This is a genomic window from Longimicrobiales bacterium (genome assembly GCA_029245345.1).
Classification (GTDB): Bacteria; Gemmatimonadota; Gemmatimonadetes; order Longimicrobiales; family Gaopeijiaceae; genus CALFPJ01.
Genome location: JAQWPM010000015.1, coordinates 115,344 through 230,686, shown reverse-complemented (window position 1 = coordinate 230,686; position 115,343 = coordinate 115,344). Strand labels below are relative to the sequence as shown.

At 61.0% G+C, this 115,343-nt stretch carries 101 protein-coding genes and 2 pseudogenes (2 of these 103 cut by a window edge); 85 read left to right on the top strand and 18 right to left on the bottom strand.

The features are described 5' to 3' along the window. The 10 genes from P8L30_09025 to P8L30_08980 all read left to right on the top strand — a co-directional run. On the top strand, window positions 1–42 hold the end of the coding sequence (locus P8L30_09025) for a hypothetical protein (protein MDG2240332.1). It extends 558 nt beyond the left edge of the window; 42 of the gene's 600 nt are visible here — the last part of the coding sequence; its start codon lies off the left edge, out of view; its stop codon occupies window positions 40–42. A 50-nt stretch (window positions 43–92) separates the two neighbouring features. Further along, the gene (gene rpmB / locus P8L30_09020) at window positions 93–308 is read left to right on the top strand and encodes a 50S ribosomal protein L28 (GenBank protein ID MDG2240331.1); all 216 of its coding nucleotides are present in this window, start codon (window positions 93–95) and stop codon (window positions 306–308) included. 188 nt (window positions 309–496) lie between these two features. Beyond that, window positions 497–1,351: an asparagine synthase-related protein gene (locus tag P8L30_09015; protein ID MDG2240330.1), complete on the top strand. Its 855-nt coding sequence runs from the start codon at window positions 497–499 to the stop codon at window positions 1,349–1,351. A gap of 108 nt (window positions 1,352–1,459) precedes the next feature. Then, window positions 1,460–2,587, top strand: a complete 1,128-nt coding sequence (locus P8L30_09010) for a glycosyltransferase family 4 protein (GenBank protein MDG2240329.1) — start codon at window positions 1,460–1,462, stop codon at window positions 2,585–2,587. A 15-nt stretch (window positions 2,588–2,602) separates the two neighbouring features. Beyond that, a complete protein-coding gene (locus P8L30_09005; protein ID MDG2240328.1) occupies window positions 2,603–3,571 on the top strand; it encodes a GDP-mannose 4,6-dehydratase in 969 nt (322 codons plus the stop codon). Further along, window positions 3,568–4,740 (top strand): glycosyltransferase, encoded by a 1,173-nt coding sequence (locus P8L30_09000; GenBank protein ID MDG2240327.1) that lies wholly within the window; start codon window positions 3,568–3,570, stop codon window positions 4,738–4,740. Before P8L30_09005 ends, P8L30_09000 begins: the two co-directional genes overlap by 4 nt. Window positions 4,741–4,779: 39 nt before the next feature. Continuing rightward, window positions 4,780–5,562, top strand: a complete 783-nt coding sequence (locus tag P8L30_08995) for a 3'(2'),5'-bisphosphate nucleotidase CysQ (protein MDG2240326.1) — start codon at window positions 4,780–4,782, stop codon at window positions 5,560–5,562. Then, entirely contained in the window at window positions 5,562–7,184 is a 1,623-nt protein-coding gene (locus P8L30_08990; protein MDG2240325.1) for a capsule assembly Wzi family protein, read from the top strand. Before P8L30_08995 ends, P8L30_08990 begins: the two co-directional genes overlap by 1 nt. Before the next feature lie 328 nt (window positions 7,185–7,512). Further along, window positions 7,513–9,129: an MraY family glycosyltransferase gene (locus tag P8L30_08985; protein MDG2240324.1), complete on the top strand. Its 1,617-nt coding sequence runs from the start codon at window positions 7,513–7,515 to the stop codon at window positions 9,127–9,129. A 51-nt stretch (window positions 9,130–9,180) separates the two neighbouring features. Next, on the top strand, window positions 9,181–10,485 hold the full coding sequence (locus tag P8L30_08980; protein ID MDG2240323.1) for a nucleotide sugar dehydrogenase: 1,305 nt from the start codon (window positions 9,181–9,183) through the stop codon (window positions 10,483–10,485). Window positions 10,486–10,497: 12 nt separating this feature from the next. Here P8L30_08980 and rfbC read toward each other — a convergent pair whose 3' ends face one another. Continuing rightward, complete coding sequence (rfbC, locus tag P8L30_08975) at window positions 10,498–11,046, bottom strand: dTDP-4-dehydrorhamnose 3,5-epimerase (GenBank protein MDG2240322.1); 549 nt, start codon at window positions 11,044–11,046, stop codon at window positions 10,498–10,500. A gap of 26 nt (window positions 11,047–11,072) precedes the next feature. On the opposite strand from rfbC, the gene rfbD reads away from it, so the two are divergent. The 3 genes from rfbD to rfbB are packed head-to-tail and all read left to right on the top strand — an operon-like array spanning window position 11,073 to window position 13,650. Next, a complete protein-coding gene (rfbD, locus tag P8L30_08970) occupies window positions 11,073–11,915 on the top strand; it encodes a dTDP-4-dehydrorhamnose reductase (protein MDG2240321.1) in 843 nt (280 codons plus the stop codon). Further along, window positions 11,912–12,673 (top strand): sugar phosphate nucleotidyltransferase, encoded by a 762-nt coding sequence (locus P8L30_08965; protein ID MDG2240320.1) that lies wholly within the window; start codon window positions 11,912–11,914, stop codon window positions 12,671–12,673. Before rfbD ends, P8L30_08965 begins: the two co-directional genes overlap by 4 nt. Continuing rightward, window positions 12,670–13,650, top strand: a complete 981-nt coding sequence (gene rfbB, locus P8L30_08960) for a dTDP-glucose 4,6-dehydratase (GenBank protein MDG2240319.1) — start codon at window positions 12,670–12,672, stop codon at window positions 13,648–13,650. The genes P8L30_08965 and rfbB overlap by 4 nt, the downstream gene beginning before the upstream one ends. Here the strand turns inward: rfbB and P8L30_08955 are convergent. Both P8L30_08955 and P8L30_08950 read right to left on the bottom strand, forming a co-directional pair. Next, entirely contained in the window at window positions 13,647–14,606 is a 960-nt protein-coding gene (locus tag P8L30_08955; protein ID MDG2240318.1) for a glycosyltransferase family 2 protein, read from the bottom strand. The two genes, rfbB and P8L30_08955, sit on opposite strands and share 4 nt — an antisense overlap. Then, window positions 14,603–15,961 (bottom strand): oligosaccharide flippase family protein, encoded by a 1,359-nt coding sequence (locus P8L30_08950; protein MDG2240317.1) that lies wholly within the window; start codon window positions 15,959–15,961, stop codon window positions 14,603–14,605. The genes P8L30_08955 and P8L30_08950 overlap by 4 nt, the downstream gene beginning before the upstream one ends. 121 nt (window positions 15,962–16,082) lie before the next feature. Between P8L30_08950 and P8L30_08945 the strand changes: the two genes are divergently transcribed. Continuing rightward, window positions 16,083–17,351 carry a hypothetical protein gene (locus P8L30_08945; GenBank protein MDG2240316.1) on the top strand — a complete coding sequence of 423 codons (1,269 nt, stop codon included), beginning with the start codon at window positions 16,083–16,085 and terminating at the stop codon, window positions 17,349–17,351. Then, the gene (locus P8L30_08940) at window positions 17,351–18,544 is read left to right on the top strand and encodes a carboxypeptidase-like regulatory domain-containing protein (GenBank protein MDG2240315.1); all 1,194 of its coding nucleotides are present in this window, start codon (window positions 17,351–17,353) and stop codon (window positions 18,542–18,544) included. Before P8L30_08945 ends, P8L30_08940 begins: the two co-directional genes overlap by 1 nt. A 7-nt stretch (window positions 18,545–18,551) precedes the next feature. Here the strand turns inward: P8L30_08940 and P8L30_08935 are convergent, their stop codons facing one another. Together P8L30_08935 and P8L30_08930 are read right to left on the bottom strand one after the other, a co-directional pair. After that, window positions 18,552–20,153, bottom strand: coding sequence for a GNVR domain-containing protein (locus P8L30_08935; GenBank protein MDG2240314.1), 1,602 nt, complete (start codon window positions 20,151–20,153; stop codon window positions 18,552–18,554). Then, entirely contained in the window at window positions 20,150–21,766 is a 1,617-nt protein-coding gene (locus P8L30_08930; protein ID MDG2240313.1) for a capsule assembly Wzi family protein, read from the bottom strand. The genes P8L30_08935 and P8L30_08930 overlap by 4 nt, the downstream gene beginning before the upstream one ends. A gap of 81 nt (window positions 21,767–21,847) precedes the next feature. Here P8L30_08930 and P8L30_08925 point away from each other — a divergent pair, with 81 nt between their 5' ends. Then, window positions 21,848–23,575, top strand: coding sequence for a hypothetical protein (locus P8L30_08925; protein ID MDG2240312.1), 1,728 nt, complete (start codon window positions 21,848–21,850; stop codon window positions 23,573–23,575). On the opposite strand, the gene P8L30_08920 is transcribed toward P8L30_08925, so the two are convergent. Then, the gene (locus tag P8L30_08920; GenBank protein MDG2240311.1) at window positions 23,572–24,186 is read right to left on the bottom strand and encodes a polysaccharide biosynthesis/export family protein; all 615 of its coding nucleotides are present in this window, start codon (window positions 24,184–24,186) and stop codon (window positions 23,572–23,574) included. The two genes, P8L30_08925 and P8L30_08920, sit on opposite strands and share 4 nt — an antisense overlap. A gap of 48 nt (window positions 24,187–24,234) precedes the next feature. On the opposite strand from P8L30_08920, the gene P8L30_08915 reads away from it, so the two are divergent. From P8L30_08915 to P8L30_08900, 4 genes are all read left to right on the top strand, one after another. Continuing rightward, window positions 24,235–25,128: a glycosyltransferase family 2 protein gene (locus P8L30_08915; protein MDG2240310.1), complete on the top strand. Its 894-nt coding sequence runs from the start codon at window positions 24,235–24,237 to the stop codon at window positions 25,126–25,128. Next, on the top strand, window positions 25,125–26,228 hold the full coding sequence (locus P8L30_08910; GenBank protein ID MDG2240309.1) for a glycosyltransferase family 1 protein: 1,104 nt from the start codon (window positions 25,125–25,127) through the stop codon (window positions 26,226–26,228). The genes P8L30_08915 and P8L30_08910 overlap by 4 nt, the downstream gene beginning before the upstream one ends. A gap of 77 nt (window positions 26,229–26,305) precedes the next feature. Next, window positions 26,306–26,902, top strand: coding sequence for a sugar transferase (locus P8L30_08905; protein MDG2240308.1), 597 nt, complete (start codon window positions 26,306–26,308; stop codon window positions 26,900–26,902). After that, window positions 26,892–27,998, top strand: coding sequence for a glycosyltransferase (locus tag P8L30_08900; GenBank protein MDG2240307.1), 1,107 nt, complete (start codon window positions 26,892–26,894; stop codon window positions 27,996–27,998). Before P8L30_08905 ends, P8L30_08900 begins: the two co-directional genes overlap by 11 nt. On the opposite strand, the gene P8L30_08895 is transcribed toward P8L30_08900, so the two are convergent. Both P8L30_08895 and P8L30_08890 read right to left on the bottom strand, forming a co-directional pair. Then, window positions 27,995–30,409 (bottom strand): polysaccharide biosynthesis tyrosine autokinase, encoded by a 2,415-nt coding sequence (locus tag P8L30_08895; GenBank protein ID MDG2240306.1) that lies wholly within the window; start codon window positions 30,407–30,409, stop codon window positions 27,995–27,997. The genes P8L30_08900 and P8L30_08895 overlap by 4 nt on opposite strands. Window positions 30,410–30,423: 14 nt before the next feature. Beyond that, complete coding sequence (locus P8L30_08890; protein MDG2240305.1) at window positions 30,424–31,032, bottom strand: polysaccharide biosynthesis/export family protein; 609 nt, start codon at window positions 31,030–31,032, stop codon at window positions 30,424–30,426. Window positions 31,033–31,386: 354 nt separating this feature from the next. Here P8L30_08890 and P8L30_08885 point away from each other — a divergent pair, with 354 nt between their 5' ends. The 3 genes from P8L30_08885 to P8L30_08875 all read left to right on the top strand — a co-directional run bounded on the left by P8L30_08885 (window position 31,387) and on the right by P8L30_08875 (window position 39,157). Then, complete coding sequence (locus P8L30_08885) at window positions 31,387–33,234, top strand: nucleoside-diphosphate sugar epimerase/dehydratase (protein ID MDG2240304.1); 1,848 nt, start codon at window positions 31,387–31,389, stop codon at window positions 33,232–33,234. A 92-nt stretch (window positions 33,235–33,326) separates the two neighbouring features. Further along, on the top strand, window positions 33,327–36,632 hold the full coding sequence (gene secA, locus P8L30_08880; GenBank protein MDG2240303.1) for a preprotein translocase subunit SecA: 3,306 nt from the start codon (window positions 33,327–33,329) through the stop codon (window positions 36,630–36,632). An 83-nt stretch (window positions 36,633–36,715) separates the two neighbouring features. Next, window positions 36,716–39,157, top strand: coding sequence for an SLBB domain-containing protein (locus P8L30_08875; protein ID MDG2240302.1), 2,442 nt, complete (start codon window positions 36,716–36,718; stop codon window positions 39,155–39,157). A gap of 63 nt (window positions 39,158–39,220) precedes the next feature. On the opposite strand, the pseudogene P8L30_08870 reads toward P8L30_08875, so the two are convergent. Both P8L30_08870 and P8L30_08865 read right to left on the bottom strand, forming a co-directional pair. Continuing rightward, window positions 39,221–39,349: pseudogene (locus P8L30_08870) on the bottom strand (IS256 family transposase). Beyond that, a pseudogene (locus tag P8L30_08865) lies at window positions 39,342–39,904 on the bottom strand (transposase). The pseudogenes P8L30_08870 and P8L30_08865 overlap by 8 nt, the downstream one beginning before the upstream one ends. Before the next feature lie 275 nt (window positions 39,905–40,179). On the opposite strand from P8L30_08865, the gene P8L30_08860 reads away from it, so the two are divergent. From P8L30_08860 to pyk, 38 genes are all read left to right on the top strand, one after another. Then, complete coding sequence (locus P8L30_08860) at window positions 40,180–40,899, top strand: transaldolase (GenBank protein MDG2240301.1); 720 nt, start codon at window positions 40,180–40,182, stop codon at window positions 40,897–40,899. A gap of 45 nt (window positions 40,900–40,944) precedes the next feature. Then, the gene (gene pseB, locus P8L30_08855; protein ID MDG2240300.1) at window positions 40,945–42,003 is read left to right on the top strand and encodes a UDP-N-acetylglucosamine 4,6-dehydratase (inverting); all 1,059 of its coding nucleotides are present in this window, start codon (window positions 40,945–40,947) and stop codon (window positions 42,001–42,003) included. 75 nt (window positions 42,004–42,078) lie between these two features. Beyond that, window positions 42,079–43,932: a hypothetical protein gene (locus tag P8L30_08850; protein ID MDG2240299.1), complete on the top strand. Its 1,854-nt coding sequence runs from the start codon at window positions 42,079–42,081 to the stop codon at window positions 43,930–43,932. Next, window positions 43,929–44,888 carry a Gfo/Idh/MocA family oxidoreductase gene (locus tag P8L30_08845; GenBank protein ID MDG2240298.1) on the top strand — a complete coding sequence of 320 codons (960 nt, stop codon included), beginning with the start codon at window positions 43,929–43,931 and terminating at the stop codon, window positions 44,886–44,888. The genes P8L30_08850 and P8L30_08845 overlap by 4 nt, the downstream gene beginning before the upstream one ends. Further along, window positions 44,881–45,882, top strand: a complete 1,002-nt coding sequence (locus tag P8L30_08840) for an N-acetylneuraminate synthase family protein (protein MDG2240297.1) — start codon at window positions 44,881–44,883, stop codon at window positions 45,880–45,882. Before P8L30_08845 ends, P8L30_08840 begins: the two co-directional genes overlap by 8 nt. Further along, a complete protein-coding gene (locus P8L30_08835) occupies window positions 45,879–46,664 on the top strand; it encodes a hypothetical protein (protein ID MDG2240296.1) in 786 nt (261 codons plus the stop codon). The genes P8L30_08840 and P8L30_08835 overlap by 4 nt, the downstream gene beginning before the upstream one ends. Continuing rightward, window positions 46,661–47,992, top strand: a complete 1,332-nt coding sequence (locus tag P8L30_08830; GenBank protein MDG2240295.1) for an aminotransferase class III-fold pyridoxal phosphate-dependent enzyme — start codon at window positions 46,661–46,663, stop codon at window positions 47,990–47,992. The genes P8L30_08835 and P8L30_08830 overlap by 4 nt, the downstream gene beginning before the upstream one ends. After that, the gene (locus P8L30_08825) at window positions 47,989–48,849 is read left to right on the top strand and encodes an SDR family oxidoreductase (protein MDG2240294.1); all 861 of its coding nucleotides are present in this window, start codon (window positions 47,989–47,991) and stop codon (window positions 48,847–48,849) included. The genes P8L30_08830 and P8L30_08825 overlap by 4 nt, the downstream gene beginning before the upstream one ends. After that, complete coding sequence (locus P8L30_08820; protein MDG2240293.1) at window positions 48,846–49,934, top strand: N-acetylneuraminate synthase family protein; 1,089 nt, start codon at window positions 48,846–48,848, stop codon at window positions 49,932–49,934. Before P8L30_08825 ends, P8L30_08820 begins: the two co-directional genes overlap by 4 nt. Then, window positions 49,916–50,554 (top strand): glycosyltransferase family 2 protein, encoded by a 639-nt coding sequence (locus tag P8L30_08815; GenBank protein MDG2240292.1) that lies wholly within the window; start codon window positions 49,916–49,918, stop codon window positions 50,552–50,554. The genes P8L30_08820 and P8L30_08815 overlap by 19 nt, the downstream gene beginning before the upstream one ends. Continuing rightward, on the top strand, window positions 50,551–51,099 hold the full coding sequence (locus P8L30_08810; protein ID MDG2240291.1) for a GNAT family N-acetyltransferase: 549 nt from the start codon (window positions 50,551–50,553) through the stop codon (window positions 51,097–51,099). Before P8L30_08815 ends, P8L30_08810 begins: the two co-directional genes overlap by 4 nt. Next, window positions 51,096–53,018 (top strand): hypothetical protein, encoded by a 1,923-nt coding sequence (locus tag P8L30_08805; protein MDG2240290.1) that lies wholly within the window; start codon window positions 51,096–51,098, stop codon window positions 53,016–53,018. Before P8L30_08810 ends, P8L30_08805 begins: the two co-directional genes overlap by 4 nt. Next, a complete protein-coding gene (locus P8L30_08800) occupies window positions 53,018–54,700 on the top strand; it encodes a sulfatase-like hydrolase/transferase (GenBank protein MDG2240289.1) in 1,683 nt (560 codons plus the stop codon). Before P8L30_08805 ends, P8L30_08800 begins: the two co-directional genes overlap by 1 nt. Window positions 54,701–54,702: 2 nt before the next feature. Beyond that, window positions 54,703–55,311 (top strand): acyltransferase, encoded by a 609-nt coding sequence (locus tag P8L30_08795; GenBank protein MDG2240288.1) that lies wholly within the window; start codon window positions 54,703–54,705, stop codon window positions 55,309–55,311. A gap of 4 nt (window positions 55,312–55,315) precedes the next feature. Beyond that, the gene (locus P8L30_08790; GenBank protein ID MDG2240287.1) at window positions 55,316–56,785 is read left to right on the top strand and encodes a hypothetical protein; all 1,470 of its coding nucleotides are present in this window, start codon (window positions 55,316–55,318) and stop codon (window positions 56,783–56,785) included. Between the two features lie 8 nt (window positions 56,786–56,793). Beyond that, a complete protein-coding gene (gene asnB, locus P8L30_08785; GenBank protein MDG2240286.1) occupies window positions 56,794–58,743 on the top strand; it encodes an asparagine synthase (glutamine-hydrolyzing) in 1,950 nt (649 codons plus the stop codon). Next, a complete protein-coding gene (locus P8L30_08780) occupies window positions 58,731–59,699 on the top strand; it encodes a glycosyltransferase (protein ID MDG2240285.1) in 969 nt (322 codons plus the stop codon). Before asnB (P8L30_08785) ends, P8L30_08780 begins: the two co-directional genes overlap by 13 nt. Further along, a complete protein-coding gene (locus P8L30_08775; GenBank protein ID MDG2240284.1) occupies window positions 59,699–60,958 on the top strand; it encodes a hypothetical protein in 1,260 nt (419 codons plus the stop codon). Before P8L30_08780 ends, P8L30_08775 begins: the two co-directional genes overlap by 1 nt. Further along, the gene (locus P8L30_08770; protein ID MDG2240283.1) at window positions 60,955–62,460 is read left to right on the top strand and encodes a lipopolysaccharide biosynthesis protein; all 1,506 of its coding nucleotides are present in this window, start codon (window positions 60,955–60,957) and stop codon (window positions 62,458–62,460) included. The genes P8L30_08775 and P8L30_08770 overlap by 4 nt, the downstream gene beginning before the upstream one ends. Then, window positions 62,457–63,521 (top strand): hypothetical protein, encoded by a 1,065-nt coding sequence (locus tag P8L30_08765; protein ID MDG2240282.1) that lies wholly within the window; start codon window positions 62,457–62,459, stop codon window positions 63,519–63,521. The genes P8L30_08770 and P8L30_08765 overlap by 4 nt, the downstream gene beginning before the upstream one ends. Before the next feature lie 182 nt (window positions 63,522–63,703). Then, a complete protein-coding gene (locus tag P8L30_08760) occupies window positions 63,704–64,507 on the top strand; it encodes a class I SAM-dependent methyltransferase (GenBank protein ID MDG2240281.1) in 804 nt (267 codons plus the stop codon). A 16-nt stretch (window positions 64,508–64,523) separates the two neighbouring features. Continuing rightward, entirely contained in the window at window positions 64,524–65,303 is a 780-nt protein-coding gene (locus P8L30_08755; GenBank protein MDG2240280.1) for an SDR family oxidoreductase, read from the top strand. 16 nt (window positions 65,304–65,319) lie between these two features. Beyond that, the gene (locus tag P8L30_08750) at window positions 65,320–66,066 is read left to right on the top strand and encodes an SDR family NAD(P)-dependent oxidoreductase (GenBank protein ID MDG2240279.1); all 747 of its coding nucleotides are present in this window, start codon (window positions 65,320–65,322) and stop codon (window positions 66,064–66,066) included. Then, window positions 66,063–66,860 carry a 3-deoxy-manno-octulosonate cytidylyltransferase gene (kdsB, locus tag P8L30_08745; GenBank protein MDG2240278.1) on the top strand — a complete coding sequence of 266 codons (798 nt, stop codon included), beginning with the start codon at window positions 66,063–66,065 and terminating at the stop codon, window positions 66,858–66,860. The genes P8L30_08750 and kdsB overlap by 4 nt, the downstream gene beginning before the upstream one ends. Continuing rightward, window positions 66,860–67,891 (top strand): Gfo/Idh/MocA family oxidoreductase, encoded by a 1,032-nt coding sequence (locus tag P8L30_08740; protein MDG2240277.1) that lies wholly within the window; start codon window positions 66,860–66,862, stop codon window positions 67,889–67,891. Before kdsB ends, P8L30_08740 begins: the two co-directional genes overlap by 1 nt. After that, on the top strand, window positions 67,888–68,838 hold the full coding sequence (locus P8L30_08735; GenBank protein ID MDG2240276.1) for a hypothetical protein: 951 nt from the start codon (window positions 67,888–67,890) through the stop codon (window positions 68,836–68,838). The genes P8L30_08740 and P8L30_08735 overlap by 4 nt, the downstream gene beginning before the upstream one ends. Then, the gene (locus P8L30_08730; protein MDG2240275.1) at window positions 68,835–69,635 is read left to right on the top strand and encodes an aldolase/citrate lyase family protein; all 801 of its coding nucleotides are present in this window, start codon (window positions 68,835–68,837) and stop codon (window positions 69,633–69,635) included. Before P8L30_08735 ends, P8L30_08730 begins: the two co-directional genes overlap by 4 nt. Then, on the top strand, window positions 69,622–70,284 hold the full coding sequence (locus P8L30_08725; GenBank protein ID MDG2240274.1) for an HAD hydrolase-like protein: 663 nt from the start codon (window positions 69,622–69,624) through the stop codon (window positions 70,282–70,284). Before P8L30_08730 ends, P8L30_08725 begins: the two co-directional genes overlap by 14 nt. After that, the gene (locus P8L30_08720; GenBank protein ID MDG2240273.1) at window positions 70,277–71,206 is read left to right on the top strand and encodes a phosphoglycerate dehydrogenase; all 930 of its coding nucleotides are present in this window, start codon (window positions 70,277–70,279) and stop codon (window positions 71,204–71,206) included. The genes P8L30_08725 and P8L30_08720 overlap by 8 nt, the downstream gene beginning before the upstream one ends. 21 nt (window positions 71,207–71,227) lie before the next feature. Further along, window positions 71,228–71,839 carry an SIS domain-containing protein gene (locus P8L30_08715; protein ID MDG2240272.1) on the top strand — a complete coding sequence of 204 codons (612 nt, stop codon included), beginning with the start codon at window positions 71,228–71,230 and terminating at the stop codon, window positions 71,837–71,839. A 289-nt stretch (window positions 71,840–72,128) separates the two neighbouring features. Next, window positions 72,129–72,890, top strand: coding sequence for a hypothetical protein (locus P8L30_08710; protein MDG2240271.1), 762 nt, complete (start codon window positions 72,129–72,131; stop codon window positions 72,888–72,890). A 14-nt stretch (window positions 72,891–72,904) separates the two neighbouring features. Further along, the gene (locus P8L30_08705) at window positions 72,905–73,612 is read left to right on the top strand and encodes a methyltransferase domain-containing protein (GenBank protein MDG2240270.1); all 708 of its coding nucleotides are present in this window, start codon (window positions 72,905–72,907) and stop codon (window positions 73,610–73,612) included. After that, window positions 73,612–74,793: a glycosyltransferase gene (locus P8L30_08700; GenBank protein ID MDG2240269.1), complete on the top strand. Its 1,182-nt coding sequence runs from the start codon at window positions 73,612–73,614 to the stop codon at window positions 74,791–74,793. The genes P8L30_08705 and P8L30_08700 overlap by 1 nt, the downstream gene beginning before the upstream one ends. Continuing rightward, window positions 74,790–75,965, top strand: coding sequence for a glycosyltransferase family 4 protein (locus P8L30_08695; protein ID MDG2240268.1), 1,176 nt, complete (start codon window positions 74,790–74,792; stop codon window positions 75,963–75,965). The genes P8L30_08700 and P8L30_08695 overlap by 4 nt, the downstream gene beginning before the upstream one ends. Before the next feature lie 22 nt (window positions 75,966–75,987). After that, a complete protein-coding gene (locus P8L30_08690) occupies window positions 75,988–76,815 on the top strand; it encodes a class I SAM-dependent methyltransferase (protein ID MDG2240267.1) in 828 nt (275 codons plus the stop codon). Next, a complete protein-coding gene (locus tag P8L30_08685; protein ID MDG2240266.1) occupies window positions 76,812–77,417 on the top strand; it encodes an adenylyl-sulfate kinase in 606 nt (201 codons plus the stop codon). Before P8L30_08690 ends, P8L30_08685 begins: the two co-directional genes overlap by 4 nt. Before the next feature lies 1 nt (window position 77,418). After that, window positions 77,419–78,495, top strand: coding sequence for a sulfate adenylyltransferase (sat, locus tag P8L30_08680; protein ID MDG2240265.1), 1,077 nt, complete (start codon window positions 77,419–77,421; stop codon window positions 78,493–78,495). Continuing rightward, entirely contained in the window at window positions 78,492–79,937 is a 1,446-nt protein-coding gene (gene pyk, locus P8L30_08675; GenBank protein ID MDG2240264.1) for a pyruvate kinase, read from the top strand. The genes sat and pyk overlap by 4 nt, the downstream gene beginning before the upstream one ends. On the opposite strand, the gene P8L30_08670 is transcribed toward pyk, so the two are convergent. Next, window positions 79,934–80,656, bottom strand: a complete 723-nt coding sequence (locus P8L30_08670) for a sulfite exporter TauE/SafE family protein (protein MDG2240263.1) — start codon at window positions 80,654–80,656, stop codon at window positions 79,934–79,936. The genes pyk and P8L30_08670 overlap by 4 nt on opposite strands. Before the next feature lie 397 nt (window positions 80,657–81,053). Between P8L30_08670 and asnB (P8L30_08665) the strand changes: the two genes are divergently transcribed. The 18 genes from asnB (P8L30_08665) (at window position 81,054) to P8L30_08580 (ending at window position 102,180) form a co-directional block, all read left to right on the top strand. Beyond that, on the top strand, window positions 81,054–82,940 hold the full coding sequence (gene asnB, locus P8L30_08665) for an asparagine synthase (glutamine-hydrolyzing) (GenBank protein MDG2240262.1): 1,887 nt from the start codon (window positions 81,054–81,056) through the stop codon (window positions 82,938–82,940). Between the two features lie 275 nt (window positions 82,941–83,215). Continuing rightward, window positions 83,216–83,992, top strand: a complete 777-nt coding sequence (locus P8L30_08660) for a class I SAM-dependent methyltransferase (protein ID MDG2240261.1) — start codon at window positions 83,216–83,218, stop codon at window positions 83,990–83,992. A 29-nt stretch (window positions 83,993–84,021) separates the two neighbouring features. After that, window positions 84,022–85,137, top strand: coding sequence for a DegT/DnrJ/EryC1/StrS family aminotransferase (locus tag P8L30_08655; GenBank protein ID MDG2240260.1), 1,116 nt, complete (start codon window positions 84,022–84,024; stop codon window positions 85,135–85,137). A gap of 4 nt (window positions 85,138–85,141) precedes the next feature. Continuing rightward, window positions 85,142–86,194 (top strand): thiamine pyrophosphate-dependent dehydrogenase E1 component subunit alpha, encoded by a 1,053-nt coding sequence (locus P8L30_08650; GenBank protein ID MDG2240259.1) that lies wholly within the window; start codon window positions 85,142–85,144, stop codon window positions 86,192–86,194. Continuing rightward, window positions 86,191–87,192, top strand: a complete 1,002-nt coding sequence (locus tag P8L30_08645; GenBank protein ID MDG2240258.1) for a transketolase C-terminal domain-containing protein — start codon at window positions 86,191–86,193, stop codon at window positions 87,190–87,192. The genes P8L30_08650 and P8L30_08645 overlap by 4 nt, the downstream gene beginning before the upstream one ends. Next, entirely contained in the window at window positions 87,189–87,920 is a 732-nt protein-coding gene (locus P8L30_08640) for a sugar transferase (GenBank protein ID MDG2240257.1), read from the top strand. Before P8L30_08645 ends, P8L30_08640 begins: the two co-directional genes overlap by 4 nt. 154 nt (window positions 87,921–88,074) lie before the next feature. Beyond that, the gene (locus P8L30_08635; protein ID MDG2240256.1) at window positions 88,075–88,473 is read left to right on the top strand and encodes a TGS domain-containing protein; all 399 of its coding nucleotides are present in this window, start codon (window positions 88,075–88,077) and stop codon (window positions 88,471–88,473) included. Between the two features lie 173 nt (window positions 88,474–88,646). Continuing rightward, a complete protein-coding gene (locus P8L30_08630; protein ID MDG2240255.1) occupies window positions 88,647–89,660 on the top strand; it encodes a GDP-mannose 4,6-dehydratase in 1,014 nt (337 codons plus the stop codon). 4 nt (window positions 89,661–89,664) lie between these two features. Next, a complete protein-coding gene (locus P8L30_08625; protein ID MDG2240254.1) occupies window positions 89,665–90,663 on the top strand; it encodes a hypothetical protein in 999 nt (332 codons plus the stop codon). A 3-nt stretch (window positions 90,664–90,666) separates the two neighbouring features. Then, window positions 90,667–91,608, top strand: coding sequence for an NAD-dependent epimerase/dehydratase family protein (locus tag P8L30_08620; GenBank protein MDG2240253.1), 942 nt, complete (start codon window positions 90,667–90,669; stop codon window positions 91,606–91,608). 8 nt (window positions 91,609–91,616) lie between these two features. Further along, the gene (locus P8L30_08615) at window positions 91,617–92,336 is read left to right on the top strand and encodes a nucleotidyltransferase family protein (protein ID MDG2240252.1); all 720 of its coding nucleotides are present in this window, start codon (window positions 91,617–91,619) and stop codon (window positions 92,334–92,336) included. Beyond that, window positions 92,337–94,319 carry an excinuclease ABC subunit UvrB gene (gene uvrB / locus P8L30_08610; protein ID MDG2240251.1) on the top strand — a complete coding sequence of 661 codons (1,983 nt, stop codon included), beginning with the start codon at window positions 92,337–92,339 and terminating at the stop codon, window positions 94,317–94,319. Window positions 94,320–94,407: 88 nt separating this feature from the next. Beyond that, entirely contained in the window at window positions 94,408–95,727 is a 1,320-nt protein-coding gene (locus P8L30_08605) for a UDP-glucose/GDP-mannose dehydrogenase family protein (GenBank protein ID MDG2240250.1), read from the top strand. 2 nt (window positions 95,728–95,729) lie between these two features. Continuing rightward, entirely contained in the window at window positions 95,730–96,689 is a 960-nt protein-coding gene (locus P8L30_08600; protein MDG2240249.1) for an SDR family oxidoreductase, read from the top strand. Window positions 96,690–96,718: 29 nt separating this feature from the next. Then, a complete protein-coding gene (locus P8L30_08595; GenBank protein ID MDG2240248.1) occupies window positions 96,719–97,093 on the top strand; it encodes a cupin domain-containing protein in 375 nt (124 codons plus the stop codon). Continuing rightward, window positions 97,090–97,995, top strand: coding sequence for a sulfate adenylyltransferase subunit CysD (gene cysD / locus P8L30_08590; protein MDG2240247.1), 906 nt, complete (start codon window positions 97,090–97,092; stop codon window positions 97,993–97,995). The genes P8L30_08595 and cysD overlap by 4 nt, the downstream gene beginning before the upstream one ends. Continuing rightward, on the top strand, window positions 97,995–99,896 hold the full coding sequence (gene cysN / locus P8L30_08585) for a sulfate adenylyltransferase subunit CysN (protein MDG2240246.1): 1,902 nt from the start codon (window positions 97,995–97,997) through the stop codon (window positions 99,894–99,896). Before cysD ends, cysN begins: the two co-directional genes overlap by 1 nt. 64 nt (window positions 99,897–99,960) lie before the next feature. Further along, window positions 99,961–102,180 (top strand): bifunctional (p)ppGpp synthetase/guanosine-3',5'-bis(diphosphate) 3'-pyrophosphohydrolase, encoded by a 2,220-nt coding sequence (locus P8L30_08580; protein ID MDG2240245.1) that lies wholly within the window; start codon window positions 99,961–99,963, stop codon window positions 102,178–102,180. Between the two features lie 9 nt (window positions 102,181–102,189). On the opposite strand, the gene P8L30_08575 is transcribed toward P8L30_08580, so the two are convergent. From P8L30_08575 to hisH, 7 genes are read right to left on the bottom strand one after another with little or no spacing between them, the layout of a single operon-like run. Further along, on the bottom strand, window positions 102,190–103,452 hold the full coding sequence (locus P8L30_08575) for a glycosyltransferase family 4 protein (protein MDG2240244.1): 1,263 nt from the start codon (window positions 103,450–103,452) through the stop codon (window positions 102,190–102,192). Next, on the bottom strand, window positions 103,449–104,717 hold the full coding sequence (locus P8L30_08570) for a hypothetical protein (GenBank protein MDG2240243.1): 1,269 nt from the start codon (window positions 104,715–104,717) through the stop codon (window positions 103,449–103,451). The genes P8L30_08575 and P8L30_08570 overlap by 4 nt, the downstream gene beginning before the upstream one ends. A gap of 11 nt (window positions 104,718–104,728) precedes the next feature. Beyond that, window positions 104,729–105,367: an acyltransferase gene (locus P8L30_08565; GenBank protein MDG2240242.1), complete on the bottom strand. Its 639-nt coding sequence runs from the start codon at window positions 105,365–105,367 to the stop codon at window positions 104,729–104,731. Beyond that, on the bottom strand, window positions 105,364–106,854 hold the full coding sequence (locus tag P8L30_08560; protein ID MDG2240241.1) for a hypothetical protein: 1,491 nt from the start codon (window positions 106,852–106,854) through the stop codon (window positions 105,364–105,366). The genes P8L30_08565 and P8L30_08560 overlap by 4 nt, the downstream gene beginning before the upstream one ends. Window positions 106,855–106,858: 4 nt before the next feature. Next, window positions 106,859–108,073: an N-acetyl sugar amidotransferase gene (locus tag P8L30_08555; GenBank protein MDG2240240.1), complete on the bottom strand. Its 1,215-nt coding sequence runs from the start codon at window positions 108,071–108,073 to the stop codon at window positions 106,859–106,861. Beyond that, a complete protein-coding gene (locus P8L30_08550) occupies window positions 108,070–108,849 on the bottom strand; it encodes a HisA/HisF-related TIM barrel protein (protein MDG2240239.1) in 780 nt (259 codons plus the stop codon). Before P8L30_08550 ends, P8L30_08555 begins: the two co-directional genes overlap by 4 nt. Beyond that, complete coding sequence (gene hisH, locus P8L30_08545) at window positions 108,849–109,463, bottom strand: imidazole glycerol phosphate synthase subunit HisH (GenBank protein MDG2240238.1); 615 nt, start codon at window positions 109,461–109,463, stop codon at window positions 108,849–108,851. Before hisH ends, P8L30_08550 begins: the two co-directional genes overlap by 1 nt. Window positions 109,464–109,674: 211 nt before the next feature. Between hisH and P8L30_08540 the strand changes: the two genes are divergently transcribed. From P8L30_08540 to P8L30_08515, 6 genes are all read left to right on the top strand, one after another. After that, entirely contained in the window at window positions 109,675–110,688 is a 1,014-nt protein-coding gene (locus tag P8L30_08540; GenBank protein MDG2240237.1) for a Gfo/Idh/MocA family oxidoreductase, read from the top strand. Continuing rightward, window positions 110,685–111,794, top strand: coding sequence for a DegT/DnrJ/EryC1/StrS family aminotransferase (locus P8L30_08535; GenBank protein ID MDG2240236.1), 1,110 nt, complete (start codon window positions 110,685–110,687; stop codon window positions 111,792–111,794). The genes P8L30_08540 and P8L30_08535 overlap by 4 nt, the downstream gene beginning before the upstream one ends. A gap of 106 nt (window positions 111,795–111,900) precedes the next feature. Continuing rightward, complete coding sequence (locus P8L30_08530; GenBank protein MDG2240235.1) at window positions 111,901–113,151, top strand: NAD-dependent epimerase/dehydratase family protein; 1,251 nt, start codon at window positions 111,901–111,903, stop codon at window positions 113,149–113,151. Further along, on the top strand, window positions 113,148–114,071 hold the full coding sequence (locus P8L30_08525) for a sulfotransferase (protein ID MDG2240234.1): 924 nt from the start codon (window positions 113,148–113,150) through the stop codon (window positions 114,069–114,071). Before P8L30_08530 ends, P8L30_08525 begins: the two co-directional genes overlap by 4 nt. Continuing rightward, complete coding sequence (locus P8L30_08520) at window positions 114,055–114,705, top strand: sugar transferase (GenBank protein MDG2240233.1); 651 nt, start codon at window positions 114,055–114,057, stop codon at window positions 114,703–114,705. Before P8L30_08525 ends, P8L30_08520 begins: the two co-directional genes overlap by 17 nt. Further along, on the top strand, window positions 114,705–115,343 hold the 5' portion of the coding sequence (locus P8L30_08515; protein MDG2240232.1) for a DegT/DnrJ/EryC1/StrS family aminotransferase. Its footprint extends 549 nt past the window's final position; 639 of the gene's 1,188 nt are visible here — the first part of the coding sequence; the start codon lies at window positions 114,705–114,707; its stop codon lies off the right edge, out of view. The genes P8L30_08520 and P8L30_08515 overlap by 1 nt, the downstream gene beginning before the upstream one ends.

The following is a 115,343-nucleotide window of genomic DNA, read 5'->3' as shown; positions in this document are numbered from 1 at the left end:
GCAGACAGTACCGCTGGAAACGAAGGCGCCGAGGGCAACTAGGTCCCGACGCACCGACCCAATACCGAATTTAAGAAGCAGGACATAGAACAATGGCACGAGTTTGCTACAGCTGCGGAAAAGGCCCGGCAACGGGTAACAACGTTTCGCACGCACACAACAAGACACGCCGCCGCTGGCTGCCCAACCTCCAGCCGTTCAAGATCGTCGACGACGCTGGTGAGCGCCGGAGCGTCCGTGTGTGCACGCGGTGCATCTCGGCCGGGAAGGTTGTGAAGGCGCCTAAGTTCGTGGCGGCCGAGGGGTAGGTCTGCCGCGTTGATCTGGTAGGTGAAAGAGCCTCCCCAGTCTTGGACTGGGGAGGCTCTTTTCGTTCTACTTCTACTCGCCGAAGGTTTCTCCGACGAGGTGGCACTGTGCATCAATAGGCCCATACAGTCCAGGTGCGCACTCGATGCTAGGAGGTGAGCGGACGAGTTTTTGAATAGCGGCGGCGATCCTCACCTGCATCGTCTCCCGGCTGACCCGCGGCCATGCGACCGTTGCGCTGTCTGGTGATGGTGGCGACGAGATATTTGCTGGGTATCTGAGATTGGCGGCGATGGCTGCCGCGGAGCGCGTGCCGCAGGCTGTGGCGTCGCTGGGCAATCGGATCGGCGGTGCCATCCCTCACCATTCGGATTTTCGGCACCCCAGTCGCCGTTTCTCTCGTTTCTTCGCGGCTGCCGCTTTGCCGCCTGCGGAGCGGATGCTCGAGTGGGTAGGCATATTCTCAGATCCTGGCTTCGACATCGTGGTGCCCGAACTTCGGTCCGGGATCGATCGCGGTGAATTGCTCCGATCATTCAGCGAACCCTGGGACGAGGCCTCGCCGCGCTCGGCGTTGGCTGGAGCGCTGGCCCTAAACTTCGAGACCTACTTGCCGGAGGACCTCTTGGTTAAGGCTGACCGATGTTCAATGGCGCATGGGCTCGAGGTCCGTGCGCCGTTTCTCGATTCCGATCTCATGGAGTTTGCGGCCACATTGCCTGACCGCCACCGGATAGGGCGTGTCCCAGGGCCCAAGACCCTCAAGTGGATCCTCCGGCGTGCCTTCCAAGAAGTGATTCCTCCCGAGGTCACGAACCGAGGGAAGATGGGTTTTGGCGTTCCCATTCCTCTATGGTTCCGAACCCATTGGCGGTCCTTCTTTGAGGACCGAGTGCTGTCGCCTGATGCAGCAGTGTACCAATGGCTCTCTCGCGACACGGTGGAGGCGATGTGGCGGGCTCACCTCCGAGAAGCTGCTGACCATGGGCATAGGCTGTGGACGCTCCTCACGCTCGAGACATGGCTGCAGCGCCACACATGACGAATGTAGGCCAGGCGGTTGCGGACGGGATTCTCGTGTACCACCGTTCATCCGTAAGTTCCTAAGTTTTTCTCATCGCCCTTTCTCCGTGCTCCCCGCGACGACCAAATGTCTAGCCGCCCCCGCGTCTTTTTCGTCCTCGGATCGCTCGAGGCTAACGACACCGGAGACGAGATCGTCACGATTCTCGGACGGCTGTCGCGTGCCCAGTTCGAGCCGCGGGTGATCGCGCTCGGTGGCCGTGAGGACCTGCAGGGCCGGATCGTCGAGATGAAGGTTCGTTTGTACCCGCTCGGGCTCTCGGGCCTTCTCGGGACGTGGCGGGCGATCGCGAAAGTACGGGCACTGCTTAAGGACATGGACGCAGAGGTGGTACACGGCTTCGGTTCGTGGGGTGGCGCGGTGGCACGTTTGGCTGCGCCGCACGGGGTCGCGGTCGTACGCTCTATTACCCGACCCCCCACGTACAACACAGACCTTCGTGGGCGGTTACTCCGGTTTATGGAGAACAGGGCGCGTTCTAAGGTGGGCACTCGGTTCATCGTGCCCAATGAGGGTTCGCGTGGACTAGCCATGCGCGCTTACGGCGCTCCGGACGGGCACGTCCAGGTCTTCCCGACCTCGGTCGACGTCGGTGAGGTCCGCGACGCGGTCAAGCGTCACAAGCGAGAACATGCCCGCATTCTGATGGGTTTGGCGCCCGACGAGACCGCCGTGGTCCTGCTGACGGACTTCGACTCCGAGTCCCGCATGGACCAGATCCTCGAAGGATTTGTCACGGCGCGTCGTGAGCAGGCCAAGTTGCGGCTCTTCATCGTGGGCTCGGGTCGCCACGAAGGCTCGACCCGTTGGAAGGCTGAGGAACTCAGCCTGGGCGATTCTGTGATCTTTTTAGGCCGTGGCACGGACGCGGGCCCTATCTGGGCTGCAGCCGACCTCGCCATCGACGCGAGCCCTTGGTCGGCGTGGAGTCGCACCGCTCTCATCGCGATTGTGGCGGGTGTTCCTACCGTGAAACGTCAGGACGGAGCCACAGAGTGGCCCGAGCAACTCGACGAAGAATTCCCGATGATCTCTGGGCGCCCAGATCGCTTCGCGGTGGAGCTCGTTCAACTCGCGAACGGGTACAGACTGATTGAGCAGGTGGCCGCATACGGAGAACGGATTGCGACGAATGTAGATGTCGGAAACGTCGTCGATGAACTTGGCAACTTGTACGAATCCTTGGCGAACTAGCCGGAGGCGAGACACATGCGGATTCTTGTCACAGGTGGCGCTGGTTTCATCGGCTCGCATCTCGTGGAGCGTTTCTTGGAACGCGGCGACGATGTATTCGTGGTCGACGACCTGTCCACCGGCTCGCTAGACAACCTGGCCGCTGTTCGGCATCACCCGAAACTCGACCTCAACGTCGACACCATCCTCAACCATCCCATGATGGACGAGACGGTCGGCAAGTGTGACATGGTGATCCACCTCGCCGCCGCAGTGGGCGTGCGGAAGATCATCGAGAAGCCCGTCGAGACGATCACCACGAATGTGCGTGGCACTGAGATCATCCTGGACTGTTGCCATCGTCACGAGGTACCGCTCTTCCTGGCCTCCACGTCTGAGATCTACGGAAAGGCTGGCGTGCAGCTCCACGAAGAGATCGACCGGGTCATGGGGAGCTCGACGCACCGGCGTTGGGCTTACGCGTGCACCAAGGTGCTCGACGAGTTCCTCGCGTTGGCCTACCACCACGAACATGGCCTCCCGGTCATCGTGGCGCGGTTCTTCAATACCGTCGGCCCCAGACAGGCAGGACAGTGGGGCATGGTGCTCCCCAACTTCGTCGGCCGTGCGATTGCGAATGAACCGATCCAGGTCTTTGGCACGGGAGAGCAGCTTCGGTGCTTCTGCCACGTGGAGGATACGATCCGGGCTGTGGAAGGCCTGGTGGGTCATGAGGACTCTTGGGGCAACATCTACAACATTGGCCACGAGTTCGAGGTGTCCATTCGGGGACTGGCTGAGCGAGTGAAAGAGCTCGCTGGATCGTCGTCCGAGATCGTGACGGTGTCGTACGAGGAAGCGTACGGCGACGGCTTCGAAGACATGGCACGACGTCAGCCTGACACGACCCGCATCCGCGACCTCATCGGGTGGCAGCCGAGGAATGATCTCGATGCCGTTGTCTCGGCGACGATCGAGCACATGAGGACGCACGCCGAGCAGTGAGTCGCCCCGGGGATCGTCCCGTCCTGAGTCACCGACTCATTGCCCGCCTGAACGTCGGTGGCTCCGCCATGCACGTCGTGAACCTCGCGGCGGCAATGAACGAGGGCCCGTGGCGGACGCGGCTCATCGCGGGGCGGATCGAGGAAGACGAGGGAGACATGGCGTACTACGCTGACGAGCTCGGCGTGGACGTTTCTTATGTCCCGGCTATGGCCCGCTCCATCAACCCGCTGGCCGACTTCAAGACGCTCGTGCACCTGTATCGCCTCTTTAGGCGGGACCGGCCGGACATCGTTCATACGCACACGGCGAAGGCGGGAACGCTGGGCCGAATCGCCGCCGTGTTGGCCGGCGTGCCCGTGCGGGTTCACACCTACCACGGACATGTGTTGGGCGGCAGCTATTTCGCCCCTTGGAAGACGGCGTTCTTTCTGTTCGTTGAGCAACAGTTGGGTCGTTTGAGTGACCGCCTCGTGGTGCTCACCCGACGGCAAGCTCAGAAAATGGCCGATGAACTGAGCGTGGCACCCGCGAGAAAATTCTCTGTGGTCCCGCTGGGCTTGGACCTCCAGCGCTTCCTTGCCGTCTGCCGGGGTGTGGACAGCGTCGCAGCCAGAGCCGCGCTTGGAGCGCAGGAGGGGGAGATCACGGTTGGTATCGTGGGCCGAATGGTGCCGGTGAAGAACCATGAACTGTTCTTCGATGTCGTGGCCGAGCTTGTAAACGTTTCTCCCGCACCGGTGCGCGCTTTTGTGGTCGGCTCGGGTGAGCGCCAAGCGGAGTTGGAGACTCTCGTGGAGGCCCTCGGCATTCATGCCAATGTGACGTGGCTCGGGTGGAGACAGGACCTGGAAGAGATCTATCCGGCCTTCGACGTCATGCTGCTGACGTCGCATGACAAAGGCACGCCGGTAGCGGTCATCGAGGCTCTCGTGAGCGGGACACTGGTGGTGGCTCGGGATGTGGGCGGTGTGGCTGAGATGCTCGGTGAGGCCGGTGCGGGCACGGTCGTTTCTCGGGGTGCGGGTGTTTCGGAATGGGCCCGATCGGTGATCGATGCTGCCGGGGAAGCTCCCGGTGAGGAGGTTCGAGGCGCGGTGGCTGGTCGCTTCTCGGTGGATCGACTCGCGCGCAATGTGACCGCTCTTTACCAGGTGGGGATCAAGTAACTTTGGAGCCGCCTTCACTCCTTCGTTTCAGGACTGCTCGTGCCAAGAAATGATGACATCGCTCGCATTCGAGCGACGCTCCTAGCCGCAGCCGAGGCCATCTCGCCGTTCACGCCTGGGGCCGTGGAGTTCGAGCGTAAGGAAGAACGGGGGGATCCCCTGACGGCAGCCGACCTGGCGGCAGATGAGGTGCTTCGAGCCATGTTGCCCGTGCCCGGTGAAGGTTGGTTGTCTGAGGAGTCCGTAGACGACAACAGCCGGCTGGTGTCGGAGCGAGTTTGGATTGTGGACCCCATCGATGGGACTCGGGAATTCGTTGAGGGTGTCCCGGAGTGGTGTATCTCGATCGGCCTTCTCGAGAAGGGCGTGCCGGTCGCGGGTGGAATCCTGAATCCCGTGACGAACGAACTGGTGATTGGCTCGTTGGAGACCGGCGTCGAGTTCAATGGCGAGCCTGCTCGAGTTCTGGATCGGGCGCCAGGGAATGGAATTCGAGTACTTGCGAGTCGATCCGAGATCCGTCGGGGCGAGTGGGACCGATTCGAGGAGGCCTTCTCCGTCGAGCCGTGTGGATCCGTCGCGTATAAGATGGCGTTGGTCGCGGCCGGGCAGGCTGATGCGACTTGGACGCTTGTGCCCAAGAGCGAGTGGGACGTCGCTGGAGGTGCCGCGCTGATTTGCGCTGCGGGCGGAGCCGTTACGCTGGCAGACGGCACGAAGCCTTCATTCAATCAAACGACCCCGCTTTTTCCGAATTTTGTCGCCGCAGGTGAACTGACTCGGTCTTGGTTAGTCGACACGTGCTTGGGCAAAAAAGGGTAATGTCGACTCGCTTCGGCGCGCTCGGGCGGTCGGCCAAGACGGCAAGGATCTGTGGGGCTTTTCTGGCGATGGCGTGGTTCGCCCTCGCTAGGGCACCGGACCTACATGCTCAACGTGCCGGGACCTTGGCTCCGCTCGACCCGGTCTATGAGGACCTGTCCGTGCTCGACGCGGCGGGCCTGGTTCCGCGGGGTTTGTCCGCGCTCCGGCCGCTCTCGTTTGCTCGCGTCGAGCTTCTGGTCAAGGATGCGCGATCGCTGTACTCGTCCCGGGGCCCCGCGCGCGACGTATCGTTGGCAGCGCTCCTGGACCGACTCGAAGGACGATTCGGTCCGCAGTCTCTTTTACGAGCAGATGTCTTCGTGGAGGTGGAAGCTGGCGGAGGGGAGAGTCCGGCCCGCGCGACGCCGACGATCTTCTTAGGGGGATATCAGGCCTCTGTGAACCCGCTGTGGGGTGCCCGCGGGGGACGGGCGTATGGCGACCGAGCGACTGTGGCCACGGCGGCGCGTATCACGGTTCCTCTGGGGGGACGTGCTGCGATTGGGCTGGGGGCCCGTTGGAGTGCAGGGGAGTCCACCGGACTCGAGCCAGTCCGCATGGGCAGTGAAATCGAGTCGTTCTACCTACGCGTTAGGCTGGGCCGCGTGGCCCTCCAGGCCGGTCGCGACTCCTGGTGGCACAACACGTACGGAGGGACGTCGCTCCTCTTGTCTCGGGAGGGTCCGCCCATGAATCTCGTCCGGGTCGGGTCCGATCGGCCCTCGGTGGTCTATCTCCTGGGCGACGTTGAATGGGCGTTCACCGCTGCGGATACAGGCGAACGGGCCCACTTCCCCAACACGGGTTTGTTTGGATTCGCGATTACGAGCCGGCCCCATCCCGCCATCCGCTTCGGACTTACGCTGGCCAACAAGCAGTTTGGAGAGGGCGCACCAACGGGCAGTATTTCTGAGCGCATCAAGGATCTGTCTGTCGTGTGGGATCTGTTCCGGCGGAACGCCGTCTACACCTTCTCAGACAAGCGGATGGGGCTCGATGCCTTGGTTCGATTCGATGCAGGGGTTCCGGTCGAAGTAGCGGGCGAAATCGCGCTGGAAGATTTCGATCACGAGCGCATGAACGATGTGCTCACCATCACGAGTGGATACCGTTTGGCCATCGGGCTGCCGCGGCTCGGAGTGGCGGGGCGACATGGACTCTACATCGAGGGAGAAAGAGCTGGCGCGTTGATGTACCGTCACCACACCTTCGTGGACGGCCACTCGGTCGATGGTTTTCCTTTAGGGTCTTCCCTTGGGCCGGACGGCCGTCGAGTCGTCGGTCGCTACGTGTTTCGCGACGTGGCGCGCGGCTTTCGGGCCGGAGTCGAAGCGACTTGGGAACATCGAGGTATCGACGCATACGATCAGGCGCCTCCGCCGGATCGGGATATCTCTCGATCCGAGATTCTCCCCCGAGAGACCCGTCTTCGACTCATGCTCTCTGTTCGCCGGCAACTGGGGAGCAGGTCAGGACTGGAATTTCTGTCCGGCCCGGAGCGAGTCTCGGGATTTGGCCATATCTCGGGTGTGAACCGAACCAATTTCGCGGCGCTAGTGAGAGTCTGGAGCATCTTTTAGCGCCGGGCTTCGGCGGGCCTCAGTGAGCTCCCACTCGCGAGCGCAGGTCGCGCTACACTAAGTTCTTTTCATGAGTCCGATCCTCTTTGCCGGTGTCGTCGGCGGTCTAGCCCTGGTGTTAACCGCTGTTTTCACACCCGCGGTCCGTGCTGCCGCCATCAATAACGGCCTGGTCCGTAAGGTGTAGGCTGACCGTTGGCATAAGCGCCCAACGCCGGCCATTGGGGGCATCGCGATTTTCGCGGGCTTCGGTGTTGCCATCAGCGTCGGCTACTGGCTCGACCCAAACACGACTCGGCAGTTCGGTATTCATGCATTACCGACCGCGGTGGTTCCGGTTGCGCCGTGGATCGGCCTCCTGGTTGCAGCCACAGTCGCGTTCATCCTCGGTCTCGTGGATGACTTCCTGGCGGTCCCGCCGGGCACGAAACTCGTGTGGCAACTCGTGGCGGCATCAATCCTTCTGATGTCTGGTATCGGCCTGTGGATCACCGGCATCTATGCGGTCGACGCGGTGATCTCGATGTTTTGGTTCATCGGCATCACCAACGCGGTCAACCTGCTGGACAACATGGATGGGGTCGCCAGCGGGGTGGCTGGCATCGCGGCCGGTTATCTGGCGATCATCTTCGCGCTTGAGGGCCAATTTCCGCTGGCCATGTTCGCCTTTGCACTCGCGATGTCGCTGGCGGGCTTCCTGGCGCACAACTACCCACCCGCGCGCATCTTCATGGGAGACTCGGGCTCACTCTTCGTGGGTTTGTCACTTGCCGGACTCGCGCTCGCTCCCGCGCCCGGTGGTACCCGTAGTCTCGCGGCCGTCATGGCCGCCCCGGTGCTTATTCTCGGGGTCCCGATTCTGGACACAACACTCGTCACGATCGGTCGGCTCCTCGAGGGTCGTCCCGTGAGCCTGGGAGGCAAGGACCACACGTCGCATCGTTTCGTGGCCATGGGTCTCCCCGAGAAACAGACTGCGTGGCTGTTGTGGGCGCTGGCAGCGTTAGGTGGCGCCGTCGGCATTCTGTTGCGTCAGGCGGAACGAGGAACGGCCCTCGTTCTGGGTGGCATCCTCATCATGATGCTCGCGCTGACCGGTGCGTACCTCATGGCCATTCGCCTTCAGTCGCTCGAAGGTGAGGACGCCGAAGGACAGTCCGCATACCGCTGGCTCATTGACCGTCAGACTCGCTACCCCGTGCTCGCGCTCGCCCTTGACGGTGTGTGGATCTCGCTTGCGTACTACTCGGCTTATCTGCTTCGGTGGGCCCCCGCCGAGCTCGGTGCAGAGATGCCGTACTTCCAGCGCACGATCCTGATCTTCGTCGGCATCAAGCTGGTCGGCATGGTGTTCGCAGGGATCTACGACATGCGTTGGACGAGCATGGGCCTCTACGACGGCTTGAGAATGGTGCGCGCCAACGTGTTTGCCACACTCTTGGCCGCCGGCTTCTTGTTCCTGCTTGACCGCGAGGGGCTTTCCCGCGGCGTGATCGCGATTGATCTGTTCGTGTGTATGCTCCTCACGACGGGAGGCCGACTCACGTTCCGGATGATCCAGGGCACGGCTGCTCACCTCTCGGAGGACGGACTCCCGGTGGTGATTCTGTCCGACGAGAAACACGCCAAGTCTGTGGTCAGCCAGCTGGCGCTCATCAAAGAGCCGAAGCTCAGGGCTGTCGCTATTGCCGACCCGAGCCTCGGTACCGCGCGGACGCGCTCGGGGGCGCTGCCGCTGTTCGGTGGCTCCGCAGCGCTTCGGCACGCGTTGTCGGAAACAGGATCCGCGACCGTGCTGCTGGTGGGGCGGGGCGGGGAGGGACACCCTCATCTGCAGTCCCATCTCGAGAACTACGGGGGGGTCGACGTCTATTCGTATCAGGTGTCGGTCGAGCCGGTGCGGCATGGGGGGCAGCGAGGCGTAGTCGCCCCGTTTTATACTTAGCTGCCCCGACCCGTTGAGTCGCGGCACACGGATCCTCCAGCCCCAACTAATATGAGTTCGGATATCGCTACGTTCGGTGTGATCGGCCTTGGTTATGTAGGCCTCCCGCTTTCCGTCGAGTCGGCCAGCAGCGGTGACCTCAGGGTCATCGGCTTTGATGTCAATCAAGGTGTCGTGGACGGCGTGAATGCCGGCCGGTCGCACATCCAGGATCTGACCGATGCTCAGGTGGGCGACCTTGTTTCCGCCGGGAAACTCGAAGCCACCACGGACATGAGTCGGCTTGCAGAGTGTGACGCCATCTCCATTTGTGTGCCGACGCCGCTGTCGAAGACACGGGACCCGGACGTTTCGTACGTCATCGCAGCGTCTGAAGCCGTGGCGGCTGCTCTGCGTCCTGGCCAGCTCATCGTGCTGGAGTCCACCACGTACCCCGGTACGACGCGTGACATCATGCAGCCCCGACTCGAGAAGACCGGGCTTGTGGCAGGGAAGGACTTCCACCTCTGCTTCTCCCCCGAGCGCGTAGATCCCGGGAACGAGACATGGACGACGAAGAACACACCCAAGGTCATTGGTGGCGTCACGCAGGCGTGCTCGGATGCCGGTGCGAAGTTCTACGAGCGGTTCATCGATGTCGTTGTCCGGGTGTCGTCTACTGAGGCTGCCGAGCTCACGAAGATTCTCGAGAACACGTTCAGAGCGGTGAACATCGGGCTGGTGAATGAAGTCGCGCTCATCGCGGATCGCCTGAACGTCGACGTGTGGGAGGTCATCGACGCTGCGGCCACGAAGCCCTTCGGCTTCATGAAGTTCACGCCGGGTCCGGGCCTAGGCGGCCACTGCATTCCGGTCGACCCGCACTACCTGTCCTGGAAGATGCGGACGCTGAATTACAAGACGCGCTTCATCGATCTCGCGTCCGAGATCAATGCGGAAATGCCGGTCTTTGTCGTGGACAAGGTTCGAGAAGTGCTGAACCGGAAGAAGCGACCCGCGAACGGGTCGAAGGTCTTGCTGCTGGGGATCGCCTATAAGCGCGATATTGATGACGTACGTGAATCGCCCGCGCTGGACGTGCTGAAGCTTCTCGAGGGGGACGGGGCCTCGGTCGTGTACCATGACCCCTACGTGCCTGAGTGGCGCGAAGACGGGAACGTGCACGAGTCGCAGGAGCTGACCGATGAACTGCTGTCGGGAGCGGACGCGGTCGTGATTCTCACAGACCACACAGATTTCGATTACGCACGGATCGTGAAGCTATCGACCGCATTGGTGGATGCGCGGCATGCGGCGGTTGGAGCTGGAGCGGTGCCGGGTGGCGATGCAGCGGGTGCGTGGATCGTAAAGGGGTAGAGGATTCTGGCGCTAGGGAAAGAGCAGCAGGTCGGGTGTGAGCAGGGGGAGCGCCATGTCCTTCTCAGACAGGACCGGATCTACTTTGGGCCAGTCGATACTCAGGGTGGGGTCGTTCCAGCGGATGCCGGAGTCGGAGGCCGGGGCGTAGCCGGCCGTGACTTTGTAGGCGACATCTGCGGCGTCGCTGAGCACGAGGTACCCATGGCCAAAGCCCGGAGGAATCCACAGTTGATGCCCGTTCTCGTCAGACAGAGTGGCGCCAACCCATCGTCCGAACGTCGGCGAGCTCCGTCGGAGATCCACAGCAACATCGAAGACGCTGCCGTGAATTGCTCGGACGAGTTTGCCCTGGGCGGCAGCGTCGGTCTGAAAGTGGATACCGCGGAGGACGTTATGGCGGGAGTGCGCCAGGTTGTCCTGCACGAACGTCACACCCAGCCGTTTCGTGAAGACCTCCACTTGGAACGTCTCTTCGAAGTAGCCCCGATGATCCGTATGTCGATCGGTTTCGACGAGCAACACGTCGGGAATGGTGAGGGCGGAGAAGCGGAAGGCCATGGCGTCTGCGTCAGTAAGGGGACTGAATGAAGGTATTCATCACCGGTGCCGGCGGCATGCTTGCGAAAGATCTGTGCACTGTATGCGAGAGGCGAGGATGGCAAGTCGACGCCTATCCGAGGTCGTCACTGGACGTAACGGACCCGGAGGCTGTCGAACTCACGCTCTCCACCATCAAGCCCGACGTTGTGCTGCATTGCGCGGCCTACACAGCCGTGGATCGAGCCGAAGAAGAACCAGAGATTGCGAATCAGGTTAACGTGGACGGTACACAAAACGTAGCAATCGCGTCGACGGGTGTGGGGGCCCGAATGGTCTATGTCAGTACAGATTTCGTCTTCGATGGGGCCAAGGGCACGCCCTACCTCCCTGATGATCCAACCAACCCTCTTTCAGTGTATGGCGCATCGAAACGGGCAGGTGAACTCGTGACTCTTGAGCACGCTCGGAATTCACTTGTTGTCCGATCCGGGTGGCTCTTTGGGAGCGGGGGTAGGAACTTTGTTTCGACGGTGCTTCGCCTTGCGGGTGAGGGTGGTGAACTCCGAGTTGTCGATGACCAATTCGGCGGGCCGACCTGGACCGCTGACCTTGCTGAAACTCTAGCGGGCTTGATGGAGCTGGGAGTCACGGGCGTGTTCCATGCTGCCAATTCTGGGGTCGCCAGCTGGCACGACTTGGCGAGCGAGGCACTCAGGTTGAAGGGGTACACCGCCCCCGCACGTGTCTCCACGACCGACTGGGGGGCTGTAGCGGCCCGTCCGGCCTTCTCGGCGCTTGACATAGCAGGTACGGAGATGTGCCTAGGAAGGGATCTGCCGCATTGGAAGCGCGCCCTCGCGGGTTTTCTCAAGGAGGCAAGAGTGTGAAGGGTGTTATTCTGGCTGGTGGACTAGGCACGCGCCTCCTCCCTATGACGCGCATCACGAACAAGCACCTGCTGCCGGTCTACGATCGGCCGATGATCTATTATCCGCTCCAGCAGTTGGCTTATGCTGGCATCGAGGACGTCCTTATCGTGACGGGTGGTGGGAGCGCTGGGGACTTTCTTCGACTCCTTCGGAACGGACGCGAGTTCGGCCTAAGAGACCTGCGTTATGCCTACCAGGAAGAAGAGGGAGGGATCGCACAGGCGCTGGGACTTGCCCGACACTTCGCCGCCGGCGAGCCGCTGGCCGTTGTTCTCGGTGACAACATCTTCCAGCATCCGATCCGGAGCGCGGTCGAGGCATTCCGAGAGAAGCCTGACGGAGCCATGGTGCTCCTGAAACAGGTGCCGGATCCCGAGCGCTTCGGCGTGGCCCGGATGGAAGACGAACGCATCGTCGAGATCATTGAAAAGCCATCTGTTCCGTCGGGGAAGTTGGCGGTCACAGGTTGTTATTTCTACGACCCCTCCGTGTTTGACATCATCTCAGGGCTTGAACCGTCGAAGCGCGGGGAGCTTGAGATCACCGATGTGAATAATGCTTACCTCAAGCGTGGCGCGCTGAGCCACTACATGGTAGATGGATGGTGGACCGATGCCGGAACCGTCGAGTCCCTGTTCCGCGCTTCGACACTCGTGGCTCAAGAGGAAAACAATCCGGTGCTCTCTGGCAGCCCGCTTTCTGCGAGCGACGGGTGAAGTATCTCGTCACCGGTGGCGCCGGCTTCATTGGGTCGAATCTCGTGCGGCACCTTCTCGCCGCAGAGGCGGATGTCGAAATCGTCGTCCTCGACGCTCTGACGTACGCCGGGAATTTGGAGAGCCTCACAGATGTTTCGTCCGACGAGCGATATCGTTTCGTACGGGGTGATATCTGTGACCCGGAGATCGTACAGGGGGTTATGACCGGGATCGATACCGTCTTTCATCTTGCGGCCGAGTCACACGTCGACCGTTCCATTCAGGCCGGTATGCCCTTCGTGCGGACGAACGTGATGGGTACGCAGGTACTTCTTGCGGCCGCGCTCGAGGAAGGCGTCGGGCGCTTCGTTCAGGTGTCGACCGACGAGGTCTATGGGGAGCTGCCTTGGTTCGCTCCGGGTGACCCCGACGGGCGCAGGCATCGATTCACCGAGGACACAGCACTTTCACCTCGGTCGCCCTATTCCGCGTCAAAAGCGGGGGGTGACCACCTGGCCCTCGCGTATCACGCGACGCATGGAATGGACGTGGTCGTGACCCGTTGCTCGAACAATTACGGGCCATACCAATTTCCTGAAAAACTGATTCCGCTCATGATCACCCACGCCCTCGAGGACCGCAGCCTCCCGGTCTATGGGGACGGGCTGAATGTGAGGGATTGGATCCACGTTGACGACCATTGTCATGGCCTGGTCGCGGCGGCGGGCTCAGGGAAGGCCGGGCAGGTTTACAATTTCGGCGGGGAGGAAGAACGAACCAACCTCGATGTTGTGACTGAGGTGCTAAGAGCTCTCGATAAGCCGGCGGGTCGTATTGAGCATGTGACAGATCGCCTGGGTCATGATCGACGTTATGCGATCGACACTACGAAAGCCCGTGAGGAGCTAGAATGGTCACCATCGGTGGCTTTTCCAGCGGGTCTCCGGGAGACCGTGGCTTGGTACATAGACAACGCTTCGTGGTGGCGTCGCTAGCCCCGCACTAGGATGCTCAGGCTTCGCAGGAGTCCGAGATTCTTTGAGGTGAAGTAGCGGAGGAGGAGACGTTTGCGCCCGAGGAGATTGGCGTTTGGGATAGTCGCGATCTCTTGGGCTGCCCTAACAACATCGGGAGCGAGCCGGTCACCAAACCGAGGCAAGAAGACCTGGGTTTGGAGAGCAGACGCCTCGATCCAGCGCCTCATGGCGTGGGTACTTTCCTTGAACCGTCCCAGCCGTTGGAGTCCCGCACCGATGCTCTGAATGGGTCCGGTCAACTCCGCGGTCGTGTTCGAATCGTGGCGCCGATACGTCACCGTCGGCTCCGGGATGGCAACGATTCTTCCGACTGCCGCAGCCACGATCGTTATCCACCAATCCTGGTATACGGCCTCCTCAGGAATCGGCGTGACCCGTTCGAACAGTTCTCGATTCATGAGAATGGTTGGCCCGGTCGCCACATTGTGCACAAAGAGGCCCGGAAAGGACGTGTCTTCGGGGTTGATGCCGACGAGCTCCCAATATGAATCGTGGATCACGTCCAAAGCCGAATCAGCGACCTGGAGATCCGAATGCACGAGCACGGGTGCAGGGCCCTCCGCCTCCGCCTCACCCATGACATCTAGGCTGCGCTCGATCTTATCCGGGAACCACACGTCGTCCGCGTCGCAGCAGAACACGTAGTCCACGCCTCCGGGAAGGCTTTGAAGGAGCGTTCCGAAGCTTGGTCCAGCTCCTAGACGCTGGGCGTCGTCGCGGACCAGCAGTACTCGTTCGTCATGCGCCGCGAGCCTATGCGCCAGTTCAGCGGTGCCGTCTGTGGATCCGTCGTCCCTGATCCACAGTCGCCACTTCTCATGGGTTTGCGCTCGAATGCTCTCCACCTGTTCTTCGAGATAGGCGGCGCCGTTGTGCACTGAGAGCACGATGCCCACCCTCGACGACTCAGTCATGGACCTGCTTTCCGGCTTCCAGGGTCACCGGGCTTGCCTGCCTTTGAGACCGGGAACGTGAGAGGCCAGAATCGGCCGCTGCGATTCCGGAACACCACCAGAAGTCCGAGCGCGACCAATAACTCTGCGGTGACGACTCCGAGGCCCATGCCGAAGGCACCCAGTCTGGGTACCAAGACGAACGCCATCGCGATGTTCACCAGACCCGCTGCGACGACGAGTAAATAGAATGGCCGCTCGAGTCCTGCGGGGAGCGCCCACTGAATTCCGAACATCGTGCCGACCGCGATTATGGGTGGGAGCAGGGCGAGTAACCGCACCAGTGGAACGGCCTCGTCGTAGCCGGGCCCCAAGAGCAGGTTTACCAAGAAGGGGGCGCCCATGAATAGTGTGAGCATCAGTGCGAGACCCATCGCCCCCATAATGACCATGCCCACCCTGAGGGTGCGGGCAGCAGCAGCGTTGTCTCTGACGGCGAGATGACTGATTCGAGGAAAAAGCGTCTGTGAGAGGGGCTGGAAAAGGTTCACTCCCGCTCTCACGATCTTTTCCGCCCCGCCAAAGAAGGCGACTGCGCTCGGTGCCGCGAGGAGACCGAGAATGAACCCATTTGCCTGCAAGTAGACGCCGGAAGCACTCCTGAATACGAAAACTCCCACCCCCTCCCGTAACGTGCGGACCGCCTCGTTCAAGCGTGGCCGCAGCAACGCAACTCGCCGGTACATCATGAACGTCATTACCAGAACTACAGTGCCCATGGTGACGGCTTGTAGAGCCAGCACCTTCCAGCCGTCACCGGGTTCGCGAATGAGCAAGAAGATTCCCGCCGCTGCGGTGACCTTGGCGGCACTCTCCATCAGCGCAGGGAGTCGGAGTCGCTCAACACCAAAGAAATACCAGGCGGGGCTGACTCCCCTCGCGAGCGCAAACGCCGTGGCCCACCAGAGCAGTCGCGGCTCAGCGGCGAATGCCGGGACCGAGCGCAGGAGCACGATCAGGCCCACGAGTGCGCTACAAACGAGCAACTTCGCTCCCTGCACCCCGGCGACTGTCCGAGCGACATGTCCGTGGTCGTCCCGGTGCCGGGCGATCTCACGCGTACCCGACAGGTCGAACCCATACTCGATGACCAACGCCAGCCACGCGCCCAGAGATTGGGAGAACACGACTAGCCCCCAGCCCTGGGGACCCAGTACCCGAGCGAGGTACGGGATGGTGGCGAGCGGGACCAACAACGCCAGGGCATGCGCGAGGTAAAGAACCGCCGCGTCGCGGGCCACAGGGTTGCGCCTGATCCGAGAGAGTCGTTCAGACGGCGTCGGCGATTTCACTTCTTCGAGGTGCTCTTCGGGCATCGCACAAACTAATTGGGCCCTCGGGTTGGGCCTAGCAGTCAACGGTTGAGGTCTAGCTTGCCTCGACGTACCGTGACCACCCGTGGGGCCGTCGTCCCTTCGTCACATCTGCCGAGAAGACATGTCTAAGGAGCGTGGAATCGGGGTCACCGGCGTGTTGTTTGCGCTGTGGGTCGCGGTACTTGCCGCAGACCGGATCGACCTTGTTGGAGGGCGCGCGAGCTTTGTACTCACTCCCTTCCTAGTGTTGACGCCCGTCTATCTCACCGTCTTTGCCGTATGGGGCGCGGGTCTTCGGCGACGCGTCTCCCTTTCCGGTTGGGGTGTGGGGTACGGGGCGCTCTTATGCGCCTTCCTGTCGATCGCGTTGGTGTCCACGTTCTTGGCGACGGATCCCCCCTCGTCGGCTCGGCGTTCGGTGCTGCTTGTGGCGCTGGCGTTGGGCGGCGTGCTCATGGCCTTCGTCCTCACCCAGAGGACAGATCGCTACCGCGTGCTCGTAGCCGGCGCCAAGTTGGGGGTGGCGTTGGCGTTGGTGTTCAATGTCGCTGAAGTATGGGCCTTCTTCGCCGGTAGCCCGCCGCCTCTCGCGTTCGGCCCGGTGTCGATCGACTTGGCAGCCGCTACCTACGCTGGCTTTGTCCCTCGGTTATCGGGGCAAGTCGCCGACCCCAACCGGGCTGGACTTGTCCTGCTTGTGTACACCTTCATCATTGCGCGGTGGGGAATGCCCGGACGCGTGAAGACCGGATGGGTGGCTGTGGGCGTCCTCTTGCTCTCCTTCACCCTCTCGCGTTCGAACCTCCTGGCATTGGCTGTTACCGCAGTGGTCGCGCTGGTCGCGGATCGCTCCGTTCGTGTCCGTCCGGGAACGGTGCTGGCATCTTTGGCAGGTCTGGCGCTTACCGCGGGATTCCTGCTGGCGAGCCCACCGTCCAGGGAAAGTGCCGCACGATGGTTGGCCCCGTTGGAGTCGCGCTTTTCGATCGACGAGGGGTCCTCCCAAGATCACCTGCGCCTACTCGAGCGAGGCGCGAAGGAGGCCACATCGTCCGTGAAACGGGCGGCCACCGGAGTAGGGTATGGGAATTCCTACTTGCTGCTTCAGGACGTATTTCCTGGAAACAAATATGGAAACTTCCACTCGATGTATGTTACTCTGGCGGCGGAGGCGGGTGCGATTGCGCTCCTCGTTGGGCTGCTGCTCGTGGGGGTGCCAGTCGTCATTCCAGGTCCATTTCGTCCCCTGATCGCCGGGATCGCCGTGTTCAACGTCTTCTATCAGTCTCTGGCTGAACCCGTCTTCTGGTTCGTGTTGGCCCTCGCCTGGATGGCTTTGACCGTCCCGACGGTACCTACAGGGGACATCGCCGTGACGGCCGACAGCTGATGCGTACTCTCTGCCTCGCGCTGATCACGTGCACACTCTCGGCGTGCGCCGAAATTGTGAGTGACGCGGTCGAGTACGGTGAGATCACCGTTCAGGCGACGCGGACCTCTGGCGATCCGGTTCCCGGTGCCCGACTGGTTCTTTATATAGGCGAGCGGGCGATGGCGGACGGCGAGACTGGGCCAGACGGCCGCCACACGTTCAGCTTCGTGCCTCCGAATAACTATGGAGTGTACGCAGAGCCTCCAGAAGGGTTCGTGAGGCCGGAGGAACTCGAGGGGGGATCGAGCACCACCACCGTTGACGGCATCGCGTTGATGGAGGGCGGTGCCGCTGAGGCCACGTTCCGATTTTTGAAGGTTGGTCCGGGCGTCGTTGAGGTCTCGATTGTAGATGGTGTAGGCGTGCCGCTTCCCGACATAGAGGTGTCCTTACGCTCCCCGACTGGGACCGTCGCACAGGGGATGAGCAACGGCGCAGGCAAAATCGAGTTTCGGGATGTTGCCTTTGGGCATTGGGCAGTGGGTGCTGTACTTCCCGAGTCGTTTCGTGGAGCTGAAGAGTACGACGTAGTCCACGACGGAATCCTCATGGAAGAAGGCCACGTCGAGTCGGTCCGGCTCGAATTGACCCCCTGCCTTGGGAAGATCGTCGCCCATGTTCAAACCGGTGGGACGCCTGTGGCGAACTACCCCGTCGTGTTGTACTCGGGGGCGGGGGTGCTTGCCGAGGGGCTCACCAGCCCAGATGGCACGGCGACCTTTGCCGGTGTGGCGTGTGGTGATCTCGGGGTGGCCATCAAGCCAGAGTACGGTTGGGACGTGCCGGCGGGACGGGGAACGAGCTTCGTGGACGGGTTGCTCCTGTCCAGGGGAGGGGAGGAGTCAGCTTCCTTCTCGATTTCACGGTGCGTGGGGACCGTCATCGCTCACGTCACAGACCAAGCCGGAGATCCGGTCTCTGGTGCTGCATTGACCCTTTTCGTGAGCACGGGGGTCCTAGCTGAAGCGACTACCGGAGAAGCGGGGGCCTACACCTTTACCTCTGTGGGCTGTCGAATAGAGCTTGGTGTTAGGGTGACGCCGCCCCCCGGGTACACGGTGGTGCAGGGTCGTGGCACGAGTTTCTTGGACGGCATCCTCCTCGAGCCCGGCCAGCAGAAGTCAGTGACGTTCCGCGTCGCGAAGTCCTAGGTCCCCGTCACGCCTCCCACAGATCACGCGCAAGAGCGCTTCCCACGCTCAGCGTGCCAGCCAGGATCAGGCCCAGAGCGAGATTCACAAGTGGCTTGGGGAACTCCGGATTGTCCTTGTGCGCGACCAGCCCTTCATCCACGCGGCGCACACCCTCCGTCTTGATCGCGTCTTGGACTTCCGCGAGCCGGAGTTGTTGCTGAAGCAGGACGTACCCCTCGCTGAGTACTGTGCGGTCACGGAAGAGCCTGAGGTACTGCATTTCTCTCTCAGGAAGGGCTTCGAGTTCAGCGTTCAGGCGCGCCAGAGCCTCCCCGGTGGCAGCGATTTGGCCATCAAGGCTCGAGAGATAGTCAGTGCCGAGCGTGTGGAGTTGATGCTCGATCTCCTGGATACGACCCGTCAGCTGCCGGACGTCCGAGTTCTCTGGGGTTCTGCGTCCCAGCAGTTCGGCGCGTTCGTTTTCGAGTTCCAACAGCACCGTGAGGAGATCTTGGATCGCGCCGTTGGATATGAGCGTCGGGAACGTCACGAGGCGGCGATACGCGTCGGAGTCCACCCGCTGACTGTCGCCCAGAGTCGCTGCGCCTGCATCAATCAATGCCAGCAGCTCCGCGAGAGACTCACGCTCCACACGCGAGGCATCATCCCCGAGCTGCAGTTGAGCGATCCGTTTGATCTGTTGAATCGCTTCCTCTTCGGGAGCGACAATGAGTGTGCGCTCTTGGTACGTGCGGAGCTGTTCCTCCGCCGCCACCAGCCGTGTGGCTTGTTCGGCGAGTTGTTCTGACAACTCGGCGACCGTGTATCGGGCGTCACTGCGCTCAGCGGTGACCTTGTACGCGATATATTCATCTGCGATTCGATTGACGACGGCGGCCGCGAGATATCGATCTGGAATCGTGTAGGCGATGTTTACGAGGCGAGATCCACCCTCCTGTTCCCGAATCTCGAGGTCCTCCCGGAGACGGTCGATCGCCTCGTAGCGGGGCAAGAGGTCAATGCGGATGGTGTTGGGCCATTCGCCCTCATCGGATGGCGGGGCCTCTGCGAGGGTGATTCGGTACCCGGCGAAGTCGAGTGTCCCGCTGGGGCTGACCGAGCCGAGATCTGCCTCGTCTTCGCGTTTCTCCTTAAACACGGCGGAGTACGTGCCTTGGCCGTCATGCCGAAGCGTCACGCGCCCGTGTCGGTCTGCGTCTCCGTGCCTCGTGACTGCGAACAGGTCGGCCCTTACTCCCACGGGCTTCGAGAGGTGGACCATAAGGGACAGCGAGTCGACGACCGCCTGCGAAACCCGCCAACTGCGGAGGACGCCGACTTCGGTCTCGAGGTCGTCCCGGCCAAGACCTAGGAGGTCTCCGCCTGGGATCCCGCTGAGTTGCCCGCCGAGTGAAAGCGAATTCGGATCGAGGTCCATGATGCGCAGCACGACGGTGCTTCGGTAACGCGGTGCAACGAGCAGGGTCCCGGCGATGACAGCCACCATCACAAGGACGGACACGGCGATCATCATCTTCCAATGACTCACGAGTCGCCGCATGAGTTGCGGGAGCGTCAGTCCCTCCCCCTCGTGCCCCCGGGGTCCTTCCATTTCAGACTGGGTCATGGACCGACGTTTCTCGCCAATGTGAGGATCAGGCCAGTGTTCGCGATATCTACGCCCTCGGCGCGGAAGGTCACTGGGTCGTGCTTAAACCCTTGGAAGAGGTAATTCAACCGCATCTCTTGGGAAAGCTCAATGCCAAGGTGCCAGCCCTTTTGGTCTATTCCTCCACGGAGCCCCCAGTAGAGGGACACGTCCTCACGTTTCGGACTGGGGACGACTTTGGAGAAACGGGCCGCGGCATCCCATCGGATGCGTCCTGCGAATACCCCCGCCTGCCATTGATCGTCGTGACGGTCGATGGCGATCCACTGGCTTGACGAGCCGGTCCCGATCGATGCACCGACGGTCTGACCCTCGTGCGTGTACCCCTGCGGCACGACGCGGCTTGAATACGAACTGTATACGTAGCGATGCCTCCATGTTGAGCTCGGCTCAAGGTTGGTCAATTCAGCCTCCACGGATAACCAAGCACCCTGCGTCTCCCGTTCCGCCCACATCAGGCCGTAGGTGTACCCTTGGGAGTGCTGTGGGAACTCGAGGAAGTCCCCGAGCGACTCGGGTTGTTCAAATCGGGCCCATTCCCAATACGCTTCAAATCCGTGGACGACCCACCGCCCAAAGAATGAGGTGACCTGATCGGGCGCACTCGCTCCAGGCTCCTCGGTAGAATTGGGTCTTCCAACGCTGTGTAGGAAGTTGAGCCCTGCGGACAGGATGTCGGTCCCATCCCCGACCGGGGCAAACACGGCTCTGGCCAAGCCGAGTGTGAGTCCCGGGTCAAAGTTGGGTCTAAAGGTCACCGCCAACGCACTCAGGCTCCGATGGTCGTTGGCCGGGTTGTTGTCGAAGTAGTCCGACTCGTTCAAGCGCCCCAAGAACCAGCTGCCTTCGAAGTGACCTGCCCCTGTCACGATCGGTCGTCGGGTTTCCAAAAACACGCGAGGAATCCCTGCAGCCTGGTTGCTCAGTACGATTCCGTTCTTGAGCCCCGGTCCCCACCAGGCGTTTTCTGTGGCTACGCCCACCGCGAGGCTGCCCAGGTCCACCGTGAGGCTAGACTGGCCCGGAACCACCCGATTGAAGGGGGCGTTTCCGAAACGGAGGGGCTGGTCGATCGACTCGGGGAGCGGGTGGTACGGGTGCGCCCAGCGGCTTCTGGTCGGGTCGCGTTCGGTGCCGAAGGGGATCGTCTGGAAGTCTTGATTCTGGTGGGTGAGTAACTCGGGTGCTACGACAAGTGAGACCCGCTTCAACCTGACAATAAGACCTGCGCGCAGCCGAGTGTTCAGCCCGCGTCCCGCCCAGAGTGCACCGTCGTTGAAGGAAGACGGGAGGTCGGAGTTCCACGCCGTGCGTAGGTCCGGGATCAACGCTTGGATCGAGAGATCTTCAGGGCCCGGGGCGGTGAGCAGAATGTTCGAAGGCGTCCGGAGAAGCCACAGTCGCGTGTCGGTTTCGTCACGCAACTGGGCGAGCCGAAGCTCGGCCGCCGCGTGGCTGTCCAGCCCCACGAGTGGCCGGATGTCCAAGGATTGGCCCGCCGCCCCCGCAACGGATAGCAACTCGACCCAAACGAGGCCTCCCAAGAGGAGCAGGATCTTCTGGAGACGCAAAAGAGATCACGGTTGCGAGGGAGGCGTTGCACCACGGCGTGGTGGGTGGTTCTCAGGAGATCAAGACGATAACCTGTGGGTATGATCCGCGAAATCGCCCATGTGCCCACCGACGTCGAGTTTTCGCGAGCGGCTGGAAATCCGTCGAAACCGCGTTTGATGGCGGTTGTCTGCGCCGTCGTTTTGGCCCTCCTCGTCTCTCCAGGGGACGCCGAGGCTCGGACCCCGCAGTTTGATGTCGGGCAAGGTATTGAGGTCAACTCTGAGCGAGAGCGATACATCAGAGTCCTCCAAACACTTGGACTCGTACGGGCCTATCCGTGGGCGGTCCGCGGCTTCTCTCCTGCCGAAGAGCGACTGCTGCTTCCCGTGGAAGGCGTCCTTCATCCTTGGACTTCAGCGTTCGGCTCGCCCCCCGTCGCGGATGGCGGCTTGAGGGTCGGCGTCGTCCCGTTTGAGGGTGGTGCCACCTACAATTCCACCTTCCCGTACGGATCGAACGATGGGGCTCTGTGGGCCGGACGCGGATTGACGGCTTTCGCCCGTGGTGGTGTCTATGCGCGCTGGAAGGGAGTGGATTTACGATTCGCCCCCGAGGTGTTTTGGACACAGAACGCCGGCTTCGATTTGGCCGACAATGGACGTGATGGCCCCGAGGGGTTCCGGGATCCTAGGTACCCTAACAGGATTGACCTGCCCCAACGATTCGGAGACCGCCCGTACCGGCGAGCCACCCCTGGAAGCTCCCGGCTCTCGGTTGAACTCCCATGGACCACGGTGGGAATCAGCAGTGAGGCCCGCATTTGGGGTCCCTCCCTTGCTTATCCATTGCTCCTCGGGGATGAAGCCGGGGGTTTCCCACACGTGTTTCTCAAGAGCGCTCGGCCGCTTGGTCCTGGTGTCCTTGGTGTGCACGGCCAGCTCATGGTCGGATACCTGGGACAGTCCGACTGGTCTCCGGTTCAGAATTCGGTCGCGCGATCTCGATTCATGACTGGGGCGGTCATTACTCTCCAATCCGATGTTTTACCGGGACTCGAGATTGGTGTGGAACGATTCGTGCAAGGACCGTGGGAGGGCGGACTTGACGCCGTGTCGAACGTCGGCAAGCCGTTCACGACAGGGATCTCCACCGGAACCGATGACGGAAACATCCTCGATGAAAACCAGATAGCTGGTGGCTTTGTTCGATGGGTAGTGGCCGGGACCGGGATCGAAGTCTTCGCTGAGGCGGTCCGAGAGGACTACGGACGAGATATCCGTCACTTCTTGGTGGAGCCCGATGATCTGTTTGTTCGTTCCATTGGGTTTCGTCGAGCGTGGACCTCGCTGGGCGGCAGTATCTCGGCGATCCGTGGCGAGTTCGTGAGCGCTCAGTTTCACCACAGCGAGCGCGCCGATCGGGCGCTCGCGCTCGGACCAAGCCCCCAAGCGCGTTATAAGCACGGAGGTCTGCGCCAAGGACATACCCTGAACGGCCAGCTACTCGCTGCTCCAGCAGCCTTCTCTGGATCAGGCTGGACTGTAGCGGTCGAGGACTACCGGCCCTCGGGGCGGACAACCGTCGAGGTCACCCGCGAAGTGCGACTGAACTGGCTCTCTGGGCTCTCCCGGGATTCGGAAGTTGCAGCGCGGAACTCAGTCAGATACGGAGTGAGCTTGGATATCGTCCGCTTCCGGAAGGGGGCCGAGATCGCGATCGTCGGCGGTCCGCAGGTCGAGCTGAATCGAAATCTTGTGCTGGGCTGGACTGCATGGAACTTGAATCTGGGCGTCTCTTTTCGAGGGCCGCGTTTCGATTCAGACTAACGTGCGATGATCGAAACGATAATGCCGGTCACGGAGAGCCCTGCCGTGAGCAGAAGGGCGCTGTTTCGCGAGACCCAGCTGAGGCGGCCGACAAAGATCTGATCACCGGACCGTATCCCAATACTGGCGAGTCTGTCGGCCGAAGTGAGGCCGTCCAGAACGGCGTTTCCTTCCCTGAAGATCTGGATCTTCCGGAGATCACCTTGTTCAGCGGCCCCGCCGGCCGTTGCCACCGCTCCAGCGAGGGATACCATGGGATCGACTGAATAGAGTCCTGGCGCGGCTACCTGACCGAGGACATAGATTCGGCGAAGTGGTATGAGTTCGATCGAGGGATTCCGAAGCTCATTTCGAAACTCCTCCAGAAGTGTAGCGTGCAGGTCATTCCAGGGCCGATGTGCTACGGTACGAGCCCCGATCATTGGGAGGACCACGGTGCCGGTGGGGTCAACGAGGAAGTCACCACTGAGGTCGGGCTCTCGCCAAATGGCGACGCGCACGAAATCTCCTGGGAGGAGTTGCAATTCGTTCGGGGGCACCGGGTCTTGCGCCCTGACAGTCGCAGGCACGCACGCCGATAACGCGAGTAGTAGGAGAACACGTTGGATCATGGAGTAGCCCATCTCAGCCAGAAGTGTACCGCTAAGTTGACTCACTCGTTGGGACGAAGCCAGGCCCCGAAAGTCAGTGTCGTCGTTCTGAACTGGTGCGGCGAGGAAGACACCCGCGCGTGCCTTGAGTCGGTTCTCCAGTCGGAGTACCCGGCTCTTAATGTCGTACTTGTCGACAACGGCTCTCCGGACGGGTCTGGGGAAAGACTACAATGCGACTATCCGAATCTGGATTTCATTCAGATCGAAGAGAATTGTGGCTATACGGGTGGGAACAACCGCGGCATACAATTCGCGATCGATCGCGGTGACGACTACGTCCTCGTACTCAACAACGACACGGAGATCGATAGACTTTGCATCAAGTTCCTCGTTGAAGCGGCAACCGAGAGGGATGATGTCGGTGGGGTCACATCAAAGATTCTGTACCATCACGATCCTGCACGGATTTGGTATGGCGGCGGCCACTTCTCTGCTATGCGTGGCCTCGGAATCCACTGGTTAGAAGGAGAGTTGGACGTTCGTTCTGGAGTGGACGTCCCGAGAGAGGTTTCCTTCATGTCAGGATGTTGCCTCCTGCTATCGTGCCGAGCCCTGCGGGAGGTGGGGGGGTTCGTAGACGAGCTGTTCGCGTACGTGGAGGACGCGGAGTTGTGCCTTAGGCTGTCCCGGTCGGGCTACCGTATGCTGTATCAGCCTAATGCTCGTGTGCTCCATCATTCACGGCCGGCGGGCGAGCCTCCGACTCCCTTCCAGATCCGGCAGCGAGATCGTAATCGCAGGTGGGTGATGCGCCGATATTTTGGGCCCAGACACCTCATTCCGTTCTTCGTGCGCTTCTACGCCAGCCGTTCGCTTCTAGTCGTGAGGTATCTCGCCGTTGGTGATTGGGGTCGAGCTCGGGCCATCGTTCAGGGGAGCTTCGGAGGCATCGGACCGTGAATGTCTGCATGGATGCCCGCCTCCTAATGGCTGGTGGAATCGGCAGGTACATCAGGGAGATCGTATCGCGGGCACTGCTTGATCCGCGCATCAGCCGGGTAACGCTCCTGGGAAGCGAGGACGTTGTTGCGGGGTGGCTCAGCGGCAGGGATCCGAGGGACATTGCGTCCGTGGTTCACTGGGGCGGGAGGCCTTACTCGCTTACGTCTCACCTGTCATGGCCAGTCGTGGCGTCGAAGGTTGCCTCCCCTGATGTCTGGTTCTTCCCGCACTACGACGTGCCGATGATGTCGATCCCGTCGCCGCTCGTGGTGACCGTGCACGACGTGATTCAGTTCCGGCACCCCGCAGGCTTCCCAGGTTGGAAGAGGTTCTTGGGGATGGCACTACTACGATCTGCAGTATCCCATGCGTCTTCGGTCGTCACCGTTTCTCACGCGAGCGCCAACGCACTCGCCCAGGTCGTGCCGGATGTGGTCCGCCGGATGCACGTGGTCCATAACGGCGTGTCATCGAGATTCGCGCCCCTGGCCCCCGGAGAGGAGATGCCGAGTCGCTTCGCTGACCTATCGCGGTTCTTGCTCACGGTCGGGGCTCCAACAGCACACAAGAACCTCACAGTCGCGCTTGAGGTGCTGGCGCGTTTGAGCGACAGCTTTCCTGACCTCCGGCTATGCATGGTAGGCTTCGACGCTCATGATGCGGGAGAGTTGAATGAACACGCTCTGAGGTTGGGCATACTAGATCGTGTCATGCACCTTGGACGCGTCACGGACGCGGAACTCCAGGAGCTGTACCTACGATGCTCCGTCTTTCTCAGCCCCTCGACGACGGAAGGATTTGGGCTGCCCGCGTTAGAGGCCTTTGCTTGCGGCTCACCTGTGATTGTTTCGGATATCCCTGCGTTTCGGGAGATTCTTCCCCCAGAGACATTGAGGGTGGAGCCATTGAACGTTGCACTGTGGGCTGAGACTGTGCGGCATGTCCTGCAGCGAGGAGGCGAAGGTCCGGGCAGACCCGTGGCGGTGGAGTCGTCGTCATGGGATCAGTCCGCGGAGGGTACGCTACAGGTGCTCCTCGATGCAGCCCGGGTTCAATAGACAGGACTTTCTGGTTGGGCTAGAATCCGGTCCCGCCCCGAGGTTCCTCTTCAGGTCTTCCCGTTCCCCTCCATGAATTGAAACGCGTCTTCGATGTAGCCGTTGCCTCGCTGCTCCTTCTTGCCGTCGCCCCCATCCTGGCGGCGTGTGCGGTGGCCGTGCGGCTCACCTCGCGAGGGCCGGCGATCTTCGGACATCAACGCTATGGGCGTGGGGGCACGACCTTCACCTGTCTGAAGCTCCGGACCATGGTTGCGCATGCAGAGGCGTGGTTGGCGGAAGATGAAGACCTTCGTGCTCTCCACAGGCAGAATGATTTCAAGCTGCCCGTGGCCGAAGACCCGCGGGTTACCCGGATTGGTCGCTTCCTACGCGTCAGCCACATTGATGAGCTCCCACAGCTCATCAACGTACTCAGGGGAGAGATGTCGCTGGTCGGTCCCCGCCCTGTGGTTGAAGAGGAGTTGGAATGGTATGGGGATCGAGTCGGAGATTTTCTGGCGGTGCGCCCCGGTATCTTCGGGTTGTGGACCGCGCAGGGGCACAAAAGAGTCGAGTATCCCGCTCGTGCCTCGGCCGAACTCGCGTACGTGGACAATTCGTCCCTTGTTGGCGACCTCGGGATTCTGCTCCGGCATGTGCCGGTCGTACTCAGAGGCCAGGGTGAGGAGTGACCCACAGCTGAGAGTCTCCTTGGTTCACGAGTGGCTGATCAACTGGGGAGGATCGGAGAGCGTTCTGCTGGCGTTGTGTAGGATGTTCCCCCAGGCACCCATCTTTACCGCGTACAATGCGCCTGACGAGCGCACCCAGGCGGCGTTTTCCGGGAAGGACATTCGCTCTAGCGCGCTAGGCGTTCTACCGCTTGCGGGCCGGACGTATCGCCTGTCTCTGCCGCTCATGCCGTGGGCTTTTCGCCGAATGGACTTGGGACCGGTAGATCTCGTGGTGTCGAGCAGTCACGCTTTTGCGAAGGCTGTGTCAGTACCGCAGGGGGCGCTTCATCTGTGCTACTGTCACACCCCCCCGCGCTACCTGTGGGACCTCTACGAGGAGTACAACCGCGGGATCGCGGGGAGGCTTCGGGGACCTGTGCTGAGGAGACTCCGCAAGGTGGATTCTGCGGCCGCGAGAGGAGTGCACGCATTCGTTGCGAACTCTCATTTCGTCGCAGAACGGATACGGACGACGTACGGGAGGGAAGCACGTGTCGTCTATCCGCCCGTCGACGTTGACCTCTTCCAGCCACGAGTTAGAGAGAGGACACATTTCTTGGCTGGGGGGCGGATGGTGCGGTACAAACGCCTCGACGTCGCGATTGGGGCCGCGAACAAAGCTGGTGCGCCCTTGGTCGTCTTCGGTGACGGCCCGGACCGAGCGCGACTAGAGGCGCTCGCGGGGCCTACGGTTCGCTTTGTAGGCCGGGTTTCAGGGGAGGAGCTCCAAGAGCTGATCGGAGCGAGTTGGGCTCTGTTGTTCCCCGGTATAGAAGACTTCGGGATTCTGCCTGTCGAGGTGCAAGCCGCCGGACGCCCGGTGATCGCGTTTGGGCAGGGGGGAGCCTGCGAGACAGTGCTTCACAACGAAACTGGCGTGCTCTATGAAGACCCCTCGGAAGAAGGGTTAGCCCGCGAGATTCGTAGCTTCGAGCCGTCCGCCTTTGATCCGCCCCGGTGTCGCGCGAACGCAATGCGTTTCGCACCGGCGATGTTTGAATCGGGCATTCGCGACTCGCTCGAGGCTGCTTTCGCTGCGCACGTTAAGCGTTAAGCCTTCTTCTTCTTCTTCTTGTCGCCGTCGTCACCGTAGTAGTAGTGGTGGTAGTACCCGTACTTCCCGTACGTGCTGTAGTACCGGGAGTCCCGGCGATAGTCCACGTCGTTGAGGACACAGCCCAGGATCGGGGCACGCACGTTGAGCAGCTGCTCGGCCGCATACGTCAGGGCGCCCTTCTCGGTGACGTTCGCACGGGCCACCAGGACCACTCCGTCCGCTTTCGTTCCCAATACTGCCGCGTCCGTCACCACGGTGAGCGGGGCTGAGTCGATGAGCACGAGATCGTAGCGTTCATCGAGCGCTTCGAGCAGAGACTTCATGCGCTGCGAACCCAAGATCTCAGCCGGGTTGGGCGGATACGGACCCGAAGACATGAAGTCGAGTTTACCACTCTCCTGCAGGTCGATCTCTTGGATCGCCTCGGAGATCGCCGCACCGCCGGCCAACACATTCGTCAGGCCAGGGTCACGGTTCACGCCGAAGACACCATGCAGGAGCCCCCGGCGAAGGTCGGCATCGATCAACAGTGTCTTGATGCCCTGCTGCGTGAGCGTGATGGCAAGGTTCGCCGCAGTCGTCGACTTACCATCTTGTGGGAGCGGACTCGTAAAGACGATGATCTTGGGCGGCTTGTCCGGGTTCGAGAACGTCAGGTTGGTCCGAAGACTCCTGTACGCTTCGGAAACCGGGTTCCGAGGATCGCGACCGGCGACGAGCCGCGCACCCAGTTCGCCGACGCCACCAATCGTGGACATGGCGCTCGTGCTGCTCTTGCCGTTTAACCCTGCCTGCCGGATGCGGGGGATCATGCCGAGGATGGGTGCGCCGCCGGTGGCCGCTTGGATGTCTTCGCGCGTATGGACGGTCTCGTCCATGTACTCACGCGTGAAGGCGATGCCGACTCCAAATATCCCGCCAAGAATTAACCCGAGAAGCAGATTGAGTGCCTTGCGGGGGGTTACCGGCTCAGGCGGTAGGATCGCGAGATCGACGACTCGGACGCTTACGTCCTGCACGGCTTCCAGGATGCGTGCTTCTTGGAGACGCTGTTGCAGAAGCGTGTAGATCTCTTCCAGGACGTTCTTTTCTCGCTCAAGGCGCATCAGCTGAACCTCGGTCTCCGGAATCCTCTCGAGATCCGCACCAAATTGCTCGAGCATCGCGTCGTATCCGTCGACCTGATTCTCGAGGCCCTGCAGGTACGTGATCGCGGTGTTGCGGAGCTGGGTTTCGATGTCCTGGATTCGGCCCGTCATGTTCATGACGTCCGGGTCCTGGAGCGTACGACGCTGGAGGAGACCCGACCGCTCGTTCACGGCGGCGTTCAGGCTTCGGAGCATTTCGGAGGCAGCTTGATTCCTGAACAGCGTCGGGAACGAGATGAGCTTCGTATACGGGGACGGATCGGCCGGATCTGCGAGTGCCGCTTCCAGGTCCACTGCGGCGACCATGGTTTGAAGCGCATCACGCTCTGCCTCGATCTGATTCCGATCGGCTTGGAGCCGAGACATGTTGGTGACTTGGGCGTCCGCTTCGGCTTGGAGGCTTACGACCTGCTCGACTTCGCGGAACCCTGTCAGGGCTTCTTCGGACTGGCGAAGCTGAATCGACAAGGTGTCGATCTGATCTTCGAGGAAGGTCACCGTGCTTGTCGCTTCCGCTTTGCGCACAAGTCGGCCATCCGAGATGTAGCGACTGGCCAGGGCGTTCGGTATTTGATGAACCAGCTGGGTATCGGTCGATTCATACCGGACGGTGATGATCGCGGCTTCGCGGTTGGGACGGACGACTGCGAGGGTGTGCCGCAGGCTCTGAACGGCCAGCTCGAACGGTGCAACGTCAATGATGATCTGCTCGTGCTCACTCGCGGGGTCGCGCAGAGTAAACGTCGCCCCGGGCACGGCCGCTGCGGCGCCGACTGAGGCTGTCCCGACGCGTGCCTGGGTCTCCTGCTCGGTAATCGAGTAGCTGCCGTCAGGCTGCCGGTCGAGTACGTAGAGTCCTTCCGGGGCCCATCGTTCGACATAGATCGCACCCAGGAGCAGGGCCCGCGCCACTCCGCGGGGTGCCTCCAACTGGACCTGAAGTCCAAGCGAGTCCACCACTCCTTCGGTGAGCGTACGGCTGCGAACCACCTCCATCTCAGTCTCGACCTGACTCCCCTTCGAAATGGTCTGAAGGATGTCCAGCACCGGAATGTTGGACTGCTCTTCCTCGATCTGAATCGTGGTGACCGACTCGTAGACCGGGACGACGTAAAGTGTGTAAGCGACTGAAGCCCCTACGCAGAGAATCAGGCTCGCGGAAATGACGAGCCAGTTGCGTATGAGGAGGTTCCAGGTGTCACGAAGGTGGATCGGGTCGTCTGGATGCGCGACGTTCGGCGTCGTGGGCTTTTGTTCCATGGAATCTATGACTTCTAGCGAATGAAGAGGGCGATGATCAGAGCCACGGAGGCGCTGATTCCCGTGGCGACCACTCCGGTGTTTCTACTGAGCCAAGGACGTTCAGGAACGAAGATCTGATCTCCGGACCGGATCGTGGAGTCTGTAAGGCGCGTGTCCACGGACAGCTCGGCCTCGACCATGACGCCGTCGCGGATGATACGAATCTTGTTCTGATCACCGAGAGTGGTTGCACCCCCCGCCATGGCGAGGGCGTCGGCAATTGTGACGGTCGGGTCGACCAACTTTTGACCTGGATCATTCACCGCACCAATGATGCTCACCCTGCGAAGCACGGTCACCTCGATCGACGGATTCCGGAGATATTGCAGATAGTCAGCGAGGAGCTTTGCCTCCAGCGAGGCATTGTCCTCCTCAAGGACGAAGTATTCACCCACCCGGGGGAAAATGACGGAGCCCGCCTCATCAATGACGTACTCACCCGACATATCCGGTTCTCGCCAGATGTTGAGACGGATGACATCACCCGATCGAAGAAGTTGTCCTCCCTGAGGCGCCTGAGCCGCAAGCGGGGGAGTCCACGTCATTGCCGCCATGGCGGCCAGAATCATCAAACGTTTCACAAGGAAAATCGCGGTGTTCGGGTGGGTGTCGGGCGGGGTGGGCCCTTCAAACCTTCCTGCCTCCAAAGTACCATTGGGTGCATAATGCAACAACGATGCCGGGCGCTCCGGCCCGGGAGATCCGGCCCTTACGCTACACCGAGACTTGCCGATGAGTAGAAACCTCTGTCACGGAGACAACTCATGGGCCATCTTGCGTGCATCCAAGCTCACGTTGAGGACCTTGATCAATCTACTGGGTCCATCGGAGACCGACGGCCGAGTAATGCTCGACTGCGAATGATGCCTACTGTTGCTGCTTCGCCCCGACCGTTGATTCGATTGGTGGAATGGGCTCGTCGCCATCGGCGGACTGTGGCGTCCGTAGTATACGCCGGCGTCGCGGCCGCTTCGCTGTCCATGGCGTATCTCGCCCGCTTCGAATTTGATGCGGCGATGCTCGTTGGGTGGCACTTTGGCGAGGCATTGGTCCTTCTTGTCGTCATTCGGTTGGGCTTCAACTACTTGTTCCGGCTTGGGATCAGTCGGTGGCGCTACGTGGGCACCCGTGACGTCATGAGGCTTCTTGGGGCGACGACCGCTGGATCCGTGGTCTTCCTCGTACTTACCTGGAACATCAGCGCACTCAACTCGGTCCCTCGGTCCGTCGTCCTACTAGAGTGGGTCTTCAGCGGCTACGGAACAGGCGCAGTCTGGGTCCTCTATCGACTCATCTACGAATTCTCACGTGTGCGTCAGGCGGTCGATCGGAAGCGTGTGCTTGTGGTTGGGGCGGGCGAAGCGGCCCAGTTGCTCGTGACGCAGATGCAGCGCTCGGTCTCCGGTTACATCCCTGTCGGCATCTTGGACGACGATCCCTTCAAATGGGGGACGTTGATCCACGGTGTAGAGGTGGTCGGGTCGACGGAGGATATCTCTGTGATCGCGGAGACTCTGAGGGCTCAAGAGATCGTCATTGGGGTCCCCAGCGCGACTTCTGAACAGCTCAGGAAGATCATCTCCCGGTGCGAGGACGCGGCGTTGCCACTCAAGATCCTGCCAGGCATCGAGGACGTGCTCGATGGCTCGGCGTCTGTTCAGCACGTTAGGGATGTGCAGATCGACGACCTCCTCGGTCGGGATCCCGTGCGGCTGCAGTTGCCCGCACTTGCCGAGGACCTCCGCGGTAAGACGGTCATGGTTACCGGTGCGGCGGGCTCCATCGGTTCCGAGTTGGCGAGACAGGTTGCCATCAACAAGCCGAGATGCCTGGTGCTCTTCGACCAGGCTGAGTCGCCGATGTACTTCTTGGAGTTGGAACTTCGGGCTCTGGCACCCGATGTACAGCTCGTACCGCTCGTCTCGAGCGTCACGGACGTGGCTTCAGTGCGGGGGGCGATCGAACGTTATGGCCCAGACCGCATCTTCCACGCTGCCGCCTACAAACATGTCCCTCTCATGGAGCACAACCGCCGTTCTGCGGTAGTGACCAACGTGTTTGGGACCTATGTCGTCGCCTCAGAGGCTGCCACCGCCGGCGTAGGATCGTTCGTGCTGGTTAGCACGGACAAGGCTGTTCGCCCGTCGAGCATCATGGGGGCAACCAAGCAGTTGGCCGAGCGCGTGGTTCTGCACCTCCAGTCCAAGTATCCGGATACTGACTTCGGGGCCGTTCGCTTCGGGAACGTCCTGGGCAGCAACGGCAGTGTGATCCCCCTCTTCAAGAGGCAGATCGAGAACGGCGAGCCTCTGACTGTCACGAGTGATGAGATGACTCGTTACTTCATGACAATTCCAGAAGCGGTGAGGTTGATTCTCCAGACATCACTTCTCAGGTCCTTCCCTGGACATGTAGCGATGTTGGACATGGGTGAGCCGGTGAAGATCATCGACTTGGCGCGAGATATTCTCAGGCTGTCTGGACAACCGTTCCGTCTGGGCGAGAACGTCGTCATCACAGGCGTGCGGCCCGGCGAGAAGATGCATGAGGAGTTGTCTGACCCCGATGAGGCCGTGCACCCCACGGAGACGGACCGCGTCTTTTTGGTTGAGACGCCACAGGCTTATCATGAGGCGACCGGAGAGTTACTGTCCGCTCTTGCGGGTCGAGACGAAGAGCGACTCCTTCGCTTTTTGGTCGAGGCATTTCCCGAAGTCGCGGGGCGCGGCCAGGGGCCGCGCGAGCCCGGGCCCCGCGCCGGAATCGTGGGGACCCATAGCTGATCGCGCGGTGTAACTCTGCGCCTGTAGTACACCTTTGAAATCCAACAACTGCGCGGTCCGGAGCCTATGTTCGGGGCCTGCGATTTTGCTCCATGCTCAAAGCAGCCGTAAAGACCTTTCTTGGCAATCACCACAAACGTGAAGCCAAGAGGCTCGAACCCATTGTCGCCGAGATCAATGAACTCGTAGACGAATATGCCTCGCTGTCCGATGACCAGCTCAAGGCGAAGACCGACGAGTTCAAGCAGCGCATTGCGGACGCCACAGCAGCGCTCCAGGCGGAGATCGAGGGCCTCAAGGACGAGAAACGCCGCTCTGAAGATGGCCTGGAGCGTGAGAGGCTTTCCCTTCAGGTCGGAGGACTCGAGGCCGACCTACTGGAGGTGATCGAAGACACGCTCGAAGACATCCTTCCGGAGGCCTTCGCGGTCGTGAAGGACGCGTGCCGTCGGCTCATGGGCAGGGAGATTTTGGTCACGGGCCAGAAGCTCGTTTGGGACATGGTCCCCTATGATGTGCAGCTCATGGGTGGGATCGCCTTGCACGACGGGAAAGCCTGCGAGATGGCGACGGGTGAGGGCAAGACACTGGTCGCGACCATGCCGCTCTATCTGAACGCACTCACGGGTCGTGGTGCGCACTTGGTCACGGTAAACACCTATTTGGCTCAGCGCGACGCCGAGTGGATGGGCACGGTCTACAACTTCCTCGGGCTTACCTATGACGTGATCGACAGGTACGACCCGGGCTCACCTGAGCGGCAAGCTGCGTACAACGCGGATATCACATACGGCACCAACAACGAGTACGGCTTCGACTATCTGCGCGACAACATGGTGCACACGCTCGAGCAGCGGGTGCAGCGTGAATATGCTTTCGCGATTATCGATGAAGTCGACTCGATCTTGATCGATGAGGCGCGTACGCCGCTCATCATCTCGGGTCCGGTTGGGCGTGACACGTCCACGCCGTTCAAGCAGTTCAACTCCATCGTTGCGGCTCTCTACAAGAAGCAGCTCCGCATTGCCAACGAGATGGTGGCCGAAGCGGAGAAGCACCTGGAGGCCGGCGAGGAGTTCGAGGCCGGTGAGAAGTTGCTTGCAGTGAAGCGTGGGGCGCCGAAGCACAAGCGGTTCATGAAGATGCAGGCTGACGACCCGTCGCTTCAGACGCTGATTCAAAAGGTCGAAGGCGACTACATGCGGGAGAAGCGCCTTCACGACATCGACGAGATGCTCTACTTCGCGATGGACGAGAAGGGGCACAACGTGCACCTGTCGGATCGCGGGCTCGACGAGATGTCACCGACGGATCCAGAGGCTTTCACCGTACCGGATCTCTCTGTCGAGATGGGTGAGATCGAAGAGAGCGAGACGCTCTCGGTCGATGAGAAGCGAGAGAAGATGCAGGGACTCGAGGCCGAATTTGCAGCCAAGAGCCAGAAGATCCACGTCATCCATCAGCTGCTGAAGGCATACACGCTCTTTCACAAGGACGAGAAGTACATCATTGGCGAGTCGGGGGAAGTCGTCATTGTAGATGAATTCACCGGTCGACAGATGGCCGGTCGGCGCTGGAGCGATGGGCTGCACCAGGCGGTGGAGGCGAAGGAGGGCGTCGAGATCAAGGGTGAGACTCAGACCCTCGCCACGATCACCATCCAGAACTACTTCCGCATGTACGACAAGCTCGCGGGCATGACGGGTACGGCGGAGACCGAGGAGACCGAGTTCCATCAGATCTATGGTCTCGATGTCTTCGTGATCCCCACCAATCGGCCCATCGTGCGGGACGACCGCGACGACCTGATCTTCCGCACAAAGCGTGAGAAGTACAACGCGCTCATGGACGAAATCGCGCGGCTCAACACGCTTGAGTTGCCGGTCTTGGTGGGTACCACCAACGTCGAAATTTCCGAAACGTTTTCGCGCATGCTCAAGCGCCGTGGGATCGCACACCAGGTGCTCAACGCCAAGCACCACAAGTCTGAGTCCGACATCGTACGGGACGCGGGTCGGCCGGGTGCCGTCACGATTGCTACGAACATGGCCGGGCGCGGCACCGACATTAAGCTCGGCGAGGGCGTGATGGATGAACGAACCCTCGGCTGGTTGAAAGAGCGGGGGATCGAACTCGACGACGTGTGGCCCATCGACCCGGTGCGGGCCGATAAACTCAAGGTCGACGCGGACGATGACGTCCTCGAGTACGGTGGCTTGCAGATCCTAGGGTCCGAGCGTCATGACTCGCGGCGCATCGATCGGCAGCTACGCGGCCGTGCGGGGCGTCAGGGGGACCCGGGCTCGTCTCAGTTCTATCTGTCGCTGGAAGACGACCTCATGCGTCTGTTCGGGTCCGAGCGGATCGCCAACGTCATGGATCGTTGGGGCGCCGAAGAAGGAGAGGTGATCACGCACGGGCTCGTCACGAAGTCGATTGGACGTGCCCAGGGAAAGGTCGAGACCAACAACTTCGAGGCCCGTAAGCGCCTCCTCGACTACGACGACGTCATGAACCAGCAGCGCGAGGTCATTTATGATCTGCGCTTGTTCGCGCTTGAGGGCGGTGAAGATCTCAAGGGTGAGATCTGGGAGATGATCGAACATGCTGCCCAAGACGCCATCGACGAGTACATGCCCGAGCACTCCACGGACGAGTCTTGGGACCTGGCCGGTCTACGTCGTCGTCTTTTGCTCGATTTCTTCCTCATGGTCACGCAGTTGCCGGAGCAGAACGACCCTGAGCACGAATTTGATCGGCATGTGATCGAGGAGTGGGTGATGGGTGGCCTCAAGGAGGCGTTCCATCGGAAGCTCGAGAGCCTTGGCGAACATCAGGGCCAGGTGACGAGCTTCATCCTGCTCTCGGTGATCGACGACAAGTGGAAGGATCACTTGTACGACCTCGATCACCTGAAGGCGTCGATCGGGTTCCGTGGGTGGGGGCAGAAGGATCCGCTGGTCGAGTACAAGAAGGAGGCCTACGACATGTTCGTGGACCTCATGGCGGAACTGCGGAAGACGGTTGGGAGCTACTTCTACCGCGCGCAGTTCGGGCCGCCGCAGCCGCGGAGGCAGGCGGCTCCGCAGCGGCTGGCTTATTCTGGGCCTTCGGACTCGCCGGGTGGAGATTTGGCAGGGCGGGCAGGGCAGGCGGCTCGGCGGGGTGCGGCAGGCGGATCAGGTCCGGCTGCGGGTCGGGACGAGTTGGGGATGTCGGCTCGGGCGGGTGGGGCGGCCGGAGCCGGTGTGGCTTCAGGGCCGGACCCGCGGCGGTTGGCTACCAATCGGGGCGAGCGCGTTGAGAAGAAGCCGGTGCACGTGGAGCAGGAGCCGGGGCGGAACGATTCTTGCCCCTGTGGATCGGGCAAGAAGTACAAGAAGTGTCATGGCAGGTGAGCTTTGTCCGTATTACGTTGCCGGAGTTCGTGTTCCGCCCGCCAAAGCTCCTTCCAGTACCGCAACCTAGGTCACGAGTCGTCATGAATTGGAAGTCACTCCTCGTATCAGCGCTACTCGTTTCCGCAGCTTTCGGGACGCAGGATCTCCGTGCTCAGGATGTCGTCCAGCAGGCCATCCAAGCCCGAGCTGCTGGCCGGCAAGTCAGCACGGAAGAGATCATCGCGGGGCTTCGGGAGTCGGGCCTATCGCGCGCCCAAGTGGCTCAGCGCCTACGGCAGCAGGGCCTCGACCCTGCATTGGCGGACCAGTACTTCGACGTCTTAGAGGGTGGAGCGGACGAGGCTGTGGCGCCCAGCGCCGACTTCCTAGCGGCGCTCGAACAGATGGGGATGGTGTTCGAGGATGCTGGTGCGGAGCTTCTCGACATGGACCTCGAGGCCGATTCTCTTGCGGCGTTGGACATCGCCGAAGACGAAGGCGGCCTCACGGTATTCGGTACGGAGGTCTTCAGCTCAGGGACGACCCGCTTCGACCCGATGCGTATGGGGCCGGTGGACGCGAGCTACCGACTCGGGCCGGACGACCAGCTCCGACTCGTTCTGACGGGGGACGTCGAGCTGGCCTACACGCTCGGGGTGACTCGCGAGGGGTCCATCGTGATCCCGGATGTGGGCCAGGTGTCCGTTAATGGGCGGACGTTGTCCGACCTGGAGGACGTCTTGTATGAACGACTGGGGCGCGTCTACAGCGGCGTCCGCCGCGGCGCCGACGCAACCACGTTCTTTGACGCTTCTTTGGGCCGGCTGCGCACGAACCAGGTCTTCCTCATAGGAGAGGTGGAGGCTCCGGGAGCGTATCAGATCAGCTCTGTGGCGAGCGCCTTCAACGCGCTCCACGCGGCGGGTGGGCCCACTGCCATCGGGTCGTTCCGCGCAGTAGCCGTCCGCCGCGGCGGGGAGACGGTGGCCACCGTAGATCTGTACGACTATCTGCTCAGCGGGGAAGTGTCGGACGACGTTCGTTTGGAGCAGGGCGACGTTGTCTTCGTCCCCCTCGCGGGCCCGCAGGTGCGCATGACAGGGGAGGTGCGCCGCGAGGCGATCTACGAGCTGAAACAAGGAGAGGACATTCGCGACGCGATCGGTTTTGCGGGCGGCCTCACTGCCGCAGGCGATGGAGATCGGATCTTGATCGATCGAGTGATCCCGCCGTCGGAGCGAGTCGGATTGACGCAGCGTAGCGTCGTGGATCTCCGGCTGACCGACCTCCCGGAAGACTCATTGGTCTTGATGCACGATGGCGACTTGGTGGAAGTATTCGCTGTTCGAGAGATGCGTCGCGACCGGGTAACCGTACAAGGACAAGTGTTCAGGCCTGGGGACTACACCTTGTTCTCAGGCATGACCGCATGGGACCTCGTCAGCCGCGCCGGTGGGTTGCTGCCGGACGCGTTTCGGCCTGTCGTCCACATCTCGAGACTGAACCAGGCGGATTCCACGCGGACTCTCGTGCAGATGGCGTTCGGTGACGAGGAGGCCGGTGCCCCGGTAGAGAACCAGGAGCTCGTGGATCAGGACATCCTCATGGTCTTCGGCTCGTCGGAGCTGCGGGTCCTCGAGACCGTGTCGATTGTCGGATTGGTCAAGAATCCAGACAGCTACGATCTGGCGCGTGGCATGACGGCCGAAGACCTCATCCTGTTGGCGGGTGGTTTTGCGGAAGGGGCCAATGGGCTCAAGGTCGAAGTCGTGAGGCCGCTCCCCGGTCTCGTTCGGGGTGATACGATCAGCGTGACCCACACTCTAAGCCTGGCCGGAAGTGTGCCGTGGCCCCTGGCTGAAGCGCCCGTTCCGGAGGGCCCCGTAGCCTCTGAATTCTCTCTCATGGACGGAGACCGAGTCTTTGTGAGGCAGATGGAGGGGTACGTAAGATTCGAGGCGGCCACCGTAGCCGGGGAGGTCGCGCGCCCTGGAGCCTACGGGTTCCGGACGCGGAGTGATCGCGTGGCGGACTTCTTGGCGCTTGCGGGTGGGTTTACGCCCGAGGCGTACCCTCCCGGTGCCCGTCTCGTGCGGGACAGTGTATTGGTGGGGTTGGACCTGGAGCGGGCTCTTGCGTCTCCTTTTGGAGAAGAGAACCTGATTCTTCTGCCTGGTGATCAGCTCGAGATCCCGCAGTATGATGGGACTGTGCTGGTTACGGGAGAAGTACGCGTCGAATCGCGGGTGCCCTTCGGGCCGGGCCTGAGCCTTGGGGACTATCTGGAGCGGGCCGGTGGTCTGGGGGATGACGGCGACCGGGGGAAGGCTTACGTCGAGTATGCAAACGGATGGCGAGATGTTAGCAGCAAGTTCCTCTTCTTCCGGAGTGATCCCGCCGTGCAGCCGGGCAGCACGATCGTTATTCCGCGGAAGGGCGATGAAGAGAGCTTCAGGGTGGATGAGTTCCTGACTCGGACATTGTCGATCATGGGAACGTTGGCGACGGTGGCGATCGCGGCGAAGCAGCTTGGGGGGGCCTAGGCGTGGAGGTCAAGTCCCGATGAGTGTGTAAAAGCGTTTTGAGGCGCTCCTGGGTGATTTCGGTTAGGCTGCCTTGGCGAGCTCCTTGGGGTCGAGGAAAGAGAGGTCGAGGTATCGGCGGTCGCCCCAGAGTTCGGTGGTCCTGAGAGTGGCAGCGGTGATGAGCCGAAGCGCGCTGGCGCCGTCGTTTGGGCCTTTTCCGCTTCAACGTAAGGCCTTCTTCGCGGTACAGACGCTCGATGAGCTTCCGATTCACCGGCCAGCCCTCGCGGCGTAGCAAGATGTGCAGTCGCACGGTACCCATAGCTCACCCGAACCGCCGCCAACTCCCGCAAACGAGCCCGTAGCGGCTCCCTGGGCGCCTGCACGCTTTGGTACCGCACCGTTAGCGGGCAGCGCCCAGTGCTCTGCAGGCCCGACGCTCTGGCAGCCGGTAGGCCCTCCGTGCCCACGCTACCGCCGCCCTTCGCTGCGCCGGGCTCACCACTTTTTTTTGAGCACCTCTTGGAGGATGGTCTTGTCCAGCGACAAGTCCGCGACCAGCGTCTTCAGGCGCCGATTCTCCTCACGGATCGCCTTCAGCTCCCGCAGCTCCGAGACACCCAGCCCGCCGTACTTCTTCTTCCACCGGTAGTAGGTCTGCTCGCTGATCCCGAGCTTACGCACGATCTCAGCGACAGGCGTACCGATCTCGCCTTGGCGTAGCGCCATTGCGATCTGTTCCTCCGTAAATCTCGACTTCCGCATCGGGCCCTTTTCCCGCTCTTGGCAGGCTTTTCTCGGCCCCCAATCTAACTCGCCTAAATGTTAGTCGCCCTCGACCAAGATTCGGGGGTTGGAGCAAGTAGATGCCGCCCCGGAAAGACCTTTACAGCAGGATTCTCGGAACCGGAAAGTCTTTGAGGCCAACGTAACCCGCATCTCGGACCTTCCATCCCGAACCATAAATGTCTAATCTCCCCAGCGTTCGTAGCCGCGGCCTGCCGCGGCCCCCGCCCCTATAATTTTTGGCTTCAGTGCTCATGTCCCTGCTTGATGATCTAAACGTTCAGATTTTTGCCGACGGAGCAGACCTCGCGGGAATGACCGCGATGGCGCGTGATCCCCGGATTTCCGGCTTCACGACCAATCCGACATTGATGCGGAAGGCTGGTGTGCAGGACTACCGGAGTTTCGCCCGCGAGGTCGTGGCTGCGATCCCTGATCGCCCCATCTCGTTCGAGGTCTTTTCGGACGATCTGGGCGAGATGATCGATCAGGGTCGTGAGATCGCCACTTGGGGTGAGAACGTGAATGTCAAAATTCCGGTAACCAACACGGCCGGTGAGTTCACGGGTCGCGTGGTCTCTGACCTTTCAGGGGCTGGGGTGAAGGTGAACGTGACTGCGCTCTTCACTGTTGCGCAGGTCGAGCGGGTGATGGCCTCCCTGCGCGGCGAAAGCGAGGCGTTCATTTCGGTCTTCGCCGGACGGATCGCAGACACGGGTCGCGATCCCTCGCCGATCATGGCGGAAGCGATGACCTGCCTCTCGTCTCGTCCAGGGACCCGGCTGATCTGGGCGAGCCCCCGCGAGCTTTATAACATCTTCCAGGCGGACCAGGTTGGCTGCGACATCATCACGGTCGCTAACAATCTTCTTGAGAAGCTTCCCCTGGTTGGGAAGGATCTTGATCAGTTCTCGCTCGAAACCGTTGAGATGTTCCGCAAGGACGCGGTGGCTGCGGGCTTTTCAATCAATTGACGGGCCAAGCCCTCATCTGTACGCGATACGGAGTCTGAACAACTGATGGAATCTCTAAAGAACGCCAGCATTCTGATCACTGGTGGTACCGGTTCATTTGGTAAGTCGTTTGTCCGCTATGCTCTGGACAACCTGAATCCCACCCGCCTTGTGGTCTTCAGCCGCGATGAACTCAAGCAGTTCGAGATGCGGCAGCAGTTTCCGGAGTCGAAGTATCCGAATCTGCGGTTCTTCATTGGCGACGTCCGGGACAAAGAGCGCCTTTATCGTGCCGTGGACGGTGTTGATGTACTGGTTCACGCTGCGGCCCTCAAGCAGGTACCCGCCTGCGAGTACAATCCGCTTGAGGCGATCAAGACGAACGTGATCGGCGCGGCCAATATCGTGGACGCGGCCATAGACCGGAACGTCAAAAAGGTTCTGGCCCTGAGCACCGACAAGGCTGCCAATCCGGTCAATCTTTACGGAGCCACGAAGCTTTGCTCCGACAAGCTTTTCGTGGCAGCGAACACCTATTCGGGCTTTCACGGCACTCGCTTCTCCGTGGTTCGGTACGGGAACGTGGTCGGCAGCCGGGGCAGCGTGATCCCCTACTTCCTGGCCCAGAAGTCGACAGGAACGTTGACGATCACGGATCCGCGCATGACCCGCTTCCTGATCACGCTCGACCAGGGAGTCAAGTTTGTGATTGACTCCATGATCCGCATGCGTGGTGGAGAGATCTTCGTCCCGAAGATCCCTTCGGTGAAGGTGACGGATCTCGCCCGCGTTGTTGCGCCCGACTGCGAGCAGAAGGTCATCGGTATCCGTCCCGGGGAGAAGCTCCACGAGGTCATGGTGTCCGAGGACGATGCGCGCAACAGCCTGGAGTATGACGATCACTACGTGATCCAGCCGAGCCATCCGTTCTGGGACTCCGATCGCTTCAAGCAGGATCGTGGCGGGAAGCCGTGCGAGGACGGGTTCAGCTATTGCAGCGACAGTAATCCCGATTGGCTGTCGGATGATCAGATCGGTGGGTTGATCGACATGGTCAATACGGGGCCCATGACGACCGACGTGAAGCCGAAGGCGGACGAGCCGTCCTTCTTTTCCGGAGCGTAGTGGCCTCGTCCTGTCGGTCTGCTCCGACCTTGTGAGTAGGGACGCGGCGGCGAATTCACTTTTGGTTGGTTGACCATGCGGATTACGGTAGAGGTCGCAACGCCGGAGTTGGTTAGGATTGCGGAAGCGTGGCGCGCGGAGTCAGGGCAGTCAGATGAGATCGTCGCGCTTGAGCCGGGTGGCGACGCCGACGTTCCAGTCCTTGAGTTTTTTGCCGGTGACGTCGTTGGTCCGGACGGGGAGAGCGTAGCGCTAACGGCATACCGCCAGGCGTCGAGCGTGGCTCTGAGCGTCGTCGACCGAATCCTGACGGGTTCTTCCGAACTGGCTGGCCTCAACCGCGCCCTTGGCAGAGACACGTTACGGCTCTTCCTCGCCAAGCAGGCAGGCGAACCCATCAGGCGGATGCTGGCCAGAATTGCGGTGGCTGAGGGATTGAACCCCGGAGGGCGGGTGGTTGTCTGGGGCCCTCGTCAGTTGCCTGTTGAAGGTTTGGTTCCCGGGATTGATCCAGTACGGCTCCGCTTGGCTGCCCGCGAAGGGGGGATTCGCAAACGGCTCGCCCCGCTCAAGGCCGTGGCCGCCGCGGTCATCCGAACCATGGGACGTCGTGAGCCGGTTTCGGCCCCGAGTCCCGGCGAGCCGCGGCCGTATCGAATTCTGGTGCCACATGAGGACGAAATCGGTCTTGATCCGGCGCTGAGGCGGCAACCGCACTGGATGCCGGGAGAGGACGACTCCGCGCTCTTTGAGGCTCTCATCTACCCTGTCAACCGAGACCTGACTGCCGAGGCGGGCGATCCCGCTCTTGCCGCCGCTGGGATCCGACCCCTTTCACGCGCGAATATTCGCGATCTTCGCAGTCGCCTTCCGGCCGATGCCGCAACCGCCCGTCTGTCGAAGTGGAAGGCCGAGGCGCTGCGATCGGCGGTCCAGGACCCGAGTCCTGCGGGCCGTTGGGCCGCAGGGCTGTCATATCGGCTGTTGTCCCAAGCTGAATCGATTCTGGCGACCGTTGTTGTGATGAATGTGGACGCGATGCTGATATCGGATCCACCTTTAATACAGTCCGACGCGATGGCGGTGGTAGCCGAGTTGAGTGGGTGTCCGGTGACGTGTTATCAGTATTCCAATTTGGCCATGCCTTCGGTCGCGATGATGACGTCAGCTGACCAATTCCTGACATTCCATGATGCGTTCCAACCGCTATGGAGTCCCGTTGGAGTGGGTCCTGAATCGTTCAAGGCGATCGGCTACCCCTTTGACGGAGCATTCTCCGCGGTCGAGGCTAGAACGCGGGACGCAAGGACCGAACTCCGAGAGGCGGGGGCCACCTTCGTCGTTTGTTTGTTTGACGAAAGCGTTCAGGACGACAAGTTCGGCATCTTCTCCGTTTCGAACCATCAGAGTGAGTTGCGTGAGCTTCTTCGGTATCTCTTGGAAGAAGCTGACGTGGGATTGGCGGTCAAGTCTCAGTTCCAGAGTAACACACCCTCCAAGCGCTATCCCGATGACGAGTTGGTCGCGGCGGCGGCGGCGACGGGTCGATTCCTGGAACTGACAACGGGCGACCATCGAAACCTGGTCTATCCCGCGGAAGCCGCGCTGATCAGCGATATCGCAATCGGCAACATCGTCGGCGCTACTGCGTCGCTAGAAGCCGCGCTTGCCGGCCGTCGCAGCCTTCTTCTTGACCAGCATGGGCAGGAACGGCATCGGCGGGAGCTCTACGACAAGGCGGACCTGGTCTATCACTCGATGACGGAAGCAATAGCGGCGATTCGACGACATCGCTCTGGGGATCCTGCAGCTGCGGCACTCGGTGACTGGACCCCGATAATCGACCAATTTGATGCCTTCAGAGACGGACGGTCCGCCGAAAGACTCAGAAGCAGCCTGACCGACTTGATCGAGCGAGAGAAAACATGAAAGCAATCATCGCCGGGCTCGGATCCATCGGGATGCGGCATGCACGCAACCTACGAAGTTTGGGCGTGCAGGATCTGATCGGCTTCGACCCTACTGCCGAACGTCGCTCGCGCTTTGTGGAGGAGTTCGGGACCACGGCCGTTTCCGGTTTTGCTGAGGGGCTGAAGAGCGCCCCGGACCTCGCGGTGATCGCTTCCCCCAATCGGTTTCATGTTGAGCAGGCGATGCTCTGCGCCGAAGCTGGTTGCCACCTTTTCGTTGAGAAGCCACTAGGGACCACCCTGAAGGGAATAGACGGCCTCAAGCGCGTGGTGTCAGAGAAGGGTCTTTTTGCCCATGTGGGCTCCAACTTCAAGTTCCACCCGGCCCTCCTGAAGATGCAGGAATTGATTCAGTCTGGAGCTCTCGGTCGGATTACCGGTGCCCAGATTTTGGCGGGCCAGTGGCTGCCCGGCTGGCACCCATGGGAAGACTATCGGAAGGTCTACTCTGCGCGGAGCGATCTTGGTGGGGGTATCGTCTTCGACACCCACGAATTTGACTACCTGACCTGGCTATTGGGCCCTGCAGAACAGATCTCTGGATTCACAACCAATTCGGGGGCACTCGAAATCGACACCGAGGATGTCGCCGCGGCGTGTTTGGTGTTTTCGAGCGGGGTGATTGCCACCATCCAAGTGGACTACATTCAACGCGCCTACCGCAGGCGGTATCACATTTCCGGCGATTCAGGGACGATCGAGTGGGACTTCGCTAAAGGGTTGCTCGATTTTTACTCCATTGAGTCCGACGAAACCGTGACCTTCGACGTTAGCGAAGAGGTGAATGAGATGTATCTTCGCCAGATGGAGCATGTGCTCGAAGGTACCCGAACGGACATTGCTCCCATGACTTCCCTGGACCAGGCGGCGCACGTGCTGGACCTACAAATTCGACTCAGGAAGAACCGTGTCTGACCTCAGGATCATAGCCGAAGCGGCACAGGGTTATCTGCCGCTTACCGCCGACCGAGGCTCGCTCGAGACGGCACTGCTCATGACTCGGGCGGCCGCGGTAGCGGGCGCTGACGCGATCAAGTTTCAGATCGTCTACGTGGAGGAGCTGGCTTATCCCGGCAACGTGCACTTCGATATTTTCCGGCGCCTGGAAATGCCGACGGAAGATTGGCAGACCGTCCGGGACTATGCCAAGGGTTCGGGACTTGAGTTCATCGCGGATGTTTTCGGGCCGCGGTCACTTGAGGTGGGCCGCAGTATTGAGGCTGACGGCTACAAGATTCACTCGACCATCTTTTTTGATCACCCGTTTGTTTCCGAAGTCCTGGCTCAGGGAAAGGAGGTGTTCGTTTCACTAGGTGGAATCGAGGCGACTGAAGTTGCTAATTTCATTGAGCGACACGGGATTGGGCCGGATTCCAAGGTCACGCTCCTGTATGGCTTCCAGGCGGAGCCAACGCCCATGGAGCGGAATCATCTCGGCAGGATCCCGTCGTGGATCGCACATACCGGCCTTCCGCTCGGGTTCATGGATCACTCGGATGGCGATGGCGCCGATACAGTCAACCTTTCAGTCCTTGCCATGGGGATGGGTGTTCGGATTTTCGAGAAACATATTACGCTGGACCGTATCCTCGAGCTTGAGGACTATGTTTCTGCGCTGCCCCCGGGAGCATTTGCCGAGTACGCCCAGGCGCTTCGCCGACTGGAATCAGCCGTGGGGGATTCCACTCTTGATCTGACGGAGCCGGAGCGGGCCTACCGCGAGAAGGCGATCAAGCGATGTGTGGCCAGTCATGACATGTCTGCTGGCACCGTGGTTACGGCGGAGGCGTTTTCCATGATTCGGCCGGACAAGCCGGTGGGGGAGTTTGACCCGAGTGCGGTTCTTGGGCGCGAGTTGGCCCGGGACATGGTGAAGGGTGAGCCGATTTCAAAGGGAGACTTGAAGTGAGCGAACGCCGACTGGTTGCCGTCCTCGCATGCCGAGCGGGCGGGTCGCGCCTCTATGGAAAGCCCCTGCAGAACCTGGCCCCGGACGTCAGCATTCTGGATCATGTGATCAAGGCATGTCTGGCGGCCCCGGAGATCGATGAGGTTGTTCTCGGTATCTCCGAAGGCCAGGAGAATCAGACCTTCGTTGATGTGGCTCATCGTCACGGTATCGGCTACATCTTCGGCGATCAGAAAGACGTTCTGATGCGGCTGGTTCAATGTGGACGGGCGGGCTCGGGATCAGATGTCTTTCGGATCACGACGGAGTGTCCATTCACGGCCTGGGAGTTTCTGGGCCAGGCCTGGGCCCGGCATGTCGCTCAGGAGAATGACATTACGGCGACGGAGTACATGCCGGAGGGCGTGAATTTTGAGATTCTGTCGCTTGCTGCCCTGGAACGGTCCCATCGGGATGGCATCGACGCAGAGCGCTCGGAGTTCTGTACCGCCTATCCGCGTCGCAAACCCGAGCTTTTTCGGATTGAGGTGATGACGCCTCCAGAAGCCTATCACCGACCCGACGTCCGGCTTACCGTGGATTATCCTGAAGATCTGATCCTTTGCCGTCGAATCTGGGAGGCACTGGGCGATCGAGCACCGCACATTCCCATTCGTGACGTGCTCAAATGGGTCGACGAAAACCCCGACAGTCATGCGCTAGTTTCGGAATTCGTGGATGAGACGGCCATCTGGGATCATGTGGCCCAATCGGCGAGCGTTCCCCTGGAGCAGGTGTCATGAAGACGGCGATCGCAGATGTGACGCGTTCACTCGCGATGCAGGAGCGCGCCCGGGCGTCCATTCCGGGTGTGACGCAGCTGCTTTCCAAACGGCCGGACCAGTTTTCTGCCGGGGTGTGGCCGGGGTATTTCGAGCGAGCGGCAGGGTCGCAAGTCTGGGACCTAGACGGCAACGTCTATCGCGACATGAGCATCTCTGGAATTGGGGCGAATGTTCTGGGATATGCCGATGCCGAAGTTGACGCGGCGGTGATCGAGGCCATCCAGCGTGGCGTGTCGTCGTCGTTGAATTGCCCCGAAGAGGTAGAACTCGCCGAGCTTCTAACGGATATCCACCCTTGGGCGACGAACGCCCGGTTCGCCCGCACCGGCGGAGAGGCCATGACCCTGGCTGTGCGCCTGGCGCGCGCGACCACCGGGCGCGATCTAGTTGCGATCTGCGGATATCACGGATGGCACGACTGGTACCTGGCCGCAAACCTGGGGGATCTCGACGCCCTGGACGGTCAGCTGCTTCCCGGGTTGGATCCGGCCGGCGTTCCTCGCTCACTGAAAGACTCGGCCCTGACCTTCCGTTACAACCGCCTAGATCAGATTCAGGCGATTGTTGCCGAGCATGGCTCCCGCCTGGCTGCCATCGTCATGGAGCCCCAGCGCGATGCACCTCCGGCCGAGGACTTCCTGAGCGGATGCAGAGAATTGGCATCCCAGTCAGGGGCGGTGCTGATCTTCGATGAGATCTCCTCAGGTCTTCGAATCAACACCGGAGGAATTCATCTCACTTTTGGTGTTGAGCCCGATGTAGCCGTTTTTTCAAAGGCGCTCGGGAACGGCTATGCGATCGCGGCGGTCATTGGCATTCATGCGGTGATGCAGGCCGCACAGAAGACGTTCATCAGCAGCACCAACTGGACGGAACGGGTGGGGCCGGTGGCAGCACTGGCCACGCTGCGAAAGCATGCACGGGTTGATGCTGGGGCACGGCTCAACCAGCTCGGTCTGGATGTCCAAGCGGGGTGGCGCGCGGCTGCGGCCGATGCCGGCCTGCCGATCCAAGTGGGTGGCATGCCGCCGCTTTCGAAATTCGGCTTCGACGCGGGCGATCCCCTCGAGATGAAGGCGCTCTTTGTGCAGAAAATGCTCGACCGGGGTTTCCTTGCCAGTACCCTCTACTACGCCATGTACGCCCACGCCGACGAGGACGTGGCCCTCTATTTGGAAGCTGTTGCGGAGGTGTTTGGCGAAATGAAGCAGTTGGTCGAATCCGATGGTGTCCGGGGCGCTCTTCGAGGCGCGCCGTCAGTAGCTGGTTTTGCGAGGCTTTCGTGAGTCTTCCAGGGAAGGTGCTCGTAACCGGCGGGACGGGTTTGCTGGGCAGTCGCCTGTCGCCCTGGCTCAAAGAGCGTGGGTGGGACGTGGTCGTGCAGGGAAGAGAACATGGAGGGGACGTTCAGTGTGATCTGACGGATGCGTCGGCGGTACAGCGCCTGGTCGGGGAAGTCCGCCCTGCTGCGGTGGTGCAGCTGGTGAGTCTCACGAATGTGGACCTCTGTGAGAGGGACCCACACCTGGCTTATCTGGTCAACGTGAGGTCCGTCGAGAATATCGTCGCTGCCATGGATCAGATCGCTGATGCACATCTCGTCCACATCTCTACCGACCACATCTATGACGCCCCCGGCGCGAACCGCGAGGACGCGCTTATGTTGCGGAACACCTACGGTCTCACGAAGCTGTGGGCTGAACGGATTGCGATGGATAAGCCTGCCACTGTCTTGAGGACTAACTTCTTCGGGCGCAGTCACTTGGACTGGAGAGGCAGCTTCTCAGACTGGGTCGCCAAGGCGATGACCGATCCGGAAAGCGTGACGCTTCTCACCGACGTCATGTTCAGCCCCTTGTCCATTGAGACGCTATCTGATGTGATTACCAGATCGCTCAGCGTCCGGCCGGCGGGCATTTTCAACGCCGGGAGTCGCGAAGGATTGAGCAAACGTGACTTTGCGCACCTAGTTGCAAAGACACTTGGGGGCAGTATGGAAGGCGCCAAAGACGGTCGTCAAAGCGACCTCACGCTTGATGCAGCACGCCCGGCCGCGATGATGATGGACAGCTCGAAACTCGAAGCTGCTCTTGGAATAACGCTGCCCACCCTGACCGAAGAAATCGAAACGGCAGAGCTATGACAGACAAGAAGCACGACACGAGGACCTTCCAGATCGGACAGGATCGGGTTGGACCCGATCAGCCGACCTATTTTATTGCCGATGTTGCTGCCAATCATGATGGCGACCTGACTCGCGCCCGCGACCTGATTCATCTGGCCGCCGAGGCAGGGGCTGATGCTGCCAAATTTCAGCATTTCTCGGCATCTACTATCGTCAGTGATAGAGGGTTCAAGGACCTGGGGGGGCAGTTGGACCATCAGGCGAGTTGGAAGAAATCGGTCTTCGAGGTCTATGAGGACGCATCCATAGATCCGAACTGGACCGAGGTTCTCAAAGAAACCTGTGATACCGCTGGGATTACATTCTTCACCAGCCCGTACTCGTTCGATCTGGTGGACGAGGTTGATCGGTTCGTACCGGCGTACAAGGTCGGATCGGGTGACATCACCTGGACCGATATCATTCGGTACATGGCGGCCAAAGGAAAGCCGATGCTGATCGCGTCGGGGGCAGCCACTACCGACGATGTAGTGCGGGCGGTCGACGCCGCGCTGGAGTTCACGTCAGACGTCTGCCTGATGCAGTGCAACACCAACTACACTGGCAGCCACGAGAATTTCCGGCATATCCATCTTCGGGTCCTTGAGACATTCCGAGCCATGTACCCCAACGTTCTGCTGGGGTTGAGTGACCATACCCCCGGGCATGCCACGGTCCTGGGCGCGGTTTCCCTTGGAGCGCGTATCGTCGAGAAACACTTCACAGACGATTGCGAACGAGTCGGGCCGGATCACGGCTTCTCGCTCGATCCGTCAGCATGGTGCGAGATGGTCGATCGAACCAGAGAACTGGAGTTGGCCCTTGGGTCAGGCGCAAAGCGCATTGCCGAGAACGAGATACAGACGGTAGTGGTCCAGCGACGAGCGATTCGAGCGCGTCGGGAGATCGGAGAAGGGACCATCGTGACAGCGGACGATCTGGAGGTCCTTCGTCCCTGTCCGGCGGATGGCCTGCCACCCCATCGAATGGATGAGGTTGTGGGACGTGTGAGTACGAGAACGGTGCAACCCGGGGAGCACATTCGGTGGATCGATCTCAAGTAGCAGTGGTCATCCCCGCATTCAATGAATGCGAGACGATCCGCGCCGTAGTTCGCTCCGTGGAGCAGTACGGCATCCCGATCGTTGTGGACGACGCCTCCTCAGACGGCACCGGCGCAGAGGCCGCGGCCGCGGGGGCGACTGTCGTGCGGCTGGAGTCGAACGGCGGATATGACAAGGCGCTCGATGCCGGCTTTGCCCAGGCCAATGGCATGGGGATGTCGGCTGTGGTGACGCTTGACGGTGACGGGCAGCATGATCCGGACTCAATCGGCTCGTTTTTGTCCGAATTGGCGGGCGGCGCCGACCTGGTAGTCGGTATTCGGCCCTATAAGGCACGAATGGCCGAAGGCCTTTTCGGGCTCGTGACCCGCGCCCGCTACGGACTTTTAGACCCGCTCTGTGGGCTCAAGGCCTATCGGATCGAGTTGTATCAATCGCTTGGGCATTTCGATCGCCGCGATTCAGTCGGAACAGAGCTGATGTTCCACGGGCTCCGGAACGGCTTTCGTGTTCGACAGCTTCCGATCCCACTCCGGCCGCGAGAAGGTGAATCCAGATTCGGACAGAGCTTCCGGGGGAATTTGAAGATCCTGCGGGCCATCATGAACATGTGGCGATGAGTGGGGCGGCGGCGATGATCGATCTGGGGGACGGCGCATTCCTTCGCCCTATGGTCGTCGGTGATGTTACAGAGGCGTACGTCGAAGGCCTCAACGATCCGTTAGTGAATCGTTTCCTTGTGGGGCCGCGAAGTGCCAGACAATCGATGGAGACGGTGCAGAGCTTCGTTCGGATGAACTCTTCCGACCTGAATTCGACACTCTTTGGCTTCTTCCTCAATGGGGTCCTGCGTGGGACGGTCCGGGTCCACCGTCAGGAGGACGGGCGCCACTACTTGGGGCTTGCGATCTTCGACCGGTCGATTTGGGGGCAGGGTTGGGGTGGCCGTCTGGTTTCAGGCGTCACCGATCATGCGCTATCCGAAATGGGCCTGGGTCAGATTTTTGCTGTCATCGAGGAGGAGAACCTCGGTTCACAGAAGGCCTTTGAACGCGCAGGTTACCAACGGCAGCCCACGGACGACGTGGTCAGCAATGAAGTCCAGAAGCAGATGTGGAAGAAGGAACTGACTTCCGATGATCAAGCAAAGACGGAGAACGCATGACCAAGTTTAGAATCCTTCACGGTCCGGGGACCAGTTCAATACCTCCGACCGCTGGGCTGACAACGATATCGGCGACGGGAGATCTTCGGGTCGAGGCGGGTCCGCAGGCCCGACTATTCGAATTCAGCGACGGCCTGAAGATCCTTGCGGTTGGGACCCTGGTGGGCCGCCGCACGGAATCCGGCCGCCTTGTTTCGATCGAATCCCAGAGGGCTTTCCTTTCGGGTCTCGTCCGCGACCTGCCTCCCGCTCGATGGGCGGGACAGATCGAGGGTGACCTCGTCCTCTGTGCCATCAAAGCCGACGGAGTGGTGACTCTTTCGGGAGACCGCTTCTTCAAGCGAGACGTTTATCTCCAGCAAGGCAAGGGCATCGTCTGCCTCGCATCGGACTTGGACCTGCTCCCGACCAACCCTGCAGCGTCTGGTTACGATCAGTCGGCCCTTGCGCACACTCTGACCTACTACGGGCACCGGCCGCCCAAGAAGCACACGATCTACAATTCGGTGCGCCGCCTGAGCCCGGGGGACATCGCTTCCGTCGACCAGGACGGGCTGCATGTAGCGAACACGCCGTTCGACCCGGTTCCAACGCGTGAGTATACCGAGGAGGATCATGGTCGATACTATGAAGCCTTCCTGGACTACTTAGCGACGGCCGGATCTGGGGGTGGCAACGCGTTGTTCCTTTCCTCAGGTTGGGATTCGACTTCAATTCTGGCCGGGTTAGTCAAGGTCTTCGGGCCGCGAAAGGTGACAGGCGTCATCGGCCGGATGACGTATTCAGAGCGGTCCGGCAATTGCAATCGGTTTGAGATCGAACGGGCGGCGGCCATCGCCGAATACTACGGGGTCCGGCTCCATCATGTGGATCTTGACTACGTCGACTCGGGTCCGGATTGGATCGAACGGGTGCAGGGGCTTTTCAAGGCTCACAACATCCAGAGTCAAACCGGACTGAACCATGCGCGGCTCGCACATGGTGCGTCCGAAGTAGCCGGTGACCTGCCGCTCTTCGCCGGAGAGATTTCTGATGGTGCGCACAATCTTGGCTTCAGCCAGTATGTCACGATGTTCCACCCCACTCAGGGGTTCCGCGAGTACAGCGACAAGATGGCCGCCTATCTTTTCGGGCCGACGTTCACTCGCGAACTGCTGGCTGACCGACACAGCGATGACCACGTCTTCAATTTGTTCATGTCCCAGGCCGGGGACACTCTGTTCGACCAGCCCGCGGAAGGACGTGGCGGGAGGATGCGCCAGCAATTCGTCAGCTTCTTTTTGCGGAACGGAAGACGGCCGCTCTGGTCCGGTCGCAACATCAAAATGCTGACTGGAGCCGGCCTGGACTCCTATACCGAGGAGATGGCGTCGACATATTTCCAGGGTGTCGAGGACTCCGATCCGGACACGCTCTACTCCTGGTATCTGAACCTTTACAACTCCTTCCACTGGCAGGGTTCGACGGTCATTACGATCCAGAAGATGGCGGATCATTTCGGGATGCCGGCCCACAATCCCTACTGGGATGGCGGGCTCCAGGATTTCTTCTGGAGCATGCCGGAATCGTGGGGCAGGGGCTTGGACCTCAAGCCCACCAAGTACCCGCTGAAGAGAATGATGGAAGAGAAGCTGGACTTCCCCATGCATCTGCAGAAGGGGCCTCACTCCTACACTTATGACGTGGACCCCGACTTCAATCACAACTTTGAGTTGATGCACTATTCGCGTCTCAAGGAGCTTGCCGTCCCGACACTTCAAAAGAAGGAGTATCACGACCTGCTCTCACCCGAAGTCTTCGATCTGGAGTATCTGGATGGAGTTGTCGACGCCTATGTCCGAGGCGAAGAGCAGCGAGGCGCCCAGTTGCACGACCTGGTCTCGATCTGGCTGATGAGTCAGAGCGGATGGTATCGCTGATGTCACTCAAATCTCGCCTGAAAGAGTTCTACGAAACCTGGCTCGAGCCGCCGGGGTTGCGGGAGCTTCGCACACGACCTCCAGAGCAGGGGCTCCAGAAGTTCTGGAACGGTGGAGATGTGCCGCTCCCGCCCCATGAGGCGGCCTTTGCTCAACGTGCAGGCCTTGAGGGGCGATCCATCACCCGGCGCGACGAGACGCGACCCTGTCTCCTGATCAAATCGAACGCGACCCTACCTGTAGTGGACGGGGCCGGTGCCCGGTTCGTTCAGATCGGCCTGATGGCAGATGCCTGGCGCCCCGACTCGACTGTCCGGCTGTCAGCGGGTGGCGTCGAGGTCCGACATTCTCGGTTGAAGCCCGGCCGATGGCTGGATGTTCGCCTGGAATTGCCCGCTGGGGGCGCGACCGAATTGGAGGTTGCCTCCGATCAACCGCTCTGGGTCTCGGTGCCCCGTACTGTCCACGCGGCGGCCGGCGGCGCTCCGCGCCACGTCGTGGTTCTGGTGCTGGATGGGATGGCGCGAAGGGTGGTTGAAGCCATGGAGGCTGCGTCACCGGATGGGCCGATTACTCCGAACATTGAGCGATTCTTTGCCGAGGGTTATCACGCCCCACTCGGGTTCTCGGCGTCTGACTGGACGTTCCCGACGACCTCGAGCTTCTTCACTGGCCAACTGCCCAGTCAGCACGGAATGGTGCACCCCAGACTCGAGATGCATCACCGGACAGACCGCCCACTTCTTGCCGAACGGTTTCAGGAGGCGGGCTACCACACGCTTCTGATGTCCTGCGGCAATAGGCTTACGCCGGCGTTTGACGTACATCGCGGGGTCGACCGCTTCCTCTATCATTGGCCGTACGAAGGCAGGACGACGTTCGACTATCGCCCCGAGACTTGGATCTCGGAGATCCTGGGGCATCTCGCGTCTCACCGAGACGACCGGACCTTCAGCTACATCCATTTTCCCGACACGCATCCGGCCTGGAACCTCCCCCCGCTGACCCGGGCCTTCAATCTTGGGCGTTCAGGACATTCAAGCGGCCACGATCTGGACCACCTGGAGAGCGGATCCACCTCTAGAGAGCAGGGGCTTCAGCTCCTTCGACTTCGCCTGCGCGAACTGGATCGTCTTCTTGGCGGGCTCTTCGACTGGATTGACCGCGAGTTGGCCGATGACACGCTGGTCGTTCTCACGGCCGATCACGGCTCGCCCTGGCTCGGTTTCCCCGACCCACTTACGGGTCCGAAAATCAACCTGAGCGAGTTCCGCACGGGAATCGAGTTCCGGATGCGCGGCGCCGGGGTCCCCCAGAAGGTGGAGGAGCGAGTGGTCTGCCCAAACCTTGATCTACTCCCGACGCTGTCGGGGCTGATGGGTTGGGCTGGGTCCGACGATTGGGACGGGGTCGATCTGCTCGACCCATCGGCGAATCGTGAGTACTGCATTACGGAATGCCTCTACAGGACTGAATACGAGATCGCGGTGAATGACGCCAAGGGTCAGTGGATTGAGAAGTACCCACTGGACGAGGAGGCCAACCGTGTGACCGGGCCGGCTTTCTGGAAAGGCTGGTTCCCCGTTGGGTCCATGAGTTTTGGGGAACCCCTTATGGATCACGACCCCAACCGGGAGGCGATAGTCCAGCAGCATCTGTCATCCCGGGGGATTCTGGCTTGACCGTGGGTCTGTTTGCGACGGTCCGAGCTGAGGTGGGGGATCACCATACGGCATTCGTCTTCGGACTTCCGGGTCGGGTCGGGAATCGGGCGCGAAATTGGTGGCTTCGGCGGCGGGCGGCATCCAGCGGGGGCCGGCTGTTCATCGATCGCAACTGCGTGTTTATGGATCCGGAACGAATGAGTTTTGGGTTGGAGTTTCGATGCGGAGCGGACTGCTTTTTCAGCGCTCAGGGTGGGCAACTGTCGTTTGGCGCGCGGGTGTCGCTCAATCGCGGGGTGCATCTGAATGCGTCGGTCGCGGGCGAGATCGTCATTGGCGACGATGTGCTGATGGGTCCGGGGGTCATGCTCCGTAGTGCCGATCATATCTTTGGTGACCCCGACAGATTGATACGCGAGCAAGGGCACGCCGGAGGCAGGATCGAGGTTGAATCCGACGTATGGCTTGGGGCTAACGTCGTCGTCGTGCGAGGTGTGACGATCGGAAAAGGGGCGGTGGTGGGCGCCGGGGCCGTGGTCACAAAAGACCTGCCGCCGTATTCAATCTCGGTGGGAGTCCCTGCGCGCCAGATCGCGGTTCGGAGCGGCGCCATGCCCGACCCGGGATGACGAGGTGACCTCGAATATGCTCGGGCTTGATCGATTCGAGGCTCTGACCACACTGTGCGACGGGATACTGATTGACCCGGACGCCCCGGAGGCGCTTCTAGATGCGCCCGCCCTGCACGTCGTATCGAGTCATCCGGCACTGATCCGAACGCAGCTGCACGAACCAGACGGCGTCGCTGCTCGGGCCCGCAACCTGGCTCGACATATCCGAAACGTCCTGAAGCCGGGCGGGCGAATCGGTCTCGAGACTGGGCGGCGCTATGACATGCTTCTGATCGGAGGAGTGGTCAGCGCGGCCCATCTGGACGCGGAGGCCGACTTTTATTTCGGAGGTTTGCAGGCGCACCTCTTCTCTGCCGGGCTTTCTTCTCTGCTCCTGCTGAGGAATCAGACCGGCTTGCCCACCCGGACCCTGGCCGGACGTGGCCACCGAGGGGGAGAGCAGGGTAGGCAACTGCTCCCGGACGCCCTATCGGCTCGTGAGGAAATGAGCTTCATCCGGAAAGCCGTGGCCGCCCGAGGCGCGTCCCGAGCACGACTAGAGCGGGTCGGTGACCGGGTGCTGCGCCGCAACCTTGCCGACGATATATCTTCCCCGTCGACGACGGGGAATCTCAGGCTCGAGGCACTCGTGCGACGAGCGTGCGCCGCGGTTGAACCCGCTGCGGTCATTACGATGTTCGAAGGTCATGCCTGGGAGCGTTGCGTCTTCCGGGCCGCGTCGGAGCACAGTCCGGAGATCGTTCGGGTCGGCTACCAGCACACGATCGTTCGAAAACATGCCCATGGGATTCGCAGGAGCCTCGGACATGGCATGGATCCCGACGTGGTCCTCTGCATGGGACCAACCACTTGTACTGATCTTGCCGAGAATTCGAGCTTCGAAGACACACGGTTCTGCGTGTTCGGAACCCACCGGATGCAGCGCGACCCTGGAGCGACTGTCCGAGCGCCCGGCGACACGTGCCTAGTGGTTCCGGAGGGCCTACAGGACGAGGCCTCGTCGCTGTTTCGGATGGCGATGGAGGCGGCCCGACTGTCACCGGAGACCCGCTTCATCTTCCGGTGTCATCCGGTACTGCCCTACGACAGCCTGATCGGCCTGCCCGCCGAGGATCAGCTCCCCCCCGGTGTCGAGTTAAGCCGGGTTCCGAACATCGAGGATGACTTCGACCGGTCTTCTTCGATCCTTTATCGGGGGTCTTCGTCCGTCGTCTACGGAATACTCTCCGGTCTGCGCCCCTTCTATCTGGAAATGCCCGATGAGCTCACCCTCGATCCGCTGCACGCACTGGCGACATGGCGGGAAAGGGTTTTCGACGCCCAAAGCTTTCTGGATGCGCTCGCCGCGGACCGCCGCGAGCCGGAAGCCGATCGCGCGCAGGGCTGGGACGTTGCTCGCGGATTTTGCGCGAACATGAGCGTGGCCGAACGAGCGGAGGGCCTGTCGGATCTGATTGAGCGGGTGAGGTAGGGTACGCCATGTGCGGAATTAGCGGCCAGTTCCGCATCAGCGGTGGTGCCGTCGACCGGGGAATTCTTGAGCGGATGTCGCACGCCATTGTTCACCGAGGCCCGGACGACGAGGGCTTCCTCGTGGAGCCGGGTATCGGGCTGGCTCACCGGCGGCTATCGATCATCGACGTCTCTGAACGCAGTCGTCAGCCCATGGCGAGCTTTGATGATCGGCTGGTGATCGTTTTCAATGGCGAGGTCTACAACTACGCTGAGTTGATCCCCGATCTTGAGGCGGCTGGCGCGCGTTTTCGCACCACCAGCGACACTGAGGTGGTCGTAAATGCCATTCGGATCTGGGGCCTCGACGCGGCCGTCAAAAAGTTCATCGGGATGTTCGCGTTCGCGGTCTGGGACCGCGAGGACCGTTCGCTGTCGCTCGTCAGGGACCGTGTGGGAATCAAGCCCCTGTTTTACCGCGCAACGGCGGACGGGGTCATCTTTGGCTCGGAAGTCCGCGCATTGCTGGCCCACCCCGACGTGGCGCGCGAGATGGACCCCGTCGGGCTCGGTCAGTTCCTGACGACCGGATACACGCTGGGGGCCCGGACCGCCGTGAAGGGAGTCGCGCGCCTGCTCCCGGGCCATATCGCCCGCTTCACGGAGGACCGCGCCGCCGAGTTCAGGCGCTATTGGGATCTGGATCACCTCACCCACGCAAGCTCAATGGGTGGCCGGAGCCTTGATGACTGCGCGGACGAGCTCTTCGAACTGCTTAAGAGTGCGTTCGGGTATCGGCTGGTGTCGGACGTGCCCGTGGTGAACTTCCTTTCGGGGGGGGTTGATTCCTCCCTGGTTGCGGCGATTCTCACCAAGTCACTCGGCGCGGATCTTGAGCACATTTCGATCGGTTTCGAAGCGACGGCATTCGATGAGGTGCCGCGAGCGAAACAGGTCGTCGAGGCTCTGGGGCTCACGCACACCGTCCGCTACCTCGGCATGGATGAGGCCCAAGCTGGGATCAGCCGCTTCGTCGAGGTCTATGACGAGCCGTTCGGTGATACCTCCGGGATTCCGACCACGCTTCTGTGTGGTGTCGCCCGGGAAGGGGCAAAGGTCGCCCTTTCGGCCGATGGGGGTGACGAACAGTTCTGCGGCTACGAATCCTACGCGCGGTACGGCCAAGCCTGGTCCAGACTCCGCCACTTGCCGGCGGGACTGCGCCGGATCGCCGCTGTCGGTGCCGGGCTCTTGCCGGTGGAGGCGATCGCAGGGGCAGCAGCCCGGCTGAGTGGGGGCAAGCTGAGACCGCAGCTCCGAGCCCGCCTGCAGAAGGCACTCGACATACTGCAAGTGCCTTCAGAGGGAGCTCTGCTCAGGACCACCTTTGAAAAGGCCTGGACCTGGTCCGATGCGGCGGCCCTGGTGGGCGTGGAGGAAGCTCACCTCTATGACGGGTCTGTTCTCTCCGACGAAGGTCTGCTCGGTCGAGAGCCGTCCTTTACTGGCCGAATGATGCGCGCCGACTACCGTGCGTTCCTGAGAGACGACATTCTCACGAAGGTCGACAGAGCGTCAATGCATGTTTCGCTCGAGGCGCGGGACCCCTTTCTGGACCATCGAATTGCGGAGTTTGCCTTCCGCCTCCCGCTGGAGGCCTCATGGGGCTCAGACGGTTCAGGCGGGGTCGAGCACAAACGAATTCTCCGGCACCTGCTTAGAAGGTGGGTTCCGGACGAGGCGGTCTCGGCTCCCAAGAGGGGGTTCTCGATTCCGCTCTATTCGTGGATGAGGAATGAATGGAAGGACACGGTCCACGAGGTATTGCTAGATCCGTCGGTGGCCCGGAGCGGGCTGGTCCCACAGGGTGTTATCGAACGCGAACTCCAGTCATTCTATGGAGCGCCCGGCGGCCGGGCAGAAAGAATCTGGATGCTGTTGAACCTCCACATGTGGTGGAATAGATGGATGGCGTGACGGGCCCCCACACCTGGACTGGCAAAGATTTGACCGTCCTCGTCCCGACCTACAAGCGGCCGGCGAAGCTGGGGGAACTCCTCGACAGCATTTTGGCGCAGACCGATTCGGTTCGGCGGGTCGTGGTCGTCGATGGCGGTGGTGACGCACGGGATGTCTGTGAAGCGTACGCCGGTCGGCTGCGTGTGGACTACTTCGTTTGCGAACCGCCCGGACAGATCCGGCAGCGGAATCACGGGCTGGCCCAGCTCGACGGGAATGATCGGCTGGTGGCCCTCCTGGACGATGACATCGTCATGGAACCCTACGCGGTAAACGAGATGATCGCGTTGTGGAATCGGGCTCCTGTGGAGACCGTTGGAGTCGCGTTCAACATCATCAACGGCGATCCCGAGAAGTACACTGTTCTCAAGGGTCTGCTCGGCATCTGCGCAAAGGAGCCCGGGCGGGTTCTTCGCAATGGAATGACAAGCGCGATCTCCCACGCCCGTGAAGACACGCAGGTACAGTGGCTGCCCGGAGGCGCGACCGTCTGGCGCAGCGATGTCCTTCTCAGCCGTCCCCATCGCGAAGTCTCGGCGCGCTGGGCGATCGCTGAGGATCTGGTCTTCAGCTACCCCCTGGGGCAGCAGTTTCCGATGTTTGTCTGCGCGAGTGCCGAAGTGCATCATTTGCACATTTCGGACTATGGCAGAGCCCGGGCCGACAGGTATCACGGCAAGGTTCAGACGCTGTGGACTTACCATTTCGTGGCGACGAACCCGCGTCTATCGCGGCTCTTCTTCTTTTACACGCTCGGGGCCCGCCTGCTTGGCAAAGTGCTCAGAGGGGTGTTCAGGTTGTCGCGTGCGGACCTTGAGTTTGCGGTTGGTCAGGCGATCGCGGTGAGCCAGATTGCGGATGGGGCGCTGACGGGGAAGGCGTCATTTGAACTCCTCGCCGAGGATGATTCCTGATGCCGACGGCCCGGGTCGCGCCAATCGTTCCTGCCCGAACAGAGGCAGTCCCGCCCGGGCAGGGGCAGCTGGTAGAGTTGGCCGCCTGGTTGCTGGTTCCGTGTATCCTGATTGGGACGACGCTGAACCAGCACCCGATTCTCGGGGTCAAGTCGTTCGGGCAGATCGCGATGTGGCTCGCTTTCCTGTCTGCCATCGAAATCGCTTACCGGTGCACACCCTACCGCTGGCTGTTTCCGTTGAGCTTTGGTGCGCTTCTGGTCTCCCGGGCGGCTCGGGTAGTGATTGGCTCCGAGACTGGGGTCACCGCCCTCTACATTGCAGGGATGGCAGGAATATTTGGCCTGGCTTCGGCGTGGGTTGTGGCCAGGCGACCCGCCCTGGTCAGGCGGCAGGTCTGGATTTTCCTTGCCGTCTCCGGGGCACTGATGCTCGTTCAGATGTACGGTCGTCCGGAGATTCTGCACACGTTCAGAACCGATATCCACGACCCGTTCACAGGGCGGGTGATACTCGATGCGCTTTTCCAGCGAGATCCGCTGGTCGGGTACAGCACGCTCCAAGTTCGCCCGGCGGGTCTGCTCTTCGCCAACAACTTCCTTTCGCTCGTGCTCCTCGGCCTTATGGCGGTGAGTTTCGGGCGCTGGCGCGGTGGCGGGCTCGACAAAATCGACTGGGCCCTGGCGCTGGTGGTGGCATTCACGATGTCGAAAATGGTGTTCGTCACCCTGATTCTCTTTACGGCGATCCTGTTTCTCCTGTCCGGGCGCCCCAATCGGCGGCGCATGCTGAAGTTCTGGATGGCCCTGGCCCTCTTCTTGGCACTCTACTACCTGCTGTTCCCCGGCGTATTCCTCTACAACGTCTCGCCGACGAATGCTCTGGTTAACGTCAATGTGCGTTTCGCGGACCTGTCAGCCGTCATTTCGGGGCTGGACATTGCTCAGGTCTCAGTCGAGGGATTTGATGGATCGATTCGCTCCTACACGGTTGAATCCGGCTCGCAGTCTGCCATCTCCCGCCTTGGAAATCAGTTACCCGTGCTCGCTGGGCTGGGACTCCTGATTGCACCGATCTACCTGATTGCGATTCGACGGATCTGGCACGTCGACCAGGCACTCGCTCGCACATCCATCATCGGGGCGGTGGCCTTCCTGGTGGCTCCTCTCACTACGTCCTTCCTTGAGAACCCGATGTATTGGATGATCTTCGGCCTGGTTCTGCTGCCCCTTCACGTGAGGACGCCCGCCCGCCGGTGAGTGACGCGACGGAGAAGGAGCGGAATGGAAAGACTCGGGATGTTCGGAGTGTAGTGATCTATCTGGGTCAGGTCGGGGCAGCCAATCTGTTGCCACTGATCACCCTACCTGTCTTTCTCAACCTGCTGACGACCGACGACTACGGTTATCTGGCACTGGCCACGGCATTCGGCGCGGTAGCCGTAGGCCTGGGGCAGTTCGGACTGCAGCAGGGCTTCGAGAGAGAGTTCTTCGCCCGGGACACTGTGCAGTTCCAGGCTGGCCTCCTTCGGTCGACGCTGGTTCTGGTATCGATCACACTCGCGGCGGTGTTTCTGCTCAGTTGGGTATTCCGGGGTGCCGTAGCGGGGCTGTTCCTGAGGGATTCGGACAAGTCGGGCTTCCTGATTCTGGTCCTTGTTTCGCAGATACTCCAAGCTCAACGGTATTACTTGCTGGTGTTCTTCCGGAATAGAGGAGACGCGGCAGCGCACGCCCTTTTCTCTACCGCTGAGGCGGTCCTGTGGGCAGGGTTCGGGCTGCTCTTCGTGGCGGGCCTGGGAATGGGGGTTTCGGGCATCCCGCTCGGCCAGATCGCAGGTACGGCCCTGGTCATGGTGCCGATGATCCGACATGCGCTTCGAGGGGCGCAGTCCCGATGGGAGGGGGCCGCTCTCAAGGACGCTGTCCGCGTAGGGCTCCCGCTCACACCTCGGGTCCTGGTCAGCGTTGCCAGTTCGCACCTCGACAAGGTCCTGGTCGGACTGATCGCTGATGTCGGCGGGGCAGGGGTATATTCCATCGGCCAACGGTTGGCCTACGTGGTGTTCTCCTACATGACGGCCCTTGAGAACGTCTTTGTTCCGAGAGTTCTCAGGATGATGTTCGAGGGCGGGGATGACGCCCCGGAACGAATCGGACGGTACCTCACTCCGTTTGCGTACTGGTCGATGCTCGTGGCGGCGGTGGTCACGCTGTTCAGCTACGAAGGCCTCCTGATTGTGGCACCCCCGGAGTACCTTGCCGCCACACCAATCATTTCGATTCTAGTCGTACACTATTCTCTGATGTTCTTCAGCAAGCAGCGTCAGTTGGTGTTTGCAAAGAAGACACACGTTCTCTCGATGCTGTCAGTCGTTCTACTGGTGCTGAGTGCCGCCCTGAATATCCCGCTGGTGCGGGCTTTCGGTTCCGTCGGTGCCGCGGCGGGCACGGCTACGGCCGGGGCCATCTATGTCTGGTTGACCTTCCGTCTGTCTCAGAAATACAATCCGATCAGCTATGAAGCAGGGCGGGTCGGGATCATTTTTGGCGGGTTGGTGGCCGTGACGGGTGCGTCGCTCATGCTCTGGTGGGCAGACATCGGGCTTGCGTCTGCCCTGACGATCAAGATCTTCCTAACGGTCACATTCCTGATGGTGGGATGGTGGCTCCGGGTGCTCAATCGTGACACCTTGCACCTGCTCAGGTCCGCTCTTCGCCGGGTGGCCCCAACGACACCCAACTCGTCGGGATCTTCATGACGGTCAACGAATCTCCATCCGACGCGCCAAGGGGGGCCGATTCGGAGCCCGCCGAATCCCCGGGTCCCGGGGCGATTCAACTGATCGCTCTTGTAGTCCGGCATCTTCGTCTCGTTATCGGGATGGGCTTTGTCGTCGGGGTGGCTCTGGGGCTCTATGTTCTCAGCACGCCGAGGACGTTTACGAGCAGGGTGAGTTTCGTTCCACAGGAGTCCAGCCAGCAGGCCCCCGCCTTCGCGGGCCTCGCGGCCCAGTTCGGTGTCAACTTGGGCGGAGGACAGTCGTCCGAGAGTCCCGGGTTCTATGCCGAGCTTCTCAGGTCCCGGGAGCTGTTGTGGCGAATCGCGGAGCGAAACTATGAGGTTCAGACGGACACCGGCCTGGTTGTCGGGACGGTCGCGGGCGTTTTCAACCTCGAATACGACGATCCCGATCGGCGAACGTTCGAGGCGACCAAGCTGCTGGCAGAGATCACGGTTATTACGCCCAACACACGAACGGGAATCGTCGAGATTCAGGTGAAGACGCGATGGCCTGATCTTTCTCGCGATCTTTCCCAGTCTTATCTGGACGAGGTGAACCGCTTCAATCTGGAAGTCCGCAGGGGCCGGGCCCTAGCGGAACAGGAGTTCGCCGAAGCCCGATTGGAGGAATCGAGGGCAGAATTGAAGAGTGCGGAGGACGGTCTCGAAGCGTTCCTGGAGCGAAACCGCATTGCCAGTTCACCGCAGTTGGAGATCGAACTGGATCGCCACCGACGTCAAGTGGACGTCCGCCAGCAAGTGGTCATATCCCTTTCATCCTCCTATGAACAGGCCCGAATCGATGCCGTACGCAATACTCCGGTGATTGCGGTGATTGAGCCGGCTCGTCGCCCGACCGTAGGCGATGCGCGGGGCACGATACGAAAGAGCGGTGTGGCTGCTGCGGCAGCAGGGATTCTGGCACTGCTATTCTCGCTGCTGCTCGAGCGCTTTCGGTTCGCGCGGGACAAGCAGGATCCGGAGCTCGAGGAACTCGCGAGAAACCTGGGAGAGCTGAACCCGTTCAACCGGCGCTAGGGGCAGTGATGAGTCCGAGGGCGCCCTCCACCGGGCCTGAGAATAACAGGCCAGGTGGACACTGCCCCGTTTGTCGGGGCCACGACCTGAGTGTCGTGCGTGCCTACCGCGGGAGATCCGAGATGCTCCGAGGTGGATCCTTGGCTCAATGTTATGGGTGCGGGTTTCATTTTTGTTCTCCAATGCCGTCGCAGGAGGCGTTGGCCGCCTACAACGCCCACTACTTCGACGAAGCCCATGCGGGAGTTGCCGAGGCGGAATCCGCACGGCCCTTCCATCGGGCCATCAATCATCTGCGCTTCCGACATGTGGCCAGGCATTTGGAGGCTGTGCAGGACGGCCTTCGGGTTCTGGAGGTGGGCCCCGGACTGGGCGATTTCGCCCACCACATGACCACCTTCATGCCTTCGACGAAATACTCGGTGGTCGAATCGGACGATTCGTGCAGGTCCGCCCTCGCCAAGCTTGGCTATCGGCATTGGTCTGCGCTTGATCAGGTCCCAGCCGACGAAAAGTTTGATCTGGTGGTAATGTCTCATGTGCTCGAGCACATGTCCGATCCTGTCGCGGAGTTGACGAGGCTAAGAGGATTCATGGCGCCTGGAGCCATCCTCTTTATTGAGGTTCCATGTCGGGATTGCGAGCACAAGCCGAGTGACGAGCCTCACCTCCTGTTTTTTGACAAGGAGCCCATGGCGAGGTTGTTGTCCGAAGTCGGGCTAGAGCCCCAGGAAATTTCCTGGCACGGGAGGAGTATTCGTTACCTGCGGCGCCACAAGGGATTCATGGACAAGGTGCTCCGTCGGATCGGAGCGTTAGCCGTTCGTCGGGGGTTGCTGCCGATCTCGGCTGACCTTGCTGCAATCCCGGATCCGGCCGACCGCGCTGCAGTCTGGGCGTTCAGGGCCGACCGCACGTCGGATGAACCGGCATGGTGGCTTCGGACCGTCGCCCGCATGCCCGCCCGAAATGGAATCGATTCCTGAAACAGATGACAACTGAATGAACGCACATACCAGTAAACTGTTCGACGTTGAAGGCCGCGTCATTGCCCTTACCGGTGCGGGCGGCTTCCTCGTTGGCGAGATGGCGCGGAACTTCGGGCGCGCCGGTGCCCGGATAGCCGTGCTGGACGTACGAATTGAGGATGCCGAGAAGGTTGCATCTCAGGTCAAGGACGTGGGCGGTGAGGCCATGGCCCTCGCGCTCGACGTCCGACACAAGGATGCCTTTGCCTCCGCTCTCGATGCGATCCTGAAGGAGTACGGCAGCGTTCACGGTCTCCTGAATGGCGCGGGCCTCAACGCCCCGACTCCGTTTCTCGAGATTGGCGTCGAGGAATGGGAGGATATCCTCCGCGTCCAGCTGACTGGTACCATGCTGGGATGCCAGGTCTTCGGTGAGCGCATGCTTCAGCAGGGGAGCGGCAGCATTGTGAACATCAGCTCGGCCTCGGCCGGTCCCCCGCTGTCCAAAGCTTTCACCTACTCGGTTGCCAAGGCCGGTGTATCGAACCTGACCCAGAATCTGGCCCGTGAATGGGCGACCGCCGGCGTGCGTGTAAATGCCCTGCGGCCCGGATTCTTTCCTACCGAGTGGAGCCAGAAGCACTTCATCGACGCCAAGCGCGAGGCGCAGATTCTCGGGCACACGCCGATGGCACGGTACGGAAAGCCGTCGGAACTGGTCGGGGCAGTCCACTGGCTCATGTCGGATGCGGCGAGCTTCGTAACCGGGGCCGAGATCACAGTAGACGGCGGCTTTACCGCCATGACCATTTGAGATGCCGGAGACTTCTGTGAAGAACGCAATCGTGACAGGTGGCGGACGCGGAATCGGAGCCGAAATCACACGGGCCTTTTCGGCGGCAGGCTATCGAGTGGTTGTCGCCTCCCGTTCGGATTCCGGCATTCCTGCCGAGCTTGGTGATCAGGTCCGTCACATTGCCTGTGATATCACTTCGCCCGAGTCGATCAGGGCGATGGTCGTGCAGGCGGTAGGCTGGATGGGTGGTGTCGACGTTCTGGTGAACAACGCGGGCTTTTCTGGCTGGCGCCGCGTCGAGGACGTCGATGAGGCGTTCTGGGATCGGATGCTCTCCACCAACCTCAAGGGAACGTTTTTCGCTTCCCAGGCGGTTCTGCCGCACCTCGGTTCAACCGGGGTTATCGTCAACGTGTCCAGCCTTGCCGGAAAGCGGGGGAGCGGAAACAACTCAGTCTACTGCGCCTCGAAATTCGGTGTGAACGGGGTCACCCAGGCATTCGCGAAAGAGCTGGGACCGTCCGGGATTCGTGTGAACGCGGTCTGCCCGGTCTATGTGGAGACTGAGGGGCTCATGGACGCTCTGCAGGAACCGGTCGCGCCTCCAGGCGGACAGAATGTGCGGGAGTACCTGGATGGCTTCGCGGGCACTCAGGCCGCGCTTCGGCGCCTGCCTCGGGGAGACGAGGTCGGATCCCTCTGTCTCTACCTGGCCTCTGACGCCGCTTCGGCGGTTACCGGACAGTGCATCAACGTTGATTGTGGAGTCCTTCCTCAATGAGCACCGAAAGGAAGGACACGGTCGTGGCTGTGGTCCCGGCCCGGATGGCCTCCTCGCGCTTCCCGGGAAAGCCTCTGGCCATGATCGCAGGGCTGCCCATGGTTGAGCATGTGCGCCGCAGGGCCGGCCTCGCCCGCACGGTGGATCGGGTCGTTGTCGCCACCTGCGATAAGGACATCATGGCTGCCATCCAGGGATTCGACGGCGCCGCCGTCATGACGCGAGACACCCACGAGCGGTGTACGGATCGCGTACAGGAAGCGATGGAGTCAGTCACGGGCCGAATCGTGGTGATCGTCCAGGGAGACGAGCCGCTACTCGATCCCGCGACGGTCGATGCCGTGGTCGCCCCTCTTCTGGCCGACCCGGACCTCCTGTGCACCAACCTGGTCTCTCCCCTGAGCGGGCCGGAAGATCTGTCTGACCCCGACGTGGTGAAGGCGTGTTGTGACCTGCAGGGAAACGTCATCTATCTGACCCGGGCGGCTGTGCCGTTCCCGCGCAGTCCGGGACCCGTCCCCGTCTATCGACAGACGGGGATCATGGCCTTCCGTACCGACTTCCTGCACAAGTTCAGCCAGATGGCCGAGTGCCCGCTGGAGCGAATGGAGTCGGTGGATATGCTCCGAGTTCTGGAGCACGGCTATTCGATTCGAGGCGTTCTCTCCGATGCTCCCACTGTCGGTGTGGATCGGCCGGAAGATCTGGTCCGGGCGGAAAGACTCCTGGCTGAGGACCCAACGCAGCGCGCGCTGTTCGAATCCATTCGTACCAACCAGTCGGGCCTTTCTTGATGAAGAAGCTTCGCGTAGGGATCGTCGGGTTCGGATACATGGGCGAGATCCGTGAGTGGACCGTCCGCGACCACCCGAATTATGAGTTGGTGGGTGTGGTTGATCCGGGGTACGAGGACCGTATTCGGAAAGCTGGATACCGTGCCTTCGAGGACTACCAGTCGCTGTGCGCCGAGGGGCTGGACGGACTTTTCGTCTGCACGCCGAACAATGTGACCCCCGAGGCCGTGGTCTACGGTCTGGATCAAGGCCTTCACGTGTTTTGTGAGAAGCCACCGGGGCGTAACCTGGGAGACATCCAGCGGATTCGTGAGGCCGAGGCCCGCAATCCTCAGTGCAAGCTGATTTTTGGCTTCAACCATCGACACCACCCCGGCATAGCCGATGTGCGGGCTCTGATCGCCAGTGGCTCGCTTGGACGCCTTCTGACGGTCCGCGGAGTCTACGGAAAGTCAGGCGGATACGGCTACGAGAAGTCCTGGAGGAACGACCCCGCCGTGGGTGGTGGCGGCATCCTGCTGGACCAGGGAATCCACATGCTCGACCTGTTCCGCTACTTCTGCGGGGATTTTGACCAGGTCGTCGGGCTCCGGGCATCGTCCTTCTGGGATATCCCGGTCGAGGACAACGCCATGCTCCTGCTCCGCTCGGAGAAGGGACATCTGGCCCAACTGCACTCCACCGCGACGTCGTGGAACCACACTTTCCGGCTCGAACTCGGTCTTGAAGGAGGGTACCTCAATGTCAGCGGATTGCTTTCCAAGTCCGGATCCTACGGTCGGGAGACGCTGGTGATCGGGCGACGCCCACCCAATCGGGACCAGGCGGTATCCGTAGGAAATCCCAGGGAGGAGACCACCTACTACGATGACGATCCATCATGGGAACTGGAGCTCGCGCACTGGACCTCCTGCATTCTCGAGGATCGACCGGTAGAGCAGGGAAGTTCGCTAGACGCACTGCGGGTGATGGAGATCATTGACCAGGTATACCAGACCCCTATCGACACTTTGATCCGGGAAGGCGCATGAAGACGATCGTTTCGCTGCAGGATTTGAATCAGATTGAAATCAAGCCGAGCGAGGCTAACGCGCGATTCCTTGAGTTGGTTGAGCAGGACTGCCGGACCCGACTGGCCCCCGGGCCGCTGGCGCCCGTCGACTGTCCCGGCTGTGTCTCGCCCGATTTCAGCGTTGCGTTCCCGCGCTTCGGGCTTGAATACGTTTCCTGCGACGGCTGTGGCACTCTGTATGTGCGCGAACGTCCCAGCTCAGACGCTCTCGACCAATACTATTCGGACGCGGAGTCCGTGGCGTTCTGGGAAGAGGAGATCTATCGCCTCACCCTGGAGTCCCGCCGGGAAAAGCTCGCCGCGCCGCTTGCCCAGTGGGTTCTCGACAGCATTGCCGAGAAGCACCCGCAGGCGGAGCGTCTGGTTGATCTGAGTACCCATGGGGCCCTCCTGCGTAGCGAGATCAAAGCCCTGGGCGGCCCCTCGGATCTGTTGGATGGGCGGGCCGCGTTGGCAGCCGGAGACGTTGACGTCGTCACGGCCTTCGATTGCGTCGGACGCACCCATAACCTTCCGGCTCTGATCAAGGATGTCCACACCGCATTGCGCCCGGGAGGCCTGATGGTGCTGACCGCGCCCGCTGCAAGTGGACTGGAACCGCTGGTCCTTTGGGATCGCTCACCCACGATCATGCCGCCGGACAAGCTCAACCTTCTGACCGTCGAAGGCTTTGAGGCTCTCTTCTCGGCTCCCGAGTGGGAGATCGTTGAGTTGAGTACCCCGGGGCTCCTGGATCTTGAGATCATCCGCCACGTGCTTGATGACTCAACGAGTGATCCGACGTCCCGCTTCCTCAGCTATCTATTCAAAAACCGGCCACAGCGGACGGTGAACAGCCTGGTTGAGTTTCTGCAGATCAATCGACTTGCCTCTCACGTGCGCCTGGTCGCCAGGAAAGCAGCATGAACGATATGAAGCTGGCCCGAGACGTGAAGGATCGACTCGCGCGCGGTGAGGCCTCAATCGGCTCGTGGATGTCCATGGCCCATGTGTCGATTGCTGAGATCGTTGCCCGGGCGGGATACGACTGGGTAGTGGTCGAGACGGAGCACACCGCGATCGACGTGTCAGAGGTGCTCCCGCTACTGATCGCCATTGAGCGCCACGGCGCAGTTCCGATGGTCAGGCTTGCGTGGAACGATCCGATTCAGGCCAAGGCCGTCCTTGATTCCGGAGCTGCTGGCGTACTGGTTCCCATGGTCAACACCTGTGCGGAGGCCGAGGCCGCCGTACGGGCCGTCAGATTTCCGCCGATCGGGACCCGAGGCGTGGGCCTGGCGCGGGCCCAGGGATATGGGCTGGACTTCGCCGAATACGTGGAACGCGCGAACGACGACGTGCTCCTGATGATTCAGATCGAGCACAAGGATGCCGTCGAGAACATCGACGAAATCCTTGAGGTTGAGGGGATCGATGGCACGTTCATCGGGCCTTACGACATGTCGATGTCGATGGGGATTCCAGGGCAGTTGGATGATCCTCGCATCGCGGAGGCCATGGACACGGTCCTCAAGGCAACGCGGGCGAAAGGCCTGATTGCGGGGATTCACCTGGTTCATCCTGACACGGCTGTGACCCAGGTCGCAGACCGACTGAAGGAGGGCTACCAGTTCATTGCCTTGGGTACGGACATTCTTTTCCTGGGGGATGCCTGCCGGGACCTGCACGACCGCGTCAGGAGGACGATCGATGGTGGTGCGTGACATTCGCCTGATCGTTCTGGATTTTGATGGTGTGATCGCGGAGTCGAACGGGGCGAAGGACGAGGCTTTTCACGAACTGTTCGGGGAATATCCCGAGCATGAAGCGTCGATGCTGGCGTTCCACGAAGAGAATTTTTCGTCCCCGCGTATGGTGAAATTTCGGCACTACGCTCAGAACCTGATGGAGGGCGGCGATGAGGACGCGGTGGCGCGAATGGCGACCCGCTTTTCCGAACTGGTCGTAGACCGGGTGGTGGCGACCGAACTGGTCCCCGGTGCGCGGGAGTTCCTGGACCGCTGGAGCCAACGCGTTCCGCTCTATGTAGCGTCGGTTACACCCCAGGATGAGCTCCGCGTGATCGTCCAGCGGAAGGGCCTCTCCCGCTACTTCGCTGGCGTGTTTGGTAATCCGCCCCTTGAGAAGTCAGACGCGATTCGAAGAGCGTTTGAGGCGGAAAAGGTCGACCCAGTGCACACCCTTCTGGTCGGTGACGCTCCGTCGGATTCTGCCGCCGCTCAGACAGCCGGTGTCGGTTTCGTCGGCAGAGTCAGCGAAAAAGGCTTTGGCGAACTAGAGGTAGTGGCGGCATCCGACCTGTTTGGTGTGGCCGAGATTCTTGAACAATGGATGGATTCAGCAGATGTCTGATGGACCTGAGATTTTCGTAACCCTCTCCACGTTTTCGCGCGAAGCTCCGACGCCCAACCTGGCGCTCGAAGCCTCAGGCTACTCGTTCAAGGTGAACGAATCGGGTCGAAGGATTCGTCCCGAGGAAGTGCTGGAGCAGGTGCCCGGAGTGATGGGCCTGATCGCGGGTGTGGAACCCTATAAACGCGAGACCCTCTCTGCTCTGCCCAACCTGAAGGCGATCAGCCGATGTGGCGTCGGCATCGACGCCATCGACTTGGATGCGGCCAAAGATCTCGGGATTGCCGTCCTGAACACGCCGCAACCACCGATCGACGCGGTCGCCGAGCTGACCCTGACCTTCATTCTGGCGCTGCTGCGGGACCTGCCTGCCCTGAGTGACTCGACTCACAAGGGCGAATGGAAACGGCGCACGGGGCGGATCCTTGGCGGTCGGACAGTGGGGCTGATCGGCCTAGGACGGATCGGGCGCCGGACTCTCGAGCTGCTTAGGCCCTTTGGCGTCAGAATTGTTGCGGTCGACCCCGCGGCCGACGCGACCTGGGCCGCAGAGAACGGGATCGAATTGACCGATCTTGACGGCGTGCTTTCCCAGGCTGAGATCGTGTCCATTCACACGGCGGGCGGGAGCGGGCTCAGGCTTGGTGCACGAGAGTTCGGGATCATGCCCCCGGGCGCGTATCTGATAAATACCGCACGTGGAGAGGTCGTTGACGATGTGGCTCTTCGGGCTGCGCTGGATTCCGGCCATCTTGCGGGGGCCGCACTGGACGTTTTTCCCGAGGAACCGTACCATGGTGCGCTTCTCGGGTGCGAAAGGGTGATCGCGACGCCCCATCAAGCCACGCTGACCCTTGAGACGCGTGTCGCCATGGAACTCGAGGCCGTTAACAATCTTGTTAGCTTGCTAGATTTCCAATAATCCAAACACACAGGAAAATCCGTGAGCTATTCCGTAACCTACCTGGCAGAAGCGAAGGCCATCATCGACCTCCTGGATCCGGAGGTCATTGAGAAGATGGCGGCCGGGCTTGCTGCGCTCAGGGAGCGTGAGGGTCGACTCTTCCTCCTGGGTGTGGGTGGGGGTGCCGGGCATGCTTCACATGCCGTCAACGACTTCCGGAAGATCGCCGGAATCGAGGCCTATTCGCCCTGTGACAATGTTTCGGAACTGACGGCCCGCACGAACGACGAGGGCTGGGATACCAGCTATTCTGCTTGGCTCAAGGCCAGCCGGATCCGCAAAAACGACGCCGTGTTCATCTTCTCGGTGGGTGGGGGTGATCTGGAGCGGAACATCAGCGCCAACCTAGTCCGGGCCATGCAGCTCGCCCAGGAAGTCGGCGCCGAGATCTACGGCGTAGTGGGTCGCGATGGTGGCTACACAGCGAAAGTGGCCAACGCCTGCGTGGTGGTTCCGACCGTCAACGCCGAATCCGTCACGCCTCATACCGAGTCCTTCCAGGCACTGGTCTGGCACCTGCTCGTTGCTCATCCGGCCCTGATGGTCGCCTCGAACAAGTGGGAATCGACCGCCACCGCCGAAGTTGTCTGAGCAAACCTCGGTTGATGCAATTGCGACCCGGGTTGCGGCCGAACTGAGTTGGGGGTCCGGCGTTGCCGGTAGCTCGGACTTCGAGTGGCACGATTTTTCTTATGGATTCAGGCTTCGCCGCGAGGACGGTGACGAATCTGTCTATGTCAAATTTCCGCGTCACGATTTTCTGTTCGACCGAGACCGGCCGCTATTCCCTCGCTCGGCGCAAGATTTACGAGAGGCAACTCTGGAATATGAGAGCCTCACCTATCTAGAGTCTGCGCTGAGGAATCGTCCGATCCGCTTCGTGAAACCGAAGCTGTTCCTAGAGGACCTCGGAGGGGTGGTTACCTCCCTGGTGCAGGGCGAGGACGCGTTGCAGCGCCTGCGCTCGCTCGATTCGGCGTCGGCTTCTGGCGATAGCGCGTCTCGGACGGTCATGACTGGTTGGATGTACGAATTGGGGCGCTCGGTCCGGGCGGTTCACGAGTCCGGCGCCGGCGGTCAGACCGCCGTTGGCTGGCACGAGAACCGGGCCAAGATCGTTCGACTGCTGGAGGGTCTGGCGGAGAGAGGTTGCTTCGGGGAAGGTCAGATGAAGCGGTGGTTGGACCTGCTGCCTCCCGCTCCCGAGGGGCGGCCACACGCTTTGGCGACAGTGTCCCTCAAAGGCCTTGATGTTCGGAATTTGATGCTCAATCAGGACGGCCGCCTGGTCTTCCTGGATCCGGGGGCCATCAAACGTGCGCCGCGGGAGGCGGACCTCGCCCGGTTCGTGCTGACGTTGCGGATTCTCTATTGGGGCTCCCCCAAATTCGCACTGGGTAAAGAGATATGTCCGGCTACTGAAGAGGCGTTCCTCGAAGGATATGGCCGGGAACACGTCGATCATGAGGTTCTGGCGTGGTACATGGTCAAGGAAGTCGCCAAGCACTGGCGGATGGCTCATGTCGCCGTGGATGTGAAGGATTGGCTCTCACCTTTTTCCATCTTGGTCAGAAGGCTCTACATTGATCGCCAGTACCGCCGAAAGCTCGATCATTCAATCCGTGTGCTCACAGCCGCGTGACCGCGAGAGAATCCTTGTCACATAGCTCGTCCCCTCCGTCGGATCAGTACCGGACCGAAACGCGTGAGGCTTACCGTAACCGTCAGCGTGCGGAAGCCTACGATCGTCAGTTGCTCGGCAGTCTCTCATGGGCCCGCTTCACCATGTGGCGAGAGATCGGCCTGGTGGCATCATTTATCAAAGGCCGGGTAGGCGATCGGAAGCCTCTGGTTATTGACCTGCCCTGTGGGACGGGCGTCGCAGCTCGGATTTTTCGCGAGCGTGGGTATCCGGTCATCGCTGGAGATATCTCCGCAGAAATGATGGAGGTTGGTGCCCACCGATATGGTGACGCCCTTCGCGGAATGGTGCAGATGGACATTACCCGGACGCCTTTTTCCTCTGGGGCCTTTGAGGCTGCCGTCGTCCTGGGCTTCCTCCACCGGATCCCGGCCGACCTGAAGACGCAGGTCATGAAGGAGATTGGCCGTATTTCGACTGAATTCGTTGTTGTTTCGGTAAGCGTCGATGGTTGGGGCCAGCGCCTGAAGCGCCGAATCGTCCGACTCTTGAAGCCCGGCCATGCGTTCGCTCCCGGACCCGAGGCCTGGGGCACGATTCGCGACATGTTCGAAGATGCCGGCTTCGAGATTCTGGGTGTCAAATCAGTGATGCCCGTGCTATCGGCAGAGAAAATTGTGCTGCTTGCCTCAGCGGGGGACTCGCGGGGCAGCAGGGACTGATGGCCGCACCGCTCCATGTGCTGATCTACGAGCCCTATCCTTGGGGGCAGGTCAGCGGCAACCTGCAGACTCTCACGTTCATGCTCAAGCATGTCTCCCGTGAGGCCGTGCGGTTCACGTTGATGGTTCCGTTCGACGGGGGTTTCCTGGATCTGGCGAAAGAGTACGAAGTGGAAACCGTCGAATTCCCGCCTCCGGATCGGGTGAATCAGTATGGAGGGGCTGCCCTACGCGGCGGCGTAGTGGGACGGTTGCGCACGGTACGGGAGTTGATTGCGTACAACTTCCAGATCCGACGATATCTAAAGGACAATGCGGTCGACGTGGTCTATGCCAACAGCGTTCGGACGGCTGTGACAGTTGGACTCGGGGCCCGCCTCGCCGGCGTGCCCATGCATCTGTACATCAAGGGCGAGCTCGACAACCCAGTGATCGACCACGTCGCTCTCCCCATGGCAACCCGGATCACCTTCTTTTCCGAACAGAACCGGGACGATCGCTATCCGATGTTGATTCGTATGCTGTCGGACCGGATTGACATCCTGCCGCCGGGACTGGATCCCGACGTACTGATGGCTGCCGAGCACGCTTCTGACATTGATGACCTTGGCGTTCGTGGCGAAAAGATCGCGTACGTGGGACAGGTTTTTCCTGCGAAGGGCGTCCATTTCTTGTTGGAAGCCTTTGGGAAGATCGCGCCTCGCTTTCCAGAGGCGCAGTTGGTCTTGATCGGTGATCCCATGATTGACGCCTATCGTGACTACCCCGATCAGCTGAAGCAAAGGGCTGAGGAACTCGGCGTGTCGGATCGAGTGCATTTCCCCGGGTGGCGGCGGGATGTTCTTCAGCTGCTACGATCTATGGACATCTTGGTGCACCCAACTCTGGCGGAAGGCTTTGGGCGTGCGGTCCTCGAGGCGATGGCGATGTGTCTTCCTGTGGTTGCCAGCAAGGTCGGCGGACTTCGCAGCTCGGTTATTGAGGGAGAGACCGGATTTCTGGTCGAGGTCGGTGACGTGGACGCGATTGCCGACCGGATGGTGGCGCTCTTGTCGGACCCCAGCCTTCGCGAGCGCATGGGGGCCGCGGGTCGGACCCGAGTCCACGGAAACTACTTAGTAGGCGACAAGATGGATGAACTGACCGAGATCTGGCAAAGAACTTCGGGGAATGCGCGATGAAGATTGCAATGGTCACTCAGGACGGCTTGTCCACAGTCAATTTCTGCACGCCTTTCGTGCGGCATCTGGCGGCGGAACAGGGGAGCGACATTGAGATCGTCACAATCAGCACCTCTGACATCTACGCAGAGGAGATTCGGGCTCTCGGGACGCGACACTTCGAGATGGACGTCGATCGGTACGCCGATCCTGTCGGCGATCTGCGATACGCTTGGCGCATGTACCGCCTCTTTCGCCAAGAGCCGTTCGACGCTGTGGTCTCTTTCGGAACCAAGCCGAACTCCTACGTGCCCTTCATTGCCAGGTTCGCTGGGGTTCCGGCTGTGATCATGGCCATTCGGGGACTCGGGCGGGTCTTCTCGGGTGGAACCGGAGGGGGAGGAGCGGTGCGAACGGTGCTTGAGACGTTGTACCGTGCCTCAGCCAATGCCTCGGACAAGGTCTGGCTGACCAATGACGGGGACCGTGCGCACTTCGTCGAGGCGGGCCTGGCTCCGTTTTCCAAGACCTTTATGACCCGGAATGGTGTCAATGTCGAGGTCTTTACGCAGGAGGCCGTTCCGGCTGGAAGGGTGAACGAGGTGCGGGCGGAACTGGGACTGGCTCCGGACGACTTCGTGGTGGTCATGGTTGCGCGGATGGTATGGGCCAAGGGGATCCGCGAGTTCGCGGAGGCGTGCCGGGCGGTTAGGGCTGCCGATCCGGCAGTGCGCTTCGTTCTGGTTGGACCCCCTGAAGAGGGCACCCCGAATGCCATTCCAGCGGAATTCATGGATCGGATCGAGCAGGACTACGGGGTCGATTGGATCGGATTCCGGAAAGATGTTCGGGACGTGTACGCGGCGAGCGACGTCGCGGCACTTCCTTCCTACTACAAAGAGGGGGGCTATCCCCGGGCGCTGCTGGAACCGATGGCGATGGCCAAACCCGTGATCGCTGCTGACACGCCGGACTGTAGGGGGCCTGTTGAAGACGGCGTCAGTGGCTATCTTGTTACGCCTCGGGATTCAGGCCATCTCGCCGAGCTGGTCCAGCGACTCAGGAACGACCCCGAACTTCGGGATCGGATGGGACGCGCCGCGCGGCAAAGAATCCACGAAGTCTTCGACGACCGTCTATTCGCTCGAAAAGTCATCAGCGAACTACTACTCCTGACGACTCAGAGTCGTTGAGACCCATACAAGGTGCATTGAAGTGATCGATCGCAAGCAGCAGGAACGAGAGTTCCACGACAACCTTCGTCAGATCAGCGAAGACGAATATGTCGCGGAAACACGCTGGTCTCCGGAGCTGGAAGACACCATCCGGGACAACCCGCTTTGGGTGAACATGAAGTATTACGCGGTTGAGAAGTCAAGCCGTGACTTCGTGGAGCGGTGGTGGGCGGCAAATGTGAAAGGCGTCCGCGTCCTGGACTACTGCTGTGGCAACGGAGAGGATGGGGTCAAGCTGGCCCAGCTGGGAGCGCAGGAGGTGATCGGCATCGACATCTCCCCCGTCTCGGTTGAGAACTCTGCAGGGCTTGCCGAGCGGGAAGGGGTCGCGGACCGGGTCAAGCATCAGGTTGCGGACGCGGAAGAGACCGGCTTTGACGACTCCAGCTTCGATGTCCTGACCGAGTACGGCTCACTTCATCACCTCGATCTCGATGCAGCTTTCAGCGAGATGGCACGGGTCCTGAAGCCCGGCGGGAGCGCGATCTGTCAGGAGGCGGTGCGTCACAATCCTGTGATCCATCTATACAGGAGACTCACGCCGAAACTGCGGACCCCGTGGGAGGTCCCGCACATCCTTGGGCGGTCATCGGTCGGGATCGCCAAGAAGTACTTCGAGAAGGTGGAGATCCATCACTTCCACCTCCTTGGCCTGCTTGCGGTTCCTTTCCGCCGGACCATCCTGTTTAACCCGCTCCTTTCCTTCCTCGATGCTTGTGATCGGGTCGTCCTAAGCATCCCCGGGATCCGCTGGCAGTCTTGGCAGATGGTGATGGTGCTCTCGAACCCCCGTAACAAGCCGGAATGAGTCGTACGACGGAGGATCTCCAGACAGCAGAGATCTCCGGCGCTTCAGGGTGGGGTTCCGGCGGCGCCGTGGTCTGGGTTACGGGTATTTCGGGAGCCGGAAAGACGACTGTTTGTGATGCCCTCGCGAATCTAGTCGGGGATCAGGTTCCGGAACTCGTCCGGATAGACGGCGACGTGGTTCGTGAAGTGTTCGGAGCGGACCTGGGTTACAAAGCGGCTGATCGGGAGATTCAGATCGGCCGGGTTCAGCGTCTCAGTCGAGTTCTAGCGGAGCAAGGGAAGCTGGTACTCGTTGCGGCCCTGTATGCATCCGATGATCTGCTGAGTTGGAATCGGGAACATCTGCCCGGCTACTTCGAGGTCTACCTTGAGGCATCCTTCGATTTGGTGCGCTCACGTGACCCCAAAGGGCTATACCGAAAGGCCGACGCGGGGCAGATGCCTGATGTAGTGGGGATTGACGTTCCCTGGAACGCCCCGAAGCAGCCTGATCTGGTGATTGACGCTTCCCGTCCGGCCACCCCGCGCGAGCATGCGATCTCAATTGCTCGGCGGATTCCGAGATTGAGCCGGGTCCTTACACGGCTCTCTCTCGATTGACATGAAGATTGAACTTTCGGTAGACCAGTTTCTTGAATTGGGCCAGCTCGCCGGGGGCGCCTTCGCCCCGCTCACTGGCTTCATGCACGAGGCGGACTTCAACCGGGTCGTGAAAGAGATGCGTTTGGAGTCCGGCGCCCTTTTCCCCCTCCCGGTTGTGCTGGATCTGGACAAGGATGTCGCTCACTCAGCGGCGGATCATGCTGAAGTCGAGCTTTGGTTCGAAGACCAGCTCATGGGTTGGCTCGAACCAGGCACTCCCTACTCTGCAGACAAGAGGTCGGTCGCGGAGAGTGTTTTTGGGACGTCTGACATAGCTCATCCCGGTGTTCGGTTTCTGTTTGACGGTGGCGACTGGTTACTTGGCGGGAACGTCCGACTATCGCGGCCCGGGGAGGAACGAGCATTCTCAGCAAGCCTTCCCCCTGTGCAGACGCGAGCCCGCTTCCGTGAAAAAGGCTGGGAGACGGTAGTCGGTTTTCAGACCAGGAACGTGCCGCACCGGGCTCACGAGCAACTGCAGCGGGTTGCCCTGGAGCACGTGGATGGGCTGTTCATTCAGCCGCTGGTTGGCCGAAAGAAGGCCGGCGACTACACCCGGGAGGCTATTCTGGCTGGGTACAGGGTCATGGTTGATCAGTTCTACCCCCAGGAAAGAGTCGAGCTCGGCGTCCTTACGACCGCCATGCGGTATGCCGGTCCGAGAGAGGCCGTCTTTCACGCCCTGATTCGGCGGAACTACGGTTGCACGCACTTCATTGTTGGAAGAGACCACGCCGGGGTCGGAGGCTTCTACGGAAAGTACGAGGCTCAGGAGCTGGTAATGAAGCATGCGGAGGAACTCGGAATTCGGATCATGCCGTTGAACGGCCCTTTCCATTGCAAGAAGTGCCAGGGGATCGTCAGCGAATGGACGTGTCGGCACCTGATCGAAGCACCTGAATTCGTGGAGCAGATCAGCGGCACCGACGTCCGCGGCTACCTGACTCGCGCAGAAACGCCCCCGTCCTGGATCATGCGCCCCGAAGTGTTCGACGCTGTGAAGGGCCTGGACATGTTTATTGGTGAAAGCGAATGAGCAGCACACGCATCGTCTGCACGATTGGACCGAAAACCTGTTCTGAAGAGGGGCTCCTAGCGCTCCGCGAGGCAGGCATGAGCGTGGCCCGGCTTAACGGCTCCCACGCGGACGAAGACTGGCACAGAAGTGCCGTTGCATTGATTCGCCATACGCTGCCGGACGTCCCGATCCTGCTGGACGTTCCCGGGCGGAAGATTCGGACGGGGCGCCTGAAGCACGAGCCGGCGTTCTCGGTCGGCGAGCGACTGACGCTGACGACGGACCAGGCCGCGGACGGCCTCGGCCGAGTTCCAGTCAACAGCATGACCCTGCATGAGGATCTCAGCCCCGGGGATCGGATCTTTGCGGATGACGGCACGCTCTCGTTCGTCGTGATTGAGATCAACGGGCAGGATATCGTCTGCGAGGCGCAGACCTCTGGACGGCTCCGTAGCGCCAAGGGCATCAACGTACCCCACGTGAAGCTGCAGCAGTCCATAGTTACCGATCGCGACCGGGTGATGATGGCGCTGGCCCATGAGACCGGTGTTGACTACGTCGGTCTCAGCTTTGTGGAGTCCAGTGCCCACATCGATGCGATCAGGGAGCTGAGGACGGGGGACTTCCCAAGAATCGTGGCCAAGATCGAGAATCAGGGTGGGCTGGACCACGCCGCCGAGGTGATTTCCTCAGCGGATGCCATCATGATCGATCGGGGCGATCTGTCGGTCGAGACGTCGATTGAATCGACCGCGGTCAACCAGAAGGAGATCATCTCGTCCTGCACCCGTCAGGGTAAACCGGTGATCGTGGCGACCGAGATGCTCCATTCCATGATCGAGAGCCCCCTCCCGACCAAGGCGGAAGTCAGCGACATCACCAACGCGGTACTTGATGGCTGTGCCGCGACAATGCTGTCCGGGGAGACCGCGGTGGGAGACTATCCCATCGAAGCCGTCTCAATAATGCGCCGGATCTCCGACGTGGCTCTTGGCTACGAACGCCGCCAGCGGCCCACTATGCCCATGCTTCGACCCGTCTCCGAGGAGATCCCCGAGTTGGCGCTGACCGATGCGATTGCGCTGACCTGCAGAAATCTGCCGATCACGAAAATCATCGCTGTGACGATGTACGGTTTTGCAGCCCGGATGGTTGCCTCGTCCCGCCCGGTGCAGCCGATCATCGCGGTGACGAACGTGGCGGCAGCAGCCCGGAGCTTCAACCTCTATTTCGGGACGGAAGGCGTGTATGTGGACCTTCCCTTCGATCGGACGTCCACATCCCACATCACCGGCTGCCTGAAGCACCTCTGGGATACGGGTCGGATTGATGGGGACGACGTCATCCTGGTAACGGCCCTGGCGTATCCGAACTCAGGAAGCAGGATGAACATGATCGAGACGCATCACGTTGACGACCTCGCTCAGGCGCTGGGCTGGCCGCCACGCCAAGACTCCTAGACGGACCTGGCCAGGATCATCACGCCGGTCGCTAGGAGCAGGAGCGAAAGCATCCGGCGGTACACTGTCGCTGTGGTCTTTCGGTAGAAGAAGTGCTCGACGACGCCAAACACGGTTACGCCAACCGCAATGTTTCCCGCGGTCTCGAGTGAGACGAGGCGTTGACTGGCCCCGGACGCAATCAGCGTGGCCAGCTGGACAACTGCAAAAATGGCATAGCCTGCGGCGATGGTGGGTCGACTCTCTTCTTTTTCGTGCCCAGCTCCATACACGAAAGCAGTGAGAAGCGAGCCGCCGAGGTTGGTCAGTCCGTGGACCAGCCCCATGACAACCATGAACGCGCTACGCCGTCGTGTTGCAGCCTTCATCAACCTCTCCGACAACGACCAGACCTCGCCCGACGCGATAAAGACGATCACGACCCCTACCACGGGGTCGATGGGCAGAGAAATTCTCAGGGTCAGCCAAAGGGTCACCGCGATCGCCGGCAGCGAGTAGATGGCCAGGCTCCGCAGGACGTCCCGGTCCACCTTGTCCGGTTCGGAAGCGATCTGAAGCAGATTGATGGCGAGAGAAACCGGCAGCAGTGTCTGCAGGGCATCCGCGAATCCAAATCCGAGAAGCAACAGGGTGGGCGTCCCGAACAACAGCACACCCACGCCGAACATCGACTGGATGATCGCCGTAAAGGCGATGGTGGCTGTGACGGAGAGAAGCATATGCTCGGTTGCCTGAAGGGTTGGCCGCGGTGTGATTCGGCCGGGACGCCACATGGATATCGCACCCGAAATGGCCGCTGACCGCCGAGTCTATAACGTTCGAAGGAATCCAGACAGAGGGCGGACGATCGATTCGGTCCATGCGCTTGCGCCGGCCCGTCGGAAAGACTTGATTAGCGCGCGTCCGCCCTTCGGGACCGAGGGCGCCGGAGGTCGTGACCGACCCTGGATCGCCCGGGGGGCGGGTCCGGGAAGAGGCCAATCCGGCTCGATCATCGCTCCAGGCTGAGACTTTGCGCTCCAATCCTACTCCAGTTTCGCACAACAATGCGCCTCATTTGACCGGTTTGTGCCGCGGCGGGCGTGGGCTGATTCGAGCATTCAACCGAGTACAGCCATGTGCGGCGTAGCCGGTGTCTTCACCCCCGGTGGGGGTCTTCCTGCGGAGACACATGAGCGCATCAGCCGCATGGCGCGGTGCATGGTGCACCGTGGCCCCGACCACGAAGGGCTCTGGGTCTCCGAGGACGGGGCCGTGGGCCTGGCGCATCGACGCCTGTCCATCATCGATCTCTCTGCCGATGGCAACCAGCCGATGGCGAGCCCTTCCGGTCGGTATCGGCTGAGCTACAACGGAGAGGTCTACAACTACCTCGAGTTGCGCGCGGAACTGGAGGCGAGGGGACGCTCCTTCCAGACTCGGTCCGATACGGAGGTCCTCCTTGCCGCATTTGAGGAGTTTGGTCTCCTCCCGGCCATCGAGAAGGTGCACGGGATGTTTGCGATCGCGGTCTGGGACGAGCAGTCGCACGTGCTCTCACTCATCCGGGATCGGGCTGGAAAGAAGCCCCTGTACTATTCGATTTCGGACGGACGCCTGGTTTTCGCTTCCGAGCTGAATACGATGAAGTCGGCCACCGACATGGGTGGTGTCGATCCGGAGTCGCTTCATCATTACCTGACTCTGGGTTACGTCCCGGGGCTGTCGACGATTTACAGGAAGATCCGCGAAGTTCCGGCCGGCGGCTACGTGGAGGCCGACGCCAAGCTCGATCTGAGACAGGGGCGCTACTGGTTACTGCCGGCTCCCGCCCCCGAAATGGCAGGGCTCAGCTTCAAATCTGCGGTGGACGCGACCGAAGAAGCTCTTACCGAGGCACTGCGGATCCGTCTCCGCGCCGACGTACCGGTCGGGGTATTCCTGTCTGGCGGCATCGACAGCGGACTTCTGGTTGCCTTGGCGGCGGGAATGGTCGACCAGCCACTGAAGACGTTCACGATCGGCCTAGGCGAGGCGGCCTACGACGAGAGCGGGCTTGCTCGGCTCGTCGCGCAGAAATATGGGACGGACCACACGGAGATCCGTCTTGATCCGGACCCCGAAGCGCTGTTGCCTCGGGTCGTTGCCGCGTATGGGGAACCCTTCGCCGACCCGTCGGCACTTCCTTCTTTTGCGGTTGCTGCCGCTGCTTCGTCCGACCTGAAGGTGGTCTTGAACGGTGAGGGGGCGGACGAACTCTTCGCCGGATACCGGCGAGCATGGGCTGTCCGGCGCGCGCAGCAGGCGAGCGCGTTGTTCTCGATGCTGCCCAAGGCTCTCGTCGATGGGGTTCACTCCCATTTGCCACGCCCGCGGGGTCATCGCACCCCTTACGCCTTGGGCTTTCGCTTTCTCAAGGGAGTCCTGTGCCCGCCGGGTGAACGGTACCTGACGTGGTCGAGCGATGGCTTCTCGGAGGCCGAAAAGCAGGCTCTTTACCGGAGTCCTACTTCAGTTCGACCGACGGCCCAGTTTCTCGAGGAGGAGTGGGAATGCCTCCTCCCCCGTGAAGAGCTTGCCCGCTTCATGGCCCTCGACCTGTCCGTCGGAACGGGGGACTGCCTTCTGTTCAAGATGGACATTGCGACAATGGCGAGCAGCCTTGAGGCGAGAAGTCCATTTCTGGACCACGGCGTCATGGAATTGGCTGCGCGGCTTCCGCGAAAGCTCCACTTCAGGGGCAAGCGCACCAAGCCGATCCTGCGAGCTCTCGCAGACCGGCTCCTTCCCCACGGAGTGGCTCACGCTCCCAAGCGGGGCTTCGAAATCCCTCTCGCGGACTGGGTGGACGGGGCGTTTGCTGGCACCATCCGCGAGTCCCTGATGGACAGCGGCTTCATGCGCGAGAACTTCCGGGCTGCCGAGATGGTAAGGGTCCTGAACGACTCCGCCGGTCTTGGCCGGGAACGCCGTGCCAGACTCCTCTGGATCCTCTTCATGCTCGCCCAATGGGCCGAGGCCTGAACAACCGGTCCGTTTCCGCGTTTGTGCCCTCAATTACCTCTCGGTCGAGCTCGTTCGGCTCCCCCATCCTCCGGTCCTTCTTGCCTCGTCGCACAAGCTGTGGCACCCTTTGCCTCGGTGACCGCCTTCTTTTTTGTCGGTTCGGTGTTGTGTTCCCACACCACCTTAGTTGAGGTCGGATGTCACTTCAATTTTCAACTAAGTTTTGGACACGCTCGCTACGGACGCAGCCCTGTATTCGGCTGCCAGCCAACATCTCTCAACAGCTGGTCCCGATGACGCTCGACTACACCGAATTGACGGAGGTCTCCGGTGACGATGTGACCCGCGAGCAGGTCGAGCGGATGGCTCGTCGCTACTACTGGGCCGGAGAATATTGTTGCGGCCGAGACGTCCTAGAAGTCGCCTGCGGCGCCGGTCAGGGGGTGGGGTATATTGGCTCGCTCGCTACCTCCGTGCGGGCCAGTGATATTTCTGAACCGCTCCTTTCCGTTGCCCGTGGCCACTACGGCGACCGCTTCGTTTTTGGGCAGTTCGACGCCTTGGAGATGCCTTTCGAGGCGGACCGGTTCGACGTCGTTCTGCTCTTCGAGGCCCTCTATTATCTGCCCGATGTGGACGGATTCTTCGATGAATGCCATCGCGTTCTCCGGCCGGGCGGCCACCTCTTGATCGCCACCGCGAACAAAGACCTTTTCGATTTCAATCCCTCGCCGCACAGCCACCGCTACCTTGGCGTGAGCGAGCTCTCGAAAGAGTTGTCCGCCAGGGGGTTCGATGTGACTTTCTTTGGCGATACGCCTGTTGCCACGGTCGGATTGAGGCAGCGCGTTCTTCGTCCGGTGAAGGCCGCGGCCTCCAGGCTCGGCCTGATCCCGAATTCGATGCGAGCGAAGAAGTTGCTTAAGAAGTTGGCGTTTGGCGCACTGATCCCGATGCCGGCTGAGATTGACGTGGACACCGCGCCGAAGCTCCCGCCTCAGGCGCTGGCTGCCGACCAGTCGGATCAGCAGCACAAAGTGATTTTCTGCGCCGCCCGAATGGCCGACTGATTGCCCCCCTCATCCCCTACTCCAGCCCAATGACAGTCATTCGCCAGATTCCGTTCTTCCCCTACTCCGAACTCTTCACTGCCCAGGAAGAGGAAATCCTGGCCATCATGACGGACGTTTGCCGGCGTGGCGCGTTCATCATGCAGAAGGACCTGAGAGATTTCGAACAGAACGTCCGCAACTTCACCGGTGCCAAGCATGTGCTGGGAGTAGCAAACGGAACCGATGCCCTCATCATCGGCCTCAAGGCCTGTGGCGTTGGTCCGGGAGATGAGGTGATCATGCCGTCGCACACCTACATCGCGACCGCGGCCTCGGTCCACATGGTCGGAGCGACGCCGGTTCTTGCGGAGTGCGGTCCGGAAAACATGCTGGATCCGGGTGATATCGAGCATCGGATCACCCCACGTACGAAGGGGATCATGCCGGTCCAGGTGAATGGACGGACCTGTGACATGGACGCCATTCAAGCCATCGCAGAGCGTCACGGACTCGAAGTCTACGAAGATGCTGCGCAGGCACTTGGATCGAAGTTCAAGGGCCGGTGCGCCGGGACATTCGGGCGCTTCGGCACCATCAGCTTCTACCCGGCCAAGATGCTCGGATGCTTTGGTGACGGTGGCGCGATCTTTACGAATGAGGACGATCTGGCCCGTGAGATGGGGCTGCTGCGGGACCACGGTCGGAATGAGCACGGCCGGGTCGTTGCATGGGGCCTGAATTCGCGGCTGGACAACGTTCAGGCGGCCGTGCTCGACTTCAAGTTGAAGAGCTATCCGCAGGACATCGAGCGGCGGCGTAAGATCGCCGCGCTCTACCATGCGGGCCTCGGTGACCTGGATCAGGTCCAACTCCCGCCGGCCCCCGATGCTGACCCGCGCCACTTCGACGTGTATCAGAACTTCGAGATGCAGGCGGACCGTCGCGACGAACTGCGTGCGTATCTGCTGGAGCGGGGAATCCGTACGATCATCCAGTGGGCGGGCACGCCGGTCCATCAATTCTCGGAACTCGGTTTTGATGTAGACCTGCCGCGAACTGAGCGCTTCTTCGAACGCTGCATGATGCCGCCGATGAACACTGCACTCAGCGACGACGACGTGGCGTACATCGTCGAGTCGATTCACTTGTTCTACGGAGCCTGATTTGATGGAAGGGCAGCTTCCCGGAGTTCTCGCTGATCCGACCCAGCTTCACGAACCGATCGACCTGAGGGGCACCACCCTGGAGGTCCTCGAACCGCTCACGCGAGGGATGGTGACCATCCGGATCGCCGAGCGGATTCTGGCCAAGGCCCGCGAGGACGGTCTGATCGGTGGACCGGTCCACCTGGGGGTTGGTCAGGAGGGCGTAGCGGTTGGGGTCTCAGCGCTGCTGAGGAAGACCGACAGAATCTTCGGCGCGCACCGCTCCCATTCCCATGTTCTCGCGTTGGGCTCGAGCCCCAGGAAGCTCTTCGCCGAGATTCTGGGAAAGGACACCGGTCTGTCCCGGGGGATGGGTGGGTCGATGCATCTGTGGGATGAGCCGAACGGGTTCATGGGCTCCGTGCCCATTGTCGCCGGGACCGTTCCGCTGGCCGTAGGTGCAGCTCACGCGGAACGAATGAAGGGTACGGACAACATTGGCGTGTCCTACCTCGGCGACGGTGCGTGTGAGGAGGGAGCCGTTCATGAGTCCATGAACCTGGCCCGCATGCTGAATGCGCCGGTGATCTTCGTAGTCGAGAACAACCTGTTCTCGAGCCACATGTTCATCGATCTCAGACAGCCCAGCAATATGACTGCGCGGTTCGCGGAAGCTCACCGGATCCCATTTGAGATCGTTGATGGCAATGATGTGCTTGCCGTGAAGGAAGCTTCGGAGCGGCTCGTGGCGGCTGCGCGCCGAGGAGATGGGCCGGGCTTTCTTGAGGCGGTTACCTATCGGTGGTACGGACATGTCGACTTCCGCGAGGATATCGATGTGGGCGTCGCGCGCTCGGCCAAGGATGTAGCGAACTGGAGGGCCCGGGATCCCATCGGCAGGCTGGCTCGGGCCATGGCTGCCGCAGGATTCTGGTCCGAGTCCGACCAACAGGCGCTGGAAGGCGAGGTTCGGCTCGCCCTTGAGTCGGATTGGGAGGAAGCGCTCGGCGATCCCTATCCCGAAGAGTCCGCACTCATGGACAGGGTCTACTCCGCCGGGAGGACCCGGGGATGAGCCAGATGACATCCTACTCATACGGCACGGCCATGCGAGCGGCCTTCGAGTACCTCCTCGAGAACTACCCGGAGGTGTTCATCATCGGCCAGGGACTCTGGAGCCCCTGGTACGTGGGCAACACGATGACCGAGCTCGAGAAGAAATTCGGCAAGGAACGGGTTATCGACACGCCGGTGTCCGAGCTCGCCTGTACCGGCGCGGCAGTTGGTGCCGGGCTTTCGGGCATGAAGCCGATCGTGGTCCACCCACGCCTGGATTTCATGCTTTACGGTCTTGATGCGGTCGTGAATCAGGCGGCCAAGTGGTCTCATATGTTCGGTGGTCAGGCGAGTCCGAATGTGACCATCCGTGGAATCATCAACCGAGGTGGTGAACAGGGGGCCCAGCACTCACAGGCGCTCCATGCCTGGTTCGCTCACATCCCGGGCCTCCGAGTCGTAACTCCTGCAACGGTGGCGGATGCGCGCGACCTGATGATCGCTTCGGTGCTGTCACCCAGTCCGGTCATGTTCATCGATGATCGCTGGCTCTATGACCTTGAGGACGAGCTGCCTCCGGTCCAGGAACTGGATCTGGCCACGATCGGACCTGCTCGCCTCAGGCAAGGGGACGACGTGACCCTTATTGGTTCAGGATACTCCACTCAACTCGCGCTCGAGGCGGCAGACGCACTCGCGGATCGTGGGATCTCCGCGGACGTCGTCGACCTCCGAGTCCTGAACCCCTTCCATCCCACCGAGATCGTGGCCTCCGTTCGCCGAACGGGTCGCCTGATGGTGCTTGATGGCGGGTGGAGGACCTGTGGGATGGCCGGAGAGGTGATTGCTTCGGTGACGGAACGCGTCGCACCTGCCGAGTTCAAGGCATCTCCTGTCCGCGTCACCCTGCCCGATGCGCCTGCACCGACCTCAAGGGTACTTGAGGCGATCTACTATCCCCGTCTCGAAGACATCGTGGCAGCTGCCAGCATCCTTTGCGCCCCTGGTTCCGCGTGATCAAGCGACTATTTGACATCCTGGCGTCCGCGACCGGACTGCTTCTGGCGAGCCCGGTTCTGCTGCCCGTCATGTTTCTGGTGTGGTGGCAGGACAAGCATTCGCCGTTCTATGTGGCCGACCGAGTTGGACGTGACGACATGACGTTTCGCATGGTCAAGTTGCGCTCGATGGTCATCAACGCCGACAAGTCAGGCGTGGATTCGACCAGTGCTTCCGATCGGCGCGTCACTCCCGTCGGCCACTTTATTCGGCGTTCCAAACTCGATGAACTGACTCAGCTGTGGAATGTCCTGATCGGGGATATGAGCCTCGTTGGGCCGCGCCCCAACGTGAAGCGTGAAACCGACCTGTACACGTCGGTCGAGCGCCATCTTCTGGACGTGAAGCCGGGCATCACCGATTTCGCTTCGATCGTCTTCTCGGATGAGGGCGCCATTCTGAAGGATCAGGATGATCCCGACATCGTCTACAATCAGTTGATCCGTCCGGGGAAGAGTCGGTTGGGTCTGTTCTATATCGAGCATCGCTCCCTCGGAATCGACATTCAGGCCTGTCTCCTGACCGCCGTGGCTATCGTCTCCAGGGAGCGGGCCCTGAAAGGCCTTCAGTCCGTTTTGAAGCGCCTTGGTGCGCCGTCGGATCTGCTACAGTTGGCCAGCCGGGTGGACCCTCTGGTCCCGCAGGTGCCACCGGGCGCCGACACCGTGGTGACCACACGAGCCTGATTCGGCCGGGGGACACCTGGCCGGGCTTTCATTATTGCTGGCTTCCGCGGCGGCTGAGGGGGCATCGAGCGTGGTAGGGCGCTGTCCTCGGTTCCTCTACAGTCATCACATGTCAAACTCGAGGAACGCCGCACGGCGGCAGATCGCTTAGGGAATCGCCGCCTGGGATCGAGGCGACTACACCGAGGCGCTTGAAGTCTTCGATGAAGTCGTCCGAGGCTACCCCAGGTTTCCTGATGTACACAACAAGCGGGGGCTCTGTCTGGCGCTGTTGGGGCGTCCAAGAGAGGCTGAGGTCGCGTTCCTCCGCATGGACCTCTTCCACGGGGAGATCTTCGTCGTTGCCGCCGACGGTGACGTGAAGGCGCTCCCCACCGGTGCCACGCCCATCGACTTCGCGTACTCAGTGCACACAGAGGTCGGGCAACACTGCGCCGGAGCCAAGGTGAACGGCCGCATCGCGCCGCTGTCCCCTGAACTCAAGAACGGCGACACGAGCGGAGGGCTTGGGGGACACTTGTTCGCGAAGCCGGTGGCAGGAGGCGATGGCTAGCACAGCTTCTCCGGAGCGGCGCCGCACCCCTGATCGATTGAGGAAGGCTTCGAAACGCAACGCGCGGCGCTTACCAGACCCTGGCTGGTGACCCCGCCCAATAATTGACCCACCGCCCCTCCCGAGCGATCCTACACTAGTCGAATTCTATGGGACAAGGTCGCCAGCAACGCATGTCACAAGTCGCCCTAATCACCGGTATCACAGGCATGGTCGGTTCCCACCTTGCCGACTATTTACTGAAAGAAACCGATTGGGACATGGTCGGACTCGCGCGATGGCGAAGCCCGCTCGACAACATCGAGCATCTCCTCGACCAGGTGAATCGCGGCGAGCGCATCCGGCTCGTGTATGGGGACCTCAGAGACTACCTGTCCATTCAGTCGGCTGTTCGCGAATCGAAGCCCGACTACGTGTTTCACTTGGCCGCTCAGAGTTATCCCCAGACGTCGTTCTCGGCCCCGTTGGACACGCTCGAGACCAACATCCAAGGCACTGCACACGTACTGGAGGCCATTCGACACGATGACAACATCGACCCCGTCGTGCACGTCTGCGCTTCGTCCGAGGTGTTCGGTCGTGTTCCGAAAGAGTCCCTCCCGATCCACGAGGATGTCACGTTCCACCCCGCGTCCCCTTATGCGATCTCGAAGGTTGGGACCGATCTTCTAGGCCGGTACTACGCGGAGGCCTACGGAGTGAAGGCGATGACGACCCGGATGTTCACGCATACCGGACCGCGACGAGGAGACGTGTTTGCTGAGTCGACCTTCGCCAAACAGATCGCGATGATCGAAGCGGACCTGATCCCTGCCGTCGTGAAAGTCGGCAACCTCGATTCGATGCGGACGTTCGCCGATGTGCGTGATGCGGTGCGGGCCTATCACCTGCTGGTCACCCACGATCCGCAGCCGGGAGAGTACTACAACATAGGCGGCGAGCATTCGTGCACCGTCGGTGAAATGCTCGATACGCTCATCGCATTCAGCACCCGGGACGATATTCAGATCGAAACCGATTCCGAGCGACTTCGTCCGATTGATGCCGACCTACAGATCCCGGACACTTCGAAGTTCCGCGATCACACGGGTTGGGTGCCGGAGATTCCATTCGAGACCACGATGCGTGACCTGCTTGAATATTGGCGCGCGCGGGTTCGCCGTGGCCAGAGCTTCCTGACGCGGTAGAGCCATGATCATCACGCGCGTTCCTTTCCGCGTCTCCCTTTTCGGAGGCGGAACCGACCTTCCGGTCTGGTTCGAGAGGCACGGCGGTGCAGTCCTCTCCACGTCCATAGACAAGTACTGCTATGTCACCGCTCGCCCGCTTCCTCCGTTCTTCGACCACCGGGTGCGGCTGACCTATTCGCGGATTGAGCTGGTTAAGGAACTCTCCGAGATCCAACACCCACTCATTCGAGCCGCGCTCGAGCGCTTTGGTCGAACGGATATCGAAATCCACTACGACGCTGATCTTCCGGCGTGGAGCGGACTCGGGACCAGTTCCGCATTTGGTGTTGGCCTGGTGGGCGCGCTTGGAGGCTTGGAAGGGCAGATGTTCTCCCGGAAGGATCTCGCGATCGAGGCCATTCAGTTAGAACGTCACGTGCTGAAGGAGCCCGGTGGCTACCAAGACCAGGTCGCGGCCGCATACGGGGGCTTCAATCACATCGAGTTCCACCCCACGGGTGACTTCACCGTTCATCCGCTGGTACTCTCGCCCGAGCGACTTCAGCTGCTCCAGCGGTCTTTGATGCTTTGCTACATCCCCAATCTCCGGAAAAGTGGGGACGTATCACCCGCCAACAACTACGAGCCCGACAAGTATGATCACCTTCTGGAATTCATACACGGGTCCGTGAAGACGGCGCTTCGGATACTGTCTGGGGGAGAGCTGAGAGACTTGGGAGAGCTGTTGCATGAGACGTGGCTCCGGAAGCGGGAGCTGCCAGGGACCTCCAACGAGACGATCGATCAGATCTACGAGGCGGCCCGCTCTGCGGGCGCTACCGGGGGGAAGATCCTAGGCGCTGGCGCCGGCGGCTTCATGCTGCTCGTGTGCCCTGAAGAGCATCAGGGTGCGGTCCGTGAGAAACTCTCCGAACTGCTCTTCGTGCCGTTTGCATTCGACCGTTCGGGCATGCAGGTGCTTCACTACGAAGTGGCCGACAGCCTTCGCGGGGGGTCGTAAACGATGGATCTCGCTGGACAGCGGACCCTCGTCACGGGAGCGACAGGGCTCATTGGGAGGAACCTCGTCGCTCGTCTGGAGTCGCTTGGCTCGGACGTCGTGGGCGTGGGAAGCGAGCACGACCTCCGCGACGCAACGGTCGCACGAACGCTCCTAGCCAAAGTGCGGCCGACCGTTGTCTATCACCTCGCAGCCCGTGTCGGCGGCATCTACGCGAATGCAACGCAGAAGCCCGGCTTCTACCGCGACAATGTCCTGATCAATACACACACGGTGGATGCCTCGGTCGATGCTGGGGTTGAATATTTTTTCGCCATGGGCACGGGGTGCGCCTACCCGAAGCGCCTAGAGCAGGAGACCCTCCACGAGGAGGCTTTTTTGGACGGAGTCCCGGAGGTGACGAACGATGCGTATGCGTATGCGAAGCGCGGGATGCTCGTGCACCTCGAGGCGTTGCGGGAGGAGTCTGTCCTCGAATCGTGCTACTGCATTCCCGCCAACATCTATGGGCCCCACGACAACTTCCATCCCAAGCACTCCCACGTAGCGCCGGCTCTGGTTCGTCGTTTTGTAGAGGCCACGGACGACGGTCTGCCGCAAGTCGAGATCTGGGGCGGCGGGGGAGCGAAACGCGACTTCCTGTACGTCGATGACTGTATTGACGCCATGGTGGCGATAGCCGATGCGCGTTTCGCTGGCCCCATCAATGTGGGCACCGGGGAACTGACCACGATCCGAGAGTTGGCCGAAGCGATCAGGGTCGGGGCGGGCTTCTCCGGGGAGATCACCTATGACCGCTCGATGCCCGAAGGCCAGGCGGAGCGACACCTAGCCCTGGACAAGATTCGCGGCCTTGGGTGGACCCCGCGGACCTCGTTGAGGGATGGCCTCGCGAAGACGATCGACTGGTTCCGCGAACATCGCGCGGCGGTCCGGGAGCGTTGAGCTCGGCCATGCCTCCTGAGGTCACGCAGGCAGTTGTGCTCGTGGGTGGGAAGGGCACCAGGCTTAGTGGCCTGACGAGTGAGACGCCTAAGCCCCTTTTGGACGTGGGGGGGCGGCCGTTCCTCGAGTGGGTGTTGGCTCGGCTCGGAAGGCAGGGTATCGACCGCGTGGTCCTTACCGCGGGTTATCGCATAGAGGCCCTGCGTGCGTGGTTGCACGGAGCGACATTTGATATGGAAGTCGACGTCTTCGTTGAAGATGAGCCGCTGGGCACCGGTGGGGCGTTCCCGGCTATGGTCGATCGCTTGGATGATCGTTTCTTTGCTCTCAACGGTGACACGCTCTTTGACGTGGATCTCGGCGACCTGACTCTTGCCGCGGGCGACGGGGAGTGTGTCGTTGCCCTTCGGCAGGTGGAAGACACGGCCCGCTACGGGCGGGTCCGCCAAGACGGCTCCCGTGTCACAACGTTCGCGGAGAAGGCTTCGGGTGGTCCGGGCTGGATCAACGGAGGCGTGTACCTGCTACAGCGGGACGTGGTGGCGACTCTGCCGCAACCGGCCTCACTCGAGGACGATCTGCTCCCGGCCCTCGCCAGAGACCGTGCCTTGGTCGGTGTCCGTTCCAATGGCTTCTTCATCGACATCGGTGTCCCCGAGAGCTACGCAGCCGCGCAACGTTCGGTACCGGAGTGGTGGGCGGCCAAATATCCCGAGGCGAGGTCCTAGTTGACGGATTTTCAGCTGGTCTCGCCTTATGAACCGGCCGGCGACCAACCCACGGCGATCAAAGAGCTGACCGAAGGGCTCGCTCGCGGGGACCAGAACCAAGTGCTGCTTGGGGCCACGGGCACCGGAAAGACGTTCACGGTCGCCCACGCGATCGCGGACTATGGGCGGCCGACGCTCATTATGTCCCACAACAAGACCCTGGCTGCTCAGCTCTACGGGGAACTGCGCTCACTCTTCCCGCACAACGCAGTCGAGTACTTCATCTCGTACTACGACTACTACCAGCCCGAAGCGTACGTCCCGTCCACCGACACGTACATCGATAAGGATGCCTCGATCAACGAGGACATCGAGAGACTCCGGCTGAGGGCGACCTCTTCGTTGATGGAGCGTGAGGACGTAATCGTCGTGGCGTCTGTGTCGTGCATCTACGGTCTTGGGAATCCCGTCGACTACCGAAAGCTGATGCTGCATCTCGAGGTTGGAGGTGAGATGCCGCGCCGGGAGATCCTCCAGGGTTTGGTCGCGATTCAGTACAGCCGGAACGACCACCTCTTCGAGCGCGGCACATTCCGCGTGCGCGGTGACACGGTAGAGATCTTTCCGGCATACGACGAGCAAGCGATCCGTATTGAACTCTGGGGAGACGAGGTCGAGCGGATTACACGCTTCGATCCCCTCACGGGTGAAATCGTGACTACGCTGGAGAGGACTGCGATTTATCCGGCGAGCCACTATGTGACCGAGCGGAGTACGCTCGAAGCAATGGTGCCGCACATCCGACGAGAGTTGAACGAGCAGCTTGCTCTGTACCGGAACGCCGGGAAGCTCCTCGAGGCTCAGCGGCTCGAGCAACGTACGAACTTCGACCTCGAAATGATGCTTGAGATCGGGACATGCCCGGGCATTGAGAACTACTCGCTTTATACGAGTGGGCGGAAGACAGGAGAACGGCCGTCGTGTCTCATGGACTACTTCCCGGCCGATTTCTTAATGGTGGTGGACGAGTCACACGCGTCGATTCCACAGATCAATGCGATGTACAAGGGGGACCAGTCTAGGAAGGGCACGTTGATCGAGCACGGCTTCCGGTTGCCGTCCGCGCTCGACAACCGTCCGCTCAAGTTCGACGAATGGGTGGACCTCGTTCCCCAGCGGATCTTCATGTCTGCCACGCCCGGTGACTGGGAGGTCGAACGTGCGGAAGGGGTCGTGGTGGAGCAGATCATCCGCCCCACCGGCCTGGTGGACCCCCCAATAGAGGTTCGTCCAGTGAAGGGTCAGGTCGACGACCTTCTCCACGAGATTCGTGCCCGGGAAAAGCGAAACGAGCGGGTCTTGGTGACCACGCTGACGAAGAGGATGTCGGAAGACCTGACCGAGTATCTTCAGTCTGTTGGCGTCCGCGTGAGGTATATGCATTCGGAAGTGGACGCGATCGAACGCATGGTGATTCTACGTTCTTTGCGGCTGGGCAAGATCGACGTTCTGGTTGGGATCAACCTTCTCCGCGAGGGACTCGACCTACCAGAAGTGTCTCTCGTCGCGATTCTTGACGCCGACAAGGAGGGTTTCCTCCGCGATGCGAGATCGCTCATTCAGACCATCGGCCGTGCGGCTCGTAACGTGCACAGTACGGCGATCATGTATGCGGACCGGATCACTAAGTCCATGCGCCAGTGCATTGATGAGACCGATCGACGCAGGGCCATCCAGCTGGCCCACAACAAGAAGCACGGTATCACGCCGGCGACGATTCAGAAGTCCGTCGAGGAGATCGAATTTTCCACTCGTGTTGCTGATGCAGCGGAGATCGGGTCGCGAGTTGCGGAGGGTCCGGAGACCTACGCGGACGAGTTCAATCGCGAAGAATACGTGAAGATTCTGGAGAAGGAGATGGAGGAAGCTGCCGAGGCAATGGACTTCGAGCGGGCGGCGTTGCTTCGCGATCAGCTGTTCGAGTTGAAAGCTGTGAAATGAACCCCATGTACGGCGCGGACACTTCTGTTTTATTTGAAGCTGACGGTCGACCCGTGTCGACCGTACTGAACTGCGAATCGAGTCACTCATGAAGATCGCTGTGATCGGATCGGGATACGTGGGTCTGGTCGCCGGAGCTTGCCTCGCGGAGACCGGAAACGACGTCATTTGTGCCGATATCGACGAAGACAAGATTGCGGGCCTCAATCAGGGAAAGATCCCGATCTATGAGCCGGGTCTCGAACCGCTGATTCTGAGCAATCTTGCCGCGGGCCGGCTGCACTTTACGACGGATGTTGCAGCGGGGGTCGTGGCGTCGGACATCATCTTTATTGCCGTGGGGACACCTGCGGACGAAGACGGGTCGGCCGACCTAAAACACGTCCTGGCGGTCGCGCGCACCATCGGTGAGGCTATGGACGCCGAGAAGATCGTGATTACCAAGAGTACGGTTCCGGTCGGCACGGCGAAGCTCGTGCGCGATGAGATCGAGGCCAACACGAAGCACCCCGTGCACGTGTGCTCGAATCCGGAGTTCCTGAAAGAGGGTGCCGCGATCGACGACTTCATGAAGCCGGACCGGGTAGTGCTCGGTGTGGACTCCGAATACGCGGGAGAGGTGTTGAGCGATCTGTACGCACCGTTCGTGCGATCGGGGGCGGCGATCTTCCTAATGGACGTACCGTCCGCGGAGATCACCAAGTACGCGGCAAACGCCATGCTCGCTACACGGATCAGCTTCATGAACTCCATAGCCCAATTGTGCGATGTGGCCGGCGCCGACGTGAACTCTGTTCGAAAAGGCATCGGCTCCGATTCTCGCATTGGACCCAGCTTCCTCTACCCCGGCGTCGGGTATGGCGGGTCGTGTTTTCCCAAGGATGTGAAGGCACTTGCGAAGACCATGGCCGGTCTCGGCGCGGACGCCTCGATTCTCGACGCCGTGGAGGCCGTGAATGAGGGACAGAAGCAGATTCTGCTCCGAGCCGTCACGGACCGGTTCGGCGAGGAGCTGACCGGGAAGTCCATTGCGGTGTGGGGCCTGGCCTTCAAGCCGAACACTGACGACATGCGTGAGGCGCCCAGTCTTGTGACCATTGCTGGGCTGCTAGACAGGGGCGCCCGGGTCATTGCGCACGATCCTGTGGCAGAGGAAGAAGCTCAACACCACTTTGGGGATCGGGTCGAGTATGTGGACAACAATTATGATGCTCTTGATGGCGTCGATGCGCTCGTGATCCATACGGAGTGGCACCCTTACCGGCGCCCGGACTTCGACCGCATGATGGCGGCAATGTGCAGGCCGCTGATCCTTGACGGTCGCAACTTGTACGACCCCGCACACATGAAAGAGAGAGGCTTCGAGTATGTGTGCATAGGACGATCAGCTTTGGCCGCTGAGGCCTAATCGTGCGCATACTCATTACCGGCGCAGCCGGATTTCTCGGGTCACATCTCGCGGAGCGTTTTCTGCGCGAGGGGCACGAAGTTGTAGGCATAGACAACTTCATTACGGGTTCCAGGGACAACTCGGATGTCCTCGCTTCCTTCGATGCGTTCTCGTTGATTGAGCACGACATCTCCGAGTCCATCTTCTTGGATGGCGATTTTGACGGAGTGCTTCACTTCGCGTCACCGGCTAGCCCGGTCGATTATCTGGAGTTTCCCATCCAGACGCTCAAGGTCGGGAGTCGCGGCACGCACAACGCGCTGGGAATTGCGATGGCGAAGAAGGCTCGGTTCCTTCTTGCGTCGACATCGGAAGTGTATGGCGACCCCCAGGTGCATCCACAGACTGAGGACTACTGGGGACATGTGAACCCGGTGGGTGTGCGCGGTTGTTACGACGAAGCCAAACGGTTTGCCGAGGCCATGACCATGGCGTACCACCGGCACCAAGGCGTGGATACCCGCATCGTCAGGATCTTCAACACGTATGGTCCGCGGATGCGCCCGGGTGATGGACGGGTCGTGTCCAACTTCATTGTCCAAGCACTGCGTGGGGATCCGCTCACGATGTACGGGGACGGCTCACAGACCCGATCGTTCTGCTATGTAGACGACGAGGTCGACGGCATCTACCGGCTTTTTCATGCTGACCGACATGAGCCGACGAATATTGGAAGCCCTGTTGAATTCACCATTCGCCAACTCGCGGACATCGTCCTCGCGGAAACGAAGAGCTCATCGACCCTGGATGTCCTTCCCTTGCCGAGTGACGATCCGAAGGTCAGACAGCCGGATATCTCAATCGCCCGGAGCGTACTCGGTTGGGAGCCGAATGTCCCACTGCGTGAGGGAATCGTGCGTACCATTCCTTTCTTCCGCGGAGAATTGGAGAAAGGTGACGCCTGTGCACGCACGATCTAAATCCTGCCATCTGTTCGAGGTCGAGTCTCATGATTGAAGCCCCCCGTCGCGTAGAAAAACCTTGGGGATACGAGTTGATTTGGGCGGACACCGAACACTATGTGGGCAAGATTCTTCACGTAGCCGCCGGCGAGGCGCTCTCGCTTCAGTATCACGAGGTCAAGGACGAGACCCTCTACCTTCTCAACGGGCGCCTCACGCTCGAGTTCGGCGCTAGCCGCGGTGAACTCACATCCGTCGAGATGACCGAGGGGCAGTCTTTTAGAATTGTCCCTGGCACGATACACCGAATGGTGGCGCTCACGGATGTGGAGATCTTGGAGGCGTCGACCCCGCACCTGGGCGATGTCGTCCGCATTGAAGACCGCTACGGTCGTGTGGAAGACTCGACCGAAACTTCGTGACGCTCCCCGCGCGGTCGCATCTGAGGCAACTCGAATCTGAGTCGATCTTCCTCATGCGAGAGGTCGCCGCGCAGTTTGAGCGCCCGGTCCTTCTCTTTTCTGGAGGAAAGGACTCCATCCTCATGGTGCACCTGGCGCAGAAGGCCTTTGCGCCCGCCAAGATCCCATTCTCGCTCGTCCACGTCGACACGGGTCACAACTTCCCAGAGACCCTCGAATTCCGCGATCGCCTCGTACAGCAGGTAGGAGCAACACTACACGTAGGGTCTGTCCAGGCATCCATCGACTCAGGAAAGCAGAAGGAGGAAGAGGGGCTGAACCCGAGCAGGAACCGCCTCCAGATCCTCACCCTGCTCGAGACGCTCGATGAACTGAAAGCGGACGCTGCCCTAGGGGGTGGGCGTCGCGACGAAGAGAAGGCCCGAGCCAAGGAACGCTTCTTCAGTCACCGCGACCGCTTCGGCCAATGGGACCCGAAGAACCAACGCCCCGAGCTCTGGAACATCTTCAACGGCCGAAAGGTGATGGGCGAGCACTTCCGGGTCTTCCCGCTGTCGAACTGGACCGAGATGGACGTCTGGCAGTACATCGCTGCCGAAGAAGTGGACATCCCATCCTTGTATTTCTCCCACCGCCGCAAAGTGGTGGAACGGGACGGAGTGCTCCTGGCAGAATCCGAGTTCAATCAACTCGAGGACGACGAAGCTTGGACCGAGAAAACGGTTCGCTTTCGGACGATTGGTGATGCCTCGTGCACGGGGGCGACAGAATCGACAGCGTCTACCCTCGATGAGATCATCGCCGAGGTCTCGGCGACTCGAGTAACCGAGCGCGGCGGCCGGCACGACGACAAACAATCCGAAGCCGCGATGGAAGACCGTAAGAAGCAGGGGTACTTCTAATGGATCTCCTTCGGTTCACGACGGCGGGCAGCGTCGACGACGGTAAGAGCACACTCATCGGTCGACTGCTCCATGACACCAAGTCGATCTTCGAGGACCAGCTCGAGGCCGTGGAGGACGCGAGCAATCGCCGAGGGGAGGGGTACGTGAACCTCGCGCTGCTCACGGACGGCCTGCGGGCCGAGCGCGAGCAGAACATCACGATCGATGTCGCGTATCGGTATTTTGCGACCCCGAGGCGGAAGTTCATCATCGCGGACACTCCGGGCCACGTTCAGTACACGCGCAACATGGTTACGGGCGCGTCGACTGCCGAACTCGCGATCGTCTTGATCGATGCGAGGAATGGTGTTCTGACCCAGTCGAAGCGCCACGGATTCATCGCTTCGTTGCTCGGGATTACGCACGTGCTCGTTGCGATCAACAAGATGGATCTCGTCGATTGGTCGCAGGAGGTGTTCGACCGTATCACCGAGGACTATGCGGAGTTTGCGCAGAAGCTGGGCGTGGAGGACTTGACGTTCATCCCGATCTCGGCGCTCAAGGGTGACAACGTGGTGGACGAGAGCGAGAACATGCCGTGGTACCACGGTTCGACGCTGCTCCATCACTTGGACCACGTGAACGTCGGATCGCACCGCAACCTGGTCGACTTTCGGTTCCCGGTTCAGTACGTAATCCGCCCGGACCAGGACTACCGCGGCTACGCAGGGCGGGTCGCTTCGGGTACGATCCGGAGCGGCGAAGAGATTATGGTCCTGCCGTCTGGCCAGCGCACATCGATCAAGTCGGTCGACACCTTCGACGGACCGGTCGAGGAGGCGCTCACGGGCGATTCCGTAGCTCTGACCACCGCGGACGAACTGGACATCAGCCGCGGGGACATGATCGTCCGCCCGCTGAACCTACCCGTCGTCGCGACCGAGATCGACGCGATGCTCTGCTGGATGTCCGACGAGCCGATGAAGGGAGGCACCCAGTATTGGTTCCGCCAGACCACGCGCGAAGCGAAGGCCTTCATCTCACGGGTGGTGTATAAGATCGACGTGGATACGCTCCACCGGGAGGACGTTGAGGCGTTTGGGTTCAACGACATCGGTCGGGTTCAAATCCAGACCGCTGCTCCGATCTTCTTTGATCGCTACGAGATGAACCGCGAAACAGGCTCGTTCATCTTGATCGACCCGCACACCAATAACACGGTCGCGGTGGGGATGATTCGCGGAACGGTACGCTCGGCCGAGAAGCTCGCGGAGCAGCTCCACGAGGCTACGACCGTTGAACGAAAGGCCTCCCCCGATGTGGTTTGGGAAGGGTGGAACGTTCCTCTGAAGGTGCGGGAGGAAAAGAACGGGCACGCAGCCGCCGTCGTTTGGTTTACGGGGCTGTCAGGATCCGGAAAGAGCAGCATTGCCCGAGAGCTGGAACAGATGCTCTTCGCTGAAGGGTGCCAGACCATGCTTCTTGATGGAGATCAGGTCCGGCATGGCCTGAACGGTGACCTAGGCTTCTCACCGGATGCTCGGAAGGAGAATATCCGGCGGGTGGGAGAGGTGGCCAACCTGTTCTATCTGCAGGGCAACATTGTGATCTGCACGTTCGTGTCGCCGTTCCAGATGGATCGCGAACGCGCGCGGGCTCTGTTCCCCGAGGGGCGGTTCATCGAGGTCTTCGTCGACACTCCGTTGGAGGAGTGTGAACGACGTGACAGCAAGGGCCTCTATGCCAAGGCAAGAAAAGGGGAAATTGAGCAGATGACAGGAATATCGAGCCCGTACGAGGTGCCAGAGAATCCGGAGATTCGAGTCGAGACCGTTGGGCGTGAGGTGACTGAGGTCGCAGACGAGATTCGGTTGGCGATTCATGAGGTTGTGCGCCGGGGGGGCGCTGCGCACCCGTAAGCGCCGCCAGCCGGAGTTGCCTCGGCCTTGCTAACCTCGCTTCGCCTCGGATACTTACACCCCTATGTCGGCACTCTCCACTAAGCCGACGTCCACGATCCGCGGCCTCCCCCGTCCTCTAGCCAGGGCCCTGGAAGCCTACGCAGACCGCCTGGACGTCGAGAAGATCCGCGAGGCCTATGACCTCGCCGTAGAAGCCCACGGGGGCCAAACCCGTGCGTCGGGGGAGGAGTACGTCACGCACACGGTCGAGGTGGCGACACTTCTCGCTCAGCTGAGGCTCGACTCGAACTCGATTGTAGCGGGGCTGATTCACGACACGGTTGAGGACACCGACATCAGCCTCAAGGATCTCGAACGTCGCTTCGGGTCCGAGGTCGCCACGATCGTCGACGGCGTGACCAAGCTCGGAAAGGTGAAGTTCAGCTCCGCGACGGAGCAGCAGGTGGAGAACTACCGCAAGATGCTGCTCTCCATGGCGCAGGATGCACGGGTCATCCTCGTGAAGCTCGCGGACCGTGTGCACAACATGCGGACGCTCGAGCATCTCACGGAAAACAAGCGCCGCAGAATCGCTCTGGAAACGCGCGAAATCTATGCGCCGCTCGCACACCGACTCGGGATCGCCGCGGTCAGATGGGAGCTCGAAGACCTCGCCTTCAAGTTTCTCGAGCCGGACGATTACCAGGCGCTGACCAAAAAGATCCGACAGCGCCGCAAAGAGCGTGAGCGTGAGATCCTGGAGATGCAGCGCCCGCTTGAGGAAGCGCTTGAGGCGGCCGGCATCGTCGCGGAGGTGAAGGGGCGACCCAAGCACCTGTGGTCGATCCACCGGAAGATCGTCGTCCAGAACAGACCGTACGACGAAATCTATGACCTCATGGCGATGCGGGTTCTCACCGACACGGTCGAGAGTTGTTATTCAGCGCTGGGCATCATCCACAGCAAGTGGACGCCGATCCCGGAACGTTTTCACGACTACATCGCGACACCCAAGTCCAACATGTACCAGTCGTTGCATACGACGGTACTGGGACCGAATGGCCGGCGCTACGAGATCCAGATCCGTACGGAAGAAATGCACCGTACTTCCGAATACGGCATCGCGGCGCACTGGAGATATAAGGAAGACGATCCGGCCCGCAGTGGAGATGAGAACGAGGTCGACGAAGCCCTGACGTGGTTCCGCCAGGTCCTCGAGTGGCAACAGGACACCGCGGAGCCAGAGGAATTCATGGAGTTCCTCCGCATGGACCTGTTCCGGGGCGAGATCTTCGTGTTCACGCCGGACGGGGACGTGAAGCCTCTTCCCACGGGCGCGACACCGATCGACTTCGCTTACTCGGTTCACACCGAGGTAGGTCAGCACTGCGCAGGCGCGAAGGTGAATGGGCGAATTGCGCCACTGTCTCGCGAGCTGAAGAACGGCGACACGATCGAGATCATTACGAACGCCAAGCAGCGGCCGAACCGTGATTGGCTCGCCTTCGTGAAGACCTCGCGTGCACGGGGTCAGATTCGGCACTGGATCAAGCTCGAGGAGTTCGACTCAGCGTTTAAAATTGGGAAGGAGCTGCTCGATCGAGAGCTGAAGAAGGCCCGCAAGACGCTGCCAACTGACCCGCACGACCTGCTCGCTGCTGCCGTAGATCTCGGGTATGCCGACTTTGAGCAAGTATATGCGGGGCTCGGACGGGGTGACGTGGGACCTACCGCTGTGATCAAGCAGTTCCACGCGGATCATGATCCCGCAGAGGTCGCGGCCCGCCAGCCGACAGCGCTCGAGAAACTCGCTGCGCGCCTCCGGATTTCCGGAAAAGGCGTGCGGATTCACGGCATGGACAATCTCATGGTCCGGTACTCGCGCTGCTGCCAGCCTGTGCCGGGTGACCTAGTGATCGGGTACATCACCCGAGGGCGAGGTGTGTCGATCCATCGGACGGACTGCCCGAATGTGCTTGCTCTGTCCCGTGACCCGGAGCGGCGCATCGAGATCGAGTGGGCCGCAGAGAAGGGAGATCGGTTCTTCGTGAAGCTCTACATGCGAGGGTCGGACAGGCGCGGGCTTCTGTCCGACGTGGCGAAGGCGATCACGAATACGGGTACCGATATCTCGCATGCGGATATGCGGACCACCGAGGGTGGGATGCATGGGGAGTTCGTGGTCGAGGTGCGGGATTTGGCTCATTTGGAGAAAGTCTGTCGATCAATAGGGCGCATTAAGGGCGTGTTAGACGTAGAACGGCGCGAGCACTTCGATGACGAAGACTTGGGGTGGGCGTAGGCCGTCGTGTTAACCCTGACCTAAGCCCTTCAATACCCCCATTAGCTGCTCGACCCAACCCTCAAGACTGTGGCGTTCGAGCACATAGTCCCGGTTGGCACGGCCGACTCGCTCACGTTCGTCCGGCTGCCAAGCCATCATCTCCGTCATCGCTCGCGCCAACTGTGCCGGTGCCTCCGGCTCCACGATGATGCCGGCCTGCGCGCGCTCCACGGGGGTTCCCTTCGCGCGGTTCGCCAAGATGATGGGGCGTCCCACCAGCATTGAGTCGAAGATCTTGTTGAAGCTGACGCCGAAGCGATGCACGTCGAGATCCTTGCTCACGACCAGGAAGCCGTCGGCCTCCGCGAGCACGGTGAGAATGTCCGCCTTTGCCACGGTGCCCCGGAAGTGGACGACCTCTCGGTACCCAGACGCGTCGACGCGCGTCTGTAGTTGGTCCATCAGCACTCCTTCTCCAACGAAGTCGATGGAGAATCGGTCGACTGCGTTCGGATCCTCGGCGACCATGATGTCGACCGCGTCCAGAATCTGATCCAGTGCATAACTGGGAGTCATCGCACCCGCGTGGATGAACCGGAAACGGTCCCCCGCGGGAGGGGGCTCGTGCGGGGGAATGTCAGCGAAGGGGATGGGACTCGGGAGGTAGTGGCATTTCTGCGGGTTGGCGCCAGACGCGACAAAGTGTTCTCGAGCACCGCCAAGGTGCGTGATGATGGCGTCGGTGCCTTGGTACAAGGCCCGCTCCAGGGTCCGGAGCACAGCGTACAACGGGTGGAAACCAGAGAGCCCGGATACATCGCGTAATGTGGCCGGCCAAATGTCGACCACTTCTAGGACATGTTTGCAGCGGAAGCGGCGGGCCAAGAGCAGTGCCGCGGCGGAGGCCAACGGGCTCGGGCTCGTGGACATGATGACGTCGGGACGTGGTAGGTGGCGGCTTGCCTGTCCCAAGAGCAGCCGCGCCCCGAACACCGACATGTTCCAGAGTCGACTGATGTTGCCCGTGTAGGCTGGAGTTCTGAGCCACACGTAGGGGACCCCGTCGACATCGCCTTTGAGCACGGGTCCGTCGTCTGCGAGGTAGACCTGTCGTCGTCCCTTGTGATAAAAGGAGGACGAGACCACATGGGCGTCGTGTCCGGCTTCCCGCAGTCCCCGAGCGAATGAGAAGTGGCGTGTGCCTGCGTTCTCAGATGGGGTGTAGGCGTATTGGTTCACGATCCAGATCGTGAGTTTCTTCTGTGCGGGTTCGCCCTGGGTGTCGCTCATGCCGGCTCGGTGTTCGCGGCGGGTGACTGGATCCACCTCCGCAGAACATACTCACACAACACATAGCCCAGGACGGCGTGAACGATGGTGGCGCCAGTCCAGGCCTTGGCGAGTCCGACCGCTCCTTCATCCGAATAGACGACGATCCCGATCGCTAAGACGGTGATGGCAACAGCGCCTGTATACAGCCCGAACTTGATGCTCCCCGTCGCCTCGAAGATCGAGCGGTACACTCCGGCGGCGCACCGTACAGCGGTCCCGACGACGAGAATGCTTAGGGCGATGGCCGCGTCGCCGAATTCGTCTCCTATGAGGGCGACGATGGGTTCAGGGTAGCGATAGAGGACGAACAAAAGGGGCGCGACCATGAGAAAAAGGAGTGCCTGACTCTTGTGGTGCAAACGCACCGCCGGAGCTGTTGCGTGCTCCGCACCCAGGACGGCAAACCGGGGCCCGATCACTCCGCCCAGGGCCTCCTGGAGGACGATAACGGATGCCGCGAAGGAGAACGCGACCTGAAACGAGCCGAGTTCGCCCGCAGTGAAGAAGAAGCTGCCTAAGAGAATCGGGGTTCGGGCCAGGATGATGTCGACCACGATCGAGGCGAAGTAGGAGCCGACCAGGACTCGCGAAAAGGTGTCGCGCCTCGACTCCCGGGCCGGCGCTTCGAGTCCGCGAAATACCATGCGCCATGAAAGGATCATGGTGGTGGCGGTTCCAATCGCGACGGCGCCGAGAACGCGTAGGTCGTACGACTGCACACCGGCAAACACGAGGACGAATAGGCCTAGAGTGGTCACGTGAAGGAACGGTCTGTCCAGCGCGTTCGCCACGAGGGCCTTGTTCCGAGCCCTCAGGCCGTACGTCGTGATCAGCACGATGCCCATGAGCGTGCCCAGGGTCGGCGCCGCGATGACGATACGAGCGCCGATGTTGTTCGCAGCGAGCCAGTCCCAGGCGATCCATCCGAATACACCGACAACGAGCTGCGCCGCAAGACCGACACGAAGTGTGACACCCACGGCGAACCGGATGTTCGCCCTGAAGGTGGCGTGGTCACCCTTCGCGAAATGCACGGAGTTCAGGTGGGTCAGGTAACCCGGAAGGCCGAGAGACACGAGGGTTCCGGAAAAAACGGTGATCGCGACCCCCAGGCCGTAATATCCGACAACTTCCGCACCGAACTGGCGGCCCAAGAACAGGATGACCGCGAATTGGATGACCCCCCCGAGTCCTCGCACGACGATGGCGAGCGCATCCAACAAACGCGGGCCCTTCAGTCGCCGCTCTCTGGCTCGTCCGAGGGCCAGTTGAGCGCTCGGTTCGGATCGCGCAGGTGCTCCGGGAGCGGAGACACCTTCCCAGGGGTTCCAACAACCAGCGAATTGGCCGGGACGTCTCTGGTGACGACGGCTCCCGCGGCGACGAAGCTGTTCGCCCCGACGGTGACTCCCGGTAAGACGATACATCCGGCGCCGAGCGTAACACCGTCTTCGATGGTCGGCCCCTCCGGTGCGTAACGGTCACGCTGCCTGAGCGGAAAACGATCGTTGGTGAGCACGACATGGGGTCCGAGGAACACTCGGCTTCCCAGCGTTGTGTGGGTCGGGATGTAGCACCCGGTCTGGATCTTGACGAAATCCTCGATATGGACGTTCCCGTCGATCACTACATGACTGCCCACCATGACATGGTTGCCGACAGTGGTGTGTTCACGAATCAGCGCAGAGTGCCCGGCCTGGAACGCGTCACCGAGCTCGACGTCACCGTAGATCACAGTATGGCTTCGGACTGTGGCGTCTCCGGCGAAGCGCACGGGACCCGCGCCGGGCGTGTACTCCAGCCCCACGATGGCCAACGGCTGGATCGTGACGCGGCCGTCACCTTCGTACCGATGTGAGAAGTTGGCGCTCACGATCCTTGCTCCTGGCCTGGCAGAGTGGGTGGACGATACCACGACTCCGGAAGTGTCGACGCACTCCATGGGTTCTTGGCTTCAGCGTCCCCTGCAGCGGGGCCGGATTCTGGAAGGGCAGGGAGCCGATAGAGATTGACGAAGGCCAACATAATCCAGGGAACTGGGAACGAGGTCGTCGTATAAAACATCAGGAGAAACACACCAAGCAAGGGCACAGACCAAATGTGCTCCCTGGACCGGAAGCTTTGAGCGGCCTCCGACAGGATCGCAAAGATCAGTAGGGCGATAGCCGCCAGGCCGAAGACGCCCATATCGTACGTCAGCTGCGCGGCGTACCCGTTCGGTTTGGTGATCACTCCATCCCGGCCCACCTCGGACACCACGTGCCGATAGAAGTGGGCTTCGTAGATGTTGATTCCCAAAAGACCGGCCGTCTCCGGCAAGTTGTGGAGGTAGCTCCCAAGCCCCTGGCCGGCGGGGAATAGCGTCACCGCTCGGTATCCCACGAGCATGTGGATGAGGCGAATCCCTCCAAGCAATTGAAGGTCCAGCACCTCGAAATCCGTCGAGCGCCCGGACAGCTCCGTCATCTTGACCGGGAGCGTGCTCAGCCGGCTCGTCGCCGGGAGCGAGACCATGATCTGTCCGGCGAGTAAGAGCCCGACCGCGATGGCCGCAGATTGTTTGAAACGGCCCGTGAAGGCCGCGGACACGGCCTGGAGGCTGAGCCACACCAGCAGCAGCGTGAGGAAGGTGAGCGACTGGTTCATGATTACCAGGGCGCCGATCAACGACATAAACTGTACGAGTCTGCGCCGGGAAATCTGCCCGGAGGAGCGGAAATACAGCAGCAATGCCGCCAGTACAATCAGGTAACGCCCCAAGTGGGACGGTTCCGGAAAGGTGCCGGCGACTCCGCGTCCGAATGCGAACGGCTCGGAGGAGAAGCCGATGAACATCCAACCGATTCCGGAAGCCAGCAGCTGACGAAGCGCGCCATTTCCAAACGTCTGCAGCAGACAGATCGCACCTTGGAAGATGAGAAAAGCCTCTACGACCCGGGGACTGACCTTGCGGAAGTTATAGAGCAGGTAGAGGAAAATCGTCGGACCGATGAGGTACGAAAAATACGTGAGGCCGACCTCGCGGTAGCTCGCAAAATAAGTGATGAAGCCGGGTGCGCTCGCGCCTCGGGGGGCACCCGCGGGACGCAGGACCGCCGTCAGAACCGCATAGATGGTCAGCAGTACGATGAGTATGACGATGGGGCTCGTGAAGCGATTTAGGCTGATTTTCGCTCGTCTGAAGACGAGCCAGAAAGCCATAATCGCGATGGCTGCTACGGGCTGGTTGTTCGTCGGGATGAACGGGAAAAACGCGACGTTGGGGAACAGCGTCAGCCCGAAGATGAGGCTGGGGATCGAGCGAAACGCTACGGAGCCCAGATCAGCCCGACGAGGTGTCGAATGCTCCCATGTCTGCATTCGGCTAGCTCTGATGCCTCGGAGACAGACCCAGGATGCGCCTCTCTCCCTTTCCGACAGCACGTACGTATTGAACGAGCGGGTTGTTGTAGTCGAACATCCAAGCACGGTTTGGATAGTCGAAGAAGTACTTCCGCTCACCACTCATGACCCGACTCCACTCCGTCGGGTCGAATCCGAGCTTCTTGGTGACGTACTCCAACTCTTCCTCCTCTTCTCTCGCCTCATAGAGTGGCTCCTCGAGCTTCTTTAACGCCTCGTCCCGAGTCATTTGACCAGATACGATCAGCGTCGAGAAGTGCAGCTTCCGCTTGTCGAACCCCCATTTCTGTGGCAAGTAGCGTTCCTGAAAGAACCGAGTGTAGATGGACTCGCCGTGTTTGTGGGCGTAAGGCTGCCATCCGAGCTCGTCTTGGAGCAGCTTAGAGACCTTCTCTTTGTTGTACTCGGCGTAGTTGAGCACGGGGAGCGTGCGGATGCGTCTAACGAAGAGGTACCATGCCAGGTCAAACGCCGAGATCGTGGGATACGTTTTGAGCTTTACCGACCCGAAGCGCTTGTGCAGGCCGCGAATGAAGTAGGCGTCGCGGTTGTCGTAATGCCACTTGCCCAGGTGCATGGACTCGGTCTCCACGTTCACCCCAGTCACGATGGTGCGGATGCCGTGGCGAGCTGCCTGCCTCACCATCGTTGCATTGATCGCGTGGTCGGTCACCACTTCCAGGTTGGCGGTTCCAGAGAGGATGACGCTCCTCTGGAGGTCTTTGATCTCCTCCCAGTCCACCACGTAGGTGTACAGGTCGATTCCTAGGACCGAGAGCACTCGCTCGATGTTGCTGACCGCGAGATCGCTGTTCCAGCCATTGTCGAGGTGCACAGCAAGCGGGCGTAGTCCGAGCTCCTTTGCGCGCCACGCGGCATACGTGGAGTCGACTCCGCCCGACACACCGAGCACGCAGTCGTACGCTTTACCCTTCCCCTCACGTTTGATGCGGTCCACCGCTTGCTCGAGCCTGGCCACAGCCTCGGGGCCGCGGAGTCGTTCCTTGGCCAGACGCCGGCGCGCGTAGTGCACGTGATTACACACGCCGTCCTCATCGAACTCGATGTCCGGGTCCGTGTCGTCCATGACACTCACGGTGCAGACCCGCCCCTGCGGCGCATGGCTCCGGTAGTGCACACGCTTTCGTTCGATGTCGGCCTTTGACAAGAACGTCATGCGGTCGTCCGCGCTTTTTGGAACGCCTGCGTCACCGCTTCCTCGCTGGGCATGTTGATGAGCACCCCATCCAAATCTCCGTGGAAGACGAACATACTTCCTGCAGCGGCCGCTGCAGCCCCGCCGTGTACGATGACCTCTGCCAGATCGTCCACAGTGTGGGCTCCACCCAGCGCCACCACGGGGACGCCCACGGCGGACACGACCTCCTTCACGAGGGCCAAATCATAACCGGAGCGTGTCCCGTCCTTGTACACAGCTTGGACGAGCAACTCACCGGCGCCGGCGTCCACCAAGCGCCTGGCGTGCTCACTCGGTGTGCCCTCCAACCGTTGGGCCCCACTACGACAGACCACACGAGGGCGGCCGAGAAGGTCTTTTGCCACATCCACAACGCCGACCACGGACTGAGCGCCGAGTCGTTCGGAGGCCGACTCGACGAAGTCGAAACCACTCGCGTTCCGGGTGTTGATCGCGACCTTTTCCACGCCGGCTTTGATGATCTCGTCGACCTGTTCCAGGGTGGAGATCCCACCCCCGTAGGTCAGCGGCATGAACAGCTCGTCGGTGAGCTGGCGGATCATGTCCATTCGTGGTGCATATCCCGATGAGCTCGCGTCGATGTCCACAACGATGAGCTCGTCCGCGCCTTTGTCGTTGAAGATGCGCAGCGCGTTGATGGCGTCGCCGATGTAGCGGGCCTTCTTGAAGCGACGGGTCTTCACGAATCCGCTGCCGCGAAGGAGTAGGCACGGGATGACGCGATCGCGGAGCACTAGACGAACAGCGACTCGAAGAGGCGAATTCCGAAACGGTGGCTCTTTTCCGGGTGGAATTGGAAGCCGATCACGTTGTCTCGGGCATACGCAGCAACGAAGTCATCCCCGTATCGAGCCGTGAGTAATACCTGCTCAGGCGGCACATCTGTTGCGAAATATGAGTGGACAAAATAGAAGCGGGTCCCGCTTTCTAGGTCGGAGAGGAGGCCGCTGTCCTGCGCGGGACGGACTTCGTTCCACCCCATGTGAGGCACTTTCAAGGACGCACCCTCCACATGGCGATCGAATTTCTTGAATCGAGCATCGATGAGCCCGAGGCCTTCCATTGGAGCCTCTTCGCTCTGGCCGCCGAGGAGCTGCATTCCTAGGCAGATACCGACCAACATGCGGCCGCTATCGGCGTACTCACGGACGAAGTCGACGAGCCCGTGCTCGTGCAGAGCGGACATGCCGGACCCGAAGGCTCCCACACCGGGCAAAATGAGCGCGTCAGCCGAGTCGAGTTCGGCGGGGTCGCCGGATGCGGCAGCCCGAATCCCGACCTTCTTCAACATGTTCCTGACAGAGTTCACGTTTCCGATGCCGTAGTCGATCACAGCGACTGATTTCACGCACTCTCCGGGAGCGAGTTCATACGTTGAATCGGGATGAGCTTACCCGCATGAAGGGCAATCTCCCTCAACTCTCTGAGGGCGACAAGTTATACGCGAATCGCCCCCTCATGGACGTCCCTTCAGGACTTGTAGCCACCGAGGGTCTTGGGTAATCTCGTACGCCGTCGAGCGCTCCTCTTTTTCCTATCGTCGGGACCCCGATTCTTCCATGAAAATCGCCATTATCGGCTGTGGTAAGCAGGCGCCGAAACACATTGGAGGACTGCGGTCTTCACGAGGGGTCGAAGTCGTACTCGTGGACGCTGATCCGGCTCTGGCTCAAGCCCTAGCCGAGGAGACCGGCGTAGAGTGGGCAGAGACCGTGCAAGAGGTCCTCGACGACCCTGGAGTCGTGGCCATCGACATCTGTACCCCGGTGACGAGCCACGTCGAGTTGATCGAGGCCGGACTCGCCGCGGGAAAGGACTTCTTCTGCGAGAAGCCGCTGTGTTCCACGAGTGCGGAAGCCAGGGAAATTCAAGCCCAACTAGAGGGCTCGGGGCGGATCGGGATGGTCGGTTTCAACTACCGGTTCGCGCCCGCGATGGCGGAGTGCAAGAGGGTGTTGAGCGGGGTCGCTGAGACCGGCGTAAGCCCAGTCCTTGGAAAGATCACGAGCGCATTGCTGCGTGTGGGGGGCCGGGGTGGTCATCAGCTCTGGAAGCATCAGAAGGCGGAGGGTGGCGGTGCGATCAATGAGATGCTGATCCATCTCGTCGACCTTTCCAATTGGTTCTTTGGGCCGATTGAGCACGCACATTCGTTCGTGGAAGAGCTTCTCAGACCAGAACGGCCTATTTCGGGCCAGCTCGAGAAGGTCGACGCTGAGGATTTCGTTCTGGTCAGGCTCACCAGCCGGAGCGGCATCGAGTCGTTCTGTCAGGCAGATCTCATCACGCCGTCGTTTATGCACTACATCGACATCCAAGGCGAGAACGGGACCTTCTTCGGTTCGATTCAGCCGGACATGCCCTCCTTCCTCTTCTGTGTGGAGGCCGCGGGTGGATACGATCAGGGTCGTACGGACTTCGACTTCGGTCACCGGAACTTCTTCCAGGCGCAGATGACCACGTTTGTCGATGCGCTTCATGACCGCGTTCAACCCGATGGGTGTGGGGTTGAAGACTCCGTCAACTTGCTCGATGCATTCGAGCAGATTCGCGCGGAGAGCCCCGGATCATGAAGGTGAATATCGCGGAAGCTTCGCTCTCGCCGGCGGAAATCGCCGCAGCGACCAGGGTTTTGGAGAGCGGCGCCCTCAGACAGGGTAAGGAGTGTCAGGGCTTCGAGGTCGAGTTCGCAGACTACGTCGATGCGGCCTTCGGGGTGACGTGCTCCAACGGATCTGCGTCCCTGCACCTCGCTTTCATGACCTTCCTGGAGCCAGGTGACGAGGTATTGGTTCCGTCAATGACGTTTGTTGCGACGGCGAACATGGTGGTTGCCGCGGGCGGGATCCCGGTCCTCTGTGACGTGGATCCAGGATCATTTCTGATCGATCTCGATGACGCTGCGTCTAGGGTCACGGAGCGCACCCGCGCCATCGTCCCCGTCCACCTGCATGGCAACGTCGTCGACGTGGACTCGGTGCAGGCCTTCGCGGACAAACACGATCTCCGGGTCGTATGGGACGCAGCCCAAGCACACGGTGCTCGGTATAAGGGGCGCGGGGTGGGCGCCTTCAACGACTTCGTCAGCTACTCGTTCTATCCTTCGAAAAACATGTTCGTGGGTGAGGGCGGTATGATCTGTACCAACGACGAGGGTCTCGAAAACATGATGCGTTTCATGCGCACTCATGGTCAGACCGCCAAGAATCATCACACGATGTTCGGTCACAACTTCCGAATGACGGACGTCGAGGCATCCATAGGGCGTGAACAGTTGAAGCGCATCGAGCCGATGATGGACATCCGTCGACGCAACGCAGCCGTCCTTACCGCAGGTCTTGCGGACACGGAGGGTGTTACGCCTCAAGTGGTGACGCCGGAGACGGACCATGGTTGGCATCAGTTCAGCGTTGTTGTGGATGAGCAGGCGTTCGGATGTGACCGCGACGCCCTCGGCGCGAGACTTCGGGATCGCGGAATCGGGACAGGCGTTCACTACCCTAAGGCGGTCCATCAACAGCCGGTGTATCAGGAACGCTACGGGGTTCAGTCCCTGCCGCACGCGGAGCATCTGGCTGCGACATTGCTTTCGATTCCGGTGCATCACGGCATGACTGAGGAAGATGCCCATTTTGTAGTGGGGCAGCTTCTGGAGTGCAGAGCGACCCCGTCCTCCTAAACCCCGCGGCAGGTTGTTTTCAGCTAAGTAAACAGCCTTATTTCCCTAGTCTGAGGGCTGAGAAGCCCCTGCCCAATCATCTCGCCGCAGGTTCGACCGAGAATTGATGAAAATCCTGGTTTTGGGGGGCGACGGCTTTTGCGGGTGGCCGACCGCCCTGCATTTGTCGCGCGAAGGTCACGACGTCACGATCATCGACAACCTGTCTCGTAGACGGATCGATGAGGAGTTGGGCGCATCGTCGCTGACACCGATCGCCTCGATCGAAACTCGACTCGCCGTGTGGAAGGAACGCACGGGACGGGAAATCGGGTTCGAGCTGATGGACGTGGCGCTCGAGTACGACCGCTTGCTGGCCGTCTTGAACGATTTTGAACCTGACGCGCTTGTGCATTTTGCCGAACAGCGCGCCGCCCCATACTCCATGAAGTCTTCGGTCCACAAGCGCTACACGGTGGACAACAACATCCGCGCGACGCACAACGTTTTAGCCGCCACCGTCGAATCCGGGCTCGACATCCATATCGTGCACCTGGGGACGATGGGCGTTTACGGATACGGGACCGCGGGAACCGCGCTCCCGGAGGGATACCTGACGGTCAAGGTGCCCACCGATGACGGTGGCCTGATCGACAAGGAGATCTTGTATCCGGTCAGCCCGGGCAGTGTGTACCACATGACCAAGACGCTCGACCAGCTCTTGTTCCAGTACTACAACGCGAATGATGGGCTCCGCGTGACGGACCTCCATCAGGGAATCGTGTGGGGCACGAACACGCAGGACACGCTGCTCGATGAACGACTGATCAACCGATTCGACTACGACGGTGACTACGGAACGGTGCTGAACCGTTTCTTGATGCAGGCCGCAGTCGAGTATCCGATGACCGTTCATGGCACGGGCGGTCAGACCCGGGCGTTCATCCACATCCGGGACACCACCCGGTGTCTGCAGCTCGCGATCGAGCAGCCACCGGTGGCCGGTGAACGGGTGCGGGTGCTCAACCAGATGACCGAGACCCATCGGGTAAAGGACTTGGCGCGTATGATCGCCGCACGCACGGGCGTCCCGATCCATTACGTCGCGAATCCGCGCAAGGAAGCACCGGAGAACGAGCTTCGCGTAACCAACCAGGTCTTCCTGGACATGGGCCTCGTGCCCACGCAGCTCGCGGATGGCCTGATGGACGAAGTGACTCAGATCGCAGTCCGCTACGCGGATCGATGCGACCGTGGCGCCATCCCGTGTACGTCCGTATGGACGTCGGATCAGGAGGCTGCGACGAAGCTCTTGTCTGAAGAGACCGCTGAAGAGGCGAGCGCCGCATTGGGAGAGTCGCTGGCGCAGCCCGTTTGACGGACGCGAAAAGTCTGCGGCCACTGATCATTGTGGGGGCGGCTCGATCCGGAACGAACGTCCTCCGCGACGCTCTTGTGTCGCTTCCCGGATTCGGGACATGGCCGTGTGATGAGATCAACCCGTTGTGGCGTCATGGGAACGCCGGCCATCCGAGCGATGAGCTGACCGCCGCTCATGCGACGCCTGAGGTGAGTGCGTACCTGCGGGGGGCCTTTCGACGGGCGCAGGCGCGGTTCGTGGGCACCGGACTGGATGGTGTCTTGGTCGAGAAGACCTGTGCGACCTCGTTACGGGTCGCGTTCGTGAAGGCCGTGTTTCCCGAGGCTCGTTTCATCCAGATCGTCCGTGACGGGCGAGATGCTGTCGTGTCCGCCCGGGAGCGTTGGACATCGGGGACGTCTCTCAGTTACATCGCACGAAAGGCCCGTTTCGTGCCCGCCTCGGACCTCCCCAGGTATGGCGCACGTTTCGTGGCCGGCAGAATCAAGCAGCTCGTGTCGGGCGAGCGTAGCCTTTCCAGCTGGGGCCCCCGCTTTGACGGTATGGATGCTTGGGTGCGGTCCGGATCCGTGCTGCGTGTCTGTGGCAAGCAGTGGAGCGAGTGCGTTGATGCCTCTTCACAGGCATTGAGCGAACTAGGCCCCTTTGACTCGATCAGGATTCGGTACGAGGACTTCGTCGCTGAGCCGAGGCATGAGCTTGGGCGCCTGGCCGAGTGGCTGACTGACGGCGCATCAGCAGCGTCGTGGCGCTTAGACGCGCGGGTGCCTGAGGTCGACTTGGATGCGGCGGCAGCGCTCATTCGCGATGGGAGTGTAAGTCGGTGGGCAGAGCGCCTCTCGGCCGACGAGGTGGGCGCACTGGAACATCTGATCCGGCCCACCATGGAGAGGACGGGGTATGCCTGGACTCGGTGATGGTTCCTCCCATCCATTGACTCCGGCGAGTCGATTCCTCAAGAGATTTCTGGACCTTGGCCTTTGTGTGCCGGCATTGGTTCTGTCGGCACCGCTGCTGGTGCTACTCGGAGTGGTTGCCCGGTGGGAGACGGGCGCGTCGGGCATCTTCAGCCAAGAGCGCATGGGCCGCGGCGGGCAGCGGTTCCGACTCCACAAAATCCGCACGATGCGACCCGGCGGTCCCGCGACCCACGTCACGGTTTTGGGGGATCCCCGGGTCACTCGATTCGGCGGTTTTCTGCGGCGATTCAAGCTCGATGAACTCCCGCAGTTGTGGAACGTAGTCGTCGGGGACATGAGTCTAGTCGGCCCGCGACCCGACATGCCGGAGCTTTATGAAGGACTGGCGGAGGAAGACCGGATAATCTTGGCGGTACGGCCGGGTGTGACCGGCCCCGCCACTCTTCGTTTCCGCGACGAAGAGCGTTTGCTCCAAGGGGTTCCAGATCCCGACCGTTACAACGAAGATGTTCTGTTCCCAGCCAAGGTCCGACTAAATCGCGAGTACGTGTTGAACTACCGTGTGAGAGGCGACATCAAGTATCTGATTATGACCATCACCGGCGTCGGTGGTGGGCGGGTGGAGGACTAGTGTCGGGCGCCATTCAACCCGGATGGACGCGTTGGCCTCGGTTCGAGCAAGACGAATTGATGGCCGCACAGCGCGTCCTCGAGTCGGGTCGTGTCAACTATTTGACCGGCGAAGAGGGCCGTGCCTTCGAGGCCGAGTGCGCAACCTACCTTGGGAGTCGCCACGCCGTCGCCCTCTCGAACGGGACGGTCGCGCTTGAGTTGGCCTATAGGGCCCTCGGTGTGGGGCCCGGGGACGACGTCATCGTGCCCGCGCGCACCTTTATTGCGACGGCCGCTGCGGCAGTGGCTGTTGGCGCGCGTCCGGTCGTGGCCGATGTGGATCGAGAAAGTGGCAACCTTACTGCGGAAACCGTGGCTGCCGCGTGGACGCCGAACACCAAGGTCGTGACCGTGGTCCACCTCGGGGGGTGGCCTGCGGAGATGGATGATCTCCAGGCCGTGTGCGCCGAGCGTGGCGCGCACCTTGTCGAGGACTGCGCTCAGGCGCACGGGGCGACGTATCGAGGCAGGCAGGTCGGCACCTTTGGGCGGATTTCTACGTTCTCGTTTTGCCAGGACAAGATCATGACAACGGCCGGGGAAGGGGGACTCGTCGTGACCAATGACGATGACCTCGCTCGGTCGATGATCATGTAT

Coding starts and splice junctions, on each gene's coding strand:
- rpmB (MDG2240331.1), top strand. CDS start 93: ATGGCACGAGTTTGCTACAGCTGCGGAAAAGGCCCGGCAACGGGTAAC.
- P8L30_09010 (MDG2240329.1), top strand. CDS start 1,460: ATGTCTAGCCGCCCCCGCGTCTTTTTCGTCCTCGGATCGCTCGAGGCT.
- P8L30_09005 (MDG2240328.1), top strand. CDS start 2,603: ATGCGGATTCTTGTCACAGGTGGCGCTGGTTTCATCGGCTCGCATCTC.
- P8L30_08990 (MDG2240325.1), top strand. CDS start 5,562: ATGTCGACTCGCTTCGGCGCGCTCGGGCGGTCGGCCAAGACGGCAAGG.
- P8L30_08980 (MDG2240323.1), top strand. CDS start 9,181: ATGAGTTCGGATATCGCTACGTTCGGTGTGATCGGCCTTGGTTATGTA.
- rfbC (MDG2240322.1), bottom strand. CDS start 11,046: ATGGCCTTCCGCTTCTCCGCCCTCACCATTCCCGACGTGTTGCTCGTC.
- rfbD (MDG2240321.1), top strand. CDS start 11,073: ATGAAGGTATTCATCACCGGTGCCGGCGGCATGCTTGCGAAAGATCTG.
- P8L30_08955 (MDG2240318.1), bottom strand. CDS start 14,606: ATGACTGAGTCGTCGAGGGTGGGCATCGTGCTCTCAGTGCACAACGGC.
- P8L30_08950 (MDG2240317.1), bottom strand. CDS start 15,961: ATGCCCGAAGAGCACCTCGAAGAAGTGAAATCGCCGACGCCGTCTGAA.
- P8L30_08945 (MDG2240316.1), top strand. CDS start 16,083: ATGTCTAAGGAGCGTGGAATCGGGGTCACCGGCGTGTTGTTTGCGCTG.
- P8L30_08940 (MDG2240315.1), top strand. CDS start 17,351: ATGCGTACTCTCTGCCTCGCGCTGATCACGTGCACACTCTCGGCGTGC.
- P8L30_08935 (MDG2240314.1), bottom strand. CDS start 20,153: ATGACCCAGTCTGAAATGGAAGGACCCCGGGGGCACGAGGGGGAGGGA.
- P8L30_08925 (MDG2240312.1), top strand. CDS start 21,848: ATGATCCGCGAAATCGCCCATGTGCCCACCGACGTCGAGTTTTCGCGA.
- P8L30_08920 (MDG2240311.1), bottom strand. CDS start 24,186: ATGATCCAACGTGTTCTCCTACTACTCGCGTTATCGGCGTGCGTGCCT.
- P8L30_08895 (MDG2240306.1), bottom strand. CDS start 30,409: ATGGAACAAAAGCCCACGACGCCGAACGTCGCGCATCCAGACGACCCG.
- secA (MDG2240303.1), top strand. CDS start 33,327: ATGCTCAAAGCAGCCGTAAAGACCTTTCTTGGCAATCACCACAAACGT.
- P8L30_08875 (MDG2240302.1), top strand. CDS start 36,716: ATGAATTGGAAGTCACTCCTCGTATCAGCGCTACTCGTTTCCGCAGCT.
- P8L30_08860 (MDG2240301.1), top strand. CDS start 40,180: ATGTCCCTGCTTGATGATCTAAACGTTCAGATTTTTGCCGACGGAGCA.
- pseB (MDG2240300.1), top strand. CDS start 40,945: ATGGAATCTCTAAAGAACGCCAGCATTCTGATCACTGGTGGTACCGGT.
- P8L30_08850 (MDG2240299.1), top strand. CDS start 42,079: ATGCGGATTACGGTAGAGGTCGCAACGCCGGAGTTGGTTAGGATTGCG.
- P8L30_08845 (MDG2240298.1), top strand. CDS start 43,929: ATGAAAGCAATCATCGCCGGGCTCGGATCCATCGGGATGCGGCATGCA.
- P8L30_08830 (MDG2240295.1), top strand. CDS start 46,661: ATGAAGACGGCGATCGCAGATGTGACGCGTTCACTCGCGATGCAGGAG.
- P8L30_08820 (MDG2240293.1), top strand. CDS start 48,846: ATGACAGACAAGAAGCACGACACGAGGACCTTCCAGATCGGACAGGAT.
- P8L30_08810 (MDG2240291.1), top strand. CDS start 50,551: ATGAGTGGGGCGGCGGCGATGATCGATCTGGGGGACGGCGCATTCCTT.
- P8L30_08805 (MDG2240290.1), top strand. CDS start 51,096: ATGACCAAGTTTAGAATCCTTCACGGTCCGGGGACCAGTTCAATACCT.
- P8L30_08800 (MDG2240289.1), top strand. CDS start 53,018: ATGTCACTCAAATCTCGCCTGAAAGAGTTCTACGAAACCTGGCTCGAG.
- asnB (MDG2240286.1), top strand. CDS start 56,794: ATGTGCGGAATTAGCGGCCAGTTCCGCATCAGCGGTGGTGCCGTCGAC.
- P8L30_08780 (MDG2240285.1), top strand. CDS start 58,731: ATGGATGGCGTGACGGGCCCCCACACCTGGACTGGCAAAGATTTGACC.
- P8L30_08775 (MDG2240284.1), top strand. CDS start 59,699: ATGCCGACGGCCCGGGTCGCGCCAATCGTTCCTGCCCGAACAGAGGCA.
- P8L30_08765 (MDG2240282.1), top strand. CDS start 62,457: ATGACGGTCAACGAATCTCCATCCGACGCGCCAAGGGGGGCCGATTCG.
- P8L30_08760 (MDG2240281.1), top strand. CDS start 63,704: ATGCCGTCGCAGGAGGCGTTGGCCGCCTACAACGCCCACTACTTCGAC.
- P8L30_08755 (MDG2240280.1), top strand. CDS start 64,524: ATGAACGCACATACCAGTAAACTGTTCGACGTTGAAGGCCGCGTCATT.
- kdsB (MDG2240278.1), top strand. CDS start 66,063: ATGAGCACCGAAAGGAAGGACACGGTCGTGGCTGTGGTCCCGGCCCGG.
- P8L30_08740 (MDG2240277.1), top strand. CDS start 66,860: ATGAAGAAGCTTCGCGTAGGGATCGTCGGGTTCGGATACATGGGCGAG.
- P8L30_08735 (MDG2240276.1), top strand. CDS start 67,888: ATGAAGACGATCGTTTCGCTGCAGGATTTGAATCAGATTGAAATCAAG.
- P8L30_08730 (MDG2240275.1), top strand. CDS start 68,835: ATGAACGATATGAAGCTGGCCCGAGACGTGAAGGATCGACTCGCGCGC.
- P8L30_08725 (MDG2240274.1), top strand. CDS start 69,622: ATGGTGGTGCGTGACATTCGCCTGATCGTTCTGGATTTTGATGGTGTG.
- P8L30_08720 (MDG2240273.1), top strand. CDS start 70,277: ATGTCTGATGGACCTGAGATTTTCGTAACCCTCTCCACGTTTTCGCGC.
- P8L30_08700 (MDG2240269.1), top strand. CDS start 73,612: ATGGCCGCACCGCTCCATGTGCTGATCTACGAGCCCTATCCTTGGGGG.
- P8L30_08695 (MDG2240268.1), top strand. CDS start 74,790: ATGAAGATTGCAATGGTCACTCAGGACGGCTTGTCCACAGTCAATTTC.
- P8L30_08685 (MDG2240266.1), top strand. CDS start 76,812: ATGAGTCGTACGACGGAGGATCTCCAGACAGCAGAGATCTCCGGCGCT.
- sat (MDG2240265.1), top strand. CDS start 77,419: ATGAAGATTGAACTTTCGGTAGACCAGTTTCTTGAATTGGGCCAGCTC.
- pyk (MDG2240264.1), top strand. CDS start 78,492: ATGAGCAGCACACGCATCGTCTGCACGATTGGACCGAAAACCTGTTCT.
- P8L30_08670 (MDG2240263.1), bottom strand. CDS start 80,656: ATGCTTCTCTCCGTCACAGCCACCATCGCCTTTACGGCGATCATCCAG.
- asnB (MDG2240262.1), top strand. CDS start 81,054: ATGTGCGGCGTAGCCGGTGTCTTCACCCCCGGTGGGGGTCTTCCTGCG.
- P8L30_08660 (MDG2240261.1), top strand. CDS start 83,216: ATGACGCTCGACTACACCGAATTGACGGAGGTCTCCGGTGACGATGTG.
- P8L30_08655 (MDG2240260.1), top strand. CDS start 84,022: ATGACAGTCATTCGCCAGATTCCGTTCTTCCCCTACTCCGAACTCTTC.
- P8L30_08650 (MDG2240259.1), top strand. CDS start 85,142: ATGGAAGGGCAGCTTCCCGGAGTTCTCGCTGATCCGACCCAGCTTCAC.
- P8L30_08645 (MDG2240258.1), top strand. CDS start 86,191: ATGAGCCAGATGACATCCTACTCATACGGCACGGCCATGCGAGCGGCC.
- P8L30_08630 (MDG2240255.1), top strand. CDS start 88,647: ATGTCACAAGTCGCCCTAATCACCGGTATCACAGGCATGGTCGGTTCC.
- P8L30_08625 (MDG2240254.1), top strand. CDS start 89,665: ATGATCATCACGCGCGTTCCTTTCCGCGTCTCCCTTTTCGGAGGCGGA.
- P8L30_08620 (MDG2240253.1), top strand. CDS start 90,667: ATGGATCTCGCTGGACAGCGGACCCTCGTCACGGGAGCGACAGGGCTC.
- P8L30_08615 (MDG2240252.1), top strand. CDS start 91,617: ATGCCTCCTGAGGTCACGCAGGCAGTTGTGCTCGTGGGTGGGAAGGGC.
- P8L30_08605 (MDG2240250.1), top strand. CDS start 94,408: ATGAAGATCGCTGTGATCGGATCGGGATACGTGGGTCTGGTCGCCGGA.
- P8L30_08595 (MDG2240248.1), top strand. CDS start 96,719: ATGATTGAAGCCCCCCGTCGCGTAGAAAAACCTTGGGGATACGAGTTG.
- cysN (MDG2240246.1), top strand. CDS start 97,995: ATGGATCTCCTTCGGTTCACGACGGCGGGCAGCGTCGACGACGGTAAG.
- P8L30_08580 (MDG2240245.1), top strand. CDS start 99,961: ATGTCGGCACTCTCCACTAAGCCGACGTCCACGATCCGCGGCCTCCCC.
- P8L30_08575 (MDG2240244.1), bottom strand. CDS start 103,452: ATGAGCGACACCCAGGGCGAACCCGCACAGAAGAAACTCACGATCTGG.
- P8L30_08560 (MDG2240241.1), bottom strand. CDS start 106,854: ATGCAGACATGGGAGCATTCGACACCTCGTCGGGCTGATCTGGGCTCC.
- P8L30_08555 (MDG2240240.1), bottom strand. CDS start 108,073: ATGACGTTCTTGTCAAAGGCCGACATCGAACGAAAGCGTGTGCACTAC.
- P8L30_08540 (MDG2240237.1), top strand. CDS start 109,675: ATGAAAATCGCCATTATCGGCTGTGGTAAGCAGGCGCCGAAACACATT.
- P8L30_08535 (MDG2240236.1), top strand. CDS start 110,685: ATGAAGGTGAATATCGCGGAAGCTTCGCTCTCGCCGGCGGAAATCGCC.
- P8L30_08530 (MDG2240235.1), top strand. CDS start 111,901: ATGAAAATCCTGGTTTTGGGGGGCGACGGCTTTTGCGGGTGGCCGACC.
- P8L30_08520 (MDG2240233.1), top strand. CDS start 114,055: ATGCCTGGACTCGGTGATGGTTCCTCCCATCCATTGACTCCGGCGAGT.